Source organism: Photobacterium sp. ABD4_091, from assembly GCF_056160145.1.
In genome coordinates this window covers 1,321,459-1,436,801 of record NZ_JBSWWQ010000002.1, presented here as the reverse complement: position 1 = coordinate 1,436,801, position 115,343 = coordinate 1,321,459, and the positions used below count along the sequence as shown (strand labels likewise).

Annotated in this window: 108 protein-coding genes, 1 tRNA gene and 1 pseudogene (2 of these 110 only partly in view); 75 read left to right on the top strand and 35 right to left on the bottom strand. The window is 45.3% G+C overall.

Annotation, left to right across the window (positions count from 1 at the left end; translation table 11 throughout):
* Positions 1-980: the 3' portion of a hypothetical protein gene (locus ACXAGQ_RS20935; RefSeq protein WP_475256457.1), read on the top strand. The gene continues 736 nt to the left of window position 1, outside the view; only the last 980 of its 1,716 coding nucleotides appear in the window; its start codon lies beyond the left edge, outside the window; it ends in the stop codon at positions 978-980.
* A 44-nt stretch (positions 981-1,024) separates the two neighbouring features.
* Here the strand turns inward: ACXAGQ_RS20935 and ACXAGQ_RS20930 are convergent, their stop codons facing one another.
* Complete coding sequence (locus ACXAGQ_RS20930; RefSeq protein WP_475256456.1) at positions 1,025-1,885, bottom strand: hypothetical protein; 861 nt, start codon at positions 1,883-1,885, stop codon at positions 1,025-1,027.
* 236 nt (positions 1,886-2,121) lie between these two features.
* On the opposite strand from ACXAGQ_RS20930, the gene ACXAGQ_RS20925 reads away from it, so the two are divergent.
* Complete coding sequence (locus tag ACXAGQ_RS20925; protein WP_475256455.1) at positions 2,122-4,437, top strand: hypothetical protein; 2,316 nt, start codon at positions 2,122-2,124, stop codon at positions 4,435-4,437.
* 459 nt (positions 4,438-4,896) lie between these two features.
* Here ACXAGQ_RS20925 and ACXAGQ_RS20920 read toward each other — a convergent pair whose 3' ends face one another.
* From ACXAGQ_RS20920 to rbsD, 6 genes are all read right to left on the bottom strand, one after another.
* The gene (locus ACXAGQ_RS20920) at positions 4,897-5,901 is read right to left on the bottom strand and encodes a substrate-binding domain-containing protein (RefSeq protein WP_187462222.1); all 1,005 of its coding nucleotides are present in this window, start codon (positions 5,899-5,901) and stop codon (positions 4,897-4,899) included.
* A 44-nt stretch (positions 5,902-5,945) separates the two neighbouring features.
* Positions 5,946-6,866 (bottom strand): ribokinase, encoded by a 921-nt coding sequence (gene rbsK / locus ACXAGQ_RS20915; RefSeq protein ID WP_475256454.1) that lies wholly within the window; start codon positions 6,864-6,866, stop codon positions 5,946-5,948.
* Positions 6,867-7,093: 227 nt separating this feature from the next.
* The gene (rbsB, locus tag ACXAGQ_RS20910) at positions 7,094-7,972 is read right to left on the bottom strand and encodes a ribose ABC transporter substrate-binding protein RbsB (RefSeq protein ID WP_039461926.1); all 879 of its coding nucleotides are present in this window, start codon (positions 7,970-7,972) and stop codon (positions 7,094-7,096) included.
* Between the two features lie 66 nt (positions 7,973-8,038).
* Positions 8,039-9,022: a ribose ABC transporter permease gene (rbsC, locus tag ACXAGQ_RS20905; RefSeq protein WP_044621445.1), complete on the bottom strand. Its 984-nt coding sequence runs from the start codon at positions 9,020-9,022 to the stop codon at positions 8,039-8,041.
* Entirely contained in the window at positions 9,019-10,524 is a 1,506-nt protein-coding gene (gene rbsA, locus ACXAGQ_RS20900) for a ribose ABC transporter ATP-binding protein RbsA (RefSeq protein WP_475256453.1), read from the bottom strand. Before rbsA ends, rbsC begins: the two co-directional genes overlap by 4 nt.
* A gap of 24 nt (positions 10,525-10,548) precedes the next feature.
* Positions 10,549-10,968 (bottom strand): D-ribose pyranase, encoded by a 420-nt coding sequence (rbsD, locus tag ACXAGQ_RS20895; RefSeq protein ID WP_475256452.1) that lies wholly within the window; start codon positions 10,966-10,968, stop codon positions 10,549-10,551.
* Positions 10,969-11,351: 383 nt separating this feature from the next.
* Here rbsD and ACXAGQ_RS20890 point away from each other — a divergent pair, with 383 nt between their 5' ends.
* Complete coding sequence (locus tag ACXAGQ_RS20890; RefSeq protein ID WP_475256451.1) at positions 11,352-11,594, top strand: hypothetical protein; 243 nt, start codon at positions 11,352-11,354, stop codon at positions 11,592-11,594.
* Positions 11,595-11,606: 12 nt separating this feature from the next.
* Here the strand turns inward: ACXAGQ_RS20890 and ACXAGQ_RS20885 are convergent, their stop codons facing one another.
* Complete coding sequence (locus ACXAGQ_RS20885; RefSeq protein WP_475256450.1) at positions 11,607-12,446, bottom strand: TOBE domain-containing protein; 840 nt, start codon at positions 12,444-12,446, stop codon at positions 11,607-11,609.
* Positions 12,447-12,599: 153 nt separating this feature from the next.
* Here ACXAGQ_RS20885 and ACXAGQ_RS20880 point away from each other — a divergent pair, with 153 nt between their 5' ends.
* Positions 12,600-12,965 carry a DsrE/DsrF/TusD sulfur relay family protein gene (locus ACXAGQ_RS20880; protein ID WP_222549756.1) on the top strand — a complete coding sequence of 122 codons (366 nt, stop codon included), beginning with the start codon at positions 12,600-12,602 and terminating at the stop codon, positions 12,963-12,965.
* An 86-nt stretch (positions 12,966-13,051) separates the two neighbouring features.
* Here the strand turns inward: ACXAGQ_RS20880 and ACXAGQ_RS20875 are convergent, their stop codons facing one another.
* Positions 13,052-14,092 carry a LacI family DNA-binding transcriptional regulator gene (locus tag ACXAGQ_RS20875; protein ID WP_475256449.1) on the bottom strand — a complete coding sequence of 347 codons (1,041 nt, stop codon included), beginning with the start codon at positions 14,090-14,092 and terminating at the stop codon, positions 13,052-13,054.
* Between the two features lie 313 nt (positions 14,093-14,405).
* Here ACXAGQ_RS20875 and ACXAGQ_RS20870 point away from each other — a divergent pair, with 313 nt between their 5' ends.
* The 3 genes from ACXAGQ_RS20870 (at position 14,406) to ACXAGQ_RS20860 (ending at position 16,482) form a co-directional block, all read left to right on the top strand.
* Entirely contained in the window at positions 14,406-14,849 is a 444-nt protein-coding gene (locus ACXAGQ_RS20870; protein WP_475256447.1) for a PTS sugar transporter subunit IIA, read from the top strand.
* A gap of 79 nt (positions 14,850-14,928) precedes the next feature.
* Complete coding sequence (locus tag ACXAGQ_RS20865; protein ID WP_475244849.1) at positions 14,929-15,216, top strand: PTS sugar transporter subunit IIB; 288 nt, start codon at positions 14,929-14,931, stop codon at positions 15,214-15,216.
* A 9-nt stretch (positions 15,217-15,225) separates the two neighbouring features.
* A complete protein-coding gene (locus tag ACXAGQ_RS20860; protein ID WP_475244850.1) occupies positions 15,226-16,482 on the top strand; it encodes a PTS ascorbate transporter subunit IIC in 1,257 nt (418 codons plus the stop codon).
* Positions 16,483-16,590: 108 nt separating this feature from the next.
* Here the strand turns inward: ACXAGQ_RS20860 and ACXAGQ_RS20855 are convergent, their stop codons facing one another.
* Positions 16,591-17,469, bottom strand: a complete 879-nt coding sequence (locus ACXAGQ_RS20855; RefSeq protein WP_475244851.1) for a LysR family transcriptional regulator — start codon at positions 17,467-17,469, stop codon at positions 16,591-16,593.
* A gap of 144 nt (positions 17,470-17,613) precedes the next feature.
* Between ACXAGQ_RS20855 and ACXAGQ_RS20850 the strand changes: the two genes are divergently transcribed.
* Positions 17,614-17,979: a YybH family protein gene (locus ACXAGQ_RS20850; protein ID WP_475244852.1), complete on the top strand. Its 366-nt coding sequence runs from the start codon at positions 17,614-17,616 to the stop codon at positions 17,977-17,979.
* Positions 17,980-18,087: 108 nt separating this feature from the next.
* On the opposite strand, the gene ACXAGQ_RS20845 is transcribed toward ACXAGQ_RS20850, so the two are convergent.
* Entirely contained in the window at positions 18,088-18,861 is a 774-nt protein-coding gene (locus tag ACXAGQ_RS20845) for a DeoR/GlpR family DNA-binding transcription regulator (RefSeq protein ID WP_475244853.1), read from the bottom strand.
* Between the two features lie 29 nt (positions 18,862-18,890).
* Positions 18,891-19,781 (bottom strand): PfkB family carbohydrate kinase, encoded by an 891-nt coding sequence (locus tag ACXAGQ_RS20840; RefSeq protein WP_475244854.1) that lies wholly within the window; start codon positions 19,779-19,781, stop codon positions 18,891-18,893.
* A gap of 224 nt (positions 19,782-20,005) precedes the next feature.
* On the opposite strand from ACXAGQ_RS20840, the gene yihU reads away from it, so the two are divergent.
* From yihU to ACXAGQ_RS20795, 9 genes are all read left to right on the top strand, one after another.
* Positions 20,006-20,899 (top strand): sulfolactaldehyde 3-reductase, encoded by an 894-nt coding sequence (gene yihU, locus ACXAGQ_RS20835; RefSeq protein ID WP_475244855.1) that lies wholly within the window; start codon positions 20,006-20,008, stop codon positions 20,897-20,899.
* 19 nt (positions 20,900-20,918) lie between these two features.
* Entirely contained in the window at positions 20,919-21,980 is a 1,062-nt protein-coding gene (locus ACXAGQ_RS20830) for an aldose epimerase family protein (RefSeq protein ID WP_475244856.1), read from the top strand.
* Positions 21,981-22,054: 74 nt separating this feature from the next.
* Positions 22,055-22,795: a sulfite exporter TauE/SafE family protein gene (locus ACXAGQ_RS20825; RefSeq protein ID WP_475244857.1), complete on the top strand. Its 741-nt coding sequence runs from the start codon at positions 22,055-22,057 to the stop codon at positions 22,793-22,795.
* Positions 22,796-22,888: 93 nt separating this feature from the next.
* Positions 22,889-24,139: an AGE family epimerase/isomerase gene (locus ACXAGQ_RS20820; protein WP_475244858.1), complete on the top strand. Its 1,251-nt coding sequence runs from the start codon at positions 22,889-22,891 to the stop codon at positions 24,137-24,139.
* A gap of 271 nt (positions 24,140-24,410) precedes the next feature.
* Positions 24,411-25,271: a class II fructose-bisphosphate aldolase gene (locus ACXAGQ_RS20815; protein ID WP_475256445.1), complete on the top strand. Its 861-nt coding sequence runs from the start codon at positions 24,411-24,413 to the stop codon at positions 25,269-25,271.
* Between the two features lie 441 nt (positions 25,272-25,712).
* On the top strand, positions 25,713-26,321 hold the full coding sequence (locus tag ACXAGQ_RS20810; RefSeq protein ID WP_475256443.1) for a TRAP transporter small permease: 609 nt from the start codon (positions 25,713-25,715) through the stop codon (positions 26,319-26,321).
* Positions 26,322-26,331: 10 nt separating this feature from the next.
* A complete protein-coding gene (locus tag ACXAGQ_RS20805; RefSeq protein ID WP_475256442.1) occupies positions 26,332-27,621 on the top strand; it encodes a TRAP transporter large permease in 1,290 nt (429 codons plus the stop codon).
* Between the two features lie 63 nt (positions 27,622-27,684).
* Positions 27,685-28,731, top strand: a complete 1,047-nt coding sequence (locus ACXAGQ_RS20800) for a TRAP transporter substrate-binding protein (protein WP_107296098.1) — start codon at positions 27,685-27,687, stop codon at positions 28,729-28,731.
* Positions 28,732-28,805: 74 nt separating this feature from the next.
* Entirely contained in the window at positions 28,806-29,081 is a 276-nt protein-coding gene (locus ACXAGQ_RS20795) for a PTS sugar transporter subunit IIB (RefSeq protein WP_475256440.1), read from the top strand.
* 80 nt (positions 29,082-29,161) lie between these two features.
* Here ACXAGQ_RS20795 and ACXAGQ_RS20790 read toward each other — a convergent pair whose 3' ends face one another.
* Both ACXAGQ_RS20790 and ACXAGQ_RS20785 read right to left on the bottom strand, forming a co-directional pair.
* Positions 29,162-30,640: an oligopeptide:H+ symporter gene (locus ACXAGQ_RS20790; protein WP_475256438.1), complete on the bottom strand. Its 1,479-nt coding sequence runs from the start codon at positions 30,638-30,640 to the stop codon at positions 29,162-29,164.
* A gap of 92 nt (positions 30,641-30,732) precedes the next feature.
* Entirely contained in the window at positions 30,733-32,130 is a 1,398-nt protein-coding gene (locus ACXAGQ_RS20785; protein WP_475256437.1) for an aminopeptidase, read from the bottom strand.
* A 911-nt stretch (positions 32,131-33,041) separates the two neighbouring features.
* Between ACXAGQ_RS20785 and trxB the strand changes: the two genes are divergently transcribed.
* The 12 genes from trxB (at position 33,042) to ACXAGQ_RS20725 (ending at position 45,422) form a co-directional block, all read left to right on the top strand.
* Positions 33,042-34,253, top strand: coding sequence for a thioredoxin-disulfide reductase (trxB, locus tag ACXAGQ_RS20780; protein WP_475256435.1), 1,212 nt, complete (start codon positions 33,042-33,044; stop codon positions 34,251-34,253).
* A 10-nt stretch (positions 34,254-34,263) separates the two neighbouring features.
* Positions 34,264-34,590: a thioredoxin TrxA gene (trxA, locus tag ACXAGQ_RS20775; RefSeq protein ID WP_475256433.1), complete on the top strand. Its 327-nt coding sequence runs from the start codon at positions 34,264-34,266 to the stop codon at positions 34,588-34,590.
* A gap of 114 nt (positions 34,591-34,704) precedes the next feature.
* The gene (gene grdA / locus ACXAGQ_RS20770) at positions 34,705-35,172 is read left to right on the top strand and encodes a glycine/sarcosine/betaine reductase complex selenoprotein A (protein ID WP_082008543.1); all 468 of its coding nucleotides are present in this window, start codon (positions 34,705-34,707) and stop codon (positions 35,170-35,172) included.
* 14 nt (positions 35,173-35,186) lie between these two features.
* Positions 35,187-35,651: a glycine/sarcosine/betaine reductase complex selenoprotein A gene (grdA, locus tag ACXAGQ_RS20765; protein ID WP_157097639.1), complete on the top strand. Its 465-nt coding sequence runs from the start codon at positions 35,187-35,189 to the stop codon at positions 35,649-35,651.
* Positions 35,652-35,731: 80 nt separating this feature from the next.
* Positions 35,732-37,273 carry a glycine/sarcosine/betaine reductase complex component C subunit beta gene (gene grdC, locus ACXAGQ_RS20760; protein ID WP_475256431.1) on the top strand — a complete coding sequence of 514 codons (1,542 nt, stop codon included), beginning with the start codon at positions 35,732-35,734 and terminating at the stop codon, positions 37,271-37,273.
* Positions 37,274-37,285: 12 nt separating this feature from the next.
* Entirely contained in the window at positions 37,286-38,449 is a 1,164-nt protein-coding gene (grdD, locus tag ACXAGQ_RS20755) for a glycine/sarcosine/betaine reductase complex component C subunit alpha (protein WP_475256430.1), read from the top strand.
* 105 nt (positions 38,450-38,554) lie between these two features.
* Positions 38,555-39,598, top strand: a complete 1,044-nt coding sequence (selD, locus tag ACXAGQ_RS20750; RefSeq protein ID WP_475256428.1) for a selenide, water dikinase SelD — start codon at positions 38,555-38,557, stop codon at positions 39,596-39,598.
* Positions 39,599-39,702: 104 nt separating this feature from the next.
* Positions 39,703-40,995 carry a glycine/sarcosine/betaine reductase component B subunit gene (locus ACXAGQ_RS20745; protein WP_475256426.1) on the top strand — a complete coding sequence of 431 codons (1,293 nt, stop codon included), beginning with the start codon at positions 39,703-39,705 and terminating at the stop codon, positions 40,993-40,995.
* Positions 40,996-41,009: 14 nt separating this feature from the next.
* Positions 41,010-42,308: a glycine reductase complex selenoprotein B gene (gene grdB, locus ACXAGQ_RS20740; RefSeq protein ID WP_475256424.1), complete on the top strand. Its 1,299-nt coding sequence runs from the start codon at positions 41,010-41,012 to the stop codon at positions 42,306-42,308.
* A gap of 477 nt (positions 42,309-42,785) precedes the next feature.
* Positions 42,786-43,211 carry a hypothetical protein gene (locus ACXAGQ_RS20735; RefSeq protein ID WP_475256423.1) on the top strand — a complete coding sequence of 142 codons (426 nt, stop codon included), beginning with the start codon at positions 42,786-42,788 and terminating at the stop codon, positions 43,209-43,211.
* On the top strand, positions 43,183-44,457 hold the full coding sequence (locus tag ACXAGQ_RS20730; protein WP_475256421.1) for a cytochrome-c peroxidase: 1,275 nt from the start codon (positions 43,183-43,185) through the stop codon (positions 44,455-44,457). The genes ACXAGQ_RS20735 and ACXAGQ_RS20730 overlap by 29 nt, the downstream gene beginning before the upstream one ends.
* Positions 44,454-45,422: a hypothetical protein gene (locus tag ACXAGQ_RS20725; protein ID WP_475256419.1), complete on the top strand. Its 969-nt coding sequence runs from the start codon at positions 44,454-44,456 to the stop codon at positions 45,420-45,422. The genes ACXAGQ_RS20730 and ACXAGQ_RS20725 overlap by 4 nt, the downstream gene beginning before the upstream one ends.
* Before the next feature lie 60 nt (positions 45,423-45,482).
* Here ACXAGQ_RS20725 and ACXAGQ_RS20720 read toward each other — a convergent pair whose 3' ends face one another.
* Positions 45,483-45,944: a VOC family protein gene (locus tag ACXAGQ_RS20720; RefSeq protein WP_475256649.1), complete on the bottom strand. Its 462-nt coding sequence runs from the start codon at positions 45,942-45,944 to the stop codon at positions 45,483-45,485.
* Positions 45,945-46,099: 155 nt separating this feature from the next.
* On the opposite strand from ACXAGQ_RS20720, the gene ACXAGQ_RS20715 reads away from it, so the two are divergent.
* From ACXAGQ_RS20715 to ACXAGQ_RS20695, 5 genes are all read left to right on the top strand, one after another.
* Positions 46,100-48,430 (top strand): hypothetical protein, encoded by a 2,331-nt coding sequence (locus ACXAGQ_RS20715; protein ID WP_475256418.1) that lies wholly within the window; start codon positions 46,100-46,102, stop codon positions 48,428-48,430.
* Positions 48,424-50,862 (top strand): integrase, encoded by a 2,439-nt coding sequence (locus ACXAGQ_RS20710; RefSeq protein ID WP_475256417.1) that lies wholly within the window; start codon positions 48,424-48,426, stop codon positions 50,860-50,862. The genes ACXAGQ_RS20715 and ACXAGQ_RS20710 overlap by 7 nt, the downstream gene beginning before the upstream one ends.
* Positions 50,863-50,873: 11 nt before the next feature.
* On the top strand, positions 50,874-51,452 hold the full coding sequence (locus ACXAGQ_RS20705) for a hypothetical protein (protein WP_475256416.1): 579 nt from the start codon (positions 50,874-50,876) through the stop codon (positions 51,450-51,452).
* The gene (locus ACXAGQ_RS20700; protein WP_475256414.1) at positions 51,439-52,812 is read left to right on the top strand and encodes a tyrosine-type recombinase/integrase; all 1,374 of its coding nucleotides are present in this window, start codon (positions 51,439-51,441) and stop codon (positions 52,810-52,812) included. The genes ACXAGQ_RS20705 and ACXAGQ_RS20700 overlap by 14 nt, the downstream gene beginning before the upstream one ends.
* Positions 52,813-52,937: 125 nt before the next feature.
* Complete coding sequence (locus ACXAGQ_RS20695; RefSeq protein WP_475256412.1) at positions 52,938-53,423, top strand: VOC family protein; 486 nt, start codon at positions 52,938-52,940, stop codon at positions 53,421-53,423.
* An 86-nt stretch (positions 53,424-53,509) separates the two neighbouring features.
* On the opposite strand, the gene ACXAGQ_RS20690 is transcribed toward ACXAGQ_RS20695, so the two are convergent.
* Complete coding sequence (locus tag ACXAGQ_RS20690; protein ID WP_475250925.1) at positions 53,510-54,550, bottom strand: IS481 family transposase; 1,041 nt, start codon at positions 54,548-54,550, stop codon at positions 53,510-53,512.
* Positions 54,551-54,754: 204 nt separating this feature from the next.
* Complete coding sequence (locus ACXAGQ_RS20685) at positions 54,755-55,060, bottom strand: helix-turn-helix domain-containing protein (protein WP_475256410.1); 306 nt, start codon at positions 55,058-55,060, stop codon at positions 54,755-54,757.
* A 100-nt stretch (positions 55,061-55,160) separates the two neighbouring features.
* Between ACXAGQ_RS20685 and ACXAGQ_RS20680 the strand changes: the two genes are divergently transcribed.
* A complete protein-coding gene (locus tag ACXAGQ_RS20680) occupies positions 55,161-55,709 on the top strand; it encodes a hypothetical protein (protein WP_475256409.1) in 549 nt (182 codons plus the stop codon).
* Positions 55,709-57,094 carry a DEAD/DEAH box helicase gene (locus ACXAGQ_RS20675; protein WP_475256407.1) on the top strand — a complete coding sequence of 462 codons (1,386 nt, stop codon included), beginning with the start codon at positions 55,709-55,711 and terminating at the stop codon, positions 57,092-57,094. The genes ACXAGQ_RS20680 and ACXAGQ_RS20675 overlap by 1 nt, the downstream gene beginning before the upstream one ends.
* A gap of 345 nt (positions 57,095-57,439) precedes the next feature.
* Here the strand turns inward: ACXAGQ_RS20675 and ACXAGQ_RS20670 are convergent, their stop codons facing one another.
* Both ACXAGQ_RS20670 and ACXAGQ_RS20665 read right to left on the bottom strand, forming a co-directional pair.
* Complete coding sequence (locus ACXAGQ_RS20670; protein ID WP_475256405.1) at positions 57,440-58,696, bottom strand: Y-family DNA polymerase; 1,257 nt, start codon at positions 58,694-58,696, stop codon at positions 57,440-57,442.
* On the bottom strand, positions 58,681-59,100 hold the full coding sequence (locus ACXAGQ_RS20665; RefSeq protein WP_475256404.1) for a LexA family protein: 420 nt from the start codon (positions 59,098-59,100) through the stop codon (positions 58,681-58,683). Before ACXAGQ_RS20665 ends, ACXAGQ_RS20670 begins: the two co-directional genes overlap by 16 nt.
* A 105-nt stretch (positions 59,101-59,205) precedes the next feature.
* On the opposite strand from ACXAGQ_RS20665, the gene ACXAGQ_RS20660 reads away from it, so the two are divergent.
* From ACXAGQ_RS20660 to ACXAGQ_RS20625, 8 genes are all read left to right on the top strand, one after another.
* The gene (locus ACXAGQ_RS20660) at positions 59,206-59,757 is read left to right on the top strand and encodes an SOS response-associated peptidase (protein ID WP_475256648.1); all 552 of its coding nucleotides are present in this window, start codon (positions 59,206-59,208) and stop codon (positions 59,755-59,757) included.
* Positions 59,758-60,030: 273 nt separating this feature from the next.
* Positions 60,031-61,059, top strand: coding sequence for an IS110 family RNA-guided transposase (locus ACXAGQ_RS20655; RefSeq protein WP_187464673.1), 1,029 nt, complete (start codon positions 60,031-60,033; stop codon positions 61,057-61,059).
* An 858-nt stretch (positions 61,060-61,917) separates the two neighbouring features.
* On the top strand, positions 61,918-62,466 hold the full coding sequence (locus tag ACXAGQ_RS20650) for a carboxymuconolactone decarboxylase family protein (RefSeq protein ID WP_475256402.1): 549 nt from the start codon (positions 61,918-61,920) through the stop codon (positions 62,464-62,466).
* Between the two features lie 73 nt (positions 62,467-62,539).
* The gene (locus ACXAGQ_RS20645; protein WP_475256400.1) at positions 62,540-63,340 is read left to right on the top strand and encodes an SDR family NAD(P)-dependent oxidoreductase; all 801 of its coding nucleotides are present in this window, start codon (positions 62,540-62,542) and stop codon (positions 63,338-63,340) included.
* Between the two features lie 40 nt (positions 63,341-63,380).
* Positions 63,381-63,974: a cysteine hydrolase family protein gene (locus ACXAGQ_RS20640; protein WP_475256398.1), complete on the top strand. Its 594-nt coding sequence runs from the start codon at positions 63,381-63,383 to the stop codon at positions 63,972-63,974.
* Positions 63,975-64,055: 81 nt separating this feature from the next.
* Positions 64,056-64,868 carry a peroxiredoxin family protein gene (locus ACXAGQ_RS20635; protein WP_475256396.1) on the top strand — a complete coding sequence of 271 codons (813 nt, stop codon included), beginning with the start codon at positions 64,056-64,058 and terminating at the stop codon, positions 64,866-64,868.
* Positions 64,869-65,056: 188 nt separating this feature from the next.
* Positions 65,057-65,563 (top strand): outer membrane beta-barrel protein, encoded by a 507-nt coding sequence (locus ACXAGQ_RS20630; RefSeq protein WP_475256395.1) that lies wholly within the window; start codon positions 65,057-65,059, stop codon positions 65,561-65,563.
* Between the two features lie 69 nt (positions 65,564-65,632).
* Positions 65,633-66,298 carry a haloacid dehalogenase type II gene (locus tag ACXAGQ_RS20625; RefSeq protein WP_475256393.1) on the top strand — a complete coding sequence of 222 codons (666 nt, stop codon included), beginning with the start codon at positions 65,633-65,635 and terminating at the stop codon, positions 66,296-66,298.
* 71 nt (positions 66,299-66,369) lie between these two features.
* On the opposite strand, the gene ACXAGQ_RS20620 is transcribed toward ACXAGQ_RS20625, so the two are convergent.
* From ACXAGQ_RS20620 to ACXAGQ_RS20610, 3 genes are all read right to left on the bottom strand, one after another.
* Entirely contained in the window at positions 66,370-67,404 is a 1,035-nt protein-coding gene (locus tag ACXAGQ_RS20620; protein WP_475256392.1) for a DUF2860 family protein, read from the bottom strand.
* Positions 67,405-67,540: 136 nt separating this feature from the next.
* Complete coding sequence (locus ACXAGQ_RS20615) at positions 67,541-68,350, bottom strand: helix-turn-helix domain-containing protein (protein WP_475256390.1); 810 nt, start codon at positions 68,348-68,350, stop codon at positions 67,541-67,543.
* Between the two features lie 280 nt (positions 68,351-68,630).
* On the bottom strand, positions 68,631-69,590 hold the full coding sequence (locus ACXAGQ_RS20610) for an SDR family oxidoreductase (RefSeq protein WP_475256389.1): 960 nt from the start codon (positions 69,588-69,590) through the stop codon (positions 68,631-68,633).
* Positions 69,591-70,070: 480 nt separating this feature from the next.
* Between ACXAGQ_RS20610 and ACXAGQ_RS20605 the strand changes: the two genes are divergently transcribed.
* The 6 genes from ACXAGQ_RS20605 (at position 70,071) to ACXAGQ_RS20580 (ending at position 75,003) form a co-directional block, all read left to right on the top strand.
* A complete protein-coding gene (locus ACXAGQ_RS20605; protein WP_475256387.1) occupies positions 70,071-70,874 on the top strand; it encodes a TlpA family protein disulfide reductase in 804 nt (267 codons plus the stop codon).
* Between the two features lie 27 nt (positions 70,875-70,901).
* Positions 70,902-71,732: an alpha/beta fold hydrolase gene (locus ACXAGQ_RS20600; RefSeq protein WP_475256386.1), complete on the top strand. Its 831-nt coding sequence runs from the start codon at positions 70,902-70,904 to the stop codon at positions 71,730-71,732.
* A 30-nt stretch (positions 71,733-71,762) separates the two neighbouring features.
* Positions 71,763-72,308 carry a carboxymuconolactone decarboxylase family protein gene (locus ACXAGQ_RS20595; RefSeq protein ID WP_475256385.1) on the top strand — a complete coding sequence of 182 codons (546 nt, stop codon included), beginning with the start codon at positions 71,763-71,765 and terminating at the stop codon, positions 72,306-72,308.
* 24 nt (positions 72,309-72,332) lie between these two features.
* On the top strand, positions 72,333-72,866 hold the full coding sequence (locus tag ACXAGQ_RS20590) for a redoxin domain-containing protein (protein WP_475256384.1): 534 nt from the start codon (positions 72,333-72,335) through the stop codon (positions 72,864-72,866).
* A gap of 112 nt (positions 72,867-72,978) precedes the next feature.
* Positions 72,979-73,290: a hypothetical protein gene (locus ACXAGQ_RS20585; RefSeq protein WP_475256383.1), complete on the top strand. Its 312-nt coding sequence runs from the start codon at positions 72,979-72,981 to the stop codon at positions 73,288-73,290.
* A 78-nt stretch (positions 73,291-73,368) separates the two neighbouring features.
* Positions 73,369-75,003 carry an alpha/beta fold hydrolase gene (locus tag ACXAGQ_RS20580; protein WP_475256382.1) on the top strand — a complete coding sequence of 545 codons (1,635 nt, stop codon included), beginning with the start codon at positions 73,369-73,371 and terminating at the stop codon, positions 75,001-75,003.
* Positions 75,004-75,043: 40 nt separating this feature from the next.
* Here ACXAGQ_RS20580 and ACXAGQ_RS20575 read toward each other — a convergent pair whose 3' ends face one another.
* Positions 75,044-75,964: a LysR family transcriptional regulator gene (locus ACXAGQ_RS20575; protein WP_475256381.1), complete on the bottom strand. Its 921-nt coding sequence runs from the start codon at positions 75,962-75,964 to the stop codon at positions 75,044-75,046.
* A gap of 86 nt (positions 75,965-76,050) precedes the next feature.
* Here ACXAGQ_RS20575 and ACXAGQ_RS20570 point away from each other — a divergent pair, with 86 nt between their 5' ends.
* The 9 genes from ACXAGQ_RS20570 (at position 76,051) to ACXAGQ_RS20530 (ending at position 86,292) form a co-directional block, all read left to right on the top strand.
* The gene (locus ACXAGQ_RS20570) at positions 76,051-76,299 is read left to right on the top strand and encodes a DUF2798 domain-containing protein (protein ID WP_475256380.1); all 249 of its coding nucleotides are present in this window, start codon (positions 76,051-76,053) and stop codon (positions 76,297-76,299) included.
* A 264-nt stretch (positions 76,300-76,563) separates the two neighbouring features.
* Entirely contained in the window at positions 76,564-77,079 is a 516-nt protein-coding gene (locus ACXAGQ_RS20565; RefSeq protein WP_475256378.1) for a hypothetical protein, read from the top strand.
* Positions 77,080-77,375: 296 nt separating this feature from the next.
* The gene (locus ACXAGQ_RS20560) at positions 77,376-77,972 is read left to right on the top strand and encodes a TetR/AcrR family transcriptional regulator (protein ID WP_475256377.1); all 597 of its coding nucleotides are present in this window, start codon (positions 77,376-77,378) and stop codon (positions 77,970-77,972) included.
* Between the two features lie 375 nt (positions 77,973-78,347).
* The gene (locus tag ACXAGQ_RS20555; RefSeq protein WP_475256375.1) at positions 78,348-78,989 is read left to right on the top strand and encodes a DsbA family oxidoreductase; all 642 of its coding nucleotides are present in this window, start codon (positions 78,348-78,350) and stop codon (positions 78,987-78,989) included.
* A 110-nt stretch (positions 78,990-79,099) separates the two neighbouring features.
* Complete coding sequence (locus tag ACXAGQ_RS20550; protein ID WP_475256373.1) at positions 79,100-79,789, top strand: glutathione S-transferase family protein; 690 nt, start codon at positions 79,100-79,102, stop codon at positions 79,787-79,789.
* A 9-nt stretch (positions 79,790-79,798) separates the two neighbouring features.
* The gene (gene yghU, locus ACXAGQ_RS20545) at positions 79,799-80,647 is read left to right on the top strand and encodes a glutathione-dependent disulfide-bond oxidoreductase (RefSeq protein WP_475256371.1); all 849 of its coding nucleotides are present in this window, start codon (positions 79,799-79,801) and stop codon (positions 80,645-80,647) included.
* 482 nt (positions 80,648-81,129) lie between these two features.
* A complete protein-coding gene (gene yjeH, locus ACXAGQ_RS20540; protein WP_475256370.1) occupies positions 81,130-82,392 on the top strand; it encodes an L-methionine/branched-chain amino acid transporter in 1,263 nt (420 codons plus the stop codon).
* Positions 82,393-82,893: 501 nt separating this feature from the next.
* Positions 82,894-84,414 carry an ISNCY family transposase gene (locus ACXAGQ_RS20535; RefSeq protein ID WP_475250885.1) on the top strand — a complete coding sequence of 507 codons (1,521 nt, stop codon included), beginning with the start codon at positions 82,894-82,896 and terminating at the stop codon, positions 84,412-84,414.
* A gap of 720 nt (positions 84,415-85,134) precedes the next feature.
* The gene (locus tag ACXAGQ_RS20530; protein WP_475256368.1) at positions 85,135-86,292 is read left to right on the top strand and encodes a winged helix-turn-helix domain-containing protein; all 1,158 of its coding nucleotides are present in this window, start codon (positions 85,135-85,137) and stop codon (positions 86,290-86,292) included.
* Here the strand turns inward: ACXAGQ_RS20530 and ACXAGQ_RS20525 are convergent.
* Both ACXAGQ_RS20525 and ACXAGQ_RS20520 read right to left on the bottom strand, forming a co-directional pair.
* A complete protein-coding gene (locus tag ACXAGQ_RS20525; RefSeq protein ID WP_475256366.1) occupies positions 86,289-86,594 on the bottom strand; it encodes a hypothetical protein in 306 nt (101 codons plus the stop codon). The two genes, ACXAGQ_RS20530 and ACXAGQ_RS20525, sit on opposite strands and share 4 nt — an antisense overlap.
* A gap of 188 nt (positions 86,595-86,782) precedes the next feature.
* On the bottom strand, positions 86,783-87,226 hold the full coding sequence (locus ACXAGQ_RS20520) for a GrdX family protein (RefSeq protein WP_475256364.1): 444 nt from the start codon (positions 87,224-87,226) through the stop codon (positions 86,783-86,785).
* 346 nt (positions 87,227-87,572) lie between these two features.
* Between ACXAGQ_RS20520 and ACXAGQ_RS20515 the strand changes: the two genes are divergently transcribed.
* The 4 genes from ACXAGQ_RS20515 (at position 87,573) to ACXAGQ_RS20500 (ending at position 92,066) form a co-directional block, all read left to right on the top strand.
* A tRNA-Sec gene (locus ACXAGQ_RS20515) sits at positions 87,573-87,664 on the top strand.
* A gap of 209 nt (positions 87,665-87,873) precedes the next feature.
* Complete coding sequence (gene selA, locus ACXAGQ_RS20510) at positions 87,874-89,241, top strand: L-seryl-tRNA(Sec) selenium transferase (RefSeq protein WP_475256363.1); 1,368 nt, start codon at positions 87,874-87,876, stop codon at positions 89,239-89,241.
* Positions 89,238-91,052 (top strand): selenocysteine-specific translation elongation factor, encoded by a 1,815-nt coding sequence (gene selB, locus ACXAGQ_RS20505; RefSeq protein ID WP_475256361.1) that lies wholly within the window; start codon positions 89,238-89,240, stop codon positions 91,050-91,052. Before selA ends, selB begins: the two co-directional genes overlap by 4 nt.
* Positions 91,053-91,226: 174 nt before the next feature.
* Complete coding sequence (locus ACXAGQ_RS20500; protein ID WP_475256359.1) at positions 91,227-92,066, top strand: histidinol-phosphatase; 840 nt, start codon at positions 91,227-91,229, stop codon at positions 92,064-92,066.
* A gap of 7 nt (positions 92,067-92,073) precedes the next feature.
* Here the strand turns inward: ACXAGQ_RS20500 and ACXAGQ_RS20495 are convergent, their stop codons facing one another.
* Entirely contained in the window at positions 92,074-92,619 is a 546-nt protein-coding gene (locus ACXAGQ_RS20495; protein ID WP_475256357.1) for a TetR/AcrR family transcriptional regulator, read from the bottom strand.
* Between the two features lie 161 nt (positions 92,620-92,780).
* Here ACXAGQ_RS20495 and ACXAGQ_RS20490 point away from each other — a divergent pair, with 161 nt between their 5' ends.
* The 4 genes from ACXAGQ_RS20490 (at position 92,781) to ACXAGQ_RS20475 (ending at position 94,994) form a co-directional block, all read left to right on the top strand.
* Positions 92,781-93,392 (top strand): hypothetical protein, encoded by a 612-nt coding sequence (locus tag ACXAGQ_RS20490; protein ID WP_475256356.1) that lies wholly within the window; start codon positions 92,781-92,783, stop codon positions 93,390-93,392.
* Positions 93,389-94,249, top strand: a complete 861-nt coding sequence (locus ACXAGQ_RS20485; protein ID WP_475256354.1) for an SDR family oxidoreductase — start codon at positions 93,389-93,391, stop codon at positions 94,247-94,249. The genes ACXAGQ_RS20490 and ACXAGQ_RS20485 overlap by 4 nt, the downstream gene beginning before the upstream one ends.
* A 97-nt stretch (positions 94,250-94,346) precedes the next feature.
* Positions 94,347-94,604 (top strand): HP1242/YdcH family protein, encoded by a 258-nt coding sequence (locus ACXAGQ_RS20480; RefSeq protein ID WP_475256353.1) that lies wholly within the window; start codon positions 94,347-94,349, stop codon positions 94,602-94,604.
* Positions 94,605-94,703: 99 nt separating this feature from the next.
* Positions 94,704-94,994, top strand: coding sequence for a carboxymuconolactone decarboxylase family protein (locus ACXAGQ_RS20475; protein ID WP_475256352.1), 291 nt, complete (start codon positions 94,704-94,706; stop codon positions 94,992-94,994).
* A gap of 54 nt (positions 94,995-95,048) precedes the next feature.
* On the opposite strand, the gene ACXAGQ_RS20470 is transcribed toward ACXAGQ_RS20475, so the two are convergent.
* Complete coding sequence (locus tag ACXAGQ_RS20470) at positions 95,049-96,812, bottom strand: SgrR family transcriptional regulator (RefSeq protein WP_475256350.1); 1,764 nt, start codon at positions 96,810-96,812, stop codon at positions 95,049-95,051.
* 223 nt (positions 96,813-97,035) lie between these two features.
* Here ACXAGQ_RS20470 and ACXAGQ_RS20465 point away from each other — a divergent pair, with 223 nt between their 5' ends.
* Positions 97,036-98,424, top strand: coding sequence for a glycoside hydrolase family 1 protein (locus ACXAGQ_RS20465; RefSeq protein WP_475256349.1), 1,389 nt, complete (start codon positions 97,036-97,038; stop codon positions 98,422-98,424).
* Between the two features lie 98 nt (positions 98,425-98,522).
* On the opposite strand, the gene ACXAGQ_RS20460 is transcribed toward ACXAGQ_RS20465, so the two are convergent.
* Positions 98,523-99,878, bottom strand: coding sequence for an endonuclease/exonuclease/phosphatase family protein (locus ACXAGQ_RS20460; protein WP_475256347.1), 1,356 nt, complete (start codon positions 99,876-99,878; stop codon positions 98,523-98,525).
* A gap of 974 nt (positions 99,879-100,852) precedes the next feature.
* Here ACXAGQ_RS20460 and ACXAGQ_RS20455 point away from each other — a divergent pair.
* Positions 100,853-102,568, top strand: a complete 1,716-nt coding sequence (locus tag ACXAGQ_RS20455; protein ID WP_475256346.1) for an NAD-dependent malic enzyme — start codon at positions 100,853-100,855, stop codon at positions 102,566-102,568.
* Positions 102,569-102,892: 324 nt separating this feature from the next.
* Here the strand turns inward: ACXAGQ_RS20455 and ACXAGQ_RS20450 are convergent, their stop codons facing one another.
* Positions 102,893-103,228, bottom strand: coding sequence for a DUF3392 domain-containing protein (locus tag ACXAGQ_RS20450; RefSeq protein WP_475256345.1), 336 nt, complete (start codon positions 103,226-103,228; stop codon positions 102,893-102,895).
* Positions 103,229-103,407: 179 nt separating this feature from the next.
* Here ACXAGQ_RS20450 and arfB point away from each other — a divergent pair, with 179 nt between their 5' ends.
* The 6 genes and pseudogenes from arfB (at position 103,408) to ACXAGQ_RS20420 (ending at position 108,617) form a co-directional block, all read left to right on the top strand.
* Entirely contained in the window at positions 103,408-103,821 is a 414-nt protein-coding gene (gene arfB / locus ACXAGQ_RS20445) for an alternative ribosome rescue aminoacyl-tRNA hydrolase ArfB (RefSeq protein WP_475256344.1), read from the top strand.
* Positions 103,822-103,909: 88 nt separating this feature from the next.
* On the top strand, positions 103,910-104,359 hold the full coding sequence (locus ACXAGQ_RS20440) for a hypothetical protein (RefSeq protein WP_475256343.1): 450 nt from the start codon (positions 103,910-103,912) through the stop codon (positions 104,357-104,359).
* A 127-nt stretch (positions 104,360-104,486) separates the two neighbouring features.
* Complete coding sequence (locus ACXAGQ_RS20435) at positions 104,487-105,380, top strand: aspartoacylase (protein ID WP_475256342.1); 894 nt, start codon at positions 104,487-104,489, stop codon at positions 105,378-105,380.
* Positions 105,381-105,577: 197 nt separating this feature from the next.
* Positions 105,578-105,775 carry a hypothetical protein gene (locus ACXAGQ_RS20430; protein ID WP_475256341.1) on the top strand — a complete coding sequence of 66 codons (198 nt, stop codon included), beginning with the start codon at positions 105,578-105,580 and terminating at the stop codon, positions 105,773-105,775.
* A gap of 535 nt (positions 105,776-106,310) precedes the next feature.
* Positions 106,311-107,603: pseudogene (gene ltrA / locus ACXAGQ_RS20425) on the top strand (group II intron reverse transcriptase/maturase).
* Positions 107,604-107,825: 222 nt separating this feature from the next.
* A complete protein-coding gene (locus ACXAGQ_RS20420; protein ID WP_475256340.1) occupies positions 107,826-108,617 on the top strand; it encodes a PAS domain-containing protein in 792 nt (263 codons plus the stop codon).
* A gap of 101 nt (positions 108,618-108,718) precedes the next feature.
* Here ACXAGQ_RS20420 and ACXAGQ_RS20415 read toward each other — a convergent pair whose 3' ends face one another.
* The 6 genes from ACXAGQ_RS20415 to ACXAGQ_RS20390 form a co-directional block, all read right to left on the bottom strand.
* Positions 108,719-110,314: a BCCT family transporter gene (locus ACXAGQ_RS20415; protein WP_475256339.1), complete on the bottom strand. Its 1,596-nt coding sequence runs from the start codon at positions 110,312-110,314 to the stop codon at positions 108,719-108,721.
* A 139-nt stretch (positions 110,315-110,453) separates the two neighbouring features.
* On the bottom strand, positions 110,454-110,768 hold the full coding sequence (locus ACXAGQ_RS20410; protein WP_475256338.1) for a DOPA 4,5-dioxygenase family protein: 315 nt from the start codon (positions 110,766-110,768) through the stop codon (positions 110,454-110,456).
* 82 nt (positions 110,769-110,850) lie between these two features.
* Positions 110,851-111,603: a glutamine amidotransferase-related protein gene (locus ACXAGQ_RS20405; protein ID WP_475256337.1), complete on the bottom strand. Its 753-nt coding sequence runs from the start codon at positions 111,601-111,603 to the stop codon at positions 110,851-110,853.
* Between the two features lie 63 nt (positions 111,604-111,666).
* Positions 111,667-112,830, bottom strand: a complete 1,164-nt coding sequence (locus ACXAGQ_RS20400; RefSeq protein ID WP_475256336.1) for an iron-containing alcohol dehydrogenase — start codon at positions 112,828-112,830, stop codon at positions 111,667-111,669.
* A 12-nt stretch (positions 112,831-112,842) separates the two neighbouring features.
* Positions 112,843-114,315, bottom strand: coding sequence for an aldehyde dehydrogenase family protein (locus ACXAGQ_RS20395; protein WP_475256335.1), 1,473 nt, complete (start codon positions 114,313-114,315; stop codon positions 112,843-112,845).
* Between the two features lie 15 nt (positions 114,316-114,330).
* On the bottom strand, positions 114,331-115,343 hold the 3' portion of the coding sequence (locus tag ACXAGQ_RS20390) for a glutamine synthetase family protein (protein ID WP_475256334.1). It continues 355 nt past the right edge of the window; only the last 1,013 of its 1,368 coding nucleotides appear in the window; its start codon lies off the right edge, out of view — the gene reads right to left on this strand; it ends in the stop codon at positions 114,331-114,333.

The window sequence follows — 115,343 nt, the reverse complement described above, 5'->3', positions numbered from 1 at the left end:
TGTTGGCAAGGGATGACTATCATGGCACGGGAAGAAATGCCTGGGCGACAGCTGAACTTGCCCTCTCCCCGGTAGAGCCACTACCAGAAGAGCCGTTGCACCCTCTGGAAGGGAAGACGCTATTTAGACTGGAAACAACCCAGTTACTGGCAGGGGTATATTATAACTACGAAGTTGTGTACTGCGAGGCATGGCGGTTTATCGATGGCACTGCATACTCTGCTGCATCGGATAACCTAACCCAGTGCCCTGAAGATCAGCAGCTGAGTGAAATCGGCTACTATGACATTGCTGACAATAATGAACTTATTCTTACCCGAAATGTAAATGGCTCTGGGCAACAGCGCTGGGAACTAAAAAAGGAATACCCATCGGTATTACAACCGGGAACCACGAACTATTTCACGACAGTCTATCGTCCTGCAGAGAATGAAACTTACACCTTACAAGCCAGCAAAGCCGCAATGGAATCCCGGCTCAATATCAGGACGGGTGAGTATGTGTATCAAATGCAGCCTTTCGATTACCTCTATCCTCAAGCCAATGGGCAATATGTCCTGGGACAAATCGGGAATTATATTTATGATCGCAGTGTAATGAATGATCCATACGTTGGAATGGATTCTGATTTAAACATGCAGTCTTGGCTCGTTGATTTGTCTTGTACATACCTGCTTCCCTTGTGGCAGAGTAATATTTTGGCTGGTCAAGGCGAATATGGAGACATAGTGTCGATGTCGGATAATCCTTGGGGAGACAACCTCGACCCTATTCAATGTGGTGAAGTATTGCATCCAGAGTGGCAAAAGGAATATGTCTACATGGGATTACACTATGATGACTTTAATAATTTTGTTTCTGGCGAAATATATAGTTATGTCTTAAAACCTAAACCTGAATTCGCACATATCGTGGAAGAAATAAAACTTAATTTTCACTATTTCGAACCTTGGCCATGGCCGCATAAAAATACGAAATAAGATTGACTATTTGGCGGTGGTTTCACCGCCAAATACGAGTCAGTTTAAAAACTCCACAAGGCTTGAATACCCGTGTTGAAACTGTACGTTTCAGCATCTGGCAGGATGGCAAAACCTCGTTTTTCCTCACCTTTGCTATCGATGAAAGTGACATGTTCAGGGTCTGTCTCAAAGCGCTTTTCATAGCCCATCATGACATACCAGCCTAGGTGTAGCCCTGGCATGACTTCATAGCTCAGGGTACCTTCAATGGATGTGCGAAAACCAAAATCGTCGAAGGTTGTATCAACGAACTTGGTGTTTTCGGTAGTACTCCAGATTGGGATGCCAATGATCCATCGACCGCTGAGTTTCCACTTTTCGTCACCAAACAATGTACCATTGTCATAGGCGATACCTGCATCAACAAAGATATCTGTTGATTTCTCTTCCCAGGTGTCACCCTTGCGAAAAACCGGGTTTTCATAGCCGTTGAGCCCCTCGAGGCCATAGCGTTTATAAGACTGATAAGTAAGCGATGAGCCGGCCAATATCCGCCACTCTGGCGTCCATTTATAATGGATCAGAATGTTGGTTGAGGTTTTCAGGTATTCGAACTGGTTTTTCTGGTATGCCTGCCCGCTACTTCCATGCCAGGTTTCTGTCGTGCTAACCGGAGAGAAAGTGGCGAGTGCATCTATTGAAAAATCAAATTTATCGTTGACTCGGTATAATCCTCCGGTATTTAGCATCGGGCTTGAGGCAGATACATCTGATTCGGCAACGCCATGTCCGGAGTAAGATTCTTTATAGGTGATATTTTCAACACCCATAGTGATATATGAGTAACCCGCCTTGTCACTGGCAAATGATGGCATTGCCAGCAAAGTGGCGGGAAATAAGCCAAGCCAACTCCACTTTTTCATTATTTTTATCCCTAACAGAATGATGGCCGAGGATATTAAACGACAGATTTAAATTTCCAACCTTTAGGAAGAAAAAAAAGAAAAATAAAATTTACGGTTTTTTTACTGAATTTCGTTTCTTGATTGGAGGGAATAAAGCCATAAAAATACAGCCTTTCCTTGTACGAGTAGAGACTGACAAGGAAGACAAAATAATATGACAAAGGTTTAATCCAATCCATCAAGGGACGTTACTCATGAAAAAGGTTACTTTACTTGCGGCATCTGTTGCTATTGCCTTAACGGGCTGTGGCGGTGGTTCTGATAGTAATTCAAACACAGGCGGTAATACAGGCAATCCAGATATTCCAGCTCCGGGTGGTGCCGTCGTCATTACCGGTTTTGACGGCTATTTTAAAAATGCTGTACTTTTTGTTGATGCCAACAATAACGGTGTTTGGGATACCTCTGAAAAAGCCCTTGGTGTAACTGATGGTGACGGACAAGTTGAGCTGGATGAAAAACCAGAAGGCGTACTTGCCCTGCAAACCGTTGTCCCGAACAGTGCGATGCAGCAGCGTCTCATTGCCATCGATCCAAAAGAGCATGCTGGTGCTTACACAGTAGATATGGATCACCCATCTCAGCCAATGGCACATGAGTTGGTTTTCCGAGCGCCAAACTCGTCTGATGTGATTTCGCCAATCACCGATTTGGTCGCAATTGAAATGGCGAAAGACAAAACCAAGACAGAAGAAGAAGCCAAGCAAATTGTCAGCGAGGCGCTAGGCCAGGAATCTGCTGATGCTCTGTATACCGACTTTGTCAAAGGTGACAATGCAAATGCTGAGCTGCACAAAACAGCGCAGATCCTGACTGAGTCAAAAGCGGCAAACACCAGCTATGACGATAAGGCCATTGAGTTTGCTAAGCAGGCAGACACCATCGTTGGGGAAATGAGCGATGACGAAGTTAAAGATAATAACATCAAGCCAGTTATTAAAGATGAAAACCCTGAAGGTGACGCGCTAGATCCCGTTGTTATCACCAATAGCAAGTTGATTGTCGACAAAACTGTTTTTGATAAAGCTGATGCACTGATTCCGGCTTCAATCAAGGAAAATGAAAACTTTGGTGGGGCAACAGTCAGCGTTGAAAACTTGTTTACTGACGCTGATCAGGAAGAAGAAATCATTCCTGAGCTAAAGCATAATCTTGCGGGTACTGGCATTGATGTAATGCTATCGGCAGATGGCAAAATGTTGACTCTTGAGCCAGCAAACCCTGTTATGCAGCCTGGCGTTTACACCATCACACTGACAGCAGACGACGTAAACTCAGAAAATGAGTTGGTTGGAGAGTCAAGTGCGGTATTCAAGCTAGAAATCAAGGCGAATAACCTTGCTCCAGAAGTAAATGAAGCTGAATATGCAGCATTGCAAGCCGTAGTAGATACTTGGTATTTGCAGCAAGGTGAAGCTTTTGAGCAAACCCTATCGATTGAAAACCTGTTTACAGATAAAGATGGTGATATCGTTGGCTACGCCGCTGGTATTGATGAAGTGGAAGGCCTAACAGCGAGTGCCGATAACAATGCAATCGTAACTGTATCTGGTACTCCAACCAAACAATACGATAAAGGCAGTTCTATCACAGTATCTGCTGAAGATGATCGTGGTTTAATGACAGCTATTCGTTTCGAGTTGCCTGAAGTTAAAGAAGGTGTGGCTCCACCGCCTGCGACTCACCCGCTGGAAGGTAAAACTTGGTATGCCCTTGAATACGGCAGCAGCGATGGTGACGATTTCGATGGTCTAGATTACTCGCGAGTTTGGTGTGATTCTTACCGTTTCGAAGGCAAGAAGGTTTACTCCAACGAACGCAGCAAGGATAACAAAAATGAGTGTTCAGCGGCGGATACGCTGTATGAAGGCGCAAAATACCGTGTTGAAGGCGACATGATTATTGCGACTTTCCCGGGCGAAGATAACCCAGCTGAAACCATGGAAGTGACCTACAAGGTGGCTGATGATGCTGAATACATCTCTGCAGGGGCGAAGGTTGTCCTGTTTTCAGAGCAAGATGGTAACGAGACTTTCAGCGAGCGTTACACTTGGTACAGCAATAAAGCCGATGCAGAAGCGCGTTTGAACATCCAGTCAGAAGCCGGCTCTGAAGATCGTGACTTCCATATGTATATCCCTGCAAGCACAAACGGTACCTATGCCGAAGGCCAAGTTAGCCTGCAGATGAGCGATGCAGCAGGTGAAAGTAAAGTCAGTGTATTTATTGATACTGCTGAAGGTGAGACCTTCACTTGTACTGATTTAGATGAGTTCTACCGTAGCTTCAATGTTACCGCTGATGATATGGATGGTAACGGCGGTCATTATGATGAGAAATCAACTTGTAATGAATCTGATATGCAAGGTGTTGCTATTGGCTTCCATATGCCAGATCTTGTAGTAGGCCAGAAGTACAGCATCATTGGTAAAGTCCGTGATGATCAGGGTGAGCACATCGAAGCGATCAAGTTCAACATGGTCTGGACTGGTACTGGCAACAACGATTAATAAATCGATAATGGCTAGGTAATGATAATAGCTAGCTAATCAAAATCCCCTGCTCAAGAGCAGGGGATTTTTTTATGTGCCGAATACGTGGTAAAGGCATGAGCAAGCGAGGCAAAGCTAAAAGTAGCTGGAAAAGAAATCATCCTCCCATTGAGTGGATAGGGAAGAGCCGAGCAAGCGAATTTTGATCCAGTGCGTAATGCAATCTAGCATGTTGCTGTCCTTAGCCAGGGTATGGCTAGCTGTGAAATTGAAAGCAAAGGTGTAATTTGATTTTTGAGCTTACACTTGTACGCTGAATTAATTGTGCGGTCAATTGGTATCGTGTTTCTAGTTATAGAACAGCCGGTTTTGCTGGGCTAGATGGCTATGTTTTATTGTAACGGTATATGTCTATCACTATAGGGGAATAAAAAAGCCCGTGCATGATACGGGCTCTAGGGGAGTGAAAAATTGCCGTTAGTGAATACGCTTCACACTGTCACGTTCTACCAGTGTCGGCTCAAGCTGGATCACCGTGTTGGCTTCATGCTTGTTTTGGATCTTGCTAAGCAGGATGTCGACAGCTTGCTGACCCAGCCTGTGTTTAGGCTGGTGGATGGTTGTCAGCGACGGAGTGATATATTTCGCCAACTTGATGTCGTCGTATCCAACGATGGAGAGATCTTCTGGCACGCGGATGCCTTTTTTGCTGGCGGTATTAATCACCCCCATCGCCATCATATCGTTACAAACGAACAGGGCAGTTGGTAGCGGCCCACGGCCAAAGACTTCATTAAAGGCGATTTCCCCGCCTTCACACTCGAAGTTCCCTGATGCAATCCACTGTTTGTTGACTTCCAGCCCTGCCTCTTCCATCGCTTGCACATAGCCAGATAAGCGCTGCTGAGCGGTGAGTTTATCGAGCGGCCCGGTTAGGCAGCCAATTTGGGTATGGCCTTGGTCGATAAGGTGCTTGGTCGCCAGATAACCGCCATGGTGGGAGTTATCCTGGATTTTGTCGCTTGGAAAATCAATCGGCCCCCAGTCCATCACAACGGTTGGCACTGGCTGGTGACGAGAGAATAAATCAAAGGCCTGTCCGTCAACTTCACTGCACATGAGCAGCAGTCCGTCGACTCGTTTTTGCAGCAGGATATCCAGGCTATCACGCATACGGGCCAAGTCACCCTCGGTGTTACACAAGATCAGGTTGTAGCCTTGCTCATAGCAGCGGCGCTCAACGCCTTTTACGACTTCGCCAAAGAATGGGTTGGTCGAGGTGGTGACGAGCATGCCGAAAGTGCGGGTGTGGTTAACCTTCAGGCTGCGCGCCAAGGCCGATGGGGCATAGTTCAGCTCTTTGACTGCCGCCATAACACGGACAGAAATGTCTTCACTGACAAAGCGGGTTTTATTCAGGACGTGGCTAACTGTCGAAGTCGAAACTCCAGCAAGCTTTGCTACATCTTTGATTGTCGCCATAGGTTCTCCCTAAACCGTGCCCGGGTGGGCACGGTAGCAATAACTTATTGGTGCTCAATAAGAAAGCGTTCCACTTCACGGCGGTGTGGAATAGACGTTTGAGCACCCATTCGGGTGACTGAAATTGCAGCAGAAGCATGGGCAAAGCGGATGGCGTCATCCATTGCCTTGTTCTCCTGAAGGCCTGTCAGCAATGCACCGTTGAAGGTATCGCCTGCTGCAGTGGTATCTTTGGCATCAACACGGAAGCCCGGTACTTGCCGTCCCTGACCGTTCTCGCTGACCCAAACGCCTTGGCTACCCAAGGTGATCATGACCTGTTTGATCCCTTTCGCATGCAGGGCATCAGCCGCGTTCTGCGCGCTGGTGGTATCAGTTACCTTGATACCGGTTAGCAGCTCTGCTTCAGTCTCGTTAGGGGTAATCATATCAATATGTTGCAATAAGTCATCCGATAAAGGCTGGGCAGGAGCCGGGTTGAGGACAACACGAGTCCCTGCTAGCTTCGCTACTTTGGCCGCTGCCTCAATGGTGGCCATCGGGGTTTCGAGCTGCATCAACAGCGTATCCGCTTGCTTGATCAGTTTATGGTGCGGCTCGATACGAGCCGGACTTAAGCAGCCATTGGCTTCGGCGGAAATCGCAATGCTGTTCTCGCCAGTTGCCGCTACTTGGATCATCGCAATACCGGTTGGCATGCCTTGCTCAATCATCACGCCATCGGTGTTCATGCCTTCTTTGGCGAAGGTGTCACGCATCTCGTGGCCGAAGCTGTCATCACCGACACAGGCAATGAATGCGATATCGGCACCCAGACGGGCAGCAGCGACTGCTTGGTTTGCCCCTTTACCACCAGGGATCACACAGTAGCTATGGCCATGCAGCGTTTCTCCCGGACGAGGGAAAGAAGCAACTTGCAGAACATGATCGGCGTTCACACTGCCAAGAACGACTAATTTATTCATATTGGGACCTTTTTCATTCTCATTGGCCAAAATGTATGGCTTAGCAGTTGGTAAAGGTAGGTTTGCTAAGCGATAGATTTTGAAAACTTTCTGGGTTGTTGGCAGGCAGGATATAACCCGAAGATTAGTTATATCCTGCCCGGCTATTGGCTATTGGCTATTGGCTATTGGCTATTGGCTATTGGCTTTGAACCTTATGCCTATCGCCACTAGCCTAATGCCTTCTCTTATTCTGAAACCACTTTCAGAGGAACAGGAATGTTTGCTTCAACCTGCTCGCCTTTCAGCATCTTGTCTGCAGTCTCAACACCTAGCGCACCGATCAGGTCTGGCTGCTGGGCGATTGTTGCACCTAGCTTACCGCGCTTAACCGCTGCGATGCCGTCGTCAGTACCGTCGAAGCCGACGATTAGGACATCTTTGCCTGATGCTTGAACAGCACGGAGAGCACCCAGTGCCATTTCGTCGTTCTGGGCAAACACTGCTTGTACGTCTGGGTTAGCAGCTAGCATGTTTTCCATTACGTTCAGGCCTTTAGTACGGTCGAAGTCAGCTGGCTGGCTAGCAAGTAGCTCCATGCCGCTACCGTCAACGGCTTGCATGAAGCCTTTACCACGCTCACGGGCAGCAGATGTACCGGCGATACCTTCTAGCTGGATAACACGCGCTTTTTCACCCACTTTTTCCATGATGAATTTACCGGCCATTTCACCGCCTGCCACGTTGTCAGAGGCAATGTGGCTAACCACTTCACCACGGCTTGCACCGCGGTCTAGGGTCAGGACAGGGATGTTAGAGCGGTTTGCCATACGGATAGCATTTGAAACGGCATCAGAATCGGTAGGGTTGATTAGAATTGCCTTCACGCCACGTACCGTAAGGTCTTCCACGTTGGAAAGCTCTTTGCTTGGGTCGTTTTGTGAATCAAGAACAATTAGGTTATAGCCCAACTCTTTCGCTTTGGCTTCTGCCCCTTCCTTCATGGTAACGAAGAATGGGTTATTAAGCGTGGAGACAACCATTGCCATTGTGTCCTGCGCGGCAGCCGTAGAGCTGAATGAAGCTGACAGTACAGCGGCAGAGATTAGGGTTGCTAACTTTTTCATTCTATTTTCCTTTCTACATATGTCGGGTGGAGGCGGGCAGGGGGCTACCCGCATACAGAGGTTGTGTTACTTATTTTTGTTATCTACAAGGACTGCCAGCAGAATAACCACTGCTTTCGCAATCATTTGGTAGTAGGAGGAGACATCCAATAGGTTTAGGGCGTTGTTCAGGAAGCCGATAATCAGTGCACCAATCAAGGTACCCATGATACGGCCTTTACCACCGGCTAGGCTGGTGCCCCCAAGAACAACCGCAGCAATCGCATCAAGCTCGTAGCCCATACCTGCTGTCGGCTGAGCCGAAGACAGACGAGAGGTCACGATGATGCCGGCAAGGGCGGCTAGCAGACCACAGATGGCATAAACACCAATCTTGACGCGATCCACATTGATACCAGATAGGCGAGCGGCAGATTCATTACCACCCAGCGCGTAAATGTAGCGACCGAAACGGGTGTGGTTCAGTAGGTACCATACCGCAGCAAAGACAATCACCATCAGCCAGATTGGCACAGGGATACCCATGGCATAGCCAGTACCGAACCAAGCAAAGCTATCAGCGACATCAGTGAAGCCGGTAGAGATAGGTCGACCGTCGGTGTAAACCATAGTCACACCACGTAGTAGGGTCATGGTCACCAGTGTGGCAATGAAGGCCTGAACTTTACCCTTGGCGATAATAACACCACTGATTGCACCCAGCGCAGCACCGGCCAGCAAGGCGGTTGGCACCGCAATCATCACAGGCACTTCCATCGCAATCAAGGAAGCGGCAAAGGCACCACACAAAGCAAGTACCGAACCAACGCTCAGATCAATACCTGCGGTCAGGATAACCAGTGTCATACCCACAGCAATAATGGCATTGACCGAGGTTTGGCGCAGGATATTCAGGATATTGTCGACGGTGAAAAAGTTCGGGTTCAGGAATGACACCACGACAATCAGGAATATAAGGGCAATCAGAGACTTCTGCTCGATCAGCCACTCTTTGCTAAATAGCTTGGCGCTACCGGAGTTTTGTTGTTTGGTCATAGCGTTGCTGCTCATGCTGCTACCTCATTGATTTGTTTACCCACAGCGCAGGCAAGTAGTTTTTCTTGGTCGGCGTCACCAGCCATGAATTCGCCGCTGATTTTGCCTTCGTGCATGACCAAAATGCGGTCACTCATGCCGAGTACTTCCGGCATTTCAGAAGAAACAAGAATGATGCTCATCCCTTCTGACTTGAATTGGTTGATTAGCTGGTAGATCTCTTTCTTGGCACCGACGTCCACACCTCGGGTCGGCTCATCGAGAATCAAAACTTTTGGCTTGGTCATCAGCCCCTTAGCGATGGCTACCTTCTGCTGGTTACCACCAGAAAGGTTGCCGATGATCTGGTTGCGAGTCGGCGTCTTGATGTTGAACAGGCGGATGAAATCTTCCACTGCGGTGACTTCGTCGTAATGCCTTAGCTGAACGCCGTTCGACAGTTGCTCCAAAGAACAAATCGACATGTTTTCTTTCACCGACAGGCCAAGGATCAAGCCATCACCCTTACGGTCTTCCGAAATATAAGCGATACCATTGGCCAGCCCGTCTTGTGGGGTTAGCGGGTTAATCACCTTGCCATCAAGCATAATGTCGCCGGCTTCACGGTTCAGGGCACCGAAAATGACTTTCATCAGTTCGGTGCGACCTGCACCCATCAAGCCGGAGATCCCTAGGATCTCACCGCGATCTAAAGTAAAGCTGACATCATGGACACCTGCGCCAGACAGGTTTTTCACTTCTAGGCAAGTGGTACCGTGTTTGACGTCGATGCGCGGGTATTGCTCGTCCAGGCGGCGGCCAACCATCATCTCGATCATGGTATCTTCATCGATATCGGCAACGGCTCGCTGGCCGATGAACTTACCGTCACGAAGTACCGTGATATCGTCACAGATCTCGAAAATCTCTTTCAAACGGTGAGAGATATAAACGATGCCTGTGCCTTCTTCACGCAACTCATTGATCACCTTGAACAGGGATTCTGTTTCGGTGTCGGTCAGGGCGTCGGTTGGCTCATCCATAATGATGACCTGAGATTTGAAAGACAGCGCTTTGGCAATCTCGACCATTTGTTGTTCACCAAGGCTCAGCTCGCCAAGCAGCGTGCGTGAGCTGTGTTTGACATTAAGTCGGGCTAGCAGGGCATCGGCTTCTTTGTACATTTGCGACCACTTGATGCCGCCAAATGCGTTGGTTTTTTCACGGCCAAGGTAAATGTTTTCGGCAATGGTCAGCTCAGGGATCAGGTTCAGCTCCTGGTGGATAATGCTGATGCCTGCTTCCTGAGAATGACGTGGGCCATTGAAGTTTACGGTTTGGCCCTGGTAGCGGATTTCGCCTGCGTCCATGTGGTAGATACCGGTCAACGCTTTCATCAGTGTTGACTTGCCTGCACCGTTTTCACCCATCAAGGCCATCACCTTGCCTGGGTAGACATTCAGGCTGGCTTTATCCAAGGCTTTTACGCCGGGAAATGCCTTTTCGATGTCTTTGAGTTCTAGAATTGGCTGAGTCATAGGGAGTCCTTGCAACTAGGCCTTTTAAAACACAACGCCGGCTTGGAAAATGATATTGGCGTATGGGGTGCATTCACCGGTACGGATCACCGCTTTACTGTTTTGGGTGTGTACTTTGAATGCTTCATGGGGTACATACGCGATGTTAAATGTTTTTCCGCACATCGCTTCTTCTTCACGGATAAGGGCAATCAGCGCATCGTGGTGCTCTGGGCTGACTTGCTTGAATTCTTCTGCCATCACCACGCCTTCAATCTGCATCTCGCCCAACAACGCTTTTACTGTCTGGATGAAAGTTGGCACGCCAGGGATAAGCGCTAGGTCAATACGTTGGGTTTCATCTGGGATTGGCAGACCGGCGTCACACACAGTGACTTCATCGGTATGGCCTAGAGTGGCAACCAGATAGGACAGTTCAGAGTTGATGAGTGCGCTCTTTTTCATGCTTGCACCTTAATTATTGATGGTGGTGATGCTTCTAACGTCGTTTGCCAACCTTGGCAGTGTCATCCATGTCTTAATCGAACATCGAAACGATTACGCAATCGTTTCGATGGCGATAAATGTAAAAGCAAACGTTTCGATGCGCACTAATTATGGTTGAAAAATGTGATTGAGCTCAGAAGAAATATGCTTTTAGTGAATGTTTTTTGTGCGTCATCAAGAAATGCAGGCATGAGATATGTGATTTTTATGTAAGGTTTTGCAAAGGGCGCCAGATTGCTTTGAAATTACATGCACTAAGAGCGTATTATTACCATGCTGTATACCTGGTGGCCTTGAGCTGCTTGGTGTGACTCTTTAATCACCTAAATGGACTGATCGTGATGATAACCGTTCTTCAGCTTCAACCTGTTCTGCTCAGTATTGCCCCTGTATCAGTGGCGGTGATGCTGTATGCGATGAACAGAAAGAAACTGTGGTTGCTGCGGGTGTCTCTGATTGGGATGGTGATATCGGTGATCTTGCTGTTTGCTTTTCAGTATCTGGATTATCGCTATTTGGAAAACTGCCTCCAGCAAGGGGAGGTCTATAAGCCTTTTCAGAGCCAATGTTTCAAATTTAATTAGTTGAATTGACAACTAGCTTAGCGTTGCCAAGATCACTTGCGCGCTGGGGAAGACGGCATAGGCGTTATCCCCTGCTTTGAGCGTTGAAACGTCTGTACTTCCCTTATCAATCAGGGCGCAAATCTCATCATCTTGATTGAGTCTTAGCGTCACCTCGATCGAGTTTTCATCTGTATCAATTGCTTTGACTTTACCTTTTAACCAGTTTTGCCCTGTTGAAGTATCATATTTGCCAGTCTTCGAGACGGTTTCAGTCTCCTGAATAGGGCATGGAGCAGAAGCGGGGAGTTTGATATCAATCGCAGGCCCTTTGATTAGCGCAACCACATCTTTGCCATCATACAGATTCAGCCTAACAGTACTGCCGTGGGTAATGGTAGCCGTCAGGTTAATGCCGCTTTGTAATTCCACCGTGATCAAATCATGCAGGGCATGATTCTCGATTTGCTTAATGGTTCCGAATAGCTGATTTCTGGCACTGGTTTGTAGCGATAATTTACTCATGACTCCCAGCAAACTGTGCAGCGGTACACTGTCATCATTCAGTGCCTCCAACCCCATCGATTGGATTTGCTCCAGCAGCCCATACATCTGTACCAAGCGTTGGCCATGGTTCGTCAGCGAAGCACCACCGCCGCCTTTCCCGCCTTTTTCAGACTCGATGAGAGGAAACTCTGACTGCTTATTCATTTCCTTGACGGCATCGTATGCCGCTTTATAACTGAGCCCGGCTTGCTTGGCACCTTGGCTGATCGAGCCCGTATCGGCGATTGCTTTTAACAGAGCGATACGGCGGGGATTGGCAAACATTTTTCCTTGTTGTGACAGAGTCAGAATTGCATCGAAGTCCATGTGGAGGTTCCTGATCAGCCTTATTGCTAAGAACGTGAGCTAGCATGAGTATCTAAGTACTTAATTAACGTAGAGTATACCCGATTTTCTTACAGGTTTGGCGATCGCCTTCATCGCCAATTTTCCTGTGCATTCGATAGGATTGTGATTACTATGAAAAACCAACAAACCCTGCTGTTTATCTTAAATGATGCTCCCTACGGCTCAGAGCGTTCTTTCAACGGCCTGCGCCTAGCCATTAATCTGGGTGAGCAAAGTGAAGCCGAGACAGATATTAAGATCTTTTTGATGTCTGATGCTGTTAGCTGTGCGTTACCAGCCCAAACACCGGGTGAAGGGTACAACGTCCAGCAAATGCTTGAGATACTGCTGGCTCAGGGGGCTGAAGTGAAATTATGCAAAACGTGTTGTAACGCACGAGGTCTTTCGTCATTGCCGCTTATCGAAGGGGCGGAGATTGGCACCTTGGATGATTTGTCCTTATGGACATTGCAGGCAGATAAGGTCATAACTTTCTAAAAAATGAGGGCTGATTTTAATCAGCCCTAACGATTTACTATGCTAGAACCTTTGGTAGACAGGCTTGGCATATCTCGCGTTGATGCTCACTTCGTATGGCTGCTGGCACGGGGAGTGAGCTGGAATCCAATATTGATACTGCTGGTAGCACCATTTAGAGATTCACTATCTTTGATCTTTCCCACTAGCAGTTCTGATGCTTTGGTTGCCATATCGTGATAATTCACGTGAATGGCTGTAATTCCCGGGTAGCTTTGCTGGCAGAAATCGGCACCATCCAAACAGGTGATAGCCATGGATGTCGGTACTTTGATCACCCTGCGTTGGCACTCGAACAATGCACCCATGGCGATGTTCTCGTGGGTGCAAATCAGGGCATCGAGTTCTTGCTCCCTTAACAGAAGCTTCGCCAAGCCTTCCGCTCCCAATTCGATACTGGCTTGCTGATGGGATGTCAGGAAATGATCCGGTGCTAAATAACCTTCGATCATCGCAGCCTGCCAGCCCCTTAATTGTTTGTTAAGGATTGCTTGGTCACCATGGCCGCCGATAAAGCCAATATTTTTGAAGCCTCGCTCAATCAGTTGTTGGGTCAGGACTTTTGCGGCCTGATAATGATCGACGCCCACATTGAGATCGATCGCCAGTGGCGTGATTTCATTGACCTCCAAAACAGGGATATTACAGCTCTCAAGCAGCTTGCGGCCTTTGGCTGATCTTTCGCTACCAAACAGCACGATAGCGGCTGGACTACTGGCCAGAATATTAGTCAGAATTTTCTCTTCTTGATCCAGCACCCCACCCGTGTAGCTGATCTGCAGCTGGAAATTACGTTTGGCCAATTGGGCTTGGAAGGGGTCGATAAATTGGCAGCAGGCACTTTCTGTCATGGAAGGGATCAGCATGGCAATAGTGTCACTCTGACCAGAGGCCAGCGCACCGGCAGCTTTATTGGGAATATACCCAAGCTCATCGACCGCTTGTTGGATCTTTTCGCGCAGTTTATCTGAAACTTGTTCTGGGGTACGCAATGCCCGAGATACCGTCATCGAACCCACACCTGCGAGTTTGGCGACATCTGCAAGTGTTGCACGTCCCGTACTTCGACGTTTTCGAGGCTCAGCCATCGAATCTCCCTACATCTTAAAATAGCATTGCTAACTTTCTAGTATTAGCAATGATATTTTTATCTAAAAATCAGTCGGTTAAATATACCGCTTGAATGTGTTTACTGTGAAATACGCATTTTAACCTTGTTAATACCAAGGTTCCAACTGGTTTCCTCGGTCTGTGATATGAAAAATGGTAGCGCTATCACAAAATTTGGTAGCGCTATCAGATAGCGCTACCAAATGTGATTTTGATCTCTTTATTTGTACCGAACGATCGTTAAAGTGACCCCATCGACACAACTTACCCTAGTAAAAAACGAGAAGAGCGATGCTGAAAGAACTGCTTACCCCAGACGTAATTAGCCTTCATGATTCGGCTGAAAACTGGCAACAGGCGATTGAGCTATCTTGCCAACCGCTGATTGACAATGGCGCTATCAAGCCAAGTTACGTTGAGGCCATTTTTAAATCTCACGAGGAAATGGGGCCTTATTACGTTATCGGTCCTTGCATCGCCATGCCGCATGCCCGCCCTGAGAATGGCGTTAACCGCCTAGCGCTTGGCCTGACGGTGATCCGCAATGGGGTTAACTTCGATGCCGATGAAAATGACCCGGTAAAAATGCTAGTGACGTTAGCGGCAACCGATAGCAACAGCCATGTTGATGCGATTGCCCAGCTCGCAGAGCTTTTTATGAATGAAGAACATGTGGCGCAGATTTGTGCCGCGCAAGATGTGGATGCTATTCGCCGCATCATTGAAACCTATTAATTCAAATGGCTTCGGCCAACTAAATTACAGCGAACTATTCGCAAACTAATAACGCTTAGAAGTAGAAAGGTAGAATATTATGAAAATTATGGTTGTATGTGGTCACGGTCTTGGTACTAGCCTAATGATGGAAATGAGCCTGAAGGGCATCGTTAAAGAGCTAGACGTTGCAGCAGCGGTCGATCACTGCGATTTGGGTTCGGCGAAAGGTACGGCATGTGACATTTTCATCGGTACCAACGACATCACTGAACAGCTAGTTGCCCAGGGCGTTGACGGCAAGATTGTCTCGCTAGATAACATGGTCGACAAAAACGCGATGAAAGAGCGTTTGTCAGCAGCCCTAAAAGAACTTGGCGCTCTGTAAGAGGTAGCGATGGAATTCTTCAGTTTTCTAATGAATGACGTGCTGGCCGAGCCAGCCGTCCTTGTCGGTCTGATAGCGCTTATCGGTCTGATTGCCCAGAAAAAGCCGGTGACAGAATGTATCAAGGGTACCGTCAAAACCATTATGGGTTTTGTCATCCTCGGTGCTGGTGCAGGCCTGGTGGTTACCTCGCTGGGTGACTTCTCGGCTATCTTCACCGAAGCCTTTGGTATTACCGGTGTCGTACCAAACAACGAAGCGATTGTTTCGATTGCCCAGGAAGCCTTCGGTAAAGAAATGGCAATGATCATGTTCTTTGCCATGTTGGTTAACATCCTGATTGCCCGCTTTACCCCATGGAAATTCATCTTCCTGACTGGCCACCATACCTTGTTCATGTCGATGATGGTTGCCGCTATCTTGTCGTCTAGCGGCATGACAGGTGTTCCTCTGATTGCAGCAGGTTCATTGGTTGTTGGCTTTGTTATGGTGTTGTTCCCGGCAATTGCCCACAAATATATGAAGCAGGTGACGGGCTCTGATGATGTGGCAATCGGTCACTTCTCTACCATGTCATACGTGCTGGCGGGTTTCATCGGTAGCAAGTTTGGTAACAAAGAGCACTCTACCGAAGATATGGATGTGCCAAAGAGCTTGCTGTTCTTGCGTGATACGCCAGTGGCGATTTCATTCACCATGAGTATCATCTTCTTGATTACCTGTTTGTTCGCTGGTGGTGATTTTGTCCGCGAAGTGAGCGGCGGTAAGCACTGGTTCATGTTCTCAATGATGCAGTCAATCACTTTCGCTGCCGGTGTCTACGTTATCCTGCAAGGTGTACGTATGGTTATCGCTGAAATCGTACCTGCATTTAAAGGGATTTCTGACAAGTTGGTACCAAACGCCAAACCTGCGCTGGATTGCCCGGTAGTCTTCCCATACGCACCGAATGCGGTATTGGTCGGCTTCCTATCAAGCTTCACGGCAGGCCTGTTTGGTATGTTCCTGCTATACATCATGGGATTGACGGTTATCATCCCGGGTGTAGTACCACACTTCTTTGTTGGTGCAGCTGCCGGTGTATTCGGTAACGCAACCGGTGGCCGCCGAGGCGCAATGCTAGGTGCATTTGCCCAAGGCCTATTGATCACCTTCCTACCAGTATTCCTATTGCCAGTACTGGGTGACCTTGGCTTTGCCAACACCACCTTCAGTGATGCTGACTTCGGTATCGTAGGTATCTTGCTAGGTCTGATTGTTCGTTAATCTCGCCAATTAGAGCTGCTTACTGTAAGAACTAAAAGCCCGCAACCGTATTGGTCGCGGGCTTTTTCCTATTTTAGAACGGAACAGCGAGTCCTTTTGGGTGTAACATTAATCCGGTTTGGCATTCAGGCCGGACAGTTGTTTTTCGATAGCACCAATACAGGTGGTAACGTTAATGGGTGGTTGTTTAGGGTAGGGGTGAAGCGCATATACCGGGTTTTGTTCAAGCTGGTGGTCGGGAAATAAAGCTATCAGATATGGTTTTTGATGAAAGATGTAATCAGGGATAATGCCAATGCCAGCCCCGGATTCAATTAAGCTCAGGCAGGTGTGGAAAGAGTCTGCACGGCAGGTGATATTCGCTTGGTAACTATGCTTTTCTCCGGCCATTTTGATATGGGTAAAATGGTGGAGGATAGAAGCAGGCTGCCATTGGTTGGCCAGATACCCTGCGTCCTCACTCTCATTGTCGATGACACTTTGTGTTCCACAAAGCACATCCCTAAATTCCCCGATCCTTCTTTGTATTAGTACGTTTTCAGAGGAGGCGCCAACCCGGATGGCAAGATCAATGTGTCTCTCCATCAAGTTCAGAGGTTGGTCGCTGCTTATCAGTTCAGGCCGTAACTTTGGATAACACTTCATCAGCGCACCGATGGCTGGGGCGACAAGGGTCGACATCAGGGCGTCTGACGACGTTATTACGATTTTACCCTGTGGCTCTTGTTGGCTTTCCAATGCCTGTTGCCAGGCAAAGTCTGCCAGGTCATTGAGCTTCTTGCATTCAGCATAGAAGGCCTGTCCTGCTTGGGTCAGGGTTTGGCGACGGGTGGTACGCTTGAGAAGGCTGATACCAAGCTCTGTCTCTAGCAATTTGAGGTGTTGGCTAACCACTGATTTCGACAGTCCCAAGTGCTCGGCGGCCGTGGTAATCGAACCCGATTCGACGATGTGGGCAAACAATGACATCTGGCGTAGTCGGTTCATTTTCTCTTCGCTCTTCAATCAACCGTTAGGTATCTATATTGTCCGTAAAAACAGAACAGTCATTTCTAATACGTCTGTTTTTCTATGTTAATTGAGTGCCTACACTTAGGGCAACTTGATAAGCAATCAGAATAAGGATTCAAGATGGACACTTTAGCGCGTTGTAAAGCAGGTATCGCGGCATGGCAGCAGGCATTTAACCAGCAAGATGCCGCAGGGTGTGCAGCGCAATACACCGAAGAGTGCGTTATGGAAGCCAAACCGTTTGGTGTTTTCGAAGGGCGCGAAGCGATTCAGGCGTTCTGGCAGAACATCATTGACCAAGGCTTTGCTGATGTTCAGTACAGCGACGTGCGTTGGGAAGCTGAAGGGGATGACGGTTATATCCTGTCTTCTTCATGGACTATGAACAAGGCATTTGGTGTGGTACACCGTGAGCACTGGGTTGTTCAGCCTGATGGTCATGCCCGTTTGGTCAGTGACTATTTTGAAGTGCAGGGTGAGCGTTAACAGGCTCGATAAACCCGGAATGAGATAATTGCCCGGCATAAGAAAAGGGAATAGGTTTTAAGCCTATTCCCTTTTTTGTTTATCGGTTAACACGCTGTGAGCGCAAAGCTAGTGCGAAACGACCGGCTCACAGACCTTAATCGTTGTTTCACCCTGTTTCGCCACACTGTCGAGGTTGGTATCCAGCGGCTGGTCGGTGAAGAGGTAAGTGGCCTCTTTGATATGACCAAGCTCAATGGAGCCTTTTGGAATAAACTTCGACGAGTCCAGCGCGATGATGACATGGCGAGCCGATTTCATGACAGTTTGGGTGATCACCGTTTCGTTTAAATCGTATTCCAGCAAGGTCCCGTCAACATCCATTGATGCAGCACTGGTGATCAGGTAATCGAATCGGAAGTGCGAGATGAAATCCAACGCTTCGGTACCTACGATACCGCCGTTAAACGCTTTGATCTTGCCGCTAGGGATCAGTACATCAATGCTTTTATTGTTATGCAATACGTTGGCAACACGTAAGCTGTTGGTAATCACCTGGAGATTTTTCTTGTCCGCAAGGTGGCTGGCAATCACTTCGGCGGTGGTACCGATAGTAATGAACACCGTTGAGCCATCTGGGATCATCTCAGCAATGGCCCTGCCGATAGCATGTTTTTGCTCAGTGGCTGATACCTTACGGACTTCGTAATCAAGGTTGGTTTTACTGGCCGGAGAGCTTGCCCCACCATGGTGACGGATCACTAAGCGCTCTTCGCTGAGCTTTTTGATATCCCTGCGAATAGTCTGCGTAGATACGTCAAGCTTTTCAGCAAGCTCTTCTACGGTGTAATAGCCCTTGTCTATTACAAGTTTTATCAGTTTGTCTTGTCTTGGATTCGTCACGTTAAACCCTTTACCGCTTATATTTACCGCTATTTATTATGTAGTTGGCTATCCACTTCCGATCTTGTTGGGATGCCTTCACGACCACCGCGCTTGGTACATTTGATTGCGGCAACCGTGTTAGAGAAAATCACCGATTCACGAGCTGGCATCGCTTCAGCAACAGCTACAGCCAATGCGCCGTGAAAGACATCTCCAGCGCCGGTGGTATCGACAACGTCGACTTTGACACCCGGCTGGTGGCAGAGTTCTTCGTTTTCGAACCAGTAACAGCCTTTTGAGCCGACTGTCACATAAACTTTGCCTTTTGTCTGTTTCTGAGCGATTTTGAGCCCTTCTATTGGATCACTGCTTCCGGTGAACTTTTCAAGGCCCGGTTCAGAGAATGCCACATGGTCAGCCAGTTTGACCAGATCATCGATCGCATCCGGCGTGATATCTGCGTCCAATACTGAAGGTATGCTGTGCTTTTTGGCTTGCTCGAGGGCGTATTTTGCCCCTTCCACCCACCTTACATCTGTGAGTACTGTCTTATAGATAGAAAAATCAATTAATTCAAGTGGTTTTGTATCACGTTTTAAAGACGTATCTTGATAGTTGATGATCATTCGCTCGCCTGCGTCATCGACAAGCACAGCAGAGAACGCCGATGAGGCATCAGCAATCTTGACTACTTTATCGACATTTACATTGTAGCCAGCTAGCTCGGTCAGCATGGTATCAGCAATGGCATCCTGGCCAACACGGCCAATAAAATCAACATCATGGCCTAGCTTGGCAACCGCAACAGCGGCCGTTGCCGCCGGCCCTCCACCTACTTCAAAATAATCTTTGGCGACAAATTTACCGCCTTGGGTTGGCAGGCTGTCTACTCGCTGGATCCTATCAAGTACCGTAATTCCTAAACACGCAATAGTCATAGTTATTCTCTTATCTAAATCCGTTGTCTGACGTTATTGGCAATGCACTCACTAAGTGCATCCTTATATCTACAGTATATCCATTATTGACAAAATGATTGAGATTGTAATCACAAAACAACTTAAAGCGACAGAAATCAACAAAATGTGACATTTGTTGTGGTTGTTTTGTTTCTTAATGTTTATATTGATTGCAAATCAACTGCGAGAGTAAGGATAAATACATGTCATCAATTGGTTTTATCGGATTAGGACAAATGGGCAGCCCAATGGCGCTGAATCTTATCAAGGGCGGGCACTCACTGCGTGTTTTCGATATCAATACATCAGCTGTTGAGGCACTTGTTGAACAGGGCGCGACGGCGGCAAGCTCTCCGGCCGATGCGGCATTGGATGCCGAGTTTGTTGTTACCATGCTGCCAAATGGCACTCTGGTAAAAAACGTTCTGTTCGGTGAGTCAGGCATTGTTGAGTCGCTAGATAAGAATGCACTGCTAATCGATATGTCGACTATCCACCCGTTTGAAACCGATGCGCTGATTAAGCAGATGAGCGATAAAGGTTTTTCAATGATGGAAGCGCCTGTAGGTCGTACATCAGACCATGCGGTAAAAGGTGAATTGCTGATCCTTGCCGGTGGTACCAAAGCACAAATCGAACGTGCCCAGCCACTGTTTGACTGTATGGGCTCAGAGACTGTTGATGCTGGTGGTGCGGGTAAAGGTATCCGAGTCAAGATCATCAATAACTACATGAGTATTGCGTTGAATGCACTTTCTGCAGAAGCCGCAACGTTGTCAGAAGCGATTGGCCTTGAATTTGAAACTGCGCTTGAAGTAATGAGCGGCACACCTGCAGGCAAAGGCCACTTTACAACCACATGGCCTGGCAAAGTCCTTGCCGGCGACTTGTCACCAGCCTTTATGGTTGATCTTGCGCACAAAGACTTGGGTATTGCCTTGGATCTCGCCAATCAGGTGAATGTGCCAATGCCATGCGGCGCAGCATCGCGTGAATTGTATAGCATTACTCGTGCTGCTGGTCGTGGTCGTCAGGACTGGACATCAGTGTTTGAGCAGCTACGCGTGACATCTGGCCTGGAAGCTAAAATCAAATAAAAAAACCAAGGACAATAACGTGAAACTAACCAGTGAAAACTGGGGTGAAGTTGAAGGTCAATCGCAACCCGTCAAGTTGTTCACCCTCGAAAATAGCCAGGGCATGAAAGTCCAAGTCACCAATTATGGCTGTATTGTTACGTCGATAACAACGCCTGATCGTGACGGTCAACTTGCTGATGTGGTGCTGGGCTATGAGAGCCTTGATCGATATTTGGAAGGGCATCCATTTTTCGGTGCTGTTGCCGGTCGTTATGCAAATCGGATCAAGGATGGTCGCTATGAGTTGGACGGTGAGGTATTCCAGCTGGAAACCAATGAGCTACCGACGTCACAGCACATCCATGGTGGCAGCAAAGGGTTTGATAAGTATGTTTGGGATGTTGCCGTCGAACAGCAAAAAGAAGCGATTTACCTTCATTTCAACCGGGTTTCACCGGATGGAGAGTCTGGTTATGGCGGCACTTTACATGTGACACATTCCATAGGCTTGGATGAGCACAACCAGCTGCACTTCAACTTCAAAGCAACCACGGACAAGCCGACGGTCGTTAATCTGGTCAACCATAGCTACTACAACCTAGGTGGCCATGACTCAGGTTTGGTCGATGGCCATGAGTTGACGCTCTATGCTGATTTCTATACGCCAGTGAACGAGAACACGATCCCAACAGGCGAGATCCTTGCCGTTAAAGGAACGGGGCTCGATTTTACTCTGCCGGTGGAAATTCGTGATAACAAAGAGAAAGTGCCAGGTGGCGCATTTGACCACAACTTTGTCATCAACCAAAAGCGCAAGCTCGGTGAATATGCCTATGCTGCTGAGCTTTATGAGCCACTCACCGGGCGTGTGATGACGGTGCTGACGACCCAGCCGGCAGTCCAGTTCTATAACGGGGCCAAGTTGTCGAACAAACCTTGGTTTGGCCGCAATGGCTACAAGTATGAGTCGTTCGACGGGATGTGCCTTGAAACCCAGCATTTCCCGGACAGCCCGAACCAGCCGCATTTTCCTAATGTGCGCCTAAACCCCGGTGAAGTCTTTGAAGAGAAAACCATCCACCGCTTCTCCGTGAAGTAGAGCTTCTCCGGGCAGTATTACAGCTGCCAGTAACAAAGTAGGGGCGGAAAGTCGCCCCTAATCAGGAATTAAATATGGATATGACCGTTGTTTTGGTCTCCCTGATCATTGCATTAGGAGGCTTTACGCAAGGCTTGACCGGGTTTGGCTTGGCCCTTGTATCTGTGCCGCTGCTTTCTATGGTGGTGGACGCAAAAATGGCAGTGCCTATTGCCGGTATTTTTGGATGGCTCGTGACCTTTCCCATTGTTTGGAAAATGCGCCACTCCATTCAATACAAAGCGGGCCTGATCCTTGTTGCGGGTTCACTGCCTGCTTCTATTGTCGGCGCCAAGCTGTTGGCAAGCCTACCGTCACAATACATTCTCATCACCATGGGGATAGTACTGATTGTATCGAGTATCCACTCGATGCGAAGTACCAAACCTGCTTTTTCAAAGACGTCGGTGCCAGTGACTGTCGGGACCGGGTTTGCCTCAGGTGTGTTGGGCGCCAGTGTCGGCGAAGCTGGACCGCCGGTGATTGCTTACACATCCATGCAGCCATGGACTGCAGACCAAGCTAAATCAACGCTGGTGTTCTTTTTCATGCTGCAGATGATTGGTGCCATTGTCAGTTTTTGGAATGAAGGACTTTTTACCCCAGATGTAAACAGTCTGGTTGTCTCGGCAATGCCTGCATTTTTAGTGGGGATGACCGGGGGCATGGTGGGATACCACTTCCTGCAGAAATATAAGATCAACTACCACCATATTGTACACGGCCTACTTTTGGTTATCGGTTGTGTGCTAGTGCTCAAGAATGTCAGTTTTTGATTGTTTTTGTTGAAAAGTGATAGATAAATAACAGAATTGAATGCTACTGCCTGTTAATTTCAGTAGCAAAAGAAAATAACGAGGAAACACTTCATGAAATGGATTAATACCCGATCTCATAACGCTTGGCTAGATACAGAAACCGATCGAATCTTTGAATTCGGCAGAAAATCGGTCGTACCAAACGGTTTTGGCTGGGTGGGCAACAACGGCAACATCCGTGAAGAAATGGGTACTCGCCTGTGGATCACCGCGCGTATGCTGCACTGTTACTCGCTGGCAGCGTTGATGGGCCGTCCAGGTGCTTACGATCTGGTTGAGCATGGTATCGCGGCATTAGAAGGTCCTCTGAAAGATAAGGCTCATGGTGGTTGGTACGCGACTATCGACAATGAAGGGGAAGGTATCGTTGATGCGTCCAAGCAGGGTTATCAGCATTGCTTTGTCTTACTCGGTGCAGCCAGTGCCGTGACTACAGGCCACCCGAGGGCTCAGGCACTGTTGGATGAAGCTATTAACGTGTATGAAAACCACTTCTGGTGTGAAGAAAAACAGATGTGTTTCGAGTCTTGGGATGAAACTTTCTCCGAGACGGAAGATTACCGTGGTGGTAATGCGGCGATGCACTCTGTTGAAGCATTCCTGATTGTTTACGATGTAACGAAAGACAAGAAGTGGCTGGATCGTGCACTGCACATCACCGAGTTCATGATCAACAAGACAGCAAAATCTCTGAACTACCGTGTCAATGAACACTTTGACGCAGACTGGAACCCGCTTCCAGACTACAACAAAGAAACCCCAGCCAGTCACTTCCGTGCATACGGCGGTACACCTGGCCACTGGATCGAGTGGGGCCGTTTGATCTGTCACCTACGTGCGACATTGATTGAAATCGGTGCTGACTGCCCTGATTGGCTACTGGAAGATGCTATCGGCCTGTTTGATGCCACTGTGCGTGATGCATGGTCGGTCGATGGTGCGCCGGGCTTTGTGTACTCTGTAGATTGGGACGGCAAGCCGGTTGTTCGTGAACGTATCCGCTGGGCACCAGTGGAAGCAATTGGTACTGCTTATGCGCTGTACACTGTCACAGGGGACGAGAAGTACCAAGAATACTACCGTACATGGTGGGATTACTGCCGCACTTATCTGATTGATTACGAAGGTTGTTCTTGGTGGCAAGAGCTGGATACCAACAACCAGGCTGGCACCAGCAAAGTATGGGATGGTAAGCAAGATATCTACCATCTCATGCACTGTCTTGTGATCCCTCGTCTACCTCTAACACCTGGTCTGGCGCCAGCCCTGGCTGCTGGCTTGCTGGATAAGAACATGGGCTAATGTTTTAAAACGACCACCCTGTGACTTGTCGTTTTATGCGTAAAGGTGATGGCTTTCGGGCTGTCACCTTTTTTTGTCTCAGCGCTTGGCCCTGGCCACTTCCCCCCCTTGAATGAAATAAGATGTGCTCTAGTACTCATTTCTGTCTATTTGTGTCTATTTTTGTACCTTCTTGTTGGAAAATGATACATAACTAACAGAAATGAACCTTCTTGACTGTTACTTTATTTACAACAACGAACAAACAAGTGAACAAAGAGGAACACTCAACATGGCTTACATGTCTGGTAAAACAATGATTCAGGAAGCGTGGAACAACGGATATGCGATTGGCGCTTTCACTGCACACAACCTAGAAACAATCAAAGCAGTTCTGCTGGCTGCTGAAGAAGAGCAATCTCCAATCATGATCCAGATTGGCCAGAAAGCCATTAATGAGATGGGCATGGAGCCACTGAAAAACGCTGTTGACTCACTGATGAAGCATCACAACATCTCAGTGCCAGTTTGTATCCACCTAGACCACAGCCGCCAGTTTAAGCAGGCAATGGAAGCAGCGCGCTGTAACTTTAACTCTCTAATGTTTGATGGCTCTGCGCTGCCATTCGAAGATAACGTACGTATCACTAAAGCCGTGGTTGAAGTGGCAAATGCACTTGGCCTTGGCTCTGAAGGTGAAATCGGCAAAATCGGCGGTACTGAAGATGACATCACCGTTGATGAGAAAGATGCCATGATCACAACGGTTGAAGAGGCGCTGGACTTCTCTGAGCGCACTGGCGTTGATTACCTGGCGGTGTCTATTGGTACTGCCCATGGTGTCTATAAAACAACACCTGAGCTGAAGTTTGAGCGTCTGTCTGAAATTAAAGAAGCCGTGAAGAAGCCAATCGTTCTGCACGGTGGTTCGGGTGTGCCTGATGACCAGGTTATCGAAGCTGTTAAGCGTGGTGTCGCCAAGATCAACGTAGATACCGAGCTGCGCCAAGGCTTCATTGACGGGGTTCAGGCTCACTGGCGTGCAAACGAGAAAGACTACATTCTTGCTGATGTCATGAATAGCGGCATCGCTGCAATGAAAGAAGTGGTGCAACACAAGATTCGTTTGTTTGGCTCAAATGGTAAAGCTTAAATCTTATAAAGTGTCCGTTTTTGGCATATAAGGTACATAAAAATGACATGTTTTGTCCGTATGTGAAAATCATCACGGATTACTGCCACTAATTAAGTTATCAATATAGCGAATTTATCGGGCAGCATGTCATTTACCAAACACATAAATGGACTGGAACAAAAGGGATACACAATGCTTTCACTGAAACCAACGAACGTTACTCGAACGCTTGCTCGTGCCACACAACAGCATGACCTGAAGCGCTTTTTTCAAGCGAACGTTCAAGCTAACAGTGAAATGGATAAAACGAACCCAAAAGGTCTCCAGTACTGCTCTGTGATTCAACAAGGTGAGCGCCTTGGTGTTATAGCACTATCGCTGACTTAACCCTACTTTAATCGGGCACCTCTATGGGTACCCACTATAACTATGCCCTCATTCACATTGGATGGTGATTCTATGCTGCGTACTATTGAGAAAGCATTGAATATCGTGACAACACCCTTATCACGACTGTTGCGTCATGTTGCCGGAATACTGCTTTTATTAATGACAGCCATTGTTGTTGCCCAGGTTTTATTTCGCTACGTATTTAATATCCCATTAAGCTGGACGGATGAATCTTCCCGATTCTTAATGATCTATATGACTTATCTGTGTTTACCGTTTGTATATTTAGCCGATAAAAATATAGCGATGACTTTCCTTACTGAAATATTAGAAAAAAAAGCACCGCGCGTTTATTCCTTCTTATTATTGCTAGGCCATATCTCTGCTATGTTGGTGTTCTCTGTCTGGATCACCTTCGGCTGGAACTTCTTCCAAACCGGATCAGTGATGGCAGACAGCCTGCCAATCCCAATGTATTACGTGTATATCATGCCTCCAGTGATGATGGCCGTTACCATGCTGTATGCCTTACAAAAAAGCATTGCATCTATCCGCGGTATGCTTGGCGATTTTGAAGATATTTCCAAAACAAGCCAAACAGCAGAAATGCTTGAATCAAACAAGCCCGTAGAAGATTCGGATGATACCGAACAACTTGAATTAAAACCGGCGGCGTAAGGGGCAAAACATGGTTTCTCCAATCTTCCTATTATATTTCTTAGTCTTACTTATTATTGGTGTACCGGTATTATTTACCCTTGGCCTGTCACCTATTATTACCCTGTTCCAAAATGAGCAGATGTTATTTGCCAATATGCTATACCAGCGCCTCTATTCTGGTTTGGATAGCTTCCTTCTTCTCGCACTACCATTTTTTATGTTGGCCGGCGAATGTATGACGGCAGGGGGGATTACCCCACGTATCATCGCTTTTGCCCAAACCATGGTACAGCACCTGCGCGGTGGCCTGGGACATGTGGTTATCCTGGCGGCAACTATCTTTGGTGCCCTGACAGGTTCAGCGGTTGCAGCGACATCCGCTATCGGTGGCATGCTGATCCCTGAAATGAAGAAGTACAAGTATGATGCTGGCTATTCGGCAGCGTTGACGGCGGCAGCAACGGTACTGGGTAACATTATTCCACCGTCAGGCATCATGCTCATCTATGCCTTTGTGATGAACACATCAGTGGCGGCGATGTTCTTGGCAGGCGTCACACCGGGCATCATCTTCTGTATCGGTTTGATGATTATGAACCGCTACCAGATCCGTAAGTACCCAGCGGTTCAACCAATGGAGCGAGCGCCAGCGATGGAGCGCCGCCAGGCATTTAAACTGGCCATTCTGCCTCTGATGACACCCGTGATTATCTTAGGTGGTATCTACGGCGGTATCTTTACCCCAACAGAAGCTGCTGCAGTCGCCGTTGCTTACGCCATTGTTGTTTCGCTTTACATCATCCGTGCCACCAATGTGAAAGCGACCTACGCCTTGTTTGCCAAGGTGGCAGTAAACGCCGCATCAATCTTGATTATCGTGGCTGCTGCGAGTGGTTTTGCCTCATTGATTAGCCTGTCTGGCGTGTCCAGCATGGTGGCTGACTTCATGAACGGCATTACCAACAACCCTTACCTGTTGTTCGCGATTATCAATGTGCTGTTGTTCATCATCGGTATGTTCCTTGATGCTGGCCCTGCCATCCTGATTTTCGCTCCTATCTTTGCCCCAATCATGATCAGTGCTGGTATCGACCCAGTCCACTTCGGTGTCGTGATGTGTGCAAACCTGTCGATTGGCTTGGCGACACCGCCAATGGGGCTGGTACTGTTCGTGGCATCGGGCGTATCCAAAGTCTCGGTGGCAGAAATCTCGAAGAAGATTATCCCTTTCCTACTGGTTGAAGTGGTGCTGATTTTCTTGATTTCCTGCTTCCCACAACTTGTGATCGGCTTACCGCAACTGTTCGGCATTATGTAGCAGAATTAAAAAACTGGCGTGCTTAGGCACAACCTCTAAATTTCCTATAACGGTATAATTATTATGAAAAAAACACTTTTGACATTAGCGACCTCTGCAGCACTTATGGTATCTGGCACCACACTGGCAGCAACTGAATTCAATGTGGTTCACCTGACGTCACCTGATAGTTACAACCACCAATCGCTGTTGGTATTCAAAAACCATCTGGAAACCCGTTCTAACGGTGAGCTGAAGGTTAAGATTTACGGTTCAGGCCAACTTTGTGGCTCGGGTAAAGAATGTATTGCCGGGGTTCAGGCCGGTATGTTCGATTACTTCCCGACAACGGTCTCTGAAATTGCTTACTACTGGAAGCCAGCTGAATCCTTTGATTTGCCATACCTACTGCCAAACGACCGTGTAGCAGAATGTGTTTACGGCAACGATCAGTTTATTGCAGATGTCCGTGGCAATGTTTTGAAGAAGGCACCGAATGTTCGCCTAATGATGGTGGCAAACTCTGGCGGTTGGCGTAACTTCGCGACCACCAAAAAAGCGGTCAAAACACCGGAAGATGTCAATGGCATGAAGATCCGTACGGTACCGGCCAAAGTTCAGCAGGATCTTGTTAAAGAGCTTGATGGTTCACCGACTCCTATTGCCTGGCCTGAAGTATACACAGCACTCTCTACTGGCGTGGTTGAAGGCACCAAGAATGGCATCGTTGATATTATCCAGAGCCGTTTCCACGAGAGTCTGGACTACCTAACACTGGATGGCCATGCGTACATGGGCGGTGCATGGTTGATGTCTGACATGAAATTCAAGTCGCTGTCACCAGAGCTGAAAAAAGTAGTATTGGATGGTATTGACGCTCAACAGCAGTATCTGATGTCTTATCCGAAGCATAACGAATATGCGTCGTACGAAGCGTTCAAGAAAGCCAACGGCAAAATCTACAACCCGTCTGCGACAGAAAAAGAAGCATTCAAGAAAGCGACTCAGCCAGTGGTTGATAGCTGGGCAAGCAATGCCAATGCCGAAGGCAAAAAGTGGCTAGAGCGCTTCCAGAATGAGATTAAAACCTGTGAAGCGAAAATTGATGCGTCTTACCAGCTATCAATGTAATTCAATAGCTTAAGAATTATTTTTAGTGCCAGCTGATTTCGGCTGGCCTTTTTTGATGGGAGAGAAATAGGGTCATGATTAATGACAAGGGCAACCTAACCGCCAAAGCGCAGAAGATCCTGCATGGCCTTGGTGGGCTGGATAACTTAGTAGCAGGGCAAATTGATAACTGTGCTACCCGCCTACGCATTCAAGTAGTGGATATTGATGCGGTGGATGAAAATATACTGCGTCGCCAGGGAGCGCTGGGGTTTATCAAGTTGCCAGACAACCAAGTTCAGGTTGTGTTCTTTGATGTCCATGCTATTACGCAAGCACTAAGGGATGTCATTGCTGCAGAAGTGGCCTAGGCTGCTGGCATAATACACGACAATAGTAAATGAAAAGCGAGGGAGTACCCTCGCTTTTTTCATTTTGTTAGAGATGAAAATTACGCAGTTTGCGCATCTTTAGTTTCTGTCTCTTCGCAAACATCGGTTTCGATAAGTTTGTTTAGGCGCGGTGCCAAGTAGACACAAACCAAACCAACAACGGTCGAAGCGATAGCCAAGGCGTAGAAGTAATTGCCGTAAGAGACCAAGCTTTCAACTGGTGTCATTTCCGCTTCGCCTGTTGAGGACAAGCCTGCCACCCAAGCTCCGGCAACTGATGCTAGTGCAAGTGTCATGTTCCATGCGCCATAGATGAAACCCCGGATACGGCTTGGGAATAGCTTGGCGATGGCAGATAGACCAAGTGCTGAAATCAACAATTCACCGATGGCAAACAGGAAGTGCGGTGCTGCAATCCAGAATGGGTTGAGCATGCCGTTTTCGTCGCCGAAGTATTGTGAGAAACCAGCTAAACCAAAAGCAGCGGCGCACACCAGCATCCCCAGCGCGAACTTACCGGGCATGGATAAGTCTTTGCCTTTTTCGCCCAGCGTGGTGTAGATATGGGCCAGTACAGGACTGAGGAAGATAATCCACAATGGGTTGAAGGACTGGTACGACACTGGGTTGATGGCAATCCCGAATATCTCTGCTTCAACATTGTTGATAGCGAAGAAGTTCAGCGACGTTGGCATTTGGTTATACAGTACGAAGAAGGCCAAAGCCTGTCCCATCAGTACCAAACCGACAATCATGCGCTTGCGGCTGATTGGGGCTTCTTTCTTCATCTCTTTGGTGATCAGGAATAGGATCACCAGAGCGGCCATTGCCAATACAAACTGGGCCAGTGGCAAGTTGGTGAGCAGGTAGCTTGCCAATGCAACGGCAATCAGTGCACCAGACAAGAACAGGCTGTTGGTCTTGAACGGAATCGCATGCTTGTCGGCTTCGGTCGCCTTGTTGATCTTCTTGTTCAGCATCAGGTAGGTAATGACGTTCACTGCCATACCGACGCCCGACAAGATAAAGGCTGACGTCCAACCAATGCTGTAGGCCATGATGGGTGCACCTAACTGAGCGACAAAAGCACCGATGTTGTTGACCATGTAGAACAAGGTGTAGGCACCGTCCAAACGTGGATCATTTTTATCATAGGCAGAGGCGATGATGGTGGGTGGAGCCACACTACCGATACCACGACCGACCGCTACCGTACCCAAACCAACAAACACGAAATGCGGTTGGGCCGTGATCGCCGAGTAGGCAATGATGAAGTAACCAAGTCCTTGGAAAAAGAAGCCCCAAACAAGGGTACGTTTTGCACCAAGAATCTTATCGGCCAGCCAACCACCAATAAATAACATCGCGGCACCAAGGGCAGCAAAGGCACCGAAAGTGGCGAACGAGGTTTTTTGGTCGATACCGAGCTCGTCACCGAGGAAGACCGGTAGGATCGCCCAAAGGCTGTAGAAAGAGAGTGCCCACCAGAATTGGCATGAACAGAGAATATAAAAGGTGATCGGATGTTTCTTTTTCATGTGTAGAGTCCCGCGATTATATTAGTTGTATGTCACTGATTGTTCACAATCTACGTGCCCTGTTTTACGCAGGGCACGTCACACAAAGGGGCTTATAGCGCCTTGGTGTAGAAAGTCTTATAAGCACGGTACAGTTCGAAGATGTCGAACTTGGAAGAGAGCTCGAAAGGTGAGTGCATAGACAGCAGTGCAGCACCCGCGTCTATGGTGTTGATGCCATAATGCGCGAGGTATTTGGCAACCGTGCCGCCGCCCCCTTCATCAACCTTGCCCAGTAGGCCGGTCTGCCAGCTGATTTTATGCTCGTCGAAAATACGGCGCAGGGCAGCAACGTATTCGGCGTCTGCATCGTTGGAAGCGACTTTGCCACCATGGCCGGTGTATTTGGTCAGCACCAGCCCGTATCCCAGCTTGGAGGCATTCTGTGCGTCGTGAACAGATTCAAACAGCGGGTTGAGACCGGCGTTGACATCAGAAGACAGCGCATAGGATTGCCACAAGCAGCGGCGAAGCAACTGGTCGTTGTAGTTGCCGCCAGCCTGGCGGATCAACAGCTCACCAACGAAGAATTCCAGATAGCGCGATTCCAAGCCGGTTGCGCCAGAAGATCCGATCTCTTCTTTATCAACCAAGAAGCAGACTGCGGTTTGCTCGGGTGTTGGGATATCAAAGATGGCTTCCAGCGAGGTGTAGGCACAGATGCGATCATCCTGGCCGTAAGCGCCGATCAATCCCTGATCAATGCCGACATCGCGGGCGTTACCTGCCGGTACCAGCATCAGTTCTGCAGAGATGAAGTCGGTCTCGCTAATTTCGTATTTTTCGAATAGCTTGGTGAGCACATGATGTTTTACCTTGTCTTTGACTTTCTCATCATCAAAAGCCATGGGTACCGAGCCGACAATGATCTGAAGTTCTTCTCCTTTGAGCACTTCGTCAGCTTTGCGATCACGCTGCACTTTGCGGTCAAGGTGAGGAAGGAGATCCGGGATTGTGAAAACAGGATCAGACTCTTCTTCGCCTATCGCGATATCAACGCGGCGGCCAGATTTAGTCACGATGACACCATGCAGTGCAAGAGGGCGAGATGCCCATTGGTACTTTTTGATGCCCCCGTAATAGTGGGTTCGCATCAGTGCCAGTTCATGCTTTTCATGCATTGGGTTGGGTTTCAGATCCAGGCGAGGAGAGTCAATGTGCGAAACAACAAAGCGGATCCCATCTTGAATAGGTTGTTGACCAATAATCGCCAGCACGACGTTTTTATTTCTATTAATGAAGTAGGCTTTGTCACCAGGCTTGAGTTGTTCATATTCTTCTATTGGGCGGAAGCCTTGTTGTTGGGCTTTTTCAATGGCGACGTTTACGCATTGGCGTTCGGTTTTTCCTTTATTGAGGAAGTGTTTGTAGTCTTCGCAGAAATGATTGATGTCATTAACTTGGGTATTATCGAGATTTAACCAACCATTCGTATATTGCAGCGTTTCCATTGCTTATCTCCAAAAGGGCGATGAATTTCACCGTGAAGACTATCACTCTGCATTTGATGTTTAATGTGAGTTTGATCTGCTTATATAAACAAAATAATCAGATTTTAATTCTGATTTATTGATGGTTTTATAATTAAACATGCTTATTTTTTTGGTTTTTGGTGCTAGCGAGAAAGTGCTTGCTTACAGCCTGAATATCAAACTCTATATTGGTTTAACACTTATTACCACTAGGGGGAGAGGGTTTGAAAATATGAATTAAAGGTGTTTGAAATTAAAGCTACGGTAAGAGAAAAGCCTATAAAAAAGCATGTTTATTTTAACTCTATATTCCCCGTTTAAAGCTGTATAGCAAAGCAATACTTTTATTTCCATTAATCATTAGTTTTTCTAATGATAATCTTCAGTAAGCAACGTTCATCAAATTTATATAATTTTGTTGAAGCATGATCACACTCGTTTCCTGATTGAGTACAAATTCACTAAAAGTAGAATATTTACGTAAAAATTCACTATAGGAACGTTTTTAGTAGCTTTTGTGTAACAAATTAGGTGGGGTTTGTTTACAAAAAAGCGCTTTTAGTAAGGGCCAATATGACTTGGGTATCATAATGGTGGCTGATGTAGAATTTTATACTGGAATTGGGCGTTGCTCACAAAAAATATGGCATTACTAATTATAATCATCCATAAGTTTTACGAACAAGAAGCTATCACTGGGTAAAAGTTAAATTAGAAAAGAATTACCTACCCAGGAGAGATACGGCAGTCCTTTTGGTAACTATAGATATTTAAAATTAATATTTGGTTCTCATGAATGTTAGGGTCTGCAACAACTGATTTGTTTTAAGTGCACTCTATATACCTCGATGTGTTTGGAGTGTGGTGTGAAATAGCAATCGGTGAAAAATATGTCAGAACTATACGATGTCATTATTATCGGTGGCGGTGCTGGTGGAATGTCTGCTGGTGTCTACGCTGCACGCGGTAAAATGAAAACCCTGATCATTGAAGATAAAAGGAATACAGGTGGTCAGGCTGCAACAACCAGTGAAATGGAAAACTATCCCGGTATTTTGGAGGCCACCGGCCCGCAGCTGATGGATATGTTCCGGGAACACTGTAATAAATTCGGTGTGGAATTTGTTCGTGGTTTGGTTACCGGTATTTCTATTGCCGAAGATGGTTTCATTAAAACCTTGACCACCAACAAAGGCGAAACGTACCAGACCAAAAGCATTATTGTCGCAACAGGGGCAACTCCACGCATTCTGGGCATTACCGGTGAGTCTGAGTTCCGCGGTAAAGGGGTCTCATACTGCGCCACATGTGATGCTGACTTCTATGAAGAGCTTGATGTTGTGGTGGTTGGCTCGGGCAACACGGCAGTTGAAGAGTCTGTCTTCCTGACCAAGTTTGTCAATAAAGTCACCATGATTGTACTGCATGACCAGGGCATTCTCGACGCAGATAGGACTGCTCAGGAGCAGGCGTTTGCCAACGATAAAATCGAATTTGTCTGGAACTCTGTAGTGGAAGAAATCACCGGTGACGAACTGGTTAACGGCGTGAAGCTCAAGAACCTCAAAACTGGCGAGATCAGTGAACTGGCTGCTGACGGTGTGTTCATGTTTGTCGGTACGGTGCCAAAAACAGACTTTGTCAAAGAGTTAATCGAGCTGACACCACAAGGCTACGTCATTACCAATGACAAGCAGGAAACCAGTGTACCGGGCATTTTTGCCGTCGGTGATGTGACTGATAAATTCCTCCGCCAGGTGGTAACTGCTGCGGGTGACGGGGCCGTCGCCGCTGTGGCAGCCGACCGCTATATCGAGGAAGAAGAGAGTTGGCGCAAGTCGGTCTCGGAGTTTGGTGGCACAGCGATGGTGGCATTCTGGAACCCGCTAAGCAAAGAAAGCTTGGATGTGATAAACCAACTTGAGCTGAAGTGCAAAGACCACCCAGAACAGCGTGTTGTGACGATTGATACCTATAAGAGCCAGAACATTGCGAACCGTTTCTCGGTATCTGAAGTGCCTGTAGTGATTCGATTTGACGCTGGGCAGGAAGCCAAGCGAGTAGATGTTAAGGATATTACCGAGTTAGAAACTCTGTATTAAGGGAAACGCAATGATAGAACTAACCAAAGAAAACTTTGATGCCGAAGTGAAAACCGATGGCATCGTATTGGTGGATTTCTGGAGCGAAAACTGTGGCCGCTGCATCGAATTGATGCCAGAGGTGATGGCGCTGGCTGAGAAATACGGCGATGACATCAAGTTCTGCAAATTGAATATTCAAGGTAACCGTCGCCTGGCGATGGCGCAGAAAGTGATGGGGCTACCTTCTTTTGTTTTCTACCGTAACGGCGAGAAAGCAGAGCACCTTTCTGGTGAAGAGTTAGAAATCGAACATGTCGAAAGCATGCTCGAAAGCTTTGTGGCAGAGACTGCCTAAAGCACGAAAGAATTTGTATTGAATGGGTGAAAGCCCGTTGGCACAAATACACCGGTGAGCAATCACCATTATTAAACTATGTAATTTATGTAATCCGTACCCTTGGAGTGAACAATGCTCAAAGATAAGAAAGTCATTATCTTGGGAGACAGGGACGGTGTACCGGGCCAGGCAATTGAAGCCTGCATTAAAACAGCCGGTGCGCATGTTCTTTTCTCTACAACTGAGTGTTTCGTCTGAACCAGCGCAGGTGCTATGGATCTGGAAAACCAAAAGAGGATTAAAGGTTTCGCTGACGAGTTCGGCCCAGAGAATCTGGTTGTCGTCCTTGGCGGTGCAGAAGCGGAAGCTTCTGGCCTAGCGTGTGAAACCGTGACTAACGGCGATCCTACTTTTGCCGGACCATTGGCCGGAGTCCAGTTGGGACTCTCTTGTTATCATGTGGTTGAGCCGGAAATTAAAGACAATGTCGACGCTGCTATTTATGACGAGCAGGTCAGCATGATGGAAATGGTACTTGATGTCGATGCCATCGTGGCGGAAGTCAAAGAGTATCGTGAGCAATTTGGTAAGTATGTTTAATCGGGAGCAGAATTGTGTTCGCTAACAAAACAGTGATCATTCTGGGAGACCGTGATGGCGTACCTGGGCAGGCAATCGAAGCTTGCATGAAGACAACAGGTGCTCACGTTGCTTTCTCCACCACAGAATGTTTCGTCTGAACAAGCGCTGGCGCAATGGATCTTGAGAACCAAAAGCGGATTAAAGCCCTAGCCGATGAAAAAGGCGCCGAGAATCTGGTTGTGATTCTAGGTGGCGCAGAAGCGGAAGCTTCTGGCCTAGCGTGTGAAACCGTCACCACCGGTGATCCGACTTTTGCAGGACCATTGGCGGGAGTCCAGTTAGGACTCTCTTGTTATCACGTGGTTGAAGACGAAGTTAAAAATGCCGTCGATCCGGCTGTTTATGAAGAACAAGTTGGAATGATGGAAATGGTACTTGATGTCGATGCTATCAAAGCGGAAATGCAACAATACCGCAGCGAAACTGCATTAGCATAAGTATATCTCAATGCTGGTTCGGAGCTGTTTTCAAACAGGCAGGTTCGAACCTTTTATCCGGCTCGGATGCAGGAGTAACAATGGGATACGCAGTAATCAAAGGCGTGAGCTATGTGCTCGCCCATACCCCAGATGTGTTGATCCAACACGGTTCGGTGCAAGTTCAGACTAGGGCAAAAGACCCGTCAGACACTTACTTGCAGCAGTTGAAAGACCACCTTCGCCCCTTTGAAGAAGTGGTATCTTACCCCGCGAACCAGTGCTACATCGGAAACCTGACCCCACACCAGTTGGCAGAAATCCCCCTTCCTTGGTATGAAAACCATGACCATACCTCCCATGAAGGCAAGTTCGGTGAAATCTATAGCCAGCCCCAATTTTATGCCATGTTGAATCATGTTGATGTGTTCAACTTGGTCCACTTAACCCAGGAATTCATTGATACCTATCAGTCCAGTGCTGGCCACCATCCGCTTTATGGCGAGGTTGATTTATTAGCAGGCCACCAACTGATCAGCAAAGATGAGATCTTGGCGTTGGTTGAACATCATCAGGCCGAAGTGCTGATGATGAACGGCGAGTTGGTCGGCTGTGTCAAAGCCGCCCACGATGAGGATGAAAACCTCTCCGCCCATATCATGCTGGAAAACCTATGTACCAAAGCATCGGGCGTGATGGCTGCCATGCACCTCAAGCAGCAGGGTATTGAGCTTGATAACGTTGACTACATCATTGAATGCTCTGAAGAAGCCTGTGGTGATATCAACCAGCGCGGCGGCGGTAACTTCGCCAAAGCCATTGGTGAAATCATCGGCTGTAACCGCGCAACGGGCTCTGACGTACGTGGCTTCTGTGCGGCACCTGCCCACGCCATGACCTTGGCAGCAGCATTGGTGAAATCCGGCGTGTTCAAGAACGTGATGGTCGTTGCTGGTGGTGCGGTCGCCAAGCTGGGCATGAACGGGCGTGACCATGTGAAGCAAAATATGCCTGTTTTGGAAGACTGCTTGGCGGGCTTTGCCTGTATGGTGACTGAAAACGACGGCATCAGCCCGGAAATCAACACTGACATTATCGGTAGACACCAGATCGGTACCGGCTCATCGCCGCAGGCAGTCATGACTGCCCTGATCGCCAACCCGCTGAAAGCGGCGGGCATGAAGATGACTGATATCGACAAGTATTCGGTGGAGATGCAAAACCCAGAGATCACCAAGCCAGCCGGTGCTGGCAATGTGCCTGAGTCTAACTACAAGATGATTGCAGCATTGGCTGTGAAAGAAGGCCAGATGGAGCGCACCCAGCTTCCCGCTTTCGTCCAGCAGCATGGTATGACAGGCTTTGCCCCTACCCAGGGCCATATCCCATCAGGGGTGCCATTCCTTGGCTTTGGCCGTGAGATGATCGTCAACGGTGAAATCAACAATTTCATGATGGTCGGTAAAGGCAGCTTGTTCCTTGGTCGTATGACCAACCTGTTCGATGGCCTCAGCTTTGTGGTGCAGAAGAACAGTGGTAAGCAGGCAGAAGCCTTTGACGAGAATCAGGTGAAACAAGTCGTTGCGCAGGCAATGCGCGATGTGGCTGAGAACCTACTGTCCCCTAAACAGGGCAAGCAGTAACCGGAGGCTGAGATGTCGAATATCAATCAACAACTGGCCGACACCTTCAATGCCATGGCAGATGACTTGATGAGTGGTCAGTTTGGCAAAAAACTTCGCATCGGCCTGACTCTGATTGGCAGTGAGCACGGATCACCAGAATTATTGCGCGGGGCACAAATGGTTTCCCGCCAGTACAGTGATATCGAACCGGTGCTGATTGGCTGTGATGAACCAGATTGTGGCTTCGAATGTTATCCGGCAACGGATCTGCATGAGTGCCATAAGGTGATGGAAAGCCTGTTTGCCGAGCAGCAGCTCGATGGCTGCGTCACCCTTCATTACGCTTTCCCATTAGGAGTAAGCACCATGGGCAAGGTGGTCACACCGTCAACGGGGCGTGAGATGATCATCGCTTCTACGACAGGTACCACTGATACCCAGCGTCAGGCAGCCATGCTGAAAAATGCGATTTACGGTATCGCATTGGCGAAATCAACAGGGATAGAAAAGCCGACAATAGGTGTTCTCAATGTTGATGGAGCGGCGGTGTGTGAGCGTGCACTGCGCGAGCTGAAGCAGGGCGGTTACGATATCGAGTTTGCCCAATCTGGGCGTGCTGATGGCGGTATTGCCATGCGTGGCAACGATTTGCTGCAGGGCACACCGGATGTGATGGTGACCGATAGCCTGACAGGCAATCTCTTGATGAAAATGTTCTCGTCATTTACGACTGGTGGTAGTTATGAAGCTTCTGGCTTTGGCTATGGACCGGGGTTAGGTGAGGGCGCGACGAAACAACCTGTGAATATCATCTCACGGGCGTCAGGCGCACCGGTTGTGGCAGGAGCCATGAGGTTGTGTGCTGACGCTGCGAGAGGAGAGGTTATGAAGCGCGTTGACGAGGAATGGGAAGCCGCCACCCTTTCAGGGTTAAACAGTGTCTTGACCAAGTATTGCACGGCCAAGCCTGCTGCGGAGCAGACCGAAACAGTGGTTGCACCGCCGGAGAAAGTCACCGACGCAGAGATAGGCGGGATCGACATTCTTGCAATCGAAGATGCATGCCAGGCACTGTGGAAAGCGAACATTTTTGCCCGCACGGGGATGGGCTGTACCGGTCCTATCGTGTTGGTGGCAAAAAGTGATTTGGAGCAAGCAAAAACCAAATTAGTTGAGGCAGACTATATCAGCTAATTATGGATTTTTGCTTTAAATCCAGATAATTACACTATTCTGCTTTACTGGAATAGATCATCGGGTAGTTCGCTACCCTTACCGTCCACTTCAAAGGAATTAGAGATGACAGAGAAAATTCGTCTGACGCAGATGACCAAGAAAGCCGGGTGAGCCGCTAAAATAGGCCCCAAGGCCATGGCGCAGGTTCTGCAGTCCATTTCACCCCTATTTCCCGAACAAGCGTATCCCAATCTGATGGTTGGGCTGACGGTAAGCGATGATGCTGCCGTCTACAAAATCAACGACGATGTTGCCGTTATCCAAACATTGGATTTCTTTACTCCAATCGTGGATGACCCCTATGACTTCGGTGCCATTGCCGCGGCGAATGCCTTAAGCGATGTGTATGCCATGGGTGGTCAGGTAACACTGGCGATGAATATCTTTTGTGTGCCAACCGACCTTCCGCAGGAAGTCGTCGGCCAGATCCTCAAAGGCGGCGCGGAGAAAGTCCGTGAAGCTGGCGCGGTATTGGTTGGCGGTCATACCGTGGAAGACAGCGAGCCGAAATTTGGCTTGTCTGTGATGGGCACCATCCACCCGTCTAAAGTGCAAACCAAGGCGGCGGTGGAAAGTGGCGATGTCCTAGTACTGACCAAACCGATTGGTACTGGGTTGATCTCAACTGCAGCTAAACGCGGCAAAGCCAGTCAGGCGGCGATCCAAGCCTCGACTGACAGCATGAAAATGCTAAACCGCAAGGCGGCTGAGATTTTTGCCAACTACCCCGTTAAGGCTTGTACCGATGTCACTGGCTACTCTCTGCTGGGCCACGCCCACGAGATGGCTGAGAAAAGTGATATCTGTATGCACTTCAAGGCGGAGCAGGTGCCGTTCTTACTAGAAGCTGAAGACTATGCCGCCCAAGGGTTATTCCCTGGCGGGGCGAAGCGCAACCTCGATGCGTACCGCGAAGACATAGTGTTTGCTGATGGTTTGGATGAAAGTTGGCATCGCAAGCTGTGCTGCCCGGAAACCTCCGGTGGCCTGCTGGCAGCTGTACCGAAAGATTGTCTGGATGCGTTATTAACTGAATTTAGCAGTCAAGATGAACCCTGTTGGGTTGTCGGGTATGCCGAGGAAGGTTCTGGTCTTAAGGTCAGCTAACTCGGTCACTAATTAGGTTGTCCGGCCTCGGCCGAGGCCGGCACCTTGCTAAATCAATTCTATCTTGGGATCCCCTCCCATTTGACGCTTGTTTGGAGAAACACATGAAACTCGAACTAGGCAATATCCATGTTCGTGATCTGGCCTTTGGTCCAGTAAGCGAAGTCAAAGAAAATACTGTGGTCATCGATCAGCAGGCATTAATTGCCCATCTGACCGAGTTGGATCATCGTATCCGCTCGTTAGAACTGTCTATCGCCAAACCGGGTGACAGTACCCGTATTATGCCGGTTAAAGATGTTATCGAGCCGCGCGTTAAAGTCGGCTGCGAAGGCGATATCTTCCCAGGCCGCCATCTAGGCGAAGAAGCCATGGTCGGTGAAGGCCGTACCCATGTGCTAAAAGGCATGGCAGTGGTGACGACTGGTGAGATCGTTGGTTTCCAAGAAGGGATCATCGATATGAGTGGGCCGGGTGCGGATTATACGCCGTTCTCATCAACGCTTAACCTGGTTATCCAGTGTGAAGTGGATGACAGCTGTAACCAGTATGACCATGAAGGCGTGGTGCGTTTGGTGGGCCTAGAAGCCGCTCGTTGGATCGGTCGTTTGGCTGAGCATGTTGAGCCACAAGAGATTGAGACTTACGAAACCAAGCCATTGCTAGAGCAAGCTGCAGAGTTCCCGCACCTACCGAAGGTGGGTTATGTCTACATGCTGCAAAGCCAAGGCTTGCTGCACGACACATACTACTACGGTGTTGATGTGAAGGGCATTCTGCCAACATTGATGTACCCAACGGAAGTGATGGACGGTGCGATCATCAGTGGTAACTGTGTATCGGCTTGTGACAAGAACACCAGTTTTGTTCACCAGAACAGCCCGGTCATTTACGACCTATACCGCCACCACGGCACCAAGTACAACTTCATGGGTGTTATCGTGACAAACGAGAACGTCACCCTGAAAGATAAAGAGCGTTCTTCGAACTTCACCGTCAAGCTTGCCAAACAAATGGGCTGGGAAGCGGCGATTGTCAGTGAAGAAGGCTTTGGTAACCCTGATGCCGACTTGATGATGAACTGTGCCAAGTTGGAAGCTGCTGGTATCAAGACCGTATTGCTGACTGACGAATATGCTGGCCAGAACGGCGAAAGCCAGTCATTGGCTGACTCACACAAGAGTGCCGATGCGGTGATCACCAACGGTAACGCTAACCAGCTAGTGACATTGCCAGCGATGAATACTGTGATTGGCCATGACCGCTACGCAGACGTGGTTGCAGGTGGATTTAATGGCAGCTTGCATGAAGACGGTTCAATCACTGTAGAACTACAGGCGATTATCGGTGCAACCAGTGAGCTTGGTTTCCATACCCTCACCACCAAAGCTAGCTAAGCGAGGACACTCTAATGACAATTAAAGTCGTATATTACTTAAACCAGTTCTTCGCCCAAAAAGGTGGTGAAGAGATGGCCCACACTCCAATGGAAGTGGTTGAAGGGACTATCGGTGTAGGCACGCAAGTGAACACCATGCTTCAGGACAAAGCGGAAGTTACCCATACCATCGTCTGTGGTGACTCTTACTTCAATGAAAATGAAAGCCTATGTTGCCACGGCTTGCAGGAAATCTTAGCCCAGCTAAAGCCTGATCTTGTTGTGGCAGGTCCAGCCTTCAACGCAGGCCGTTACGGCATGGCTTGTGGTACGGTAGCGAAAGTCGCGCATGAAATGGGGATTACTACCATTTCAGGCATGTACATCGAAAACCCAGGCTACGAATTATTCCGCCAGTACGCCTACATGGTTGAAACAGGCAACAGCGCAGCGAGTATGCGTAAAGCGATTCCTGCCATGGTGAACATGATTAACCGTTTCATCGATACAGAAGGTGAAATGGGCTCACCAGAAGAAGCGGGCTACATGCCTCGCGGTATCCGCGTAAACTTCTTCGCGGACAAACGCGGTTCCGAGCGTGCGGTTGACTTGCTGATTAATAAGCTATCGGGCAATGAGTTCACCACGGAATACCCAATGCCGGTATTTGACCGTGTTGAGCCTCAGCCTCCGGTTGAAATGCTTAGCACTGCCAAGTTTGCGCTAGTGACTTCAGGCGGTGTTGTGCCTAAGGGCAACCCAGATCATATCGAGTCTTCCAGCGCATCGAAGTACGGTGAGTACAGTATCCAGGGCCTAGAGACCTTGACTGAAGATACTCACGAAACTGCTCACGGTGGTTATGACCCAGTGGCATGTAATCACAATCCTAACCGCGTACTGCCTGTTGATGTACTTCGCGACATGGAACGTGAAGGCGTCATTGGCAGCTTGCACGACATGTTCTACACCACAGTGGGTAACGGTACTGCGGTAGCGAAAGCCAAGGAATATGGTGCAGAAATTGCGATGAAGCTTCAGAAAGCCGGGGTGACAGCCGCTATCTTCACCTCCACTTGAGGCACTTGCACACGTTGCGGCGCAACGATGGTCAAAGAAATCGAGAAAGTTATGCCTGTAGTTCACATTGCAACTGTTGTTCCTATTTCGAAAACAGTCGGTGCGAACCGTATTATTCCAGCTGTTGCTATTCCTCACCCATTGGGTGACCCGAATATGCAGCCGAAGGAAGAGAAATACATGCGTCGTCAATTGGTTGAGAAGGCATTAAGTGCGCTTCAGACTAAGATCGACGATCAAACGGTATTCTAAGTCGAGCCTTGTGTAATTTCCCAATTACATGAGACCAAGCCAGCCGGAAACGGCTGGCTTTTTTATTTTATACCTAAGTTACCTCAAGGTGCTGAACCTATATCTTGAAGTAGCTTGGGTATATTCCTAGATGTAATAAAGATATCACGTATGTACGTGGCTAAATAACCTTTAGTGGTTTATGGTTATTGGTGGTGGTTTTTGACTAAAAGACTGTGCACCTATGGTTGGTTTTTCTTTAATTTGTGACATCGACTCATAAAGGATACTTTGAAATCAAATTTAAACCATTCTCAATGGCAAATTTTTAAAATTATATATTAAAAATATTATGCTTATATCTTAAATAATTAAATAGTTTGATTTTTGAAATCGATGATGAAGCAAGTTTATTTATTGTTATGTCAATAAATAGGAATAAAAATAATAATTAGAGATGAAAAAAGACAACAAATTTATCATATGGTGAATATATTTATGGTTGGTTTGAAATTACTTATGACTATCGGAGGAATATTTGCGTTATCGACATTTTCGGTATTCGCCGCCACGGCAGATAATCCCTTGGATGGGAAATTTGTAGTCAAGAGTGAGTTTGGTTGGCTGGCCCAAAAGCTTGAACCCGCATCGTCGCTTTCAATCAACCAGATGCATAGTTGGTCTTTGATGATTACTGATAGCACTGGAAGGGCGACTAGCTGCAGTCCACAGCCGATCAAAGGAGGCATGCCTGCCCATCGGCATGGGTTACCGACCCAACCGCAATGGCATCAAGAACAAGGAACCGGTCGATACCGAATCGATGGCTTGAAATTTCAAATGCCGGGATTGTGGCAGGTAATTTTCTCTTGCATAGATGATAGTGAGCGTAACCATGAATTTACCTTTGAGTTTATGCTGTAAGCGCTTCATTTATCTATTGCTTTGCACTGTGGTACTCGGGTGCCCGGGCGAGGGGCCGGTTTTACGCCACCAGTGGAGCCAAGGTGATCTAAAGCTGCTTCAGTCACTTCAATTATCTAGTCTTCCCTCCATAACCGATCCTGGAAATGCTTTTATTGGTAGTGATGCCGCAGCCCAGTTGGGAAAGAAGCTTTTCTTTTCACCACAGCTCAGCCGAAAAGGCGATATCTCCTGCGCCCATTGTCACCAGCCCAAACACTACTTCACATCAGGTAAACCGTTAGACGGCAAGCGAAATACCCCCACCGTGGTTGGGAGTGCCGCTTTTACCTGGCAGTTCTGGGATGGCAGAGCAGATAGCTTGTGGTCACAGGCTTTATTTCCGCTAGAGGATCCGACTGAACATGCATTGAGTCGGCTTGAGGTGGTCCACATTGTGCTTGATGAATTTCTCGATGACTACAAAGCGGCTTTTGGGAAAACGGAGCAACTGACGAGTTTCCTTAGGGAAAAGGCATCCTTGCCAAGACAAGCCTCACCGGTGAACAGTGCTGAAAAGTGGAATTTGTTAACCGATGAACAGCAAACCCAAATTAACCACGTCTACTCACTGATAGGAAAGGCTCTGGCAGCCTATCAAGCTAGGCTAATGCCTGCTGAGTCGCGGTTTGATCGGTATGTCGATGCTGTAACTTCACAAGATTATGAATCTGCAGAAAACTTATTGAGCCCAGCTGAAGAGGCCGGGCTTCGTTTGTTTATTAGCGACCGGGGGCGCTGCATCCGTTGCCATAGTGGCCCATTGTTTTCCAATGGTGGTTTTACAGCAACCGCCGTTCCTGATAGTCAGCATGATGAAGGTCGGTTGGCGATCATTTCTCAACTTTCAACGAATGAATTCAATTGTCTGAGTCAATATGCCGATGAGGGTGAGGGCAGTTGTGATGAGTTAATCTATGCGAAAACAGAAGGGGAAGAGTTACGCCATGCGTTTAAAGTCCCTACACTTCGCAATATAAGTTTAACTGCACCTTACATGCATAATGGTTCATTTAATGAGCTCTCTGAGGTGTTGGACTATTATAATCGGTCGCCTCGCAATGGCCTGAGTCACACGGAATTAGAGCCGCTTTACCTATTTCCTTACCAACTTAAACAGCTAGAGAAATTTTTATTATCACTTGAAAGTGGAATAGCCCCATCATCCGTATGGGCGCAATCCCTTAGCAAGGAGACAATTAAATGAAAAATACCTGCTTGTTGTTATTGAGCCTGTTTTCATTACCTACATGGGCGCATGTTCGGTGGTTTGTGAATTCATCACAATACCCGGATGTCAGCTTACCGGTTGATCCTCTTTTCTATTCGATATTAGCGGCTGTTCTTGGTTTTTGTCTCTTTGCTTATATTGTCACTCGGCAAGGGGTGCTTGGTTCGGTCACATCCAATCCTGTTATGACGGACTCTTTCTTTTTTTGGCGTATTCTAACCGTTGTCATGGCATTGTTTTTTATTCTCAATGTGGTATTGGGTGAGTTTATTGCCCCTAACCTTCAACTGGATACGGGGCGTGAGCTAGTCGGCGTGTGCTTGCAAGTGGCTGTTGCTACCGTTATGGTCTTTTCAGTATCAATCAGCGGTTTCATGATTTTATTGATCGCATTGGCCTCGAGCATTTTGTTGCCATTTTCCGCTGTGATTGATTATCTTCCCGAGCTTCTGGGGATAGGGGGCGCATTGGTATTGATAGGGCCTTATATCACCCCTTTTGATAAGAAGATATTTAGCCGCATTGCTTATCATCTCGGTGGGCGAGGAACAGCCGTGATGTTGCTGCGTTTCATGCTGGGGCTACAATTGTTGATTTTGGGGGTACACAATAAACTTATGCTGCCGGGCTTATCGCTAACTTTTCTTGAGATGTACCCCTATTATAATTTTTTCCAGTTACTGGGCTGGGAAGCTTTCAGTCATTTACATTTTGTCTGGTTTGTCGGCTTAAGTGAGTCGTTACTGGGGTTAATGTTGATGTTTGGTTTTGCTAACCGGTTAGTGGTGGGTTTGCTAGCAACTATCTTTGTGATTACAACCTATGTCGCGGGCCCGACTGACTTGTTGGGACACCTTCCCATTTTTGCTATAGCCTTTATTTTGTTGTGTGAGTCGGTTAACAAAGTGCCTAATGTGATGACTGTTAAAACAACAGGGTGAAACGTGGGACTAAACACCAAAAAGCCAGCCTATAAACAGGCTGGCTTTTTGATTGGATGCTTACTCGTACTCTGAAGCGTACGTTTCTTCGTAAGTGTGCGAGTAAAGCTCGAACAGGTTGCCGAACGGGTCTTCTAGGTAAACCATTTTAGCTGGCTTGTTATCATCTTCTGGGTGGTAGCGCATGATATCCATACGTACTTTACCGCCGAACTTTTCAACGTTTTCAATCGTCGCCGCGAAGTCGTCAGTTTGCAGGCAGAAGTGGAAAATACCCAGGCGTGAAAAATCAACCTCGTGGCGTTCTTGGCGGTCTTTCATTTCGAACAGCTCAACACCAATGCCATCAGTAGTGACCAGGTGGGCAATATTGAAACCTTTGAAGCCTTCACCGAAAACTGCAATACACATTCTGCCGATGGCGGTCTCGCGCTCTTCAATGACTTTGGTGTTACCCATAACGACTTTCAGGCCAAGAGCATTGGTATAAAACTCAACTGCTTTATCCATATCGCCGACCATGATTGAGGCTAATCCCAATATTGAAAGCTTATCAAATTAAATATTAAACTTATAAAAACAATATCTTATATTTTAATATTTAGTTCTTTTCACATTGACAATAGTTGGCTATCGACTACTGTGGATATTGAATGTTAATCAATTAAAGGAAAAATATGAGAACTGGCATTTTAAAAGAACTATCTTTGTTAAATGATGCCCTATCATTAGAATACTACGATTACCTATTTAATGTATTTCCTAGCAGATCTACAGAAAAAAAACAAAAAATGATAGTGAATATCTATTCATCATTCTGCTTTTTGACAAAAAATAGCCAATATGCAGCAATTGATATTTTAAATAGTGAATCCAATTTTAACAAGCACTTTGAATTACTTGTTGGCTATATCTACCATGAAGTACAAGGAACAGAAAAAACTAAATATACGTATCTATGTCAATTCAAAAAAGCTTTTAAAAAAATTGCAGCAGACAAAAAAATCTACTTCAATGACTTGAAAATTACCCTTTATGACTTAAGTGCTGACGCACAACGTTGCATAGAAAAGTACTGTGGGTTAAATATTGATATAGATAAACTTAATTATCTTAACGGTTGGCAAGTGCTTTCAAAGGATGGAACAGAAATTGAGTTACATCTCGATTCTATCTATGTTGCATACGGGGATAAATTTACACAACAGATTCATAAGGCAGTTTCAAATTACGTTCATACTCAGAAGGTAGAAACCTCACGCTATCATGTTGCCAACTTGAAAGCATTTTTCATGGTGATGATTCAAGTATGCCCAGGCAGCAAAGCTATTCACAAAAGTCTTAGTAGCCCCCACGTTCAAAGCTTTTTTCATGACATAATGAATGTTTGGTTTGCCTTGCATCTTAGCAGAGGTAACGAAGCTAAAAATTTTTTTATTATCTGGAAAAACGCAGTAAAATTATACAGCGAATGTTTTATTGATACTCACATCTTCGATGCCCCCGCAAAGCCTTTTATCATCCCAAGGTGGAAGTCACCTCAAAATACAGCTCCAACTTTCTCCATTGGCGGTCAGGCGACTAAAAAGGAAAAGGAACGTTGGTTCGCAGATATTCCTATTAAAATAAAAGATGAAGACGCAGTAGAGGTTATTCGCTCAAGGATCGTTAAAGATTTAGCGTACATTCGCCACGTGTGTATGACAAAATTTGAAGAATTTATAGAAAGAGAGCAGAGAAATACTCACTTTATTCAAACAGGGGGTGTTAAACCTCTTCCGACCACTACAAACAGTACTATTTGCAGAGGTTTTGTCGGAGAGAAAAATTTGGCCAATACGGTTGCAACTTTTTATACACATGGTTTTTATTCAAATAGACATAGTGATTATGCTGAATTCTTAGGTTTTAAAGGTAAGGCGAGCAAGCTACAAAAAGAGTTAAACTTACCCTCGGCATCAACTTTAGCGGTATTGTCAACATTACTCGTAATCGAACACCCTCAAATTACTCCAGCATGGTTAGCTCAATGGGAGTTATTTGATAAAAAGGGTAAACAAATAGGCTTTAAGAAATCGAATAATCAATATTTAGCGGTGAGTTGCAAAGAGCGAAAAGGACACGCTAATGCTCAGCAGGCCATTGTTTTAAATGATTTTTCAAAAAAATTGGTTGAATTCATAATCAAGCACACATCATTTTCTCGTGAATACTTAAAATTAAATGGTAAGCCTACTTGGAGAAAAATGCTTCTCACTGCAAAGATTACGACTGTAACCCCAGTTAGCCAAATTGGAAATCTTGAGAGAGCGTCTGACTATTTAAAATGGTTAAGTAACCCATTACTCTTTGAATCTAACACCTCGATGTCACAAACCGATGCGATGAAACTTGCCGACCTAATCTCTATGCGCTCAATACGTAAGCATAGAGGCTTTCAAATTTATCTCGAAACCCGCTCAATGACAGCTGTTGCTGAGGCATTGGGGCATAAGCAATTAGACTTGGTGATATTATCTTCGTATCTTCCTGAGCCTCTCATAGACTTTTTCAATGAACGCTGGATACGTCAGTTCCAAAATGCAATTCTTCTTGAAGCGATGAAAGATTCTGAATATCTATTAGATGCTGTCGATTTGACCACTGAAGATATTGAGGAGTTTCTTTCTAATCATGGTCTTGGCCACCTTCCTTCTCACTTTGATCATGGCTTTAAAGTAACAACTTACGACAATGTCCAGCAAGAGCCTTCTTTTGACGAAATGACATTCCTGATTTCGACATCGTTATTGCAGTTGCTCATAGCCATTAGAGCTATTGTCGAAAACGATAAAACCAGACATAACTTCTTAGATATCGTAAGTGACTGGTACCAGTCTGCTGTATTTGTTCTGAGCTCTTTGTCTACAGAGCAATATAACGCCGATAAAGATCTAGCGTCAATGCTTCTCGAAGCTAATGCGAATCCACTAGACATCAATTTAATTCGAGGGGCGTTAATATGCTGAGAATTGTCGAAGAAATTATTGATGGAAAGACAAAATTTGAAGACTTAGAGCAACAAGAATTAGTACAACTGATTCAGGAATCTACTGTCAATGGTGATTACAGAGCGCTTCAAAAGTTAACAAATATATACACAGGGATTTATGACTACAGTGACCGTAAACCTTGGTGGCTTCTATCTGATTTTGATGCTGATATATGGTTGATTGACTTTACTGATGAAGAGAAACGGGTCAAGAAGAAGTCAAACACTATACGAAAGGTGCTAAATTGGGGGAATGTCCATCTTGATAATGGAGAGTCACTAACAGCGATCCAACACAAAAAGCTACTAAATAGCTTTAAATATTGGGTAACTGCTGTAGATAATCCTTTGGAAAATGGTGGCAAGCTAGTTAAGACGAAAACTGCTTACGTAACCTTCAATCGTGTCGTTCACTTAATCAACGCAATATTGCTGCACTCAAAATCACTAAAACTCTCTCGGCTGCAATTACAAAATGTGGACGATGATTTTTGGCAGAGCATCCTTATACAAATTGCAGTGCATGGAAATGTGGCAGGAATATATGAACCAGATTTTCGCGTCAAGAAAATATTGGATAAAGAAAGCCAAAGCATTACAGATGAACAAGCAATACAGTTTACAAAAGACTATCCGTACCTATCAAAAAGCTTGGCTAGTGATGATATAAAGCTTTCGTTGAATGACAGAGTAAAAGCTTGTGCATGGCTCTTTGAGCAAGGTTTCTATAGAGATAATCGTGGAGCTCCTAAACTTGAAGGCAATTCTGCTGTTCTAAGCTCGTTACTATTTTCTAATAAAGTTTTAAGCACTGATTTTTCATTTCCTCCTTACCCTGAGTTGAGTCTAACAGCACCTTTACTTACAACAGAATTCCCCGCAGTGCTAAACATAAGCTCCGAAATGTCTCAAGATAGTATCTCTGCTTATATTAGCGCAATGCGCCTTATTTGCACTAATCAGGAACGAGAGGATGCTGCCTCACCTCAACCAATCGGTCAGTACATAACGGCAGTTAGCGTAAGTCAAAATGAATTTGTGAAATTAAAAAGAACGGGACGGACACGTTCCATTCCTCCTGAGTTTGTTTTTAATTTAATTTGTCAATGCTATGAGTTTGCTAAAGAACATTTACCTGTAGGGGATTTAATTAATACTGCTGAACCATCGCTACTCCATGAAGTTTTGCATTGCTTAACTGAGGGATTAGCGAAGGACGCAAAAAATAAATCAAACTCATACAGACCAAACCGGAAAACTAAAACCTTTAATGAAGCTCTTCATGGTCATTTACCTACATCTGAGCGTGGTCACTGGTTTAGGTGCGAGGCAATTAATTGCTTGACTAATGATTATATCAACAAAGGCATTAAACAAATCAATAAGTTTGATATTCATGTTTTAAATCGACACAATAGAATTAGAGCGAACGAGAGCTTGTTCGATTTGTTTGATGTTCTTCAAGGCTCTATTCAAATTCTTGTTGGTGCAATCATGGCAAGGCGTCAACATGAATTAATAAGTTTGAAAGCTCATGGCAACTTGTCACCTAATACCAGCCCATTCTCAGAGAAAGGGGCTACCTCCAACTACAGCTTAATATTCAAGGTTAAAAAGACGGGGGTAGGTGGCAAAAAAGGTATGAATGAAACAGTAGAAAGACCAGTACCACGATCTATCGCTAAGTGTATTTGGCAGCTTGAGCAGTTCAATATTCAAGCTGTTAAACGAAACCTGAACAAAGGTCCTCTTTCTTTATTTAATTGTTTGAGTTCAAAGTCCTGCCGGTTGAGCTGTGTAACTTATGCAACTTTCAATAATCACCTTGACTCAGTATGTGATTATTTTGAAACACCTTTAGTGCAGTACGACACAGGTGAATATTACCGTAATTACATACGTCAGCATCAACTTAGACGATTTTTTGCAATGGCTTTTTTTTGGTCTAAGCGTTTTAAAGGTATGGAGGCTCTGCGTTGGATGTTAGCTCATTCAGATATAGAGCACTTATATCACTATATTTCTGAATCAGAGCCTGGCGCTGTGCTTATGGGCGTTAAAGCTACAACCATAACTCGTAGCATCATTGAACCTACATCCGAGCTCTATGATACAGAAGAAATTGAGATGATACGCAAGGTCATCGCAAAGCGTGTGCTAGGCGATGAATCTAAAGCTGTAGAGCTTTGCACCTTGAGTGATGCCTATATGTACTACGAGGATGAATCCTACAAAACCGTACCTCACATCAGTCAAATACAGAAAGAACAAGCCATTGAGAATGAAATCATAGATATGCTTGAAGTAGGTTCGATTACATTAGAGCCAGAGTTTTTGACCGTTACAGACGCTAATGGTGACGAAGTGCGAACATTTAACTTAATACTGAAAATAAAAGACCTTGATTAAGGGGTACTTCAATGAAAGTTTTAGAAATAAACCAAACCAAGGTACTCGAAACCGAAAAGTTGTTACTCGAAATAATCAAAACGCCACATGATTTCAAAGGCGATGAGGTGCTATATAAGGCACTGAAATCTCAAACGGCTATAGCGAAATATGAAAACTCAGATCGACAAATACTTTCATGCTCGCTAAACACCGTAAAAAGTATCTCAGAGGCTCTTTTGAAGCGAGGTTTCTTAGGTCTCGATGAGTTAAGGATTAACGCAAAGGCTGCTGTAGAAGCAGTTCTGCATGCAGAAAAAAATGGAAAGCCAAACAAGCAAACAACGGCAGGTTTAAAACTCAAAGTAGAAGAGTTAGAAGGTCAACTTAATGCAATGCGTTTTGCTTGCTTTAACTTAACGGCAGTAGTAGATGAGCTTCGCTCTAAAGCTAAAATATTGGCAGAGCACAATGGCACTCTTGAGCAGCGTATTGAATTGTACCAGGATGTAAACGCAAGACTCGAAGTGAAACTCAGTCATGCGCAGCAATCTGATGATTTAGATAAGTTCATAACTGAATATAAAAGGTTTGTAGATGCCAGTACATAAGCTAAAAGACCATAAACAATGGACTAATATTGGGCTTGATGGAAAACTTCAATTTCGTAAACCAATCGACATTCCTTTCGTGACTTACAGCAATCATCTACCGTGTGTTGAAGTCAATGCGTACATTCGCACCTTGGTTATGATAAATAAGAAGCAAGGTACTCTTCGTAGTAAAGCGCACGACATTCATCACTTGGTCCGTTTTATCGAGAATCAACCTAGTGTCGCTAAATTTAGCCAGCTTAATGACTCAACCTTTAGGTTGTTTGTTCAAAGCCTACAGGTAGAACGAGAAGCTAATGGTGAGCTGAAAAGATCGAATAATACGGTGATTAGCATCGCTCGTAGCTGTATCGACTTTTTGTGTTTCGTGCAGTCTTTCCACGACCTAAGGAATTTTATTGGCGAAGATAAAAGTAACTCAATTCGAATAATTGAGAAAACCTACAAGCTCAAACCTGAAGGATATAAAGGTTTTGTTGAGGGGGTTAAGAAAACCCATTCGGCATTTCCTACTCCTGACGCTAAGAAGAAACGCCATCCTGTATCAGAAGAAGATGCTTTGAAGGTCTGGAACCACATCAAAACTCAACCATCAAAAGACCGACGTAAGCGGGACATGGCACTTTATACAGCTATGGAGCAACTTGGTGCTCGTGTTCAAGAGTTGAGTTTAATCAAGTGGAGTGAATATGAAGAGGCTCGTCGCACATGTTTACTCAAGTTAACCACCCTTAAAAGAAGGGATGATAAAGCTACTCGTTATATCCCTGTGCCAAGTATTCTGCTAACAAGCATCAGCGATTATGGAAAAGTTAGGAAAAAAGTTATGAAGAAAAAGAAAGTTAAGCATGACTTTCTATTCATCAGCTTAACAACAGGCAAGCCACTTACCGCTGATTCGTGGACAACATACATAAATCGATGGCAGAAAGAGTTAGGGATAGAGAGGGCAATCAGTCCTCACCTATGGAGGCACGCTTTTGTAACAGACAAGCTCAAAGAACTGATACTCACTAATGCTGAGATCAACAGCAAAGATGATTTTAGAAAACACCTGTTACACACGGCAACCTTTAAACAGCAATTGCAGCAATGGACAGGCCACACAAACCTAAGCTCACTAGATACTTATATAGACCTGGTGTTTGCTGATTTAAATGGCTACACAACTGTTTACAATGCAGTGTCGTTATCAAGCAGCGTGAAGTTAGTAGAACGTCAAATTGAAGCGCTAGAGGGGCAGATAACCAACAAAGAAATAACAACCACTGCTGCCCTTATAGAAATAAAACATTTGTTAAATGCTTTTCAAGCCGATATTGATAAGTGCATTGAATACTCTTCCATCAGTCAGTAACTTTGATAACAAAAAATTATGAAATTGAAAATAATTGATAATTTTTATAAATCAATTGTTCCCCCTATACTCATTCACATCGAAACGAAAGACGAAACAAATTACATAGGTATTTGGAGCAGATAATGAAAATGAATCATATTGGCCTAATGGTCGGAGACATGGAAAAAGCGGTAGAGTTCTACACTAAAGCGCTAGGTCTACGCATTGTAATGGACAACACAAAAGTTATCGAAGAGCGTGAAACTGCAATCGGACGTATGTGTATCGCTGTGTTTGGCGAAGGCTTCAAAGGCTTTAACATTGCCCACCTGGTTACAACAGATGGTATTGGTGTTGAGTTATTTGAAATGAAAGAGCGCCAAGAGCGACACGACGTTGATTTCTCTCGTCTTGGTATTTTCCATTTCTGTCTGCAAACGGATGATTTTGGGGGTGTGATTAAGCGTGTTGAAGAGTTTGGCGGTAAAGCTCGTATGGATATTATGCGCTACCACCCAGAAGACGATAGCAAACCAGCGCAAATGATCTACATGGAAGACCCGTTTGGTAACCTATTTGAACTTTACTCACACACTTACGAAGAGACTTACTCTTCAGAGTATGAATAATTGAGCTAAAAGGTTAACGAAGCAGGATTTGTACTAATTCAGACCCGATCTGACAGTTACCCACTTTCGACTTGGTGCCTGCCAGATTATATCTGGGCTAGATTCTTTTCGGCCCAGATTGATTTCCCATCCTCTAATGTTTCTATGGGCGTTCTGCCACAGCACATTTTTCCTTGATGGGTACGATGATTGTTGTAGTAGTCCACCCATTCGTCCAGATCTTTCTGCAACTCATCCATTGAGCCATACAGTTTCTTTCTGAACGTCACTTGGTAGAACTCATTCAATATGGTCTTGTGGAAGCGCTCGCAGATCCCGTTTGTCTGTGGCGACATGGCTTTAGTTTTAGTGTGATCGATATCATTGATGGCTAAGTAAAGTTGGTAGTCATGTTGCTCAACTCGACCGCAGTATTCAGTACCCCGGTCAGTCAAGATTCGCAGCATTGGCAACTCGTGAGTCTCGAAGAACGGTAGAACCTTGTCATTCAACATATCTGCTGCGGTGATAGGTGTTTTTGTCGTATAGAGCTTAGCGAAAGCAACTTTGCTATAGGTATCAACGAACGTCTGCTGATAGATGCGTCCAACACCTTTCAGATTGCCAACATAGAACGTGTCTTGAGAGCCGAGATAACCTGGGTGTGCAGTTTCTATCTCACCACAGGCCTCATCATCATGCTTCTTGCGCTCAAGGGCAGCGACTTGCTCGTCCGTTAGGATTATACCGTCCTCTGCGACCTGTTTTTCCAGTGCGATAAGACGTTTCTTGAAGTTTTCTAGGTCATTGCGGAGCCAGATTGAGCGTACGCCACTTGGAGAGATAAACACGCCTAGTTTACGCAGTTCATTGCTTGTTCTGACTTGTCCATGCGCAGGGAAGTCGATGGCGTATTTGAGCACAGCCTGCTCAGTCTCACTATCGACACGATTCTTTAAGTTTGGTGTTCTGCGGCTTTGATTAATCAGAGCATCGATACCACCTGTTTCTACCAACTCTTGATAACGATAGAAAGTGTCTCTTGAGACACCCATGACTTTACAAGCTTTTGATACATTACCGAGTTCTTCTGCAAGATTGAGAAGCCCAGCTTTGTGTTTGATGATTGGATTGCTAGTATGAAGCATGAGAGTTACCTCTTATTGTCTTTGATTACGGATTCAGCACCTTTAATCAAAGTGGGTAACTCTCTTCATTTCAATTGAAGTGTCAGATCTAGTCGGAACTAATACACAGGATTGGTATTGTTACCGATCCTGTTTTTTTATATGCCTTCTTACTAAGCTTCAGTTTTAATCAGGATAGTCGCCACAATCCTGGTTTGGGAGTGGCTACTTGTTTGATAACTCATTAAGTAACCGCTTCTTCTCTTCTTCACTCATTTTTTCAATGACGCAAGCCAGTTCAGCACTGAGCTGATCCTCACAGAAAAAGTAGTTCAGTGGCACATTTAACTCGTCAGCCATACGTTTTAGCGTGCTGATATCCGGTACATGACGTCCTTTCTCGTAGTGGTTCATACGGCCGCTTGCTGAGCTTTCTTCCATGCCGATTTTCACCCCTAAGTCTTTTTGGGTGATTTTTGCTTTTTTACGCGCTGCTTTGAGCCTCTCTGGAATAGGGTTGGTGTTTTGCACTTAGACATTTCGAATCAACCTATAGATAACTTAGATTGTCTAAGTTTTACGGATTTTTGTATACTTAGCAATCCTAAGTTTATTGTTGGTGAGTTTGCCCATGATTGCAAAAATCAAAATAAATCATTTTATGCATAAGTTGTTGATTGAAATGAATATGGATGGCTTTTCAGTAACAGAGGCGCGGGATGCGATTCTTTCTAGCTGCAGCGAGCATAATGATGTTAATCAAGTAAGGTTAATGATTTACCGTCAAATATTATCATTTTTGGATAAGGGTTGGTTACGTAGTGCAGGAGAAGGTCGTCATAAACAATATTGGGTTACTGATACTTTTCGGCAACTGTCAGTTATATCAAAAAACTGTGTAAAGAGTAATGATGCAAAGGAGGTGGAGGATGCTAAGTTATTGAATATAAGAAATAAGTTGATTGATCAGCTAGCCAAAGAGAAAAAACAATATGAAGGTGAGCTTTCGATAGCACTTGGAGAAGTTGAACAACTCCTTTCATTAATTGAGCGCTTCCCACAAAAAGCTAATGCATGGACACCTCTTTTAGTAGAAGCTAAAGAGCATTCAGCTGCGTTACTAGGACGAATAAATGCACTAGGTAAGGTCTTAGATTATGATGAAAAGGCTACAAGTTAATGTTAAGGCGCTGGCAGCAGGCTTGTGAAAAGGCCGCAGAAAATAAATATAACTCGGGTGGTTCGCACTTTTTTTGTCAAGCAACACCAGGGGCCGGAAAAACAGTCTTTGCAGCAACATTAGCGAAACGTCTGTTAGATCAAAAACAGGTTGATTTGGTGCTTTGCTTCGCTCCATCCCGCACGGTTTGTGAAGGGATCCGGCATACTTTTTCCATGATTACTAGGAGTGACTTCAGTGGTGGGTTCGGAGCTATTGGAGGTGTTTATACTTACCAGACTTTGAGTTTTAAAAATGATGAGTTTTGGCAACGCTTTAAGCGTTATCGTGTGTTTGTTGTCTTTGATGAAATCCACCATTGTGCGGCTGATGAGCATGGTCGTTCAAATATTTGGGGGCATCAGATTGTGGCAAATATTAAGAAATTGGCAACGTATACCTTGGCACTATCTGGTACACCATGGCGTACAGACTCCGTGCCTATTGCTATGGCTGAGTACACTAACTCTGAAGGTGAACTAATTTGTGATTATCAATACGGTTTAAAACAAGCTGTTGATGATTCAGTGTGTCGTCGCCCTCGTATTGTGTTGGCAGACAGCGATAATTTGTTAGTGAACGACGGAAGCAGTCAACGCTCTTTTTCATCAATTAAATCTTTACTATCAGATTCTACAGTAAGCTACCAATCAGTTATTCATACTCCAAGAGCGATAGATTATTTGCTCACTGAAAGCTGTAAAAAATTGAATGAGATACGGAAATCAGTACCAGATGCAGGGGGATTAGTTGTTGCGGCCTCTGTAAGTCATGCGAAACAGATTAAGAAAGCTTTAGCTGAGAAGCTCGGTCAGAGTGTAGTGATAGTAACCTATCATCATGACAAGCCGTTACAGACTATTGAACAGTTCAAAAGTGCTAATACGCAATGGATAGTCAGTGTTGGGATGATTAGCGAGGGAACAGATATCCCGAGGTTACAAGTATGCTGCCATATGAGTGCAGTTAAAACCGAATTGTACTTCCGTCAGGTACTGGGTCGGATACTTAGGGTGAATGGGAGTGCGAATCAGGAAGCTTGGCTTTATACCTTTGCTGAAGAAAACCTTGTCTCTTTCGCTGAACGAATTGAGCAAGATATCCCTGAGACCTGTATTAATATTAGACCGCCTTCTACCGAAGGTAATAAACACGAACCAAATTTTGAGAGTGGAAATAAATCACACCAATTTTCGTGTGGATTAGCTGAAGAGTTACTGTCGAATAGTGAGTGGTTGCCTAGGGAAAAAGCCTCTAACAGCGACGCAGGTGTTGAATCTAACGATTTAGCCGAGCTTAAGCTTGGGAGGTTTCGTCAACGGGTGATAGAGGCGTTTTGTTGCTAAAGCTAGTGTGTTAAACAATAGCTTCTGTCCAACCCCATGTTAGAAAAAGCTATTTAGATTGTAGACGTGCTCCGCAGCCCTGGGCTGCCTAACTAAGACGGATAATACTATCGCCGGCATTTCTTCGAGATACCGCCAAGCATTAGCCGGCTATACTAGCGCTTTATCTTACAGTCGAGTGGTGTCTTTTCGCTGATTAAACGATGGGAGTTTACAGTGAAGAGACAATCCCGGAGTGCGGATTGTATGAGTATCTGCTCAATTCCAGTGGTTTAAGGGTATGTATTTGTAGGGGTTATATTAAGTGCTTAGAACAACGGCCATTAACGCGCAAATAGGGAGTCTCTAGCACCTAATTTTCGGTAAATCCCGCCATTTAGTGGTGTATTGAGGTGACAATAGCTCCCGCTTCATTGACCATTTAGGGTTAATCCCTTGAGCAGCTAAAAAAACAGAGCCATTGCCGTATTTCTTGTTTAGGCTGTCTAATACACCCATAAGTGCAGGGTTAGACGGTGATTCATCAAAGAGATCACCTTGGGCGTGCTTGCCGCTAACCAGATCGATAAACCCAACGCCAATTTTGTAATAGCGAACCCCTTCAACAAACAAGCTGCTTAGCTGAGCAGTTACTGCTTTGGTGATTACGGTTGTATCGTCTGTGGGGTAGGCAAAGCGGTAAACTTGTTTGAAGCCTTGAGGGCGTTCGTCATAAGGGGAGTTAGAAGCAAAGACGATCATTACTTTGACTAGTGACTGCTGTCGCCGTAACTTCTCAGCAGCAATAGCTGCATGTTTGCTAATTGCCTGGCGTAAATTATCTGGGCAAGTAATGCGCTCACCGACACTACGTGTGCTAAAAATCTGTTTTTTATCCGCCCTTACTTCATCCCAGCCTTTGCAAGGCTCTCCGTTTAACTCTCTAACTGTACGTTCTACTTCAACATTAAATGATTTTCTGGCTAAGCCAGGCTTCAGATGTGACAGCTGTAGGGCTGTATTGATTCCCATATATTCGAGGCGCTTGGATATACGCGAGCCAATGCCCCATAAATCTGATGTCTTGAGCTGTGAAAGTATTTGGTGACGTTGTTGAGGGTTCTCGATTACACATACCCCTTGATACCCTTGAACATTTTTGGCTGCATGGTTGGCGACTTTAGCTAAAGTCAGCGTTGAGGAAATACCGACACATACGGGGAGCCGGCACTCACGCCATACCGCACGACGTAATTTTTGGCCGTGAAAAGCTAGATCAGGTATGGACTTTTCACAGCGTTTGAATGCCAGAAATGACTCATCGATAGAGTAAATATGCTGTTCTGGAGCAAACTTGCCGATTACTTCCATCATCTTCGCGGACAGATCACCGTAGAGTTCGTAGTTGGAAGAGCAAGCAATAACACCTTTGGCTTCGCACAACCCACGCATTTCAAAATATGCTTTAAATTTCTGCACACCGACTTCCCGGGCCTGCCGATTCGCCGCCACAATACAGCCATCATTATTGCTAAGCACGACGACTGGCTTACCTCGCCAGTCAGGACGGAAAACTTGCTCAGCTGAACAATAAAACGAGTTGGCATCTACAAGGGCAAACATTGTTCCTCCAGTAGCCGGCTTGCACGGTGGCAGCGTATCGAGCGGATCACGACTCCCTCAATGGAGAATTGGTCACTTTCTGAAATATATAGGGTTGGGTAGCCAGGAGCTGCTGAAAGTAATATGCGACGATGGGTATCAAGCAGCTTACAGACAAACTCGCCATTTAAGTTGGCAACGATTACATCATGGCTGTTAGCTTGAACATGTCTGTCAACGATAAGAATATCTCCGTCATAGATCCCGACGCCTTCCATTGAACGGCCTTGGGCTTTTCCAATAAAGGTTGCACTGGGGTGCTCGACCAACAGCTCATCTAAACTCAGTGGTAGTTGTAGGTAGTCTGCCGCAGGACTTTCAAAGCCTGTCACACCGGCACTGGCACAAATTGGAATGATTTTCATAATTACGATACTGTTTATATGTACAGTGGTATTTTGGTCGGGAACAGGAAAAAATTCAATAGGCATCCAGTTTTTTTAGTGCTGATAGAGTAAGGGGTGAACACTATGTGCGGTCGGTTTGGTGTGGGCGGTATTAAGTTTAGCCAGATGGTGAGCAATGAGCTCAGTTGTGATTTTAATGCTAATGAGAATATGGACTTACGGCCAACGCAAGCTGTGTCTGTTGTCGTGAATATCGATGGAAAACTACAACAACTAGATACGAAATGGGGGATTCAACCTGACTGGGCCAAGAAAGTTATTATTAATGCTCAGTCAGAAATGGCCGCTGAAAAGAAGACTTTTAAACAGGCAATGGCCAGTAGGCGTTGTTTGGTACCCTGTTCGGGTTGGTATGAGTGGCGGGATGAGGGAAGCCACAGAAAGCAGAAGTGCTATTTTACACATCAAGAAGGACGTCCGATATATATGGGAGGGATCTGGTTTCCATCTGAGGTCCCTCAATTGGTTACGATAACCACGCAACCTTATGAAGTCTGTGAGTTATACCATCACAGGATGCCTTATTTGGTAAGCCATGACGATGCGATGCATTGGTTAACAGGGAAAAGAATAAACGAGAAGCAGGTTCCTTTAAGGATCATTCAGTCTATATAGGCTGGCATAGAGTATGCTTTCATTTATATGTTCTCATGTTGTTTTGTTGTATGGGCAATTTAGGACTGCATCATTAACCTGTTATGGCAGCAGATCGAATTTAGTTATCTCGCTGTTGGCAATATCAACATAAGTTAGAAGTACTGGAAGTTAAACTGATCTAGGTGCGTTGCGATAATCGTGACTCTGAAATGATGTGATGGACGCCCCACTTAACGGCTTCGATGAGCCAGAATTAAGGTGTTAGCACTTAATTACGAAGGAGCATCCATCATGAATATTAAAGTTGTTGGTATCGATATTGCCAAGTCTGTCTTTCAGGTTTGTGTTCTGCTTCATGATAACAAGGTTGCATGGAACAGAAAGATTACCAGACATGATCTGATGAAAAAGCTCAGTCAGCTTCCAGATAACACCCTGATTGCTATGGAGGCTTGTGCATCATCCAATCACTGGGCAAGGCAAATGCAGAAGCATGGGTTTAAAGTTATGTTAATTCCTGCTCAATTCGTTAAACCGTTCGTTGGGCATCAGAAAAATGATGCTAATGATGCGCGAGCAATATGTGAAGCTTCCCAACGACCAGGCGTGCATCCAGTGCAAGTAAAGACGATTGAACAGCAAGATATCAAAGCGCTGCGAAATGTTCGTCAACGCCTTATCGATAATCGTATTGCTTTGGTTAATCAATCCCGCGCTATGGCTGCGGAATACGGTGTTATATTCCCCAAGCACGTGGCTAAATTCCAAGAACTTCTGCCATTAGCCATTGAAGATGCAAGCAACCAGCTCTCTCATGTTATGAGGCGTCTATTGCTTGAAAATTATGATGAGCTCAAGCAGTTAAATCGGGATATTCAGCAGGTAGAATACGACTTGCTAGAGTTGTGTAAAACCGACCGCCGTTTTCGAGCATTACGAGAAGTTCCTGGATTTGGCCCAATTATCAGTTCTGCATTAATTAGTGAGCTTGGCACTGGCAAGCAATTTTCGAATGGTCGTCAGTTTTCTGCTTGGTGTGGTTTAGTACCTAAGCAGCATAGTTCAGGAGGTAAGTCCTGCCTGAAAGGTATTACTAAAAATGGCAATAAACAGTTACGAACGCTTATCTTGCATGGTGCACGGGCGGTTGTTCGATATGCAGATAAACGTCAAGATAAGATGGGCTTTTGGCTACGAGAGTTGATAGTCAGGCGAGGTAAAGTCAAAGCGATAGTCGCCTTGGCAAATAAATTGTGCCGAATTGGGTGGCGTCTTTTAAGCTCAGGTGAGCAGTTCGACGTGAATAAAGCTTTTGCATAACAGTTAACACATAGATCTTTCTATAGATAAACAGCAGTACCCGAGTTTGCAAGTATTGATGAACAAACGGTCAACGTCTCTGTTAAAACCTGGTTCTGGACAAGGCATGAGTTATGCCGTGGAAATGTAAAGGAAGCAGAGAGCGAATTACATCATGGCGCGAGCATCAGGAGCTCCCTAAGACGTCGGATATATGTCAGCGAGCCGTATCTAATCAGTTCTTGCAATCACAGGGGCGTCCATATATGTCCAGCTCCTTGCTGACGGGGTAGATCGTCGTAACGCAGATCTGCCCCATTATGTTTTAGTTAGAGCTATCAATTACGAGAAGCGTATAGAGCAATGAGTTACATTTTATTATTATACGGTTATCGACAACTTAAGGCTCCTTCTCTAAATTGCGTCTGCCCAATCATTTAGATCTAATGATCTTCACTGGTTACTAATGCTCCCTCCTTATACATTATTATTTCAACTAAGTGCCATAACAAAATGGTGCAAGGTATTAATGGACTAGTCTGCAAAGTCATATCTGACCCTAAGTTCTCAACCCTTTCTGCTGGCATTACGAGCCCTATCATTAAAAGTCGGAAGTATTAAAAGCCTGATATTTTTATCAACATAAACAATAACTTATATTAAGCCCTTATCATCTAGATGTTGTTTATTAAAAATAATTATTTTTAAAATCAATAAATTAACCTTAAAAAAATGCTTTTTTTGAACGATCGATCAAAAATTATGTTGAACGATCGTTCTGGGTTCTGTATATTCACTCCCAACAGAGCGGTTGAGGACTTAGTTCTCTTCGCTATGCATTAAGTAAATAAGCAACAGACAAGTTAATCGGAGAAGAAAATGAGCCAATTTAAAGCACATACAGTTGAGTCAGCACCAGAAAAAAGTAAAGCAATTATTGAAGGTGCATATAAAGCTTACGGTGTTGTACCTGGTCTATTCGCTGTTATGGCAGAGTCACCAGAAATTTTAAAAGCTTACACACAAATTCATGAACTATTTACAGCGACATCATTTGATGCAGAGGAACTGACTGTCGTATGGCAGACAATCAACGTAGAGCATGAGTGTCATTACTGTGTTCCTGCACATACAGGTATCGCGCACTCTATGAAAGTAGACCCATCACTAACGGAAGCACTCCGTAATCAGCAGCCTATGCCGAATGCTAAGCTACAAGCGCTTCAAGACTTTACTTTGGCCGTAGTCCGTCAACGCGGAAATGTGACAGAAGAACAATTGAACGTTTTCATTGACGCTGGTTACGGTCAGCAGCAAGTGCTAGAAGTTATTCTTGGTCTTTCACAGAAAGTGATCAGTAACTACGTTAACCACATTGCGAAGACGCCTGTTGATCCAATGTTCGAAAAATTTGCTTGGAGCAAATAATTCCCACTTAATTTAGATAGCTTTCAACAAGGCGTTGGAAGCTATCAAGAACTTCATAAATTGGATGCAACAAATGAATTTTGACTTCAACAAAAAATACGGTGGTTGGGCTTTAGTAACTGGATCCACATCAGGGATTGGTGAACAAATTGCTGAGCAGTTAGCGGCTGACGGCATGAACTTGGTACTTGTCGCAAGACGAGAAGAAGAGTTAAAGCGTAATTCACAACGAATCTCTGATAAACACAATGTGAAGACAGAATATATCGTTGCTGATTTAAGTCGTTCTGAAGGAATTGATGCTGTTAAAAAGGTAAACCAAAATATTGGCTTGCTTGTTCTCTCTGCAGGTTTAGAAAATAACGGTGCGTTTGAGAAAATCAACCTTGAGTCTGAAAGGCAACTTGTTAATGTTAATGTGCTGTCGACAATGGAGTTGGCTCACCACTTTAGCAACTTGATGGTTAATAAAGGTAAGGGGGGAATTCTATTTGTTGCAAGCCTATTTGGTCAAATGGGTAGCCCATACTTTTCAAATTATGCAGGGTCGAAAGCCTATGTCATTAACTTCGGGCAGTCTTTATATGGTGAATTAAAGCCGAAAGGTGTTGATGTAAGTATCTTATCCCCAGGGCTAACCAAGACACCGATGGCAGATAAAACGGGTGTTAACTGGAGCAAAGTGCCCTTTGCAGCCAAAGAACCTCAAGATGTTGCAAGAATTGCACTGAAAAATATGGGGAAAAAAGTGGTCATTGTACCGGGTTTGCGAAACCAGATTTCTGCATTCTCGGCAAACCTCACGCCAAGAAAATTATTGAATACTATGGTTGAAAAAATAATGAGTTCGGCCCTACCAGAAAGCAAGTTGTAAGTCCTGGCACTGCAAGTGTATTTATATTAGGTACTAGAAAATGAAACGTAACACGACAGCACTCATTCTTATAGATCCCCAAAATGATTTTTTATCAGAAGATGGGAAGTTATATGAGGCGGTAAAACCGGTACTAGATAAAACCAATGTTATTGAGAAGCTTAATGGCTTATTAGATAAGTTTCATGAAAATGACATGATGGTGATCCACACACCAATCACAGTCGAACCTGATCAAATGGGTAACCCCGATGATTTGTACGGCGTCATGAAGCCGGTGGCGCAGTCTGGTGGGTTCATCCGAGGGAGCAAAGGGGCGCAAGTTGCTGATGTCCTTCACTCTAATGAGAGTGATTTCATAATAGAAAAACATCATATTTGTGCTTTTGAAGGAACGGATCTCGATAAAGTGTTGAGAGACAATGGAATAGAAACTGTTGTCCTTGCTGGACTATTGACTGATGTTTGTGTCGAAGCCACTATGCGAATTGCATATGACCGAGGATATGAAGTGTATACCGTTACAGACGCGACCGCGACCCTGGATCAAGCCAAGCAAAATATTACGGTTGAATATAGTTATCCGCTTTTTTCAAAGCCTGTTTTAGCTGAAAAACTTCAATCTATGATTTAGTCATACTTTTTAAAGAATTATTGTCATTATAAGGGTAATGATAGTGATGTTATTAAGTAGAGTAATGGAGTTATTTTTTTAATGGCTAATGATGTCATAACCTCACTAGCCGGCCTATTCGCGACAATAATAGGTGCAGGAAGTTATTTTTATAAAGTGAAGAAGCATCGTACACCGGAGAAACCGATATTTTTTGTCATTATGTTAATTGTAGGTTTTGTTTCCGGTGTTTATTCATTAGCGCTAACGCTTCAATCATTTAGACTTTTCTCCATACTGGTTATTCTGTTGGCAACTATACCAATATTAATGAGTATCGTGTTTACAGTAACTTTTCGTGGTTCAAAAGCACCTGTCGGCAAGCTTCAAGTCGCGACTGGAGATACACTATTACCCTTCTCTGCAATAAGGGCAGATGGTTCATACTTTTCAACAAGTGAACTGAAAGGACAACGGGTGTTATTAAAGTTTTACAGAGGGTCGTGGTGCCCATACTGTAGTACTGAATTAGAAATGTTTGACGAGATGAAGCCGATATTTGATGAGTTTAGTGTAAAAGTCATTGCGCTATCAGGCGATACTCCTGAAGCTACTAGGGCTCATCAAAAACGTGATAATCTGTCGCATTTATTATTATCCGATCCAGAATTAAACGTTGTTAAACTATATGGTGTAGAGCATCATAAAGCATTTGGAGGTGATGCAACGCCAGCAAAGAAAGTGTTAGGCTTACCCTTCCCCACTAAAATGAAATACCGCTCAATGGCGATACCAACATCAATATTAGTTGATGAACATGGCACCATCCTATGGATTGATCAATCTGAAGATGTCCGTATGAGAGTAAATGAGAAATTAATGAGTAGAGTTTTACACAGTGCATTTGGTCATTGATGTTTATTATCTTCGACCTAATATTAATGATTAAATTAACTTAAAGCCACATAATTGAATGTTATGAATTCATGACTGTCTGTTTTAGATACATAAACATGAATATATAATGCATTCCGTTTGTGATTAAACACTAAGACTATTCCAACCTGTAAATGTTCAACCAAATATAGACATTAGGATATATAATGAAAAAGATGATGACTTCTGCCATAATTCTGGCAACAATGGCGGTAACTCCAGCTCTAGCAATGAATACTGACTGGTTTGTCGGTGCAGGTGTCGGTTATCAGGATGATAAAGTAAAAGGGAACAATGCATCAAACGGTGAAGATGCAAACATCCAACTTCGTGGTGGTGCTATTCTTAATGACCGTCACCGTGTCATGGGTACATATGGCTATGCGGATAAGAATGACCAACATCTTTTCCTTGCCTCTTATGACTACCTATTGCCTGTCCATGAGCGTGTAAATCTAGTCGCCGGTGTGTCTGTGGGGGCGGCTGATAACAAGCTAAACGGTAAAAGCTCAACCGATTTTGTCTGGGGCGGCCAGGTTGGTGCAATGTATGAAATCGATCGCAATTGGTCAACTGAAATCACTTACCGTTACCTAGATCAAGACTACAGTGAAAAGGGTACCGACATTGATTACACCCAACAAGTGGTGTGGTCGGTTGACTACCGTTTCTAAACACTTGGAAAGGAGAGGCAGGGCCTCTCCTTTTCGTGTAGCAAGAAATACACAAGGAGCCAATGGGTTATGAAAGAGACGATAGTATTTGATATCAATGAAACGGTTCTAAATCTAGACTCACTAAAGCCAAAGTTTAAACGGGTTTTGGGTGATGAAAATATCCAAATGTTATGGTTTTCGATGCTGTTGCATACGTCAACGGTTTCTATAGTAACGGGTGTAAAATCTGATTTTGCCACACTATCTAAATTGACATTAGAGACTGTCGCATCTCGGTTGGGCAAAAAAATAAAAGATGATGATGCCAATGAAATTCTGTCGGAATTTTCTAACCTTAAACCGCATAATGATATAATAGATACACTGCAGACATTACGTGCCGCTGGATACCAAACCGTTGCGTATTCAAACTCCTCCTTGAGTTTGGTGTCGTCGCAAATCAACAACGCTGGTTTAACGAATTATTTTGATCATATTGTATCGGTGGAGGAAGCTGGTACATTTAAACCCGATCCTATGGCATATGCCTATTTAGGAAATAAATTGGGTTTACCGATGAATGCGCTGCGACTCATTGCAACCCATGACTGGGATACACACGGGGCGTTAAATGCTGGAATGAAAGCAGCTTATATCGATCGTTTGAATTGGCCGTATAATCCCTTGTACAAAAAACCCGATATCTCCGGAAACACCATGACTGAGATTGTGAACGCCATTATCACGCAATGATTTCCTTCTTATTTGGCCACTGAGGTTAAAAAGCGATCAGTGGCCTTGGGATAGCTATATTGGTATATGTTCTAGTTGGGGGTAATAAAGTAAATGATGGAGAGATTGCCTGCTAAGATTTCAGAGTCGTAAAACTCAATGTCAGAGTCACCGTTAATCCATGAGAGCCCAGCGAGTATACTCCAATTCTTATACGGGATAATGTCGTGGGCCAGTAGGGAGGTGCTAATGCCAACCCCTGTTGTATCTGGCTTTTCGTTATAAATCGGATTTGCCTCATCGTAATTACGTTGGGCAACAAAAGCGGTTGCCACCCAAGATAAGTTGTCGCGGGTGTATAAGTACGACAATTGTCCATTATAGACATCGGATGATGCTGCACCCCCGTCAGCGTCAAGGTTACTGTAGGTGAGTTGAGGGGCGATTTTGTGCTTAGGTGATATTTCATATAAGCCAATGATTTCCAATCGATGTAAATCACCCTCACGGTCAAGCAAAGCTATATCTGCGGGAGTTAGCTCCCCATCCCTCAATAACGCAGTACCACTGGCTTCATTATCAATATCTATCTTTCTGAAAGTGTAATTGACACCGACAGGGACTCCACCAATATCATCGAAGGCTAATTTGAAACCATTAGAATCACGATCGGTGCGTGAGCGCTCAGACTCAGCCTCGAATGGGTCGGCCCAAACTTCTGTCGGCACCGCAGAAAACACATACCCGGCAGAGAATGTCCCCAATCGCGAGTGATAGTGCCTAATACCTACTTGTTGAGAAAAGTCTAACCTGACTAAATCCGTTAGGGCATTACCGAAAAATAACTGTGTTCGGTTGTTGTCAAACGTGTATCGGAGATCCAATTGGATATCCGGTGAAAAGGTGGAATCACTCGAAGGCCCCTCAGATAATGACCGTGTGGTTTCATTATCCAAGTCAACAAACCGGTTTCCCGCAATAAAATTGGATTCAACATCAAAAAAGGCTGCCCCAATGCCGACATTGCCACTTAAGCCCGGTCTCTTTGGGGTAGGGAGCAGCCTATCTGCATAGGCTTGACTGCTAACTATGGCGAACGATGCAGTTAAGAGGGTTAACTTGAACATTCATTGACCTTGATGGCAAAGATACATGTTTCTTAAGCATAAAGTGGAAAAATTAACCACGCCTCTTAATTAGGGCCATTTTTATGTCAATTTATACGACCCTAATTATCGCTTTTCCTGCACGATTAGTTCTCTGTTATTTGTAAAACTCTGAAGGACATTGGTTAGTGACTTCTTTAAATACTCGGTAAAAAGTTGAAACAGATTTAAAACCAACATCATAGGAAATGTTTTCGATGCTGTTTTCTCGGTTTTTTAGCAATACAATGGCTTTATTGATCTTTTGGTGGTTAAGGTAGTGCTTAGGCGTTGTGCCGTACACGGCCATGAACCGTCGTTTAAGCGTCGAGCGACTCATATTGCATAGTAGAGCCAATTCATCAAGGCTAAGGTTTGTGTATTTATTTTTCTCAATGATATCTTCGAACTTTTCATAATGAACCTGAAACAGCGATGATAAAAAATCTGACTCAGAGTCAATATTTACATGCTTGGCCAAGATGATGATAAGCTCCCGTAATTTATTTTTTATCATTAATTCATCGGCAAGCTCTGGGTTATCGATAAGATGCTCAATGCTCTGGTAATAAGTCTCCAAAATAGCACTTATTTTTACTTGTTTTATATTATAATTAGAGCTTTTTTTAATGCCAGATAATTCATTGTTAAACAAAGTGTCAATCATTTCTGGATGGAAGAATATGCCTGTCACATACCCCTTGGCGCTGGCCGAACTTTGTTCAATGAACATATTGGTGCATTTTGCAATAAACCCATGATCTGGGTTAATTAAAATACGGGTCACTTGCTCCAATAGGTAAAAATCATCACCCGTGACAAATGCAAAACAGGCTGCATTTGCCAATTCAGGCTTCAGTTCCCGACTAACATTGCCAAGCTCCTTGCGAACAAAAACAGGAAAACCCTCATAACTAACTATTTGCATAAAACACCCTCTTACATCTGACTATAGACTAGACCATGTTTATGCGGGTTTATTGCTAAGTTATGTGGCAAAGTGGTGGCAACAATTTAAATTGATCCAATATCAACCAGTTATCTGCTTGCCTGTCAACGCTAAAATTTGCCTTGCGCCATGGAATCGATAGTCAAGGCAGTTCACTTATTTTAGTAACAGTCGTGGGTAATGAGAGGGGCATTTTCAGATGAGTGGATGGAGAGTCCCCACCATAAAGGCGGGGAATTGTAATCTTATCAGATTGATATCAGACATCCATTTCCCACATTTTCTGCTGGCCCTCTTTCGACATAACAACGGAGTCCTCAGGGAGCATGATACGGAACTTATGCTTTTCTTTCATTGGTATGATTTTAACCATCATATCAATCATCTCTTCAGGGTCGAACTGAAAGCCTGGTGAGGCCATCGTTTGCTGCATATCACGGATGGGCTTCTCAGGCGTAAAGTTAACGTTGGGGTCATACCATTGGTCAACAACATCATACATACGATCATTAAACCCAGTATCATACGGCCCAGGATTAATCGTGCAGACGCGAACACCTAAAGGGGTCAACTCTGTATGGAAACATTGTGCCGCGGCCTCTAGGGCGAATTTGGAGGCATGATAAGGGGCCAAAAATGGGAAGGTGGTAAGTCCAGCAATCGAAGATAAAAAGACAATTTTCCCTGCTTTTTTCTCAACAAACTTCTTGGCAAAAAGTTGCGTCAGCTCAATGGCCGCGAAGGTGTTGACTTCCATGACCTGTCGGAAGTAATGCATCGGCATTTCTGCGATTGGCCCAGTCGCACCAATACCTGCATTATTCACTAAAATATCGATATCAAAAGAAGCAGCATACTCGCGATCATCTTTACTCAGCACATCGAGTTTGATGACCTCAATATCAACACCAGCTTTTTTCGCTTCTTTTTTCACCGTGGTCGACTGTGACCAAATTTCAACGCTAGCGATAACATTGTGGCCTTGTTGGGCGAGTCCTAGTGCTGTTCCAAGCCCTAGACCACTGCCTGCGCCAGTGATCAATATGGTTTGAGCGTTGGGGTTAGCGGCGCGATTGCTGGCACCTTTCTCCTGACTTGCCGAAGCAACACCTGCCGTTTTCATACCTACGGTTGACTGAGCCATGACAGACGGCACAAGAACAGTACCAGCCGTGAGTCCCGCAATATTCTTAATTGCTTTTCTTCTATCCTCATTCATTTATCTTTCCTCTTTCATAATCAAGTCAAGGTATTAGTCGTCTAGATTACTTTGTATGAATATGGGCACCCCATCTCGATTAATCAGTGTTGGGTTATTATTTCAGTTAACAAACCGGAAGGTGTATTCTTTGCAAATATAAATTAGTTGTAAACATCATAAGGGTTGTGAATAAAAATATAAATTTGGTCAAAAATGAATCCAACATATAATGGATTGAATGTTATTCTAATTCACTCTCAGTGGAATGCCTCTTATATTGGTTCAAATTTATATCAGTTAAGTTCACTCAACCCTATATATCCAAGATTTTTTGACTATAAAAACAAACTATTCCAAGTCTATATTATTTACACAGGAGCTAACAGGTGGTTTTAAATAAAAGAATGAACCTTTTTGGTAATATTTTGAACCCATCTAGAAAGAAATGGTGGTTAATGGACTCTATGATTAATCAAGCTCTTTATATCGGGGGGATGTATGGCAAACACAACAGCTTATAGATTCAGCCATATCTCGATGTCATTGTTGATGGATGACATGAGGTTCAATAAAGGAAAGCCGGCTGCGGGCGATAAAATACCGGAAATCAATATGGTGTCGACAACCGGTGAACAGATCTCTTGGCAAAGCTTTTCAGGCAAACCGGTCTTCCTAACTGTCGGCTCCATGACCTGTCCGATGACGACGGCGTCGATACCGGTTCTAAAACGCCTCTATCGAGCTTTTGGCAATGATGTTGAATTCCTGATGGTGAATGTCCGGGAAGCCCACCCAGCTGAAAATATCCACCAACCGTCAACATTTGAGGACAAGCTCAAACATGCCGTGGAGTTAAAGCATGAACATTTAATTCCTTGGACTGTGGTATCAGATTCGATTGAGGGTGATTTCCATCAACAGTTAGATACCAAACCAAACTCAGCCTATATTATTGACGAAGATGGATTTATTGTTTTCCGCTCGTTATTTGCCAATGATGAAGATAACTTGTATGACGCTTTAGAAGCTGCCGCAACTGGGGCACCTACCCCTCAAAAAGAAAGCCAGGCCATGGTTAAACCGTTGACGAAGGCCATGGGTTATCTGCCCTATGTTTTGAGACAGGCTGGCGAACAGGCCAAGAAAGAAATGTGGCGTGTAGCCCCCCCAATGATGATATGGGGACAAGCGACGTCTTTATTTGGTAGCCAGACGATTGAGAATAGAGGAGTATCAGCAGCGTTATTGATTGCTTCGGTGCTGGCCATCTTGGCAGCAGGGCTCTATTGGTTGTTTAGCTAGCGGGCACTTTTTGATGGGGAAAGATAGATGAAAAGAGTTTGTTATGATGTGGACGGTAATATACTGTCCGTGCTTGAGGCAGGCAACAAAAATCACCCTGTAGTTATTTTTATTCATGGCATCCCGGCAAATGCGACTTTGTGGTTAAAGACTGTCGAGCAGGTTTCAGAGCAAGGGTATTATACGCTCGCTTTCGATATGCCGGGGTTCGGTGAAACCCAAGTGGTTGAAGATAAATACTATGGCATCAAGGGAACAGCAGCACTCATTAATAAGTGGTTATACCAGCAAGGGTTCTCGGATATTTGGCTCGTTGCTCATGATATCGGGGGAGGCGTTGCCCAATATTTAGTGACTTTTAATGAGGTGCTTTATAAAAAGTTGACGATATCCAATTCCATTGCAGCGGATTCCTGGCCGGTCGATGAAATGAATGTGTTGATAGACTTAGCCAGATCGGGGCAGTTTACCACCCTTGCAGCAGAGACTGAGCTTCCACAGGGGTTAGCCCAATTTATTAAGAGTACTTTTGTGAACAAGGGTGAGATCACTGAGCAACTCATGTCGACCGTATTTATTGATCGCAAATGTACCACCATATCTGGGCGTAATAACTTTTCTGCCTTACTGGCGAGCTTGGATAATAGCGATACCGTTGACATCATGACCAGTTTACGCAATGTAAAAACCCCAACACACCTCATATGGGCGATGCAGGATCCCCATCAACCCTGGGATGGACCCGGCGTCTTATTGAAAAAGACATTGAATGTTATAAAAGTCTCGAAAATTGAACAATCAGGACATTTTTTGCAGCTAGATGCGAAAGATGAGTATTTGAAACACCTGTTGAGCTGACTATTCCTAAACCCACAGGAGAACACCAATATGTCTTCATTTACGATTCATACTGTAGAGTCCGCGCCAGATACAAGTAAACCATTGTTAGAAAACTCGCTGAAATCATTTGGCATGATCCCCAATTTGCACGGCGTGATGGCAGAAGCCCCCGCAATTTTAGAAGCTTATCAAACTATCGGTAAATTATTTGAGCAATCTTCATTGGATGCGGAAGAGCTAACCGTGGTATGGCAGACGGTTAATGTTGAGCATGCGTGTCATTATTGCGTGCCAGCGCACACCGGCATCGCGCATTCAATGAAAGTTGATCCTGCGCTAACTGAAGCCTTAAGAAACCGTCAGCCAATGACAACGGATAAATTGCAGGTATTACACGACACGACATTGGCAATGGTTAGAAATAGAGGTCATCTCACTCCCGGTGAGCTTCAAACATTTTATTCGGCGGGTTATTCACAGCAGCAGTTGTTAGAAATTGTGCTCGGGGTATCAATGAAGGTTATGAGTAATTACACGAACCACATTACCGGAACGCCGGTTGACAAAGTGTTTGAAAAGTTCGCTTGGTCATAAGGCAACGAATAATAGGTGGATACGATGTCTACGAAACTGAAGTCTGGGTACCCCTTTCCGATCCTCAATGTTGAAATGCTCAACAGTGGTTCAGCCGTGCTTGGTGGATCACAGCATGGGGCGCGATGGCAAGCGATTTTTGTCTATCGAGGCAAGCATTGTCCGGTCTGTGCCAGATACCTAAAAGAGCTGGATGGGTTCTATGGGCAATTTCACGAAGCCGGAATCGACATTATTGCAGTGTCTGCGGATTCGAAAGGTCAGACAGAAGAGTATGCTGGGGAGCTAGGGGTGTCACTGCCCCTTGCTTATGGCCTGTCTGAAACGCAAATGAAACAACTGGGGTTATACATCTCTGAGCCGCGCTCACCGCAAGAGACCGACCATAACTTTCCAGAGCCGGCTTTGTTTGTTGTTAACGAATTGGGTAACCTGCATGTTGTTGATATCTCGAACAACCCTTTTGTTAGGCCGGAGATTTTGACATTATTCAATGGCTTGGTGTGGATCAGGGATCCTGATAACCACTATCCGATAAGAGGTGCGGTAGACTACTGAACATGCATGTATGCGTGCAATGGTGAAAGGTTCAAATTCAATTTTGAATCTTTTGCTCGCGATTATTTGCTTTTAAGATGTCGTCATTGTTCACTGCGATACGGTAGACACGATGAAAATAGCAATACGATTGGCAATGATGACTTTATTCTTTGGTTCAATTTCGGCACATGCTGATATGTCCAGTTCCAGCACTCATGTTAACCAAGAAAAGAGCACGGCTAATGTGAATCTTCGACGTGATAACAATAACCAATCGATGGCATTGTCTAAGGCAAAGGCGCCAACGGTAAGACATTATCTTGAGATGAGACAACAATACGCTTTGGGGATGTCTGAACGGCTTTCTACTCGTACCGATCATGAAAAACAATCGCACCCACTAACAGTCGAGATGGATAAGGTGGACTCAATCGATATATGACTTTTTACTTACCTTTAGGATGAGGGCTCAACCATAGTTACTTCTGATAATGAATCGAGCCACAGATAGGAGTTATCAATGGGTATATTTACCAATGCGGCACTCGCAGCCGATGCGTTATCGCTAGGCCCTCACTGGGTATATAATCCAAGTAAACTCAAACGGTTATACCCAAATGGGGTCTACACATTAACTGATCCTCAAACTAACTATCATCCCAACCGACGAGCTGGCCAGCTGACCCACTATGGCGATCAGATTGTTATCTTTAAACAATATCTGGATATACAAGATGCATTTAACGAGAATACGTGGCGTGAACACTGGATAGGTGCAATGGCTGGGTATGATGGGTATCTTGATGGCGCCACTAAACAATCTCTGGAAAATGTTGGGCATGGATCAGATTCCAATGACCTTGCGGGGGCATCGAGGCTTGCCCCATTGCTCGATTTGAACCTCACCCTTGAAGCCACGATCCAAGCCGCCCGTGAACAGACTAGTATCACCCATAGTCCTGAATGTGTGGCAGATGCAGCTGAGTTTTTTGTCAGGATGGTTTTCTCTGTCCAGCAAGGGCACTCTTTCTCTGAAGCCTGTGAAATGAGCTTTACTCAAGGCGCATATACTGAGCTTGAACCTGAGAAACATATCCTGAAGGTTAAGCAATGTTTGAATTCAGGAGAGCCACCGGTTGAGGTGGCTACCCAGATGGGGACTACATGCCATACCCCTGAAGCATTTCCGTTGACACTGTATTTTGCTCTTCTGTTTGATGGCAGCTTTGCAGATTGCCTCAGTGAAAATGCGCTGGTTGGCGGGGATAGTGCTGCGAGGGGGATAATACTGTCTCTCTTGTTTGCCGCTAGAGATGGCGACGTAGGGAGTGCAATATATCAGCAGCTCACAGATACTATGCAAGAGCCAGCAACGTACCCCCCGGGCACTCACCAAGTCGCCTTCACGCATCAAAGCAAACAATTGGCTGCAATCTTAGAAATGCCAAATGATACCCCCAAAGCTTTCATCCTTTTTGCACATTGTTTTACCTGTGGCAAAGATTTCCTGCCTGAAAAACGCCTGTGCCAAGCACTAGCTAAGCATGGCTATGCTTCGCTGAGAATCGATTTTAGTGGTATTGGGGGCTCAGGTGGCGAGTTTGTTGATACCTCTTTTCTCACTAATGTCGAAGATTTGGGAATTGCGGCATCATGGATGTCTGAGCAGGGGATGGACATATCTGCATTGGTGGGCCATTCACTCGGGGGCACGGCTTCGTTGGCTGTAGCGGGGCAGTTGCACTCTATAAAAGCGGTTATCACCATTGGTTCACCTTTTGAACCCAAGCATATTCTTCATTTATTCGAAGAGCATATTGGTAAAATCAAAGAGAATGGGCAGGCAAACGTGGTGTTGGCTGGGCGGCCTTTCACCATCGGGGAGCGTTTTTTGGCTGATTTGAAACAGTTAGATCAACGGGGTAGATTGGGATCGTTAAAGGGTATTAACAGTCTGGTGATTCATGTTCCCGATGATGATACGGTCGATATCAAGAATGCGGGTTATATCTATTCGGCTTTACCACAGCCTAAATCATTTCTTGCCTTGCCAGGTGCTGACCACTTACTTCAAAACAAAGACGATGTAGAGTATGTAGCTGAAATGGGATCGATTTGGTTAGAAAGAGCGTTAAATAGCCAGCTTAAGGTGTAAGCAGACCCTGGTAAAAAGCCCATCAGATGGGCTTTCCAATTTAGTTTGTACTTTCGACTATTGAATTCAAAAAACCAACGGGATGCTGGAATCGTTCAAACACCATATCTCGAAAAGCAGCGACCCGGGCTGGTATGAGCTTCCTGTCGGCCCACACCATGTACGCTTTTCCTGTTGGGCACTCAACATTTGGCAGGATGGGTAGCAATTTACCTTGTTCAGAGAACTGGTCGAAAGGGCCGAGGGGCATAAGGCATATTCCCACACCGGAGAGGGTAGCATTAATGGTTAACCGTAAACTGCTAATGGCATACTTTGACTGAAAAGGGATACGGATAGGTTTTCCATCTTCGATAAACTCCCAATATGGCATATCATTGCCTGCAAGTAATCGATGGTGGATTAATTCCTCGACCCGCTCAGGAGCACCATATTTTTCAATATATTCAGGAGACGCTGCCAGCACGAGTGGAGACTGGAAAAGGCGGCGCTGTATAAGGTGTGATGCATGTGGGGGAGCGGTCGCAAGGGCCAGATCAATTTGATCATCAAAAAAACGTTCGGTCCCAGAGCTAAACTGAATAGAAATGGTCACATCGGGGTGCAATTCCATGAAGTCAATCGCGATTTGCTGTAGGAAATAATCAGCAAACGGTTCAGGGCAGGAAACTCTGATTTCCCCCGTCAAGGAAGGCTGGCTGTTGGAGAGTTGAATCCACTGTTCATCAAGCTGAGAGAATATTGTTGCAAAACGGTTGTAGTATTCGGTACCGGCAGTTGTTAGCTGAAATTGCTTGGCATTTCGGTGAACCAATTTTTCACTTAATTGCTCTTCCAGATGTGCAACGGCACGGGAGAGTGTCGGAGCAGAAACATGAGTGACTAAACTTGCAGCAGCAAAACCACCGCACTCTACCGCTTGGCAAAAAAGATATAGGTTTGAAATGTCTTTAGCTTTCATATTTGCACGCTTTTGATTCAACATTGACTGTTTTTGGTGACAGCCTGGTTGTTTAAAATAATCCAACAAATGAATGAGGTGTCAACATGAAAAAATTTCCACGCAAATACCAGTATCCACTCATGGTCTCGATGGTTCTACCCACTATGCTTCTTAGCATGCCAGCAATTATGGCTTACAAGACGTTACCTGATGGCATGTCTTTTTATAAAGCTTGGTTAGCTGCTGTATGCCAGATGCTTCCTTCTGCACTGATGTTACTTGCAGTGGTTGCACCGACAGTTCGGATATTTGTATCGAAAGTGTTACTTGAACCGGTTCCGAAAAATAATTAATCAGATACAACATAATAGAACTTAACACAAAATTAAATATTATGGTAAACCCACCATTGAAGATAGCTATATATAAGTAAACCGTCAATAAGTTACTTACGAATACAGAAAATGATGGGTTGATGACAAATTAAATATAGTTACTGAATATAGCATAATTTTCGTGGTGGGTTATATTGCAGGATTTTATTAAAGTGTAAATTAACTGATGATAGTGCTGGCAATATGTTTGTCGGTTAATATCTTATATTAAGAGATTGTAGCATGAATACACAACAACTTTTATTGGAACTGGCATTGATTGGTTCTATGATGATCATCACGGGTTTTTTCCTATATCGAAGATATGACTCCAGAGATTCAGTAATACTTAAATCACAGAAAATCTTGACCGGCTTGCTCGGGGCTTTTCTACTGATGGCGGGTACGGTGAAGTTCTTCGAACCGTTCAACACAATGTTCACGCAGCAAATTTTACTTAGTGAACTACCGTTCCCATTTCTTTCGCGTTGGGCTGGCCAACTGGGTGAAATGGCAGCAGGTGCACTTCTTTTGGTGATTACAATCGGTGGGAGATCGCTAGCGCGTGATATGAGAACCTTGATTATGTATGCATCGACAGCATTAACTACTGTTATTATGTTCGTTGCAGTGTATGTTCACTTATTACCGAATGTGCCAGCTGAAGTACTTCCTTTCCAATCAAAGCCACCAGTGTTCACATTGGTTATTCTTTCTATTGCATGGTTGAATGCTTATCTTTACAAGAAAGGCAATTAATGTAAACGCTGGCCAAGACCAGCGTTTTATTTTTTAGTGATATTTTATTTTTCAATTAAATAGATAAAATTCTAATACAAATATTTTAATAGAGTTTAAAAATATATTCATCAAAATTTTTTATTACTAACAACCCATATGTATGCCTAGGGAATAGTCCAATATACCATCTAAATCAATAGTACTTACTTTTCATGATGATACATCATAAATGTATTTTCGTGCATTTAAACTAGCCTTGAGCGATAGTTCAAGTATAATGTAGACATATTTCAATTCATTTTGAGTCTCTACTTATGGCAACGAAGGCTAAATTTGATCGCGACTTGGTAGTACAGAAGGCGACTGACCTATATTGGCAAAAGGGCTTTAACGGCACCTCTATGCGCAACTTACAGGATGTGATTGATATGCGTCCTGGTAGTATTTATGCCGCCTTTGGCAGCAAAGAAGGCTTATATAAGGAAGCGTTGGTTCATTATGCAGGGTTAAGCGCAACGGCGCTTAACAATAGCCTCAAAGAGGCTGGGAGTCCGCTCACGGGGCTCGCTTTATTTACCCGCAAGGTAGTGGTTGATACCCAGCAAGGAGCACCTAATGGTATGTGTATGCTGCAAAAAAGTGTGGCTGAACTGACGGATGAGCAGCCAGAATTATTGGCTTTTGCTCAACAGTTGTTACAGCAGGCTGAGGCTCGATTTACTGAGCTATTAAAGCAATCACAACTTGAAGGTGAATTATCTGCGGATAAAGATCCCAAACAGTTAGCGCGTTACTTGCAGGTGCAAATATTAGGGTTACGTAACTATGCAAGGGCAAATAGGCAAACGTTGAGCCAGCAAGAGTTAACCCAGTTAGTCGATGCCATCTTCACTCAGCCACCATTTAATTAAATGCTTCCATAACCGCCTGTTGGAGGTTTTTTTATATATTAATCAGCTATATAACGTCTCGATGTAAATATTTTTGAGTATTCGTTCAAAAATATCTTGAGCGGTCGTTCAAATGGGTTTATAGTATTAAAAAATGTTATCTATGACCGAATCGATAAAAGTAACTTGCAGGCAAAGCCCGTAAGGAAAATGGCATTTTTCCCCTCGCTTCTCAAGCTTAAGCCGTGAGGGCTTTTAGGTTCGGGAGCTACTAACATAGTTAACTTCCATAAATTAGCTTCAATATTCGTGTAGCGGTTTTATTAATTTCTTCACGGTAAATACCGTTTTGACGCTGACGATGTAGGCTAGCAAATAGCAAGCAAAGGGTAGAATATGGCTGATAAAATCAAGCTAGATATCATTTCTGATGTGGTGTGCCCATGGTGCATTATCGGTTATAAGCGTCTAGAAGAAGCAATCAACGAATTGGGTATTGCCGACAAGGTAGAGATTGAGTGGCAGCCATTCGAACTGAATCCACAGATGCCGGCAGAAGGTGAGAACTTACGTGAACACGTGTTGCGCAAGTACGGCTCTAACCGTGAAGATAGCGAGCGTGCCCGTACTAACATCAAGGCGCTTGGCACAGAGCATGATTTCTCTTTTAACTATAGCGAAGACATGCGCATGGTTAATACCTTCGATGCCCATATGCTGTTGGATCTCGCGCATGAACAGGGGTTGCAGCATCAATTAAAGCAACGCCTGTTTGCCGCATTTTTCAGTGAGCATAAAGACGTCTCAGATCGCCAAGTTTTACTAGCGGAAGCAGGAAGCGTTGGTATTGAGGCAGACACCTCAGTGTTTGAAGATGAGAGCCGTAAAGTGAAGATCCGCAGCGTAGAACAGCAGTGGCGACAACTTGGTATCGAAGGGGTACCAACGGTCATTATTAATCGTGAAAGTGCGATAACTGGCGCTCATCCAGTGGAAAACTATAAACAAGTCTTGTCTCAAGTTATTGAAGCGAATTAATTTTTCCTTATTGGCACTTTGCCTGATTAGTGCAAATAAGGTTTATATAAACGACATATTGGCTTTCGCTAATATTGAATACCTACAATTTAACCGCGAAGAGTTTTACGATGCTTAAGTTTTATTTCCACCAGACCCCAAATCCAATGAAAGTCGCTCTGTTTCTAGCGGAGACTGATCTGCCATTTGAATTGGTAGCTGTTGATACCATGAAAGGGGAACAGCATACACCAGAGTACCGCACCATCAACCCTAATGGCAAAACACCGGCCATCATGGATGACGGTCAGCGTGTATTCGATTCGAGTGCTATCCTAATGTACCTATCAGAAAAGACCGGTAAGCTAGGTGGCCTGCCAGAAGATCGTGCAGAACTTTTATCTTGGATGATGTTCATTGCTTCAGGTCTAGGTCCATTCTCAGGTCAGTCGGTTCATTTTCAGCACAAAGCCCCAGAGTCTATTCCATACGCTCAGAACCGCTATCTACGTGAGGCCCAGCGTCATTACGAAGTATTGGATACGCACTTAGAGGGCCGTGAATTCATCGTTGGTAATGAATATACGATCGCAGATATTTCAGCATGGGGATGGATTGACAAGGCCCGCTTTGTGCTCAATGCAGATGGGCTTGCACCATACCCGAACTTGAAGCGTTGGTTTGAGCAGATAGACAGTCGTCCGGCCGTAGCAAAGGCACGTAATATAGATAGTGAGCTGACATTTAAATCGACTATGGATGATGAGGGACAGCGTGCACTTTACCCATCAAATTTTGCGAAAGAGCAACGTGGTAAATAAGGTGATTTTATGAGTAATTATATTCCACCAGAGGTATGGTCCCATGATTCTGAAAACGGTGGGGAATGGGCCAAGATTAATCGCCCTGTATCAGGTGCCACCCATCAGCAGGCATTACCGGTGGGTAAACACCCATTACAACTCTATTCGATTGCAACCCCAAATGGCCAGAAAGTCACAATTATGTTGGAAGAGTTGTTGGCTGCGGGTTATCCCGAGGCTGAATATGACGCGCATCTTATCCGCATCAGCGAGGGTGACCAGTTTTCTTCAGGCTTTGTTGGGGTTAACCCAAACTCTAAGATCCCTGCGCTGGTTGATTGTAGTGGTGAGCAGCAAATCGAGGTCTTTGAGTCAGCATCTATTCTGATGCACCTAGCCGAGAAATTTGGAGAGTTTCTACCGGTTGACCAACTTCAACGGGTTAACACCTTAAATTGGTTGTTTTGGCTCCATGGCTCAGCGCCTTACCTTGGAGGTGGTTTTGGTCACTTCTACCACTACGCGCCGGAAAAGTTTGAGTATCCAATTAACCGCTTTACGATGGAAGTTAAGCGCCAGCTGGACTTACTAGACAAGCACCTTGCCAATAACCGCTACTTAGCAGGTGATGTGTATACGATTGCTGATATTGCAACTTGGCCATGGTATGGCAACCTGATGTTAGGGAATCTATACAATGCAAAAGAGTTTCTTGGTGTTGATAGCTACCCGAACCTGATGCGTTGGACTAAAGAAATTGCCGATCGCCCAGCAGTTAAGCGTGGCCGAATTGTCAACCGAGTATGGGGAGATGACAACGAGCAGTTGGCTGAGCGTCATGATGCTGTTGACATAACCAAAGTATTAAATAAGTAGTGTATATTTGAAAACTGATGGCAGCCTAATAGCTGAGGGTGGTCTCGCGGCTATTAGGTGCTGGTTACTAAACCGAATGATTTGAAGTAAGCAGTGCTTTTCCTTTTACCTATTAAATCGAATATATTACTTATTATAAATTTGGGTTGAACTTAATCATATGTATTATCATCTTCGTATATATCAAGAAGAGTGAGTATTTCCGATGTTAGTTATTAAAAATATGATCTCTGCTCGATATTTCATTAATTGTGTCAAGAGAAAATCGGACATTTTTTCCTGAGTGGCGATAGTTTATTTGTATCATATTAACAAGTTAATTAGGTTGAATGGTAAATATGAATACATATTACAATATGTAATGTGTCAATTTTTGATTGTTTTGAATGACGATTAGAAGTTAATAATATGAATGTTTTAGCTTTACAGTTGTGTTCTAAAACTATTTTTTCATATAAAAACAAGAAAGATAAAACATAATTATGTCTGAGTTAAAAAGTGATATCACGCTACTTGGCGGAATTGGGATGATGTCTACAACATTGCTTGGCACCGGTCTATTTATGGTACCAGCAATCGCGGCAAGTATTGCAGGGCATGAGATTCTATGGGCATGGTGGTTTCTCATTATTGCGGTGTGTCCTATTGCTATAACATTTGCAGCACTTGGACGCCGCTACCCTCACGCTGGAGGTACAGCGTATTTTGTAAAACAGGCGTTCGGGGAAAGGTTGGAAAAGGCTATAGGGTTACTGTTTATTAGTGTGATACCTGTAGGTATACCAGCGGCAATTACAATTGCTGGTGGTTTTGCACAGCAGTTTTTACCAGATTATTTATCTGGTTCGTTAGTTACTCAACTTCTTGTAGTGATTTTACTCATTATAATTAACTTGATTGGAATAAAGTCTTCAAGTCGGTTTCAAACTTTAATTGCAATCGGAATCATGGTTTTGGTTGCGGCATTCATATGGCGAGCTGAACCAACAAATCTTACTCTTTTCCCAAGTTCAAACCCAATTGAACATGTGTCAAACATTACGATGGCTATTTCGGTGATGTTTTGGTGTTTTGTCGGCATTGAAGCATTCGCCCATATGGGAGAGGATTTTAAAAATCCAGAAAGAGACTACCCAATTTCTATTATTATTGGCTGTTTGGTTGCAGGAACAGTGTATTACCTGTTTTCTACGTTGATCCTTGAATTTCATGCTTATGGTAGTGGTAATGTTAATATCACGTCAATACCTTTGTTAACGAGTAAGCTATTTGGATCAGGTGCTATATGGATAATTAGTGTTGTTGGATTCCTCGCTTGTTTTTCGACTATTAACTTATACACTCAAAGTTTATCTCGTATGGTTTGGTCACTTGCAAGGGAATATCGGCCAGAAAGTAAGCTTGCAATGATTTCAAATAATGGAGTGCCTAAACAGGCGACACTATTTGTTGGGGCAATATTAGTGGTATCATGCGTATTGGGTGATATATTCGATGTTGATACTGAAGCATTTCTCACTTTGGCGAATAGTATCTTTGTTCTTATCTACCTATTTGCAATGTGGAGTGCAGTAAAACTCCTTAAAAAAACAGCAAAGATAGTGGCTGTAATTGGAATGGTCATTTGCATACTAGTGTTCATTTTTATTGGTATTTCCATGTTATATTCAGTGTGTTTACTTGGCGTATTGTGGTGGGCTGTACCAAAGCTTGAAGGAGTTTGGAACTACTCAAATATAACTTAATAATACAATTTAATGGATCTCGTTGTTGAATGTTAGCGGCGTGATTCCAATATGAAATGATCTGAGGTATTTGATTGGCCTATCGAAAATGGTTGATACTTTGCATTTTTAATATCGTGTCTGTTATAAAGTTTACGGGAGGTCTGTTTTTTCAGTCGCTTCGTGACTTAAGCAGTGAAAGCTTCTTTGGTAATCTCTCGATATAAGTACAATCAGGCACCACCTGCACGTATGAACTGCGCCAGCTGGACTGAACACTTCACTAAGCGATTTTCTAATACAAAATGTTATTCGTACCTTTCTAATTGAAGTAATTGCTCTAAGACGGTTCTGTCCAGCTTCGAGCTAGCTACCCAGGCTAGCTCATGTGATCACCAAGCGATTCTGTCGTATGTTAACTACCAAGCGACTTTGTCATTACGTTAACTACCGAGGGAATTTGACGGAACTCATTTAGCGTACCTTTTAAAGTAATTAATGGAGCTTTAAAAGGTGCTAAGGATGTTCTACATGGATTCCAAATCCCAGTTCACTGTCGATATTATTGCCAAAGTTATCGACGGCAGAATGAGTATCAATAGCGCCGCAACCTTGCTCAGCAAGTCACGCAGAACAATCGAACGTTACTTGAACCGTTATCGGAAAGAAGGCATTCAATTCGTTATTCATGGCAACAAAGGCCGTGCTCCTGTTAATAAAATCCCAGAGTCGCTCAAGAAAGAGGTGCAAAACCTCATCCAGACCAAGTATTACGACTTCAACCTGCAACACCTATCAGAGCTCCTGGCGAAGAATGAAGGACTCTCAATCAAACGTGAAACCCTGCGGTCGTGGGCCCATGATATCCATCACGTGAAGCGTGCCAAGCGACGCAGAAGCCGAGTCCGAAAGTATCGTGAGCGTATGGAATCGCCTGGGCTCATGTTGCAAATGGATGGTAGCCCCCATCGCTGGTTCGGTGATGAACGGTCTTGCCTGATTGCCATCATTGATGATGCCACCAGTGATATCCATGCTGAGTTTTTCCCGTCTGAAACCACGGAAGGGTGCATGAAAGTGATGCGGGCTTATATCGAAAAACGAGGCATATTCAAAACCCTTTACGTGGATAGAGCCGGTATTTTTGGCGGCCCTAAGCGCAGCAACTTCTCGCAAATGCAGCGTGCCTGTGAGGAGCTCGGTATCGAGATTATTTTCGCCAACTCACCACAGGGCAAAGGGCGTATAGAGCGATCCTTCGATACCTTCCAAGATCGGCTTGTGCCTGAACTTCGATTAAACAAAGTCACGGATATGGCAAGTGCTAATCGGTATCTACAAGAAGAGTTCATCCCAAACTACTGGGCAAAACACGTCATGGTTCAGCCGAAAAGCGTACGCTCGGCCTTTAAGCGTTTACCAGATGATTTAGACCTCAACACTATCTGTGTGCAAAAAGAGTACCGCAAGATACGGCGAGATCACACGTTCAGCTTCGATAACAAGATGTACGTTATCGACTCGCCTATCCGTTATTCGATAGTCAACCAACAGGTGGAAATCCGCTGTCAGTTCGACGGCACCTTCTCTGCCTATTTTGGCCACCGTCGGCTCGATATAACGGAACTCGTTGAGCCCCGAAAATGCAGTGAATATGGCAAAGAGGTTCAGCGGAAAATAGAAGCATTAGAGCTCGTTGAACAACTTGGAAGTATCTCTAAAGCCGCCCGTATCCTTGGCTGCTCCCGCCAATCCCTTTACACCTATCAGAAAATAATGGCCGAGGAAGGGCCTATGGGGTTAAAGCGCATCAATAAACCCCTCAAGCGCAGTAAGAATCGCATACCAGAGCACGCAGAAGACAAGATTATCGAGCTGACGCTGCTGAACCCTCATGCGACATTAATGCAATTAATGATGGAGTTAAAACAACATGACATCACCGTGAGTATCGGCACGATTAAAAACATCTGGAAGGAAGAAAAACTCAATACTAGGGAGCTTAGGATTAAAAAATCACAATCGATGAATATCGACGTGTAAGGCGAGTGAGCAACATGGGAACTAGAATATAGGAGCATGACAGAATCGGTTGGTATTTATCCCGTCATGTTCCCTCAGTAATGACATACCCAGGCTAGCTCATACCCAGGCTAGCTCATCGATCACGGCAAACACACCTTTGCGCAATAATTTGTTTCAAAGGCTCTTTCTGGGACAACAGATTCTAGACTCAATCTATATCTCTACTCAAGCGGCAAAGTTGATAGGCTCTACTTCGTTAAGCAATTTTAACTACTAGTGATATCAATTGGTGAATATTTATTCAATATACATAGGGCATATAATTGAGTTATGCCCTTCGCTTTTTTTAATCATTGGGAGGGAAGATGAAAATAGGTAAAAGTGTTTCAGAGGAAGATATTGCAAAATCATAATCATTAAACGCATCAACCCATTGGTAAGATACTGAATGTATACTGACAACATTTAAAGATTAAAACCGATATTAGGAAAAACCTACGTGATTCATTTTCATAATTCGCTCCAGACACTGATGTCTTGCTTGGTGATGAGTACAAGATTTGTTTCGATGGAGAGAGTATATGGAGAATGCACAATTAATTGAAATTATCAAAAATTATATTATTGATAATTTAAAATTATAACATAAGAGGGGTAAGAGAACGTAGCCATGGACAAGCGCAAAGGCAAAGGAGACAATCAGCCGGTGTTCAAAGGAAGGTTACCCCCTGCATTATCATGAACTCTCTGTCTATAACAGAAGCCAGGAAACTGGTTTTACTTTCCCAAGGCTTGCCGGCTAAACCACAGAAAGCCAGTGCTTACGAAAAGACTTATTCAGCATTGGCACGGCTTGGCTACGTGCAAATAGATACGATTTCAGTTGTCCAGCGCGCCCACCACCATACCCTATGGAGCAGAAACCCTGAGTATCAACCTCAACATTTAGATCAATTGGTTAAAGATAAGCTGGCATTCGAGTATTGGTCGCATGCGGCATCTTATCTGCCGATGGACGCCTACCGGTTTAGTTTGCCCCGTAAGCTAGCGATTCGCTCTGGCGTGCAGAACCACTGGTTCAAGAAAGATCCCAAGCTGATGTCCAATGTCCTCAAACGTATAGCGTCGGACGGGCCGTTAATGGCTAAAGACTTCGAGTCTAAACTTGCCAAAAAAACGGGGTGGGAGAGCAAACCCACCAAGCAGGCATTAGAAATGCTCTATATGCAGGGGGATTTGATGATCACTGAGCGTCGCAACTTCCACAAGGTATACGATCTTACCGAGCGGGTTTTGCCGACACACATTGATACGTCAATACCCAGTGAGCAGGAATATTCCCGTTTTCTTGTTCTTAGCTTTCTTAAGTCACATGCTATCGGCACCTTGGGTGAAATCACCTATTTACTTAAAGGGGTGAAGGCGCAGGTTTCGGTTGCGTTGGACGAGCTATTGGAAAACCGGGAGGTTGAAAGGGTTAAGGTCAGCAACGTTGACTATTACGTTCGCCCTGAATCATTGGCTCTGCTTAACCAGCGCCTTTCCCGTAAAACGGCCAAGATCCTTTCTCCGTTTGATAACCTGCTGATCCAAAGGGGCAGGGCAAACTCGATTTTCAACTTCGACTACCAATTGGAATGTTACGTGCCAGCGGCAAAGCGTAAGTTTGGCTATTTTTGTTTGCCGATACTATGGGATGGCAGGTTGGTTGCAAGGGCGGACTGTAAAGTGAATAGGAAGGCATCTAGGCTTGAGGTGATCCATTTGTTCCTGGAAAGCTCATTAAAGGCAAAAGAGGCTTTTTTAGCAGCACTCGATCTAGAGCTGCAAGCTTTTGCAAAATTCAATCAATGCGGTGGATATACAATAGTGAAAACGTCCACCACACCGTATTAGTTATCTGTGCTTTTCTTGTATTTAGATTTTCGCAATAGCATTTTTTCCAAATCCTGAATCGCTGTCGAGAGCTTGATGCCGCTGGTGATCAGCCCATGCTCATGGAACAAGATGGAAGGGATCCGCTTTAAGTTGTACCGAGAGCAATCAGCAGCGGTTGTGATGATGATTTCCACCCCTGATAGCTCTGTATCATGTAACCAGCCAAGCTGGTGCTCAGAGCACACAACAGTGACCCTGCCCACATTCTCGGATTGCCAGCGATTACAATACATCGAATCCTTTGTCTGTAAATTCGACATGTCATCCCTTAGTTATTTTTTATACCAGTAATTATTTTACTGTCTTTAGAAGGAGTTAAAGTTAGAGTTATGTCAGTAGAGCGTTAGAATTTTACTCAATTCTCATATGTGAGACGGCTTTAGAAGAAGAAAACACTGATGAGCATTGAGGCTGCGTGGGCTAACAGCCTCAAGTTTTGTATGGGGAGTTAGACAACAGCAGCTTGGTATTCAGCAAAGCGAATCCCCATTGCACTCAAGCTGGATTTGATAAGTTGCAAATCGATGAACTGAAAATCACGGTTTTGCTTTTCAGGAAACAGGCGGTGAATGTCTGCAGCGGTTAGCGTTAAGTGGCTTGGGTTCGGGTTGCAAAGGATTTGATAGCGCTCAATGGCTTGCTCGATGGTATTGAGTGATGCCATATCCAGTCCATCCTGCTGATTAAGTAACACAATGCTCCGGTATGGCGTTTCGTGCGGCTTAACGCTACCCGCCAAAGGATGTGAGACTAACCGTGCGCCAAGGTGAATTTTGTCTCGCGCTAACGTCAGTACATCCAGAATATGATCCCGGTGTGTAATGGTGACATGGGGGGATAGGGTCGCAAGGCTCAAGTTGTTGCTGATAATTTCTAGTCTGTCGTATCTCACGTTCTTGTCCATTATTGTTTTAATATACCGCCGTATTATAGATTTATTTTCAATGCACAAATTTGATCTTGTTGGATATTCTTTGCGAAAAATATAACGGTCAAACAAAGTAAATAGTTAAGAAAAGTCAAAATATGAGTAATGTTAATTGGCTGTAATTAATCTGTATTGGAAAATGATAAAAGCATAAAATGGAAAATTATACACAAGCAGAATAATGTTAACTAACGCACACTTAAATACATTGTGTTGCATAATATTTTCACTTTGCCCGCAAGCTCACACAACGATTATTTTTGGCTTTAACTCAATGATTGATATGAGTATATTGGCTCCAACGAAACGCGGAAGTGGATGGGGTCTGGTGGCCCTCCCGGTCTTCAAAACCGACGTGAGCTGAATAGGCTTTGGCAGGTTCGATTCCTGCTCCTTCCGCCAACTCATTTCTAAATATTCGGAAATTATAAAATATCAATTTTCCGTTTGTTTTATTCAGGGGTGAAAAATGACGGCGGCATTTTAATACCACTGATTTTATATCAAGTCTTCATCTATTATTGTCCCTGACTTTTTCTAAGCCCTACTTAATTCATAACTGTTAGCATGTTTGGTCTGACGGTTTTATTTTTAACTATTGGGGCTTTATCATGGCAATAAGCACCTTATCGTCAATTCCACAAATTGAGAAAATCCTCCAGCAAGCTTTCCTGGCACCTTTCATCGAGCGCTTGAGCCGCCCTGTAGTGGCCGATGCCGTCCGCGAGCAAGTGGCTCGTTATAAAAGGTGGCACCTGCAAGACCCTGAAAATCACCTCTTCTCGCTTGAACAGCTATATCACAATATTGAGCAGGGTTGTTGGCTACTAAACCAGCAGCGTTTGCAGCGGGTGGTAAATGGTACAGGGGTCATTGTTCATACCAATTTGGGGCGCTCGCCGATCAATGCTGAACTCTGGCAACAGGTCACCGAGGTGAATACCCATTACAGTAATTTGGAAATAGACCTGAGTACCGGCAAGCGAGGAAAGCGCAAAGGACTACTCCAACAACTGATGCAATATCTCACTAAAGCTGAGAACACGTTGGTAGTGAATAACAATGCCTCATCCATCTATTTGTTGTTGCACGAACTCGCCAAAGGTAAAGAAGTGATTGTATCTCGCGGCGAGCAAATTCAGATCGGTGGTGGCTTTAGGATCCCAGATATCCTTGCTTTATCTGGCGCCAAGCTGGTGGAAGTGGGGACGACCAACATCACAACCACACAAGATTACCTTGACGCCATCACTGATGAGACAGCGATGGTGTTGATAGTGCATACCTCTAATTTCAAGATCCGGGGGTTTACGGAATCTCCGGATGTGAAAGAGCTGGCGAGTGCACTGCCAGGGCATGTGATCCTGGCCGTTGATCAGGGCTCTGGTACAACAACCGAGCAGATGCCGGATGAACCGAGCGTAGCCAGTTATATCGACGCAGGAGCGGATCTGGTGTGTTACTCGGGAGATAAGATCCTCGGCGGGCCACAGGCTGGCATGATTTCAGGCAAAGATGGACTGATTAAACAACTTGAGAAAAATCCGATGATGCGTGCTTTTCGCCCTAGCCGTATCGTGTATTCATTGCTGGAGGAGTTGGTGGTGAGAAAGCTCAACCAACAGCAAGAGGGAGAAGGTGTCGCGGAAACCAAAAGCCATGTTGACCTTCCGTTGCTGGAGCAAAGGGCACAGGCACTTGCCGATGGCTTCAACGACCACATTACGGTTGTTCAGTCAGAGATGACAGTAGGTGGCGGATCGCTGCCTGATCAGGATGATCCCTCATGGTCAGTTCAGATCAACCCTAGCCAGCCTGTTTACCAGCGATCACCAGAGAAACTATTAGCCGTGATGAGACAATGGCCGCTGCCAGTGATTGGGGTGATCAAGCGTGACAAGGTTCAGCTCAATATGGCAACGATAGAAGCGTCAGAAATACCCTATTTGCGTAGCCAGCTGGCGGAGGTGTTGCTATGAGTTATGTTGTTGGCACGGCGGGGCACGTCGATCATGGGAAATCAGCGTTGATCAAGGCGCTTACCGGGATAGATACGGCGCACTTGCCACAAGAGAAAAAGCGAGGCATGACCATTGATTTGGGCTTTGCCTACTTCAAACACCAAAATGGTGAGCCAGTTGGGGTGATTGATGTCCCGGGTCATGAACGCTTTATTCGCAACATGGTCGCCGGGGTATGGAGCCTCGATATGGTGTTGTTTGTGGTGGCAGCCGATGAAGGCTGGATGCAGATGTCGACTGACCATTTAAAGGTGATAGCCTCGATGGGCATTGAGAATGTCACTTTGGTGATCACCAAATCTGATTTGGTCGATGAAGATATGTTGGCCCTCGTCGAAGAGGAATCGCTTGAGCAGTTTCTCGATATAGCGGGTTTTATCCCTGACTCGGTCACGGTATCAGCCCACCAAGGCAAAGGGGTTGATGGTCTGCGCCAGCATATTTGCCAGAAGCTAGATAAAACAGTTAACGAAGAACGCGAAGACAATGAGCGTCACGGCCACTTGTACATTGACCGCGTGTTTACGGTTAATGGTGTCGGTACCACGGTGACCGGAAGCCTTTGCGGCGGGGAGTTTGCTGTCGGCCAAAAGCTGTTCATGCAGCCTGGTGGGCGTGAAGTGCAGGTGAAAAGCTTGCAGTCCTATCATCAGAATATTGAATTGGCCAAGCCGGTATCACGTGTGGCAATTGGCCTGAAGGGCATCAAGAAAAAAGAGGTTGAGCGTGGCTTCTGCTTAACCAGCCGGAAAGAGACGCCCTTTGTCACCGATGAGCTGATCATCCGCCTCGATAGCCAGCTATTTGAAAGCTCTTCACCTGGAAGGCAGTGCAGAAATAACAGTGAAGTCGAAGTCGCCTTTGGTACTTTCAATACGCTCGCCAAAATATTTGTTTTCAAGGGAACCAATCTTGCCAGGCTTCGCTTGAAAGAGGCTGCGAGCTGTTTCTGGAACCAGCGAGCCCTGCTGATCCAGCATGGTGGTAGCCGTATCCTCAATTGCGGAGCCATTGTATGGTCGGGAGCTGTAGAAAAGAGCCATCGCAATAAACTCTATGATCTCTTGATGGCGATGCCACAGCATCCTGCGTGGGAAGACTACGTCACGATCAATATGGCTTTGTACGGTTTTGCCAAACGGGGTGAACAATCTCTGGATGAGTCAGAGTATAAAGTGTGTGGCGACTGGTTATTTACCGAGGAGTGCTATAGCCAAACCTACCAGCAGGTTGAGGCGCTTTTAAAGCAAGGCCAAATTGATTTGTCGGCCATTGAGCTGAGCGGCAAATTACAAATGGCAGTCGCCCCATTGTCGGCTGTGCTTGATGTGCTGGTTCAAGAAGGCAAGCTGAGACAATGTAATGAGCTCTACTCACTAGGTAGTGGGCAGAATGAAGCCCAGTTGTCGCCAACAGCCAAGAAGATCCTTGAGCATATGGATCAAGCCGGCAAGCAAGGTTATGAAGCGGACAAAGAAAAAATTCCTGGTGCCCAAAAAGAGCTGAGAAACCTCGTCAGGCTTGGTTTTGCGGTACCGATGGAAGGGAAAATATATTACCTCGCATCAATTTACGAAGGTTTGGTACAAGACCTACTTCACTGTCGGCGAGAAGGGGAGCGTTTTGCTATCTCGGAGGCAAGGGAGCGAACAGGGCTATCCCGAAAATACATGATCCCGCTGCTCAACCGCATGGAGGCCGATGGCTGGATCAAACGGGTTGATAATGACAGGGAAGTACTGAAGGCATTGGATACAGCGTGTGTTTAGTTAAACGACGATACGGTTGCTAGCATAACGAAGCCTATTCTCATCTTGAGCATAGGCTTTTTTGTTGTCGTTGATTGTTGAAAGAACGTTATTACCCATGTAAAAGATATGGATTTATCCTATAAGCTCGCTAATATAAAAACTCATCAGATCTTATAGCCAGGGAGGCGTACGATGTTGCTGACTAATTTTCATACCCATTGCCATTACTGTGATGGCAAAGGCTCACCACTTGAGATGGTCGAACAGGCCAAGCAACTCAATTTCAAAGCTATCGGCTTTAGCTCTCACGCTCCTCTGCCATTTGAAAATGACTTCTGTATGCAGCAGGAAAATCTTGAAGCGTATGTACGGGATATCATGGCGTTAAAGGCTGACAATGACATTGAGGTCTATCTGGGGTTGGAGGTTGATTATATTCGAGGCCTGCTCTCACCGAGTGAAAAAATGTGGGATGACTTGGGTCTGGATTATAAAATTGGCTCGGTTCATACCTTAGCGGCCCCTGATGAGCGCTACCCGATGCTGAGCTTTGATGGCCCTCATGATGAGTTCAAGATGTTATTAAATGAGGTCTATCAAGGTAGTGCCCGGGATATGATTGAAACCTATTTTCAGCGAGTTAGTCAGCTCTGCGCAGAAGGTGGATTTGATATTCTCGGCCATTACGATTTGGTCAAAAAGCATAACAAGGCACTGCAGTTTTTTGATGAGACCTCTCCCTGGTACAAAGATATTGCCATTTCAACCTTAGATGACGTCGCTAAATCCGGTGTTATCTTGGAAGTGAATTATGGTGGTATGTTGCGTGGCGCGACTGATGATGTCTATCCGTCCCCTTGGCTGTTAAAAGAAGCAAGAGACAGACACATCCCAATTCAAATTAACGCCGATGCCCACGCGCCACATCATTTGGGCGTCCACCATCAATACTGCCGGGAGATCCTTCTGGAAGTTGGATACCAAGAGCAGAGAGTGCTGCTTGGAGGGAGGTGGCAAGATATCGCACTATGAAGCGGACCTATTTGACGTAGTTGGTGATCATCGTTGAAATATATTCTTCAGCCATTGGCTCTCCACACATAAGCTGGTGGTTAAGCAACCCTAACATGATGGTGTAGAGCGGGTTGCTGTGCTCTGCCGACACATACTCAGACAGTAATTTAATGTACTTTTGGTTTGCGAGGATCATGCAAGGATCACTTGAGGTGTTCTCTATGCCGATGACTTCAATATAGTCTGCGACGAGTTGCATCTCTTGAAAGTAGCGGGGAGCCATTTGCTGGAAAATCAAAGTGAAGTTTTCCACCCGCTGCTGTTGCGTGGCTTCTTGTGAGCCTGGCCTTTGTGAAAGCACTGCCGCATCAAAATTGACTATCGCTTCGGTTGCTGCCCGAAATAGTTCATCTTTGCTCTTGTAGTAATAGTAAACCGCACTTTTGCTCATGCTAAGCTGCTCGCACAGCTGGCGCATTCCAATGTTTTTATAACCATAATCGAGGAAGATCGCAGCTGCTTTGAGTGCGATCTCTTGTCGTCTTTTGTCATGGTCAACGATCTTTGGCATGTCTATTTTCTCCTGGCTAACTATTCGCTTGCCTCGTTATGAGCACTGGAAGTAATTCTATCAAACAATCTTTATTTAGACCATTTGGACAAAAAAGATCTTTACCTGAGGGGAGGATCGAATTATCTTAAAAAGACCAAGTGGTCTAAAAAGAGGTTTTTATGAATATTGATTGGAATGTGCCAGAGGCAAGGAAGGGGGTATACGGCGGAATTGATAAGCTGATAGGGCCTGGTGCAACCAAGGCTGAGAAGTATTTGCAGCTGTATTTACCATTTGCTGCTTGCTTGGTTTTATTGGCATGCGCCTATTATTGGCAACTTGGCTGGGGCTGGTCGCAATATTTGGTTGCAGGCTTACTCGCTGTCGATATTGTCGGCGGGATCATCACCAATGCGACTTCTAGTGCAAAACGTTGGTTCCACCGAGAAGGCGAAGGATTTAAGCAACATATGGGATTCATCAGTGTGCATTTTTTGCAGCTTTCGCTGTTTAGCTGGGCGTTTTTAGATATTGATTTAGTGTGGGTTGTGTTCACCGGTGCTTACATGATGCTGGCCTGTATAGCTATTCTCAACGTTCCATTGTACTTGCAGCGGCCAGTTGCTTTGGTTTTGTATTCGCTGAGTATCGTGCTGGTGACATATTGCTGGCAGGCTCCGCAAGGTATGGAGTGGTTTTTACCTCTGTTCTACTTGAAGCTACTTATTAGTCACATATTGCGAGAAGAGCCATACCGACCAGAATGGGAAGAGGGTAATTTAAAGCCATGATCAATAAAGTCAAACAACGTATTCTCATCATAGGTTCCACAGGATACCTGGGCTCGCATTTGGTAAAACAACTGCAGCTAAGCAAAGCCGATTTTAAAGCCTTGGCAAGGAACAAGGTGAAGTTGCTCGCTCAAGGAGTAGATGCCACACAGGTTATTGAAGCAAAGGTTACAAGCCCAGAAGAGCTAAGAGGGTGTTGCGATGGATTTGATGTGGTGATTTCATGCCTTGGTATTACCAAGCAGCGTGACAGCCTTGGGTACATGGATGTTGATTATCAAGCTAACCTTAATGTGCTTTTGGAAGCAGAGAGAGCTGGAGTTAACAAATTTATCTATATCTCTGCCTTCAACGCTGATAAGTATCCTAGTGTAAGGCTATTGAACGCCAAAGAACGTTTTACTAAACGACTCCTAGGCTCTGCGTTTTTGACCCCATGTGTTATAAGGCCAAATGGTTTTTTCTCTGACATTGAAGAGGTGTATAGAATGGCTCAGAAAGGCCGGGTCTATCTTTTCGGCCGGGGTGAAACAAAGGTCAACCCTATTCATGGTGACGACTTGGCTGCGTTTTGTTTGGAGGCGATTGAAAGAAAAGAACAGCAGCTTGAAGTGGGTGGACCGGAAGTCCTATCTGGAAGGCAAATTGCTGAACTGGCTTTTGATGCTCAAGATAAAGTACCTCGAATAACCTACCTGCCAGATTGGATTCGCAGATTAACGCTATGGGTAGTAAAAGGGTTGCCAGAAAAGTGGGGAGGGTCAGCAGAGTTCTTCTTGACGATGATGGCAGAAGATACAGTCGCTCCTAAGTATGGCAGGCACTTACTTAAGGAGCACTTTTCTCGCTTAACGTAAATTTTTAGGCTATATCTGGCCAATAATAGTTAGAGCACAGTTCTCTATAAGCCCTGCTTCTATAATGGGTTGTAGGTTAACCATTGAGGGATTGCTGATGCTAAATGAAAACCATGCGTTTATTTTAGATTTTCCTGAGCTCAAACTAGATATTGTTCAACTCAATCACGATGACCCAAGGTTCAAAGCTGAGCTGCAGCGCTACCACGAACTTGATTACAATATTCGTCAGTTGGAAATCTCTGGTAGCCCAATTGATGACACCAGTATGCATGACTTGAAACACCAGCGTATGGTGCTGAAAGATACGCTTTATAAGCAGCTTACTCAGCATCATGAGCAGGCCAGAAAATAATCACATTCATTCAATGATTTAGATCCATATCCTAGTATCAACGCCATGATAGTTTGAACAGCATGATTGAAAAAGCCAGCGCTAATCAAGGAGAGATGGATGCTAGGAAAACATCAAGAAGCTTATGGGGCATTTTACCGTTCGACGCATAATAATGAACACTTGGATACAAAAACGGAGCTATTGGTAGGGCTTGCTGCTGCAATGGCAATGAACTGCTTGCCATGTACTAACTATTATCTGAAGCAGGCAAAAAAAGCAGGGATCACCCAAGGTGAAGTGTCTGATGTGACAGCCAAGGTCATGGCGGTTTCTGCTGGGCAGAAGAAGCTTCAGTTGCAGGAAGTACTCGAGCGCTATGATATTGATTTGAGCAGTTTTGCCAAATAGCCTGGCGAGCATCTGAAAAGCAGGCGACTGAATAAATGTCGCCTGCTATTTTACTTACTCCTCATCCGTCCAGACATTTTTTAAATCCGGCCAAGCCCAATCGGTCATTGATACCCCTTGCAAAACCCCTTGCCATCTCAGGGTTTGCCGGTGATGGAATAATGGTACTAACCAGTTTTCATACTGCATGGATGTTCCGATTGATTCCAGCTGTTCTAAATAGTCTTTAACTTCGCACCGTCCACGAATTTGGTTCAACTGTTGGTGAAGCCAGCTTTGCGCCTCGGACGATAGACCGCTGTGCAAGATGGTATTGGAGTAAAACCAGCGGAAAACTGAAATCGGTAGGTTGTCGTCAACATTGAAGCTGGCAATGATAATGCTCTCCTCTAGCTCACCTTTATCCGCACGTTCATGAAACTCGGCAAAAGGATACACATTGACCTTACTGGCAATACCCATATGGTTTAGTTGATTGCTGAGTGCTCTAGCGCAGTCGAGGATGACCGTATGGTCATAGGCTGCGATATTAATCTGGCATGGAAGATCTGCTTCTTCCCCTTGAAATGGCTGAGTTTTGATCCAGCTTGGCAATAAGCTATAGGCTGGCTGCGAGGCTAAAAGTAGTTCAGATAAGCCGTCTTGCGTTAACACTAGTTCAGGAGAGAGAACCTTACTTAGGTATCTTCTCTGAATGCTGTTTAGAGGTTTTTCGCCGTTGTTTTCGTTGCTGTTCATATTAAACAGTAAAAACAAACACCCGTTTTCGATGCGTGATTGCGTGCTGTTTCCTTCGGAATCAACCGTTTCTAATAATTGCCTTGGGTGCGATTGCTTTTCGCCGGGATCATTCAGTTCGCTGCGCCCAAACTGGATCCGCTCACTTGGAGTTTGGGCAAATTGCCAAATAGTGACCGTATCGGTCAAAGAGCGAAGTGAGAAGTAGTGTTCAAATGCCTGGAGGCGAAGGCGTTTGTCTGACTGCTCGATGACCTGAAAGGGGCCACAGCCATCGACTGTCATTCTTGAACCATTGTGAAGCTGCGCTGGTGGTTGAATGGAATAGCGCAGATCAGAAAGCAGAGCAGCAAAGCCAAGGTCAGGGGTGCTTAGCTCGAAGGTGACAGACTGATGCGAGGCCGTCACTTTGATGACATGGGCAAGCTCTTGTTGGTATTCCGGCAAGCTTTGCAATTGGGTAAATAACTCACAAATCAACTTGGCATTAATGGGGGTGTTGGAATGAAATTGCAATTGTGGCCGGATATAAAATCGCCATTGGGTTGCCTCTTCGTTGTGCTGCCAATGATGGGCTAGCTGGGGGCGGACGCGGCCAGATTTATCGCAGGATGTCAGGCATGCATAGACTTGCCTAACTAAAAAGCGTTCGCTGTTGCGTAGGGGTTTATGCGGCAACAAGTGGCTGAATATACGCTGGTATGTCAACTGAATATGAAGTTGGCCTTCACGTAAGGTCGCCCCAGAAGTTTGTTGTAGCAAGGCACTGAATCGGCTTTGGTCACCTTGCACCAAATCCATAGCTTTCTCATACTGCCCATTTGCAATCAAACCTTTTGCAAGCGCCTGCTGGAGCTCATTGAGTGAATAATGGAGCTGTAACACCGAGCGTTGGTTGCGGCCTACCTTTGGTGTCCAGCTTAACCATCCTCGTTCCTGCAATGCTTGTAGCAGCGTTCGGCTGTGCCTTGGTGTAGTGCACAGCACTTCCGCAACGTCGGCAAGCGACACCAGAATGTCTTGCTTAGTGCCAAACGACAATAATCGACAGTAATATTGAAATGCTCTTTGGTCTTTCATTAACTTCACTTCAAACTAGGAACGAAAGGCTTCGAAATTTTCCTTATTTTAATGTTTGAAATACTGTGGCGCGAGTAATCTGCTCGATTTAGTCAATTTAGGGAAAATATCTGAGTGAAATGCACTCTTTTTCTTTTCCTTATATTTGAAGATACTGGTTCTATACCTAAGTGACGGCACGGGTATGGTTTCAGTTGAAAGTATTGTCTAAACAGAGGTTTCTATGACGCAGTTTCCGAATGATTTTCTATGGGGTGGGGCAATTGCTGCCAACCAGGTTGAAGGTGCTTATAATCTTGATGGCAAAGGGTTATCGACGTCGGACATGCTGCCTTCAGGTATTTTGAGCCCTCACCAAACTCGGGAAGCGCGAACTGCGGGTATTAAGGATGTCGCAATCGATTTTTACCACCGTTACCCGGAAGATATTTCCCTGTTCAAGGAGATGGGCTTCAATTGCCTGCGCCTGTCTATAGCATGGAGCCGGATTTTCCCAAATGGTGATGAGCAAGAGCCAAATGAAGCCGGTTTGGCCTACTATGACCGCATTTTTGACGAACTTGCCAAGCACAAAATCACACCGTTTGTGACGCTTTCCCACTATGAAATGCCTTACGCACTGGTGGAAAACTACGGTGGTTGGGCTGACCGTAAACTGATTGAGTTCTTTGAGCGCTACGTGACGGCGGTGTTCGAGCGTTACAAAGACAAAGTGAAGCTATGGCTGACATTCAATGAGATCAACATGTCTTTGCATGCGCCGTTCACAGGGGTGGGCTTACAGGAAGACGCCAATGAGCAGGAAATCTATCAGGCTATCCACCACCAACTTGTCGCTAATGCAAAAGCGGTAAAACAGTGCCAGACGATTATCCCTGACGGCAAAATCGGTAACATGCTGCTAGGCGCAATCAACTATCCGTATACCTGTAACCCGGATGATGTTATCGCCGCCATGCATGAGAATAACAAGTGGCTGTTCTTTGGCGATGTACAAACCCGCGGCAAATACCCTGGCTATATGCTGCGCTACTTCCGTGAAAATAACATTGAAATAGCAATGGAGGAGGGCGACTTAGAAGCCATTTCTCAGGCCTCTGTCGACTTCATTTCATTTAGCTATTATGCCAGTGGCTGCGCCAGTGCTGACCCTAAACAAAAAGAGGTGGGTAACATTGTCGATAGTGTGCCAAACCCTTACCTAGAAAAAAGCCAGTGGGGGTGGCTCATCGACCCTAAGGGGCTGCGTATCCTACTGAACTTCTTGTACGACCGGTACCAGAAACCGCTGTTTATCGTTGAAAATGGCTTAGGTGCCCGTGATGAAGTTGATGAGAACGGTGAGATCCATGATGACTATCGTATCCAGTATCTGAATGATCACTTGGTACAAGCGCGAGAAGCCTTATTGGACGGTGTCGAACTGATGGGGTTCACCAGCTGGGGGCCAATTGACTTGGTCGCCAACTCTACTGCCGAAATGAGCAAGCGTTATGGTTTTATCTATGTTGACCGTCATGATGACGGCACGGGAACGTTAGAGCGTAAGCGCAAGAAGAGTTTTAGCTGGTACCAGGAAGTGATCAGCACTCAGGGCCGCTCATTGAAATAGGTGGTTTAGGTAGCCTCTAATACAACAGAGCCTCCAATACAAAAAAGCTTCCATTACAACAAAGCCTCACATTGTAGTGAGGCTTTGTGCTTTTAGGATTACTTGGTGAGATCCAAGTCTACCCAAACCATGCGGTGGTCAGAAGACACTGACTTGCTGTGTGGGTAATCCTTGTTAAGCGATTCGTCGAACACTAGGTGATAACCTTCTTGGCCTTCAGCTGGCCAGAACACGCCAGAGCCGTTGATATCCAGTGTCGCAGACGGAATAACGTAATCCAGGCGCAAACCGCTCGTACTGGTAATGTTCAGTGGATGAGGGGTTTTAACGTTATCCTGCTTGCAAATTTTGCTTTCTAGGCAGTATTGGCCGCCCTCGCTGGATGGCGCTGTGCCTCCAGTTGTCGCATTAATGTTTACCAATGGGTTTTCTAGTAGCTGGGCTATCACTTCTTGGTCACCGTCGCCCATCTTGTGGTCAGCGTTTAGGTCACCGGCAATGACAAAGTTGCTGCCTGATTCCAAACCGCCTTTTTTACCATTGTCGTCATAGAAGTAGGTTTCTGAGGCAATGTAGTCATTCCAGAACTGTAGCTCTGCACGGTTACGCTCGGTATTGTGCTTGGCGGCGTTGTCGAAAATAGGTGGTGCAGGGTGTGAAACCAAGAAGTGCACCACTTCGCTTTCACCGTTAGCCTGAGGAATAATCACTGGAATATCGGCATGGTTTTTTGAAGAAAGCGGGAACTCAGCCCAAGCTTCATCACTGTACCAAGCATCGCCGCATTTCTTACCTTCTGGTAGCTCAACATCGCAATTTACAATTTCGATGTTTTTCTCACCCGGCATATCTTTCCATTTGAAGTTTTGGAAAGTACGCACGTTAGCTTCGTCAATTTCAAACTGTGAGAAAACAGCAAAGGCGTACTGGCCGTGGTAGTTACCAAAGCCCCACGCATCATCACCTTTACCCGATGCTGAGCCATCAAGGTTCAGGTCATACTCACTAGGTAAACCAGTATTGGTGGCGATGTTTTTCTTGTAAGCAAAGAAAATTGGCTCTTCACCATTTTGCGAGTAGGCAAGGTAGTTATCCTGGAAACCATTTAGCGCATGCATATCTTCACCTTTGCCGTCGTTATTGAACTCGGCTAGGACAAAGGCATTTGGGCGAACGCGCTGGATAATCTCAGCAACATTTCGAATTTGGATGATTTTTTTTGCTTTTTCAAGATCATCGCCAGTCAGTGTGTTTGAGTTAAAGCCACGGACTAGCTGGTTTTGCTCTTTGTTACTTAGCGACATTTCTGACACTAAATCTTCGTATGAAGCACGATCAAAAGATAAGTTAAAAGTGGCAAATCGAGCTTCAGTGTACGTTTTAGCTGAATTATCGCTGTTACAGCCAGAAAGCGCGGCTAGAGCAATAGATGCTGCAATAAAAGTCTTCTTCATTGTCATTGTAGTTTTGTCGTTCAGAGCCAAATGAGTGACAAAGGCTAAAGAATCTTTTTGCTTGTATCTGTTGATTCTCAAATTTTTGTGAGCGAACTCAAATAATTTTTATGACTATGGTTGAAATACAATCAAGGTAATAAAAAGTAACCGATCGCTTGTTCAAAAAGTACCCGTAAAATCGTTTGCTTGCTCCTTTCAGCTAATAGCGTCGGATAATCGTGACTCTTGTGGCTTTAGTGACGTTTTTTTGACTTTACAAATTAAACCGCATATCGTATTGTTTGTTTGCGTTGATGCGGAGTCTAATGGCATGACGTTGGTTTAGAGACATCTTGGCAGATATAGCCATTAAGCGATGTAAAAAAGTAAAATTTTCAATAGCATTAAAATTGGGATATGCATTCCAATTGGCTAAACCTTACATGAATCAGACATAGAATTTACTTTTCCCTGAAGAAGTGAATCAGGACTGTGACATATTAAATCTCGATTTACTTGAAATAAAACCTACTGGTTACTTGTATGTGTGATTATTGCAATGGGCGTCTTGTTCAAGTTCGCCGTAATTGGATTCAAAGATTAAAGTTCAAATCAATATGGAAATGCGTTGACTGTGGGAAGGAGAAAAGGTTATGAAAGACAAGAAATTAGTTCGTGAGATAATAAAGTCTAAGTCATTGACTCTGCTGGTGAAAACTAGAAGTAAGTATATGCCTAAAAAGCAGAAAAATGATATTTCATAGAGTTGTTGAGTTTGCGCCACATAAAAATTGACCCACATAAGAGTCATTAATACGGTTGTGAGAAAAGAGCATAATCAGTATTATAATAACAAACGATAGACCTTGTTTATTTAATACAAACCTTCAACTGTCACATTTTTCATTGCTCATAAGTATTACAATTCATTGGCTTTCTCTACACGAGAAAGCCAATGAATAACAATGATAATAATGAGAACGGAGGAATATATGACAATAGGGAGATACCTACGTTGGAAAGATGAGCATGGTGACGAATTCAGGCCAGTCTCTTTGAGCGGTACAGAATTACTCAATGACCGTACTTTGAATAAAAGCACCGCATTCACCTATGAAGAAAGGGAAGCCTTTCAGTTGGAAGGTTTACTGCCACCACGCGTCCAGACCTTTGAAGATCAACTGAACCGAGTCTACGACGGGTTTCGCAATGCTTCTACGGATATTGAAAAATACCTCTTCTTGCGTGCCTTGCAAGACCGTAACGAAACCTTGTTCTATGCCTTACTCTCGAGGCACATAGAAGAAATGACCCCCATTATCTATACCCCAACAGTGGGTAAGGCATGCCAGGAATTCAGCCACCGTTACCAAAAAGCCCGTGGACTCTACATCACCCAAGATAATGTCGAGAATATGGATGAACTGGCTCGTCATTTTACGGGCAAAGATATCAAAATTATCGTAGTGACTGATAGCCAGGGTATCTTGGGTCTCGGAGACCAAGGCGTGGGGGGCATGGGTATTCCCATTGGGAAGCTGTCTTTGTATACCTTGGGGGCAGGTATACACCCAGCCCATTGCTTGCCGATTGCACTGGATATTGGGACGGATAACCAAGATTTACTTGATGACCCAATGTATTTGGGGGTTTCGCAACGTCGTTTGAAAGGTGAGGCGTACAAAGACTTTATCAAAAAGTTCGTCCACCAAGTGAAGCGCAATTTCCCTAAAGCGGTTCTTCAATGGGAAGATTTCAGTAAGTCCAATGCTTTTGACAACCTCAATGATTACGAAGAGTTTTTGCCGTCATTTAACGACGATATTCAGGGAACGGGCTCTGTCGTACTGGCTGGTATTTTGGGAGCAGCCAAAATAAAAGGCGAATCATTAGCCGATCAAAGCTATGTCGTTTATGGCGCAGGGGCTGGCGGGGTAGGCGTTGCCGATCAAATTTTTGCCGGCTTGCTTAAGGAAGGCTGTTCACATGCCGTCGCCCGGGACAGGCTCTTTATTCTCGACTCTCAAGGCCTGGTATTTGATGATCGTGAAGGCTTGGACGAGTACAAGAAGCGCTATGCGAAACCAAGATCGCTGGCTGAGGGCTGGGCAGTTGCAGAAGTTGGCAAAGTATCTTTGACTGAATTGATTGATAACTACCCTGTGACTGTTCTGCTTGGGACAAGCGGTATTGGTGGTGCTTTCAAGGAAGAGCATATTCAGAAAATGATGGAGTATACCCGGCGGCCAATGATCTTCCCGCTATCGAACCCCACTGCAAACTGTGAGGTACTGCCGGAAGATATCTATCGTTGGAGTGATGGACAAGCAATCGTTGCGACCGGAAGCCCGTTTGGTGATGTGGACTACAATGGCCAGTCATTCCGTATTGGCCAGGGAAATAATGTGTTTATTTTCCCGGGGGTTGGTCTAGCAGCGATTGTATCGCAGACCCGAAAAGTAACATTGGATATGTTTACTACCGCATCTTACGCTTTGGCAGAAAAGGTAGCAGATGAAGATTTGGCTGCCGGTTGTGTTTACCCTAAGATCAGTGACTTGAAGCAAGTCTCATTGCATGTCGCAACCCGCATTCTTGATGATATGAAGGCCAAAGACCCTAACTGCGACCTAGCGGGTAAGGATATTGCCCATGAACTGGCCGAGCATATTTGGGAGCCGATTTACTTGCCATACCGCCGAGTTTAACTCGCATTGAATATTGCCCGGCTTGTGCCGGGCTTTTTACATTTTACGCCAAAGATTTAGCATTTCGGGTCACTTTTCCAGAAGCTGATCTGTCTCTTAACAGTTTCTGAACCAGTAGGGTTAAGATGTTGTTAGAGGTTGATTTTTTCAACCATATCAAGCGAGTGGCAATAAAGGAGGTTCGTTATGCTTATGTCGTGCTTTCTATCTAAATTAAAGCAGCTTTTCGTGATATCGTTTTTGGCAGTCTCTGGCATTGGGCTGTGGTTGATGATGATGTTTTACATCTTCAGGCTAGCTGTGTAAGTGAGTGAATCCCCGAAGCTAGACCTGCTGGCGATGGCGCTGTGCCCATAACCCAATAACGATGAAAACTGCTGTGATCACCAGGATAAGCCAGTGATTGGTTAGCTGGCTTAGCTGCCTGGACAATAATGGTGCCGTAGTGACAATCAGCAAGCCGTAACCAAAGGCATTGATCAAAATAAAAATCATCGTCCTGATGATAAAGTTGGTGCCGATAAGCTGCTTTCGCATAAATCGGTTGATATCAGCGGCAAACATTACCAGTAAGCAGGTGATGGTTGCTGTGGCAATGTCGTCAATCCAAGGGCGGATCCCGTTGCCAATATCGGTAATTAATGAAGTAATAAATTCCATGGGATTATAACCAGCTATCGCTTTCAGGCTTTTTGCCTTTAGCGGTTTTGTCATGTTGAACGTTCACTGGCTTTAAGCGACCGATATTGTGTGAGGGTTAAATCAGAAAGTCTCTCCTACCACACAAAGTCCCTTACTAAGGGTATAATACCTCCAGAACCCTATATTTATTGATTGTTATGATTGAGATTTCCAATTCAGTTCAACTTGGTGACTGGGAGGTTGAACTGACGGCGATCCGTGCCCAAGGCGCGGGCGGGCAGAATGTCAACAAAGTTTCCTCTGCTATACACCTTCGCTTTGATATTGCCCGCTCTTCATTGCCGCCGTTTTATAAAGAGAGGCTGCTGGCCTTGTCGGATAGCCGGATATCAAAAGATGGGGTGATTATTATTAAGGCCCAGCAGTATCGTACTCAAGAGCAGAACCGCGAAGATGCCGTGGAACGGCTGGTGGCATTGATAAAATCGGCTGTCGTGCAACAAAAGAAGCGCCGGGAAACCAAGCCAACCCGCTCCTCTCAGAGAAAAAGGATGGACAAGAAAGCACAGCGAGGCCAAACAAAAGTACTACGCGGTAAAGTGAAGTTTTGACTTGTATTGCAAAATCAATGTTTAACACTAATGTTGTATTTTAATTAGCGTTACATTTGAAAGCCTACGTTGTTCTATGGAGATAGGGATGTCTGATAATAAAACCCAAAAACTGTTGCAATTGTTTTACCGTGAATCTGAACGAGTCAGGCTATTGGATCTCAATAACTTACCTACGCCGGATAACAAAGAGCAGGACGCGCTGCAGGTATGGCTGGCTGGTAAACGTGATTTCTCCCTTTCAGAGCTGACCCAGCAGCACTGGATAAAAACGTGTACCGCAGGTTATACCACTGAATTGCTGCTTCATCCGAATGGCAGCTTGGAAGAGTTCACCTTATTTAGAAGGCAGAAAACCACAGGCGAATGGCAGTTGGTTAACGGTATGCTGGAGTTGACCATCTACAAAGATGACAACCGCTATACCAGCACGGTTGTCGCTAACCAAAACAGCAGTATTCACTCTGCTATCGAGTGCAAAAACGGCCAGCTTCATGCTTATTTGAAATTGGCACAGACACGCCCGCAAGTGGTATAACGCCGTAAGTGTTGGCTCGACCAGTATCGTGTTAGCCAGTAAATATGCATTTTTTCTGGAAAAGTACCAGTGAAGCTGGTATCAGTGAATCTAATATAGTTATTGATTAAGGCGAGTCTGAACCAAAATGACAGGGACGAACACATTGAACAAAGTCGCTATAGTTGGCGGAACCCACGGAAATGAATTTAGCGGCATTTACTTACTACGCAAATGGCGTGAAGCGCCACAGCTGATTGAGCGCGAGAGCTTTGCAGTTGAAACTGTTTTTGCCAACCCTAAGGCGTTCGAAGAGAACAAACGTTACCTCGATTGCGATATGAACCGTCAGTTTGGTAGCGACGATCTCAACAACCCAGAGTTGGCGAATTATGAGCAAAGCCGCGCCAAAGCGATCAACGCCCAGCTGGGGCCCAAAGGCAATGCCCAAACTGATTTTATTATTGACCTGCATAATACGACCAGCAATATGGGGCCATCGCTGATCTTGCTGCAGACTGATACCTTCAACCGCCAGCTTGGTGCCTATGTCTCGGCCAAAATGCCGGATGCCTTTATCGTGCTGGAAGATCATGTCGCTGTTCATGAGCATTGTTTCCTTAGCTCCATCACAGAACAGGGCGTGATTGTCGAAATTGGCCCGCAGCCACAGTCTGTTATTCGCCAGGATGTACTGGATTGGATGGAAGAGATGACTGGTCATATTTTGGATTTCGTAGACCTTCACAACCGCAACGCTCTCCCAGAGCTTCCAGCCAGTTATGATGCTTACAAATACCATGAAACATTGAAGCTGCCTGAGAATGAGCAAGGCGAGCGAATTGGTATGGTTCACCGTGATGTCCAGGATGCCGACTTTAAAGTGCTGCGTCATGGCGATCCCATTTTTACCTTGTTTGATGGCCAGGAAATCTACTGGGATGGGGATTACGAAGCGTATCCGCATTTCATCAATGAAGCGGCCTATTACGATAACAACCTAGCGATGTCGTTGGCGAAGAAAGTCGCTGTTACCGTTTAGTTGCTCCTTTGAGTTGTTTAGAAACCGCCTGCTCTGCAGGCGGTTTTTTTATAAATGGTGTAATTATTTTGTTGTTAGTGACAAAAAATTGACTTGATGGTCATTATAGGGATGGCGTACTATATGCGGGTTCATGGAAGGCACAAGTATTTAGGATTTGACTTCAACATAAATTACAAATAGTTAGGTGTTAAAATGTGTCAGCGTTGCAATATTCAGATGGTCAAAATGCATCGCACTTGGTGGCAAAAGCTCAAGTACAAATCGTTATGGAAGTGCCCACAATGCGGCGATTCCATGTCAATCTCATAGTACGTTTAATTGATTTGATGAAAAAAGCCGTAGCGAAAAGCCACGGCTTTCTTGGTTGTGCGCCGAGCATGGCGTTGATCTAGGAGGTGAAAGTCCTCTACGGGCTCAGTCGAGCGAGAACCGTTAGCCTATGCAAGGGTGTTCACCGTGAGGTGAAATCTGAAGGAAGCAAATGGCAAAACTTGGTTGTGACGAACAGAAACCTGATAGTAGGCCTATGCAACTTGGGTAACCTAGCAATAGATAGAATAGCCCAATGCCTCGACGGGAAGTGTGTATAGGTAAATCAGGCACGACCAAGCGAAAGAACAACGCCTTACCTCGGGAGATCTTATCGCTTGTCTCAGATGAGACTAACGCAGTTGTGATGCTGCGTGACGGGTGGTAAGAAGTCAGCAGAAGGCATAGTACCTTGAGGAAGTACAACTCAAGGGAAGGCCTGAACTGAATATATCAAGAAGCAGTCACTAGACACTCAATCATGTGGAGTCATAGCAAGATGAAACCCATCTCTACGTCCCAATGGGCGATACCGCAAGTAAAGCTCATGGAAACGAAGAATGACAAGCATGGTCGGCGTAGACAGGAGGACGAGTCTTGGTGACCTCAACTTCGTTGATGGAGCAAATCTGCTCCTCAACTAACTTGAATCACGCTCTTAGACGCGTGAAGAAGAACAAAGGATGCGCAGGTGTCGATAAACTCGATATTGATGCGACCATCTCAATGCTTCGACAAGCTTCAAACGGGCAAGTGCTTCGCCAGAGTCTTCTGGATGGAAGCTATCAACCTCATCCCGTTCTTGGTGTAGAAATCCCTAAACCTCGTGGTGGCGTTAGGCAACTGGGTATCCCAACAGTCCTTGATCGAGTAGTCCAATAGGCTATCACCTCAGTCCTGTCAGATATCTATGAACCTAAGTTCTCCAATAGCAGTTATGGATTTAGACCCAACCGCAGTGCTCATCATGCACTCGCGGCAGCGAGTTGCTATATCCGAGAAGGGCGAGGTTATGTAGTAGATATTGACCTAGCGAAATACTTCGACACAGTGAATCACGATAGACTGATGCACAGACTGTCACAGGATGTTGCTGATAAACGAGTGTTGAAGCTCATCAGGTCATATCTACAGGCAGGCATAATGCGAAACGGGTTAGTTGAACAGAGACAACGAGGCACACCACAGGGTGGGCCATTATCTCCGTTACTATCCAATATCGTATTAGATGAACTGGATAAAGAGTTAGAGCGTAGAGGGCATAAGTTCTGTCGATATGCAGACGACTGCCAAATCTACGTGCGTAGTGAGGAAGCCGCTCATCGAGTGAAAGAGTCGATAACGGAGTTCTTGGAGCAGAAACTGAAACTCACGGTAAACCGAGAGAAAAGCGCAGCGACAAGAGTGACAGAGCGGACTTACCTAAGCCATCGCTTCCAGATAAATGGAATTATCCATATATCGAAGTCAGCGCAAGCTCAAATGAAGAAGCAAGTGCGGCGGATAACGAAGCGAAACCGAGGCCGAGAGCCGAAGGTTATCATAACCGAGCTAACTCAATACCTAAGAGGTTGGCAACACTACTTCAAACTCGCCATACGGAAAAGCAGCATGCAGCGCTTGGACGCATGGACACGGCGACGTCTAAGGTGCTACCGGCTAAAGCAGCGCAAACGTAGATACGGCATAGCGACATGGTTACAGCAACAAGGTGTAACAGAGCGAAATGCGTGGAAGGTAGCGATGTCAGATAAAGGTTGGTGGCACTTGGCATTAACGCCGCAGGTGAATCACGCTATGCCAACAACATGGTTCAAGGAGTTGGGTCTGTACTCGTTGCGAGATGGGTACGAGTCACTGAAAGTATATTCGGAACCGCCGTATGCGACTCACGCTTGTACGGTGGTGTGAGAGGACGGAGGCCGCCTCCTACTCGATTAATTTCATGTGGTTAAATGATGAATATCTAACTCTCTGCTTGTAATACATTACATTTGGCTTATCTTAAGATATCCAAAGTTTCTTACAATTTATGTGCAGAATAAATTGATAAGCTGTACTTATTAGGTATTCTTATGTCGCATCTTAAAATGCATAATTTAATCTGATTTTTCGGTTATCTAACGAACAAGAATGAACATAACAGATGAACAGTATCTTTATGCTGTTGGGCTAAAAAATATCCCTAACCCTTTTCCATGTGCCGTTTATGATGTTGAGGGCAACTATGCTGCAATTAATCAGTCATACGCCGATATTCTAGGGCTCAATAACGAGCAGGCGCTCGGGAAGAAAAACTCAGAACTCCAAAGTAACTTCAGTGACTTTGCGGATGTGATAGATATTCAAAACAAGCATGTACTAGAGAGCCAAGACTATCTTTTCACATTGAATATTATAAGGCTCTCTTCTGGGTGTAAGGCGTATTATGTGTCTAAACGTCCTATTATCAACACTTCGGGTAAAGTCGTAGGTATTGATGTCAGTATGTACAATACTGGCTTTATCTTCACGCTATCTTCAGCCTTTAATGATCCAGCCATGTATTTCAATCAAAGCCATGAAGTTGATTTTAAAGCAACTAAGCTTTGTGAAAGCTTTACATCTCTACAGGAAACGTATGCCTATTTTATTATGTGCGGATTTTCCAACGAGTTTATAAGCACCATTCTTGGCAAGTCGATTAAAACCGTTGAGAATAATATGGCTCGGTTGTTTGATAAAGCTCAACTTCGCTACTGTGTCAGCATTACCAGTCGAAAAACATTTCGTGATTACCTGTTGAGAAATAGGATTACGAATTTATCACCCGCAGGGATAATGACGAATACCATTAAAGCCCTAACAGCTATACCGAGTAATAATACCAATAAAGCAGTATCAGATTTCCCATTTCTGTTTAATGACTACGGCAAAGATATATAGCCAACGGCACACTACCTAGAGTGGCTTTGCCCCCTATTTCAGCGGTATAAAAAAGCCGTAGCAGATACTACGGCTTTGTTTTTACAAGGGTAATAATTTAATTAGTTGGCGTATGCTGATTGATAGACTTTCAGTTCGCTGCGCATACCCAAGATCAGGCTGACACACATCACCATTAAGATAATTGTAAATGGCAAGGCTGTTGAAATCGTACCGGCTTGCAGGGCCTGAATCGCTTCGGTACCACCGACCCAAAGCAACATTGCTGCGATAGCGCCTTCAACAGTCGCCCAGAACACACGTTGCGGTACTGGTGCATCAATCTTACCGCCAGCAGTAATACTATCGATAACCAAGGAAGCCGAGTCTGAAGACGTAATAAAGAACACCATAATCAGCGCAATTGAAATCACTGATAGCGCTGTGCTGAACGGCAGAGCCTCAAAGGCATGGAACAGTGACAGCGTGACATCGTTTAGACCATTGGTTCCTAGTTCGCCAACTTTGCTGACTACTTGCTCGATAGCCAAGCCACCGAAGGCCGACATCCAAATCAAGGTGATGGTGGTTGGGATGAAGATTACTGCGGAAATAAATTCACGAACAGTACGGCCTTTCGATACTCGAGCAATAAACATACCGACGCAAGGTGACCAGGAAATCCACCATGCCCAGTAGAATACCGTCCAACCGTGCATCCAGGCTTCATCTTCACGGCCATGCGGGTTGCTTAACGGTACGATGTTTTCGATATAGCCCAATAGTGCTGTAGGCACTGTTTTAAAGAAGGTTGATAGGCTAAGAATAATAACAAAAATCAGTAGGGAAAGAGCAACAAGGATATTGATATTACTCAATACCTTAACCCCACCATCGATACCACGGATAACCGAAAAAATGGCTAGTGAGGTAACAAAGGCAATGACGGCTAATTGAACCCCTAAGCCATTTTCAATACCGAAAACGTGGCTGATACCACTTGCAGCTTGCTGGGCGCCTAAGCCTAGTGAAGTCGCTAGACCAAATAATGTCGCTAGTACTGCTAGAACATCAATGACATGGCCAAACCAACCCCAGGTTCTGTCACCTAGCAATGGGTAGAAGACTGAGCGGAAAGATAGCGGCAGCCCTTTGTTGAAGGCAAAAAATGCCATAGACAATGCAACAACCGCGTAGATCGCCCAAGGGTGAAGGCCCCAGTGGAACATCGTTGCACCCAGCGCGGCATAAGCGGCTTCTTCTGAATAGGCTTCAACACCGAGCGGGGTTTCGAACCAGCCGGTAAAGTAGGCCGTAGGCTCAGCGACCCCCCAGAACATTAAACCGATACCCATACCGCCAGCAAACAGCATCGCGATCCAAGAAAGGGTGGAGTGATCGGTTTGTGCGTCATGGCCACCGATGCGGATTTTACCAAACGGCGAAATAACCAAACCTAGGCAAAAAAGCAGGAACAGGTTTCCTGCCCACATAAACATGCTGTCGAAGCTACCGATGATTTGCCATTTTATGCCATCAAGAGCAGCTTTTGCAGTTTCAGGATCGCTGACAAAAAGAGCAACTAGAAAGATGATGATGAGGCCAGCGCTGGCTCCGAAGACGGGATTATGAACATCGAACCCCCACTTCTGAATGTTGTCCTGACCGACGGTATAGTCGGTATTTTCAATACTGTACTTGTCCTTAGTGACAGTCATTATTTCCTCAATTGTTTAGAGTCCAAAATAAATTTTGCGAGATATGCTAACAAAATCAACTATGAAAACCAAATTATTGAGAAGTTTGTCACTTTTAATGCATAATTTTGAATGTAATTTCCGGTTTTTTGTTAAGTGCTCAAAACAATATACCGGTTTTAACTGCAAGCGGTTTACCCAGCCAAATAGCCTTTGTGGTGTGATCGGATAAAGCATCATCGGTTACTGGGTGGATCAAAACCGATAACTCCCCGCGTTCATTGTCGAGCCAGTTAACAAAGACTTGTTTATCATCAGCAAAATGGACTTCAAACATAGGTTTGCTATGCGGGCCGACTTCGCGGTGCACGAGTGGAAAAACGCGACTAATGTCTTGATGCTGGGCGATTTTACCGTGTAGCCGTTCAGCAGCACTGATTTGGTTGTTATCGAAGTAAATATGGGCGTGGTACATAACTGTCTCCATGGGTTCCAAGCGTTGTTGGAATTCATTTTAAGCCAGTGAGGAAACAGACGAGGGATCAGGTTTGATGGAGTTATTCGGTTTTATTGAAGTGGTGATTGCTGAGCAGTTGCCGATAGCGGAAAAACTGAATGACCCAGCGGGTAACTTCAAGATGATCTGTAGGTTGTTCGAGAGAGTCCAATGCACGTTGATAAGTATCTGTTGGATAAATACGTCTTCTGAGCTTTAATAAATCAAACAGATACTCTGGGGTAAACTCGGGATGGCCTTGAATGCCAAGGAAATGCTCACCGACCAGCATCATGCTGTTAGGGCAGAAGTCACTTCCCGCGAGGGTGGTACTGTTTTCTGGTAGGCGGATAACTTGATCCTGATGGCTTACCAGCAGAGATAGTTTGCTTTTAGGCTCGGTTATCCAGGGTGGTTGATGAGGTAACACGATATCAAGGTTCGCACGGGCAGCGCCTATTCCCCAGCCTTTGTCAGATTGTATAACTTCCCCTCCAAGAGCCTGGGCTATCATCTGATGGCCAAAGCAGATCCCGACCAAGGGAATGTGTTGAAAATAGAGCTGGTGGACAAAGCTTTGGAAAATATTAATCCATCGGGTTTGTTCATAAACACTGTACCGGCTGCCGCTGGTCAAATAGCCATCACACTCACTGACAGACTGCGGATATTGGCCGTCTATCACCCGGTAGAATTGAAGTGAAATGGTTGGGTCTACCTGGCTAAATAAGTTGGAAAACATCACTGGGTAGTTGCCATGTTTAGTTTGCAACTCAGGCCTGACATCATCACACAGCAAAACACCTAGCTTCATATTCTCACCTCAATTCCAGAGCTATAAACCCAGAGCCATAAAACCAGGCCGGCCAATGCAAGCTTATAAATCGAGCTGGCCGCCAATGGCAAAGTTAAAGACTGCTTGATACTGCTCCTGGGATAAGTGTATAGGGTTTCCACCCGCAGCGGCGTCTTTAACCGACTGGGCGGCAATGGCTTCCTGTTCTTGATTATTGATACCCAGATCAGCTAACGAATGTGGAATGTGGAGCTGTTCTCGTAGCGACAGTATCCACTCAAGTACACCTTCAAAGCCTTCTTTTTCTAGTTCGAGGTAATGGGAGAGCCTCAACATTTTTTCATGCAAGTAATGCCGGTTGGCACAGAGCACATAGGGCATCAAGACAGCATTAAGCAGCCCATGGTGCAGGTTGTAACGGGCACCGAGCGTGTGGGCCAATGCATGCATTGCACCAAGTCCTTTTTGGAAAGCCGTTGCCCCCATTGAAGAGGCTATAAGCATTTGGGTTCTTGCTTGTAGGTTTGTGCCATCCGTGTAGGCGATAGGGAGGTACAGCTTAATTATCCTCATGCCCTCAATGGCGATGGCCTCGGCCATTGGGTGGTAGCTAGGTGAGCAATACGCTTCGAGATTGTGGGACAAGGCATCCAAGCCAGTTGCGGCAGTCAGGTGAGCCGGGAGATCAACGGTCAGGGTAGGGTCTAAAATAACCTGCGCTGGCAGCATTTGGGGGTGATAAATAATGCGTTTACATTGGTTTTGAGTATCGGTGATAACCGAGGCCCTTCCCACCTCCGAGCCCGTTCCTGCGGTGGTTGGTAGGGCAACTACAGGGGCAATAAGGCTGGGATTTGCCTGAGCCCAATTGTCGCCAATATCTTCAAACTGCCATAAGGATTGTTGTTGCCGGGCGACCAAGGCAATGGCTTTGGCTATATCAAGGGATGAGCCCCCACCTATGGCAACGACACCGTCATGTTCCCCATCAAGAAAGGCAGTAATGCCGTTTTCCACCTGCTCTCCGGTTGGATTACCTGCAAAGGTATCGAACACGGATGTGCTGAGCGTGACTTCATTACAAGCAGATAGGATCGTTTTAACCATATGGCTGTTGGTTAGCGATGGGTCGATGACAAACAGTGGCCGCTTGATCGATAAGGTTTGGCACACAGAACCTAATTGCGAACTAGCCTGTTCGCCAACGAGTATTTCGGTAGGGTAGTGCCAATGGAGGAGAGTCATGGGCTAGTCCAATCAATGAGGTGATACATTATTTTTTTGCTGGGTATTTTGATTAGTATTGTGTTTGTTCGGGTGCTTTAGGTGAAATGACTTGGGGCGGGTCAGTGTTTCAAAGCCCAAGGTCGATAAGGAGTAACCTTTTCCAGAGTGTTTTACCCCTGTCCATACCAGTGCAGGATCGAGATAGTCGCACCGGTTAGCGAAAAAAGTACCGGTTTCTATTTGCTCGCCAATGGCAATAGCCCGTTTGATATCAGAGGTAAAGATACTTGCTGTCAGGCCGTATTCGCTATCGTTCATTAATTTGATGGCTTCTTGATCCGAAAAAACCTTTTGGATAGGCAGAACCGGGCCGAATGTTTCCTCGGTCATCACTTTCATTTGATGGTTAACTCCGGTAAGTACCTGCGGGGCAAGGTATGGGCTGCCCAGTTTACTGTTAGGGAAACAGGCTTCGGAGATATGTAGTTGTGCACCTTGCTGCTTTGCGTCGGCAATGTGGTGGCGGACATGGTCGGCAGCCTGGGTTGTGATCAATGGCCCGAGCGTGGTGTCTTCATCGAGCGGAAACCCCAACTGGTACTGGTTGACTAGGCTGACGGCCTTTGCGACAAACTCATCATGGACTCGGTCGTCGACATAGACCCGCTCGATGGCGCAACATGACTGACCGGCATTATACAGCGCACCTTCAACAATGGTTTCTGCTGCTGCATTGATATCGGCGTCGTGGCGGACGTATGCTGGGTCATTGCCTCCAAGCTCAAGGCCAAGCCCGTGGAAATGCCCGGCAGCCGCTTTTTCTATTGATGCGCCGCCGGTTACTGAACCGGTAAAGACGACATGCTGGAGCTGTTCATTGCTTACCATATTTTCCGTCGCATCATGGCTTAAATACAAATGCTGGAAGACGCCTTTTGGCAATTGGGCCTCGTCAAATGCTTGCTGGAAGCGCTGGGCACAGAGCGGGGTATGGGAAGAGGGTTTCATTATCACGCTGTTACCTGCAAGCAGTGCTGGGATGATTGAATTGATGGCAGTCAGGTAAGGGTAGTTCCAGGGTGATATCACCAGTATTGTTCCAAGCGGCTCCCTTGTGATGTAGCGGGTAAAGCCTTGTTTATCAGGCAACTCAATGGGGGCAAGTGCTTGCTCACAATGTTTTATCATGTAACGGGCACGCTCTTCGACCCCCCTTAATTCGCTACCGCAGTGCCGTATAGGCCGACCCATCATCCAGCTTAGCTCAGTAGCGATCATGTCCTTATGGCTCAGGAGTGCGTCGATGGCGTGGGTACAGAATACTTGCCTCTTTGATAGTGGAACGAGTTTCCACTCTTTTTGTGCCTGGTTGGCGGTATCAAGAGCTTGCTGTATCGCTTCGGGAGTGGCCAGTTCAGCGGTTGCCACTACACTGCCATCTGCAGGGGAAAATGTATTTTGGACAACCCCCTGTTGAATGTCTGTTTTGGCTGAACGATTCAAATGCTTTTCCTCGCCTCAGATAATTTCGAAGTAACGGCTGAGCTCCCAGTCGGTGACATGTTTTCTAAATTCCCTGTCTTCCCACTCTCTAGAGGCGGCAAAATGCTCGACAAAAGCTTGGCCGAATAATGAAACAGCGGCCTCTGATTGCTTATACCTCTGGGTGGCATCCCATAGCGTGCGAGGTAGGGCAAGGGTGTCACTGTGAGTTTGTTGGTAAGCATTTCCTAACACCGGATCGGTTGGCTCCCAGCCTTGTTCGATACCGATTAGCCCCGAGCCAAGCGCGGCGGCCAGTGCCAATAATGGATTGGCATCCGCGGCCCCGATACGGTATTCGATACGCTGCGACTTTTCAGAACCGGTGATCACCCGAAGCGAGGTGGTGCGGTTTTCGATGCCCCAAGTCGCATCTGTCGGAGCCCAGAATCCTGGGATCATCCGGCTGTAACTATTTACCGATGGCGCAACCATGCAAAGGAGTTCTGGCATCAAGCGTTGCTGGCCGGCCAAGAAATGCCGTTGCACCGCACTCATTGAGTGGGGTTCATTGTTGTCGTAAAAGACATTGTTGCCCTCTTGGTCGCGGAGGGATAGGTGGATATGGCCGCTTTGGCCAGGGTAGTCATTGCTCCACTTCGCCATGAAGGTCGCCATCAAGTCGTGCTTCTGCGCGAGTACCTTCATGTAGGTTTTGAACAGTGCAGCCTTGTCAGCAGCATGGCAGGCGTGGTCGACCGCGATAGCGGCTTCGATAACGCCAGGGCCGGTTTCTGAATGGATGCCTTCAATGGGGAAGTCCATCGTTTCGGCCATCGCAAGGATAGATTTATACAGTTCAGAATAGGTTGAATTACGTATCATCGAGTAGCCGAACCAGTCTGGAGTGATCGGTTCGAGGTTTCTAAACCCTTTCTCGCGGACAGAGTGCGGTGTCTCGCGGAACAGGAAGAATTCATACTCGAAGGCCGCTCTTGGGATCAGGCCCATGGATTTGCATTTATCTAGCACTCGGTGCAGCGTGGCTC

Coding starts and splice junctions, on each gene's coding strand:
- ACXAGQ_RS20880 (WP_222549756.1), top strand. CDS start 12,600: ATGAAAAACCAACAAACCCTGCTGTTTATCTTAAATGATGCTCCCTAC.
- rbsK (WP_475256454.1), bottom strand. CDS start 6,866: ATGAATAAATTAGTCGTTCTTGGCAGTGTGAACGCCGATCATGTTCTG.
- ACXAGQ_RS20640 (WP_475256398.1), top strand. CDS start 63,381: ATGAAACGTAACACGACAGCACTCATTCTTATAGATCCCCAAAATGAT.
- ACXAGQ_RS20565 (WP_475256378.1), top strand. CDS start 76,564: ATGAATACACAACAACTTTTATTGGAACTGGCATTGATTGGTTCTATG.
- ACXAGQ_RS20605 (WP_475256387.1), top strand. CDS start 70,071: ATGGCAAACACAACAGCTTATAGATTCAGCCATATCTCGATGTCATTG.
- ACXAGQ_RS20655 (WP_187464673.1), top strand. CDS start 60,031: ATGAATATTAAAGTTGTTGGTATCGATATTGCCAAGTCTGTCTTTCAG.
- ACXAGQ_RS20805 (WP_475256442.1), top strand. CDS start 26,332: ATGGTTTCTCCAATCTTCCTATTATATTTCTTAGTCTTACTTATTATT.
- ACXAGQ_RS20925 (WP_475256455.1), top strand. CDS start 2,122: ATGAAAAAGGTTACTTTACTTGCGGCATCTGTTGCTATTGCCTTAACG.
- ACXAGQ_RS20645 (WP_475256400.1), top strand. CDS start 62,540: ATGAATTTTGACTTCAACAAAAAATACGGTGGTTGGGCTTTAGTAACT.
- ACXAGQ_RS20440 (WP_475256343.1), top strand. CDS start 103,910: ATGTCTGATAATAAAACCCAAAAACTGTTGCAATTGTTTTACCGTGAA.
- ACXAGQ_RS20405 (WP_475256337.1), bottom strand. CDS start 111,603: ATGAAGCTAGGTGTTTTGCTGTGTGATGATGTCAGGCCTGAGTTGCAA.
- ACXAGQ_RS20680 (WP_475256409.1), top strand. CDS start 55,161: ATGATTGCAAAAATCAAAATAAATCATTTTATGCATAAGTTGTTGATT.
- ACXAGQ_RS20450 (WP_475256345.1), bottom strand. CDS start 103,228: ATGGAATTTATTACTTCATTAATTACCGATATTGGCAACGGGATCCGC.
- ACXAGQ_RS20575 (WP_475256381.1), bottom strand. CDS start 75,964: ATGAAAGCTAAAGACATTTCAAACCTATATCTTTTTTGCCAAGCGGTA.
- yghU (WP_475256371.1), top strand. CDS start 79,799: ATGAGTAATTATATTCCACCAGAGGTATGGTCCCATGATTCTGAAAAC.
- ACXAGQ_RS20585 (WP_475256383.1), top strand. CDS start 72,979: ATGAAAATAGCAATACGATTGGCAATGATGACTTTATTCTTTGGTTCA.
- ACXAGQ_RS20600 (WP_475256386.1), top strand. CDS start 70,902: ATGAAAAGAGTTTGTTATGATGTGGACGGTAATATACTGTCCGTGCTT.
- ACXAGQ_RS20825 (WP_475244857.1), top strand. CDS start 22,055: ATGGATATGACCGTTGTTTTGGTCTCCCTGATCATTGCATTAGGAGGC.
- ACXAGQ_RS20810 (WP_475256443.1), top strand. CDS start 25,713: ATGCTGCGTACTATTGAGAAAGCATTGAATATCGTGACAACACCCTTA.
- ACXAGQ_RS20465 (WP_475256349.1), top strand. CDS start 97,036: ATGACGCAGTTTCCGAATGATTTTCTATGGGGTGGGGCAATTGCTGCC.
- ACXAGQ_RS20415 (WP_475256339.1), bottom strand. CDS start 110,314: ATGACTGTCACTAAGGACAAGTACAGTATTGAAAATACCGACTATACC.
- ACXAGQ_RS20795 (WP_475256440.1), top strand. CDS start 28,806: ATGATTAATGACAAGGGCAACCTAACCGCCAAAGCGCAGAAGATCCTG.
- ACXAGQ_RS20735 (WP_475256423.1), top strand. CDS start 42,786: ATGGTTGGTTTGAAATTACTTATGACTATCGGAGGAATATTTGCGTTA.
- ACXAGQ_RS20790 (WP_475256438.1), bottom strand. CDS start 30,640: ATGAAAAAGAAACATCCGATCACCTTTTATATTCTCTGTTCATGCCAA.
- ACXAGQ_RS20745 (WP_475256426.1), top strand. CDS start 39,703: ATGAAACTCGAACTAGGCAATATCCATGTTCGTGATCTGGCCTTTGGT.
- ACXAGQ_RS20660 (WP_475256648.1), top strand. CDS start 59,206: ATGTGCGGTCGGTTTGGTGTGGGCGGTATTAAGTTTAGCCAGATGGTG.
- ACXAGQ_RS20675 (WP_475256407.1), top strand. CDS start 55,709: ATGTTAAGGCGCTGGCAGCAGGCTTGTGAAAAGGCCGCAGAAAATAAA.
- trxA (WP_475256433.1), top strand. CDS start 34,264: ATGATAGAACTAACCAAAGAAAACTTTGATGCCGAAGTGAAAACCGAT.
- ACXAGQ_RS20840 (WP_475244854.1), bottom strand. CDS start 19,781: ATGACTATTGCGTGTTTAGGAATTACGGTACTTGATAGGATCCAGCGA.
- ACXAGQ_RS20550 (WP_475256373.1), top strand. CDS start 79,100: ATGCTTAAGTTTTATTTCCACCAGACCCCAAATCCAATGAAAGTCGCT.
- ACXAGQ_RS20730 (WP_475256421.1), top strand. CDS start 43,183: ATGAATTTACCTTTGAGTTTATGCTGTAAGCGCTTCATTTATCTATTG.
- ACXAGQ_RS20470 (WP_475256350.1), bottom strand. CDS start 96,812: ATGAAAGACCAAAGAGCATTTCAATATTACTGTCGATTATTGTCGTTT.
- yihU (WP_475244855.1), top strand. CDS start 20,006: ATGTCATCAATTGGTTTTATCGGATTAGGACAAATGGGCAGCCCAATG.
- ACXAGQ_RS20615 (WP_475256390.1), bottom strand. CDS start 68,350: ATGCAAATAGTTAGTTATGAGGGTTTTCCTGTTTTTGTTCGCAAGGAG.
- ACXAGQ_RS20650 (WP_475256402.1), top strand. CDS start 61,918: ATGAGCCAATTTAAAGCACATACAGTTGAGTCAGCACCAGAAAAAAGT.
- selB (WP_475256361.1), top strand. CDS start 89,238: ATGAGTTATGTTGTTGGCACGGCGGGGCACGTCGATCATGGGAAATCA.
- ACXAGQ_RS20855 (WP_475244851.1), bottom strand. CDS start 17,469: ATGAACCGACTACGCCAGATGTCATTGTTTGCCCACATCGTCGAATCG.
- rbsA (WP_475256453.1), bottom strand. CDS start 10,524: ATGACTCAGCCAATTCTAGAACTCAAAGACATCGAAAAGGCATTTCCC.
- ACXAGQ_RS20595 (WP_475256385.1), top strand. CDS start 71,763: ATGTCTTCATTTACGATTCATACTGTAGAGTCCGCGCCAGATACAAGT.
- ACXAGQ_RS20705 (WP_475256416.1), top strand. CDS start 50,874: ATGAAAGTTTTAGAAATAAACCAAACCAAGGTACTCGAAACCGAAAAG.
- ACXAGQ_RS20495 (WP_475256357.1), bottom strand. CDS start 92,619: ATGCCAAAGATCGTTGACCATGACAAAAGACGACAAGAGATCGCACTC.
- ACXAGQ_RS20625 (WP_475256393.1), top strand. CDS start 65,633: ATGAAAGAGACGATAGTATTTGATATCAATGAAACGGTTCTAAATCTA.
- arfB (WP_475256344.1), top strand. CDS start 103,408: ATGATTGAGATTTCCAATTCAGTTCAACTTGGTGACTGGGAGGTTGAA.
- ACXAGQ_RS20800 (WP_107296098.1), top strand. CDS start 27,685: ATGAAAAAAACACTTTTGACATTAGCGACCTCTGCAGCACTTATGGTA.
- rbsC (WP_044621445.1), bottom strand. CDS start 9,022: ATGAGCAGCAACGCTATGACCAAACAACAAAACTCCGGTAGCGCCAAG.
- ACXAGQ_RS20700 (WP_475256414.1), top strand. CDS start 51,439: ATGCCAGTACATAAGCTAAAAGACCATAAACAATGGACTAATATTGGG.
- ACXAGQ_RS20870 (WP_475256447.1), top strand. CDS start 14,406: ATGCTGAAAGAACTGCTTACCCCAGACGTAATTAGCCTTCATGATTCG.
- ACXAGQ_RS20920 (WP_187462222.1), bottom strand. CDS start 5,901: ATGGCGACAATCAAAGATGTAGCAAAGCTTGCTGGAGTTTCGACTTCG.
- rbsD (WP_475256452.1), bottom strand. CDS start 10,968: ATGAAAAAGAGCGCACTCATCAACTCTGAACTGTCCTATCTGGTTGCC.
- ACXAGQ_RS20695 (WP_475256412.1), top strand. CDS start 52,938: ATGAAAATGAATCATATTGGCCTAATGGTCGGAGACATGGAAAAAGCG.
- ACXAGQ_RS20560 (WP_475256377.1), top strand. CDS start 77,376: ATGGCAACGAAGGCTAAATTTGATCGCGACTTGGTAGTACAGAAGGCG.
- ACXAGQ_RS20530 (WP_475256368.1), top strand. CDS start 85,135: ATGAACTCTCTGTCTATAACAGAAGCCAGGAAACTGGTTTTACTTTCC.
- ACXAGQ_RS20435 (WP_475256342.1), top strand. CDS start 104,487: ATGACAGGGACGAACACATTGAACAAAGTCGCTATAGTTGGCGGAACC.
- ACXAGQ_RS20525 (WP_475256366.1), bottom strand. CDS start 86,594: ATGTCGAATTTACAGACAAAGGATTCGATGTATTGTAATCGCTGGCAA.
- ACXAGQ_RS20815 (WP_475256445.1), top strand. CDS start 24,411: ATGGCTTACATGTCTGGTAAAACAATGATTCAGGAAGCGTGGAACAAC.
- ACXAGQ_RS20590 (WP_475256384.1), top strand. CDS start 72,333: ATGTCTACGAAACTGAAGTCTGGGTACCCCTTTCCGATCCTCAATGTT.
- ACXAGQ_RS20480 (WP_475256353.1), top strand. CDS start 94,347: ATGCTAAATGAAAACCATGCGTTTATTTTAGATTTTCCTGAGCTCAAA.
- ACXAGQ_RS20555 (WP_475256375.1), top strand. CDS start 78,348: ATGGCTGATAAAATCAAGCTAGATATCATTTCTGATGTGGTGTGCCCA.
- ACXAGQ_RS20610 (WP_475256389.1), bottom strand. CDS start 69,590: ATGAATGAGGATAGAAGAAAAGCAATTAAGAATATTGCGGGACTCACG.
- ACXAGQ_RS20490 (WP_475256356.1), top strand. CDS start 92,781: ATGAATATTGATTGGAATGTGCCAGAGGCAAGGAAGGGGGTATACGGC.
- ACXAGQ_RS20930 (WP_475256456.1), bottom strand. CDS start 1,885: ATGAAAAAGTGGAGTTGGCTTGGCTTATTTCCCGCCACTTTGCTGGCA.
- yjeH (WP_475256370.1), top strand. CDS start 81,130: ATGTCTGAGTTAAAAAGTGATATCACGCTACTTGGCGGAATTGGGATG.
- ACXAGQ_RS20475 (WP_475256352.1), top strand. CDS start 94,704: ATGCTAGGAAAACATCAAGAAGCTTATGGGGCATTTTACCGTTCGACG.
- selA (WP_475256363.1), top strand. CDS start 87,874: ATGGCAATAAGCACCTTATCGTCAATTCCACAAATTGAGAAAATCCTC.
- ACXAGQ_RS20690 (WP_475250925.1), bottom strand. CDS start 54,550: ATGCTTCATACTAGCAATCCAATCATCAAACACAAAGCTGGGCTTCTC.
- ACXAGQ_RS20455 (WP_475256346.1), top strand. CDS start 100,853: ATGACAATAGGGAGATACCTACGTTGGAAAGATGAGCATGGTGACGAA.
- ACXAGQ_RS20580 (WP_475256382.1), top strand. CDS start 73,369: ATGGGTATATTTACCAATGCGGCACTCGCAGCCGATGCGTTATCGCTA.
- ACXAGQ_RS20570 (WP_475256380.1), top strand. CDS start 76,051: ATGAAAAAATTTCCACGCAAATACCAGTATCCACTCATGGTCTCGATG.
- ACXAGQ_RS20420 (WP_475256340.1), top strand. CDS start 107,826: ATGAACATAACAGATGAACAGTATCTTTATGCTGTTGGGCTAAAAAAT.
- ACXAGQ_RS20865 (WP_475244849.1), top strand. CDS start 14,929: ATGAAAATTATGGTTGTATGTGGTCACGGTCTTGGTACTAGCCTAATG.
- ACXAGQ_RS20785 (WP_475256437.1), bottom strand. CDS start 32,130: ATGGAAACGCTGCAATATACGAATGGTTGGTTAAATCTCGATAATACC.
- ACXAGQ_RS20885 (WP_475256450.1), bottom strand. CDS start 12,446: ATGGACTTCGATGCAATTCTGACTCTGTCACAACAAGGAAAAATGTTT.
- ACXAGQ_RS20850 (WP_475244852.1), top strand. CDS start 17,614: ATGGACACTTTAGCGCGTTGTAAAGCAGGTATCGCGGCATGGCAGCAG.
- ACXAGQ_RS20400 (WP_475256336.1), bottom strand. CDS start 112,830: ATGACTCTCCTCCATTGGCACTACCCTACCGAAATACTCGTTGGCGAA.
- ACXAGQ_RS20720 (WP_475256649.1), bottom strand. CDS start 45,944: ATGGTCGGCGATATGGATAAAGCAGTTGAGTTTTATACCAATGCTCTT.
- grdD (WP_475256430.1), top strand. CDS start 37,286: ATGTCGAATATCAATCAACAACTGGCCGACACCTTCAATGCCATGGCA.
- grdC (WP_475256431.1), top strand. CDS start 35,732: ATGGGATACGCAGTAATCAAAGGCGTGAGCTATGTGCTCGCCCATACC.
- ACXAGQ_RS20890 (WP_475256451.1), top strand. CDS start 11,352: ATGATAACCGTTCTTCAGCTTCAACCTGTTCTGCTCAGTATTGCCCCT.
- ACXAGQ_RS20710 (WP_475256417.1), top strand. CDS start 48,424: ATGCTGAGAATTGTCGAAGAAATTATTGATGGAAAGACAAAATTTGAA.
- ACXAGQ_RS20860 (WP_475244850.1), top strand. CDS start 15,226: ATGGAATTCTTCAGTTTTCTAATGAATGACGTGCTGGCCGAGCCAGCC.
- ACXAGQ_RS20620 (WP_475256392.1), bottom strand. CDS start 67,404: ATGTTCAAGTTAACCCTCTTAACTGCATCGTTCGCCATAGTTAGCAGT.
- trxB (WP_475256435.1), top strand. CDS start 33,042: ATGTCAGAACTATACGATGTCATTATTATCGGTGGCGGTGCTGGTGGA.
- ACXAGQ_RS20715 (WP_475256418.1), top strand. CDS start 46,100: ATGAGAACTGGCATTTTAAAAGAACTATCTTTGTTAAATGATGCCCTA.
- ACXAGQ_RS20820 (WP_475244858.1), top strand. CDS start 22,889: ATGAAATGGATTAATACCCGATCTCATAACGCTTGGCTAGATACAGAA.
- ACXAGQ_RS20665 (WP_475256404.1), bottom strand. CDS start 59,100: ATGAAAATCATTCCAATTTGTGCCAGTGCCGGTGTGACAGGCTTTGAA.
- ACXAGQ_RS20535 (WP_475250885.1), top strand. CDS start 82,894: ATGTTCTACATGGATTCCAAATCCCAGTTCACTGTCGATATTATTGCC.
- ACXAGQ_RS20460 (WP_475256347.1), bottom strand. CDS start 99,878: ATGAAGAAGACTTTTATTGCAGCATCTATTGCTCTAGCCGCGCTTTCT.
- ACXAGQ_RS20630 (WP_475256395.1), top strand. CDS start 65,057: ATGAAAAAGATGATGACTTCTGCCATAATTCTGGCAACAATGGCGGTA.
- ACXAGQ_RS20635 (WP_475256396.1), top strand. CDS start 64,056: ATGGCTAATGATGTCATAACCTCACTAGCCGGCCTATTCGCGACAATA.
- ACXAGQ_RS20875 (WP_475256449.1), bottom strand. CDS start 14,092: ATGGCTGAGCCTCGAAAACGTCGAAGTACGGGACGTGCAACACTTGCA.
- rbsB (WP_039461926.1), bottom strand. CDS start 7,972: ATGAAAAAGTTAGCAACCCTAATCTCTGCCGCTGTACTGTCAGCTTCA.
- ACXAGQ_RS20670 (WP_475256405.1), bottom strand. CDS start 58,696: ATGTTTGCCCTTGTAGATGCCAACTCGTTTTATTGTTCAGCTGAGCAA.
- ACXAGQ_RS20410 (WP_475256338.1), bottom strand. CDS start 110,768: ATGTACCACGCCCATATTTACTTCGATAACAACCAAATCAGTGCTGCT.
- ACXAGQ_RS20725 (WP_475256419.1), top strand. CDS start 44,454: ATGAAAAATACCTGCTTGTTGTTATTGAGCCTGTTTTCATTACCTACA.
- ACXAGQ_RS20500 (WP_475256359.1), top strand. CDS start 91,227: ATGTTGCTGACTAATTTTCATACCCATTGCCATTACTGTGATGGCAAA.
- ACXAGQ_RS20485 (WP_475256354.1), top strand. CDS start 93,389: ATGATCAATAAAGTCAAACAACGTATTCTCATCATAGGTTCCACAGGA.